The sequence below is a fragment of the Chrysiogenes arsenatis DSM 11915 genome (assembly GCF_000469585.1).
Taxonomy (GTDB): domain Bacteria; phylum Chrysiogenota; class Chrysiogenetes; order Chrysiogenales; family Chrysiogenaceae; genus Chrysiogenes; species Chrysiogenes arsenatis.
The window spans coordinates 142501-257843 of the sequence record NZ_AWNK01000005.1 but is presented as its reverse complement, the minus strand read 5'-3'; the positions used below and the strand labels follow the sequence as shown (position 1 = coordinate 257843).

Below are 115343 nucleotides of genomic sequence, written 5' to 3'. Positions count from 1 at the left end.
CGATTATGGTTATTGCGATGGTGTTGTTTCTCCCTTTTGCTGGCGGAACCACACCACTGGTTTCCATTCTGGGGCTTGAAGTCTATCGCGAGGGGTTGAGTGCGGCTCTGCTGATAACGCTCCGCTTTTATGCGATTATGATTGTCATTCTGGCTTTCCTCGGCACCACGCCAATCCACCAGACGATTCAAGCGATGCGCTCGCTGGGGTTGCCTGTTGTCATGGCGGACATGGCGGGGCTGGTGTTGCGTTATATGGCGGTTATTGCACGTGATAGTCAACAGATGAATACGGCTATTCGTCTGCGTGGGCACCATACAACGATCATGCGTCCGCGTTCGCTCAAGACGCTTGCGTGGGTGTGGGGTTCACTGTGCTTGCGCAGCTATGAGCGCTCAGAGCGGGTATATCATGCAATGATTTTGCGCGGCTACACGTTGGAGACCCAGAAACCGGTCAATGTGCGGACGTCAACGTTGGCTCTTTCGAAGGAGTTAAGCGCTATAGCTTTTTGTTGTGTGGGTATTACCGCCTTGCAATTCTTTTTAGGGCAATAAGTATGAAACATCCGCTCCTTCACTTTTCCCACGTCAGCTTTTCCTACCCCGATACACCTGATGCTGTCGGCGATTTTTCCCTTACTGTTCACGAAGGGGAAAAAGTCGGTATCATCGGCCCGAATGGGGCAGGAAAGAGCACGCTCTTCTTGCTGGCCAGCGGTGTGCTGGCACCGCAAAAGGGAATACTGCAATTTCAGGGAAAACCGCTGATGGCAGGAAAATTCAACTCTGATCTCGCATTGATTTTTCAGCATTCGGATGACCAGCTTTTCTGCCCAACGGTGTGGGAAGATGTGGAATTTGGTCCAAGTAACATGGGTCTGGCACCTGAAGCCGCGCGGCAACGGGTTGAGCGCGCGTTACAGATTACCAGTACGGCTCACCTCGCGGCGAAAGCGGTGCACCATCTTTCGGAAGGGCAAAAGCGGATGGTTGCTATTGCGGGCGCCTTAGCGATGGAGCCGCAACTCGTGCTTTATGATGAACCAAGCGCCAGTCTGGATATGCGTTCACGCCGTCAGCTGATTGGTCTCTTGCAACACGCGCCACACGCCATGTTGATCGCTTCGCACGATCTGGAATTGATCCTAGAAGTGTGTCCTCGCGTTGTTTTGATCGACGCCGGGAAAGTTATGGCGGATGGTGCCGCTGCCACCATTCTGGGCAATGCCGAACTGATGCAGGCGCATGGGCAGGAAAAGCCACATTCGCTCGTGCCGCATCAAATCCCGCACCATCATCACGGCTAAAATTCTCTCTTGCACTCTGGCTTTCGGGGCACTACTCTGCACAAAGATAGACTAAATGGAAATGTAGCCATATTCAATGGAGGAGGTTTCCGATGTGTTCTCTTACTCGTGCCCTGCTGGTTGCCCTTTTTGTCGCTGTCACTGCGCCGCTTACGGCCTTTTCTGCTGATACCACGGAATCGTTCGATGTGACTCTCCATGAATTTCCCCTGCACGCGTACTATCCCGGCAAAGTGAAATCGCTGGCCGACATGACGATTCGCAATCGCCTGACGGGGCGGGTCGAATCGTTTGCGCTCGAATTTGGGGCACAAAAAAAGCAGGGCGATATGCTTGTGCAGCTTGATGACAAGCTCCCGCGCGAAGCGGTGCGCAGTGCCGAAGGGCAGGTACGGAGTGCGGAGGCTCAGGTGGAAAAGGCACGGCTTGATCTGGCGCGAGCTGATTCGCTGTTCAGCGGTGGCGTCATCGCTCGTCATTCGTTAGATAATGCCCGCTCCACCTATCAAAGTGCATTAGGGCAGCTTTCTTCCGCTCGTGCGGCGTTGGCTTCAGCTCAGGAGCAACAGACATTCACTCAGATACGCGCGCCGTTCGATGGGATCATCGGGAAGCGCTACATTGAACAGGGTGAACTGCTGCAGCCCGGCAGCGCTATCGTCGACATGCGCGCCCTCGGGTCATTAGTGGTCGAGTTTGTCTATCCGCAGGATATTGGGATTGAAGCGGGGATGCCCGTATCTATTGGTGCTTCCTACGGTTCGGTTGTTGGGGTGACACCCAATGTTGAATACGGCACCCGCACGGCGCGCGCGGTATTAGAAAATCCCCGCGAACTGATTCCAGGAATGGTGGTGACGGTACAAGTGGTGGCGGGGCGCGTTTTTTCACCCGCGATTCCGGCTTCTTTTCTCTTCCCTTTGGGGCAGCTCCAGCGGGTGTATCTGGCTGGGGGCGAAGCTCCATCGCTCGGTATCGTCAAAACGGGCATGACGCATGACGGTATGGTGCAGGTGCTTTCCGGCTTAGAAGCGGGTGATGTTGTCATCCGCCCGGAGGAGTAAGTCATGTCACTTCCTACCCAAACCGGATGGCTGGCGGCGACGGTGCGCCAGTTCGTCGTGTCGAAACTTTCGATCCTGTTTATTTTGGTAGCATTCGCTTGTGGTGCGATTGCGCTTTTGGCAACGCCCCGTGAAGAAGAGCCACAAATTGTTGTTCCAATGGCGGATATTTTGATTCAGGCACCGGGGGCGACCGTCGCTGAAATGGAGCGCTTGGTGACGATTCCGCTCGAAAAGAAACTGCGGCGCATTCAGGATGTGGAGCATATTTATTCCGCTACACAGCCCGAAATGGCGATGGTGACCATTCGTTATAAAGTGGATACCGATCTCGAAAAAGCGCTGATTCGCCTTTACAACGAACTCGATTCCAACCGCGATGCCGTTCCGCCGATTGTGACGGGGTGGATTGTCAAGCCGGTTTCGATCGACGATGTTCCCATCGTTGTTTTTAATCTGGTTAGCGAGCGTTATACCGCCGACCAATTGCGCCTCATCGCGCAGGAGGCAGCACTGCGTTTGAACGCCGTCCCGCATGCCACCAAAGTGGAAGTGACGGGTGGGCGCACAGAAGAGGTGCGCGTCACGATTGATATTGCCAAACTCAGTAGCATGCAAATGGGTCTGGGCGACCTTATCGACTGGATTGCGGGCAGTGGAGTGTATATTCGCGCGGGATCAATGGATTACCGTGGCAACAACGCAGTCGTCGAAGTGGGCAATCGCTATGAAGCTATCGACGAACTCGCGAGCGTTGCGATTCCCAACCAACGGGGCGACCTGTTCCGCTTGGGTGATATTGCGACGGTCGAACGGAGTTTCAGCCCACGGACGCAGTACGTTCACCATGTCGAAGCGGGTGATGTGCGCGAAATGGCGACTATCAGTGCCGCCAAAGTGAAAGGCGCAAATGCGGTGACGGTCGCCCAGGAATTACTGGCCACCATGGAGCGGCTGCGGGGCGAAGTGATTCCCGATGGCGTGGAGGTGATTGTCAGTCGCAACTACGGCGAAACGGCGGATGAAAAAGTTAATGAGTTGGTCAAGCATTTGTTGATCGCTATTGCCACCATCGTGGGGCTGCTCGCCTTTACGCTGGGGTGGCGCGAATCGCTGATTGTGGCGATGGCCGTTCCTATTACGCTGGCTCTGACGCTCATTCTCGATTATATGCTGGGCTTTACGATCAATCGTGTCACGTTGTTTGCGCTCATCTTGTCGCTGGGCTTGCTCGTCGACGATCCGATTGTCGGCGTCGAAAACATCAGCCGCCATCTTGGGCTCTACCCGCAGCAACAAAAGACGGTAACGATTGTTGGTGCGATCACCGAAATTTTTAATCCGACGTTGGTGGCGACGATTGCCGTGGTGGTATCGTTCATTCCGCTCTACTTTGTCACTGGCATGATGGGGCCTTACATGCGACCAATGCCCGTCAATATTCCCATCGCCATGTTCTGGTCGTTGGTGGTGGCCGTCACGATTACACCATGGGCGTGTGCGCGACTGTTAAAGACACCGAGTGCCACGGTCACGAGCGGCCAATCCGCAACCACTGCGGGGCATCACGCGCCTGGCTGGATGGAACGGAAATATGTGGCCACGCTGGATTTTTTCCTGGCATCTTCCGGACGTCGCTGGGGACTCATTGTCGGATCACTGATCGCATTTGCGGCGTCTGTGTTGCTGATTCCAACTGGAAAAGTGCCATTCAAAATGCTCCCCTTTGACAATAAAAACGAACTTTTGATTGTGATTGATGCACCAGAGTCCTTTACACTGGAACGGACATGGAATGCCACCAACGCAATTGCGACGGCGCTGACGCAGCGCGAATACGTCCGTTCGGCACAGATATATGCGGGCGTTAATAGTCCGATAGACTTTAACGGCTTGGTGCGCAAATACTATATGCGCTCCGCAAGCAACATGGCGGAAATCCGCCTCAATTTGACACCGAAGCAGGAACGGATCGCGTCGCATACGATTGCCCTTGATATCCGCCGTGAGGTGGAACGGCTTTCGTCGCACTATGGTGTCCGCTCGAAAATTGTCGAAATGCCTCCGGGGCCACCTGTGATGGCCAGTGTGGTTGCCGAAGTGTATGGCTCGCCGACGGCCACCTATGCCGATATTGCCGCGGTTGGGCAAATCGTCGAAAACGCCTTTGCGGCGGTGCCCGGCGTGGCCGATATTGACAACTATTCGACTGAGATGCAGCCGCAAATCGTGCTGGAAATCGACCGTTTGCGTGCGGCAGAAGCGGGAATCACCAGCGCGACTGTGGCACAGATTACCGATTCTTTTATCCATCGTGGTCTGCCTGTGGGGGTGATTCACGTCGATCACAAGCTGGAATCGTTGCCGATTGTGCTGCGCCTTGGCGATCCCGACCAGAGTTCGCTGGAAAAAGCTCTGGGGATTCAGGTTAAACCCGGCGTGCCACTCGGTTCGATTGTGCGTGTCATCCAGAGCGAGGTGACGCCACCCATCCACCGGAAAGATATGCGGCAGGTTTACTTTGTGACTGCCGAGTCGGTTGGTATTAGTCCCGTCGATGCCGTTTTGGCGATTAACCGCGAGCTGGAAGGGAAGATTCCGGCGGGATACGAAGTCAACTGGTTGGGCGAAGGGGAAACAAAAATCACGGTTGATGCTTTCCGCGATATGGGGTTAGCGTTCCTTGGTGCCGTAGTGGGTATTTACGTTTTGCTGGTGGCGCAGACAGGCGTGTTGCTGTTGCCTGCCATTATGATTATTGCGATTCCTTTTACCCTTGTTGGTATTCTGCCGGGATTCTGGTTGTTGAATATCTTGTTCGGGCAGCAGATTGGTGATATTCACATGCCGGTCTTTTTTACCGCTACGGCGTTTATTGGAATTATTGCGCTCGCAGGTATTGTGGTGCGGAACGGCATTATTCTGATTGACTTTATGGAGAAATACCGCACGGAAGAGGGGGGCGATATCGACAACGCCATTCGCCACGCCGCTCAAGTGCGGATGCGTCCGATTTTGCTCACGGCACTCGCGGCCATGTTCGGCGCATGGGTGATCGTGCTCGATCCGATTTTTTCGGGATTAGCCTGGGCGTTTATCTTTGGCATTACGGCGTCAACGGCGTTTAGCTTGCTCTTGATTCCCATTGCATACCGGATGACGTATGGCGGTGCGCGATAATTTCCACATTAACCTTTTACTGGGACTCTTAATTGTGCTAGATTTCACCTCGTTTCATTACCTCGCGAGGTGACAATTTAGTGCAGTACTGGCCAGTACCTAAGACGTGAAATATCGTTAAAGGTGGAACTACGGGATGATATCCGAGAGTGCAACAACACACGGCGTTTCTGGAACGACAATCCTTATTGCGGAAGATTCACGGGTTCAACGAAGAATTCTGGAAAAACACCTCGCTTCTTTTGGTTACACCGTCATCAGTGCCGAAGATGGCGTACAGGCGCTTGAAAAATTCTGTGCCGTACAACCCCGCGTTGTCATCACCGATCTTGAAATGCCCAACATGAATGGCTTTGAGTTGGTACAAGAAATTCGACGACACGAATCAAAATATACCCATATCACGGTTCTTAGTTCCCTGACGGAGAAGGATAATGTTATTCGCGCCATTACGTTAGGGGCGAATGACTTTCTCATCAAGCCGTATCACCCAGAAGAGATGCGCGTTCGGCTAGAGGCAGCCGAACGGTTGTTTCGCATTCAGAGTCAGGAGCGACTTATCTTCCTGATGGCGAAATTGACTGATTACCGCAGCCCCGAAACGGGTTTTCATATCGAGCGCGTGCAGCATTACACGCGCCTTATTGCCGAAGACCTCGCGCGGCATGGGTATGGTGACGAGCTTTCTCCTTCCGTTATTTCCAACCTATTTTCGCTCTCTTCCCTGCACGATATTGGCAAAGTTGGCATTCCTGATGCCATCTTAAATAAGCCAGGAAAATTGACCGACGAAGAATTTACGATCATGCAGACGCATTCCACTATCGGTGGCTCCATCATTGATGATGCGTACAATGAAATTGGCTCCGAGTTCCTGCGTATGGCGCGCGATATCGTCCTCTACCATCATGAAAAATATGATGGCAGCGGCTACCCGCAGCGACTGGCACGGAGCAACATCCCCTTGACGGCTCGCATTGTGGCGCTAGCTGATGTGTATGACGCGCTGAGTTCACGTCGTTGCTACAAACCACCATTTCCTCGCGAAAAATGCCGTGCCATTATTTGTGAAGAATCTTGTAAGCATTTTGATCCCGATATCGTTGCTGCATTTGAGCGGCAAGAAGCCGCATTTTGGAGTATTCACGAGCGCTATCCCGATGAAGAATGAGTCGCGCTTTGTCGATCTCCCTTACGCTCATTGGTAAAATCTCGTTGAATATTATTATGGTTTTTAGTTGAATAGTTTTTCGACTTGGAGTAAGTGCATGGTCGTGGCGGCTTGCTGAAACATACTGCGTTTGCCGACCCCATATCAGTACACTTCAGGATGATTTATGACATTACTCATAGTAACGACTTTGCTTTTTATCGTTAGCGCTGTTGTTGATCGGCAACGTACCGTGCTTGCCTTTCGCATTGGCAGCAAAATGTTTCTCAACCTTCTCCCGCCGCTCGTTGCCATTTTGGCACTCGTCGCGATATTTCTGGCCTTTATTTCTCCGTCCGATATTGAACAACTGTTAGGGGAAAATCCCGGCGTTCTGGCCTATTTCGGTGCCGCTTTGTTGGGTGCGATAGCGATGGTGCCCGGGTTTGTGGCTTTCCCTATGGCCGATCTTTTGCTGAAAAACGGGGTTGCATATCCTATCGTAGCCGTCTTTATCACAACGCTGATGATGGTTGGCGTCGTAACGCTCCCGCTGGAAAGTAAATACTTTGGTTGGAAAGTTGCCCTTATCAGGAACGGTTTAAGTTTTGTCGGTGCGCTCTTTATCGGTGTCGCTATGACTGTTGCGTGGGGAATGCTATGAAACCGTATTGGAAGCGACATAAGAAGAATTTATTATTTATTGCATCGTTCCTTGCCGTCGTGCTCCTTGCCGTTCCCATGCAGTGGGCAGGGGGAGTGCGTGTGGCACACCACTACGTCGATGCCCTTGCGGAAATGCTGTCCGTGTTGCCGGCAGTGTTCCTGCTGATCGGGCTGATGGACGTGTGGGTGCCGCGCGAATTTGTGCAGCGACATACGGGGAGTGAAGCAGGCGTGGCATCCATATTCTGGATGATTATTCTTGCCATGCTTCAAGCGGGGCCGCTCTACGCCGCTTTTCCCATGGTGTACCTGATGTGGAAAAAAGGCACCAGTGTCCGCAATATATTTGTGTACATTGGCGCCTTTGCCACCATCAAGCTCCCCATGCTGGGCTTTGAAATCAGTTTCTTAGGGCTGGAGTTTTCTTTGCTGCGCAGCCTGTTCACCCTTCCGGTTTTTATCGTCGTTGCCCTGATTATGGATCGACTTTTCAAAGAGACGTTTGTCGTCAACGACGTCGGGAGCACTCCAGGCCCTGCCGCAAATCCCGGACATCCCCAATCCCCGCGCTGAGGTGCGAGGGTTAGGGTGATATCCCTACTCTAAGCATTTGTGGCGCGTCTGGGCGCTACAACGCAGTTTGTGGAGCCTATTTTCCGTTTCACGCTCCACAAAGTTTTTTATAGCGCTTGCACGCTCCACAAAACCATGATGATCAGTACACCAGCAAGGGGAAGCGTAAAGCGCAGGTTCAACGTTCAACCTTATCAGCAACGGGCGATCAAGGCTGTTGTGCCTGACTGTTTTTGCAGACAGAAGCATTCCCGTGTCATTTCGAGCGAAGCGAGAAATCTTAGATCTCTCACATGCGTTCGAGATGACGTGCGGAAAGGGCTGAAGAGTGATAGTAACTGGGTGAAATACTCAATCACGCCAAGGAGCGATCCAAATCCTGCCACAAATCTTCCATATCCTCAATTCCCGCGCTCAGGCGCATGAGGGTCGGCGTGATCCCCATGGTATCTTTGACGGCTGCGGGAATGGCGGCGTGCGACATCGTCCAGCAATGGGTGACGATTGTTTCGACTCCACCAAGGCTGGGGGCGATAATCGGCAACTGCAAACGGCTGAGGAATGGCTTGATCAGCGATTCATTTTTCAGATCAAAGGCCAGCACTGCTCCGGCACCGCTCGCTTGCGATTCATGACGCGATCGTGCAGCAAAGTCTGGCAACCCCGGATACATCACGCGCGCGACCTGCGGATGCTGCTGAAGGCGCTGTGCCAGTTCCATGGCATTGCGTTGCGCGCACTCCAGCCGGAGCTTCAAAGTTTTCATCCCCCGTGCCAGCAAAAAGCTGTCGAAGGGAGCGAGTACTGCACCAAATGAATTCTGGAAACGCTTGAGCAGCTTTGCTAAGTGTGGATCAGCCGTTGTTACCAATCCCGCCAATAGGTCACTGTGGCCGCCTAAGAATTTCGTCGCACTATGAATCACCACATCAATGCCCAGATCCAGTGGACGCTGGAGCAGTGGCGTCATAAACGTATTGTCGATAAAGGTCAGAATCCCCTTGGAGCGAGCCAGTTCGGCGACGGCGCGGATATCGGCAATCGTAAAGAGGGGATTCGACGGTGTTTCCAGTAAGATGCCGCGCGTATTTGGGCGCAGTGCGGCTGCGATGGCATTGATGTCTGACGTATCGACGAAGCTCGCATTGATCCCTTGGTCGGGGAGAATGGCGGTGACATAGCGGTATGTTCCACCGTACAGATCGCTGGGGACAATCAGATGGTCACCGCTGTGCAACAGCGCCAGCGCACTGCCGATGGCGGCCATCCCCGAACTGTAGGCAAATCCCTGTACGCCACCTTCCAGCATGGCAATGGTCTCTTCCACATTCTGGCGCGATGGGTTACCACTGCGGGCGTAATCATAGTCGCCTGACTCTCCGGCGGTGTGATGATAGGTCGATGCCTGATAGATCGGCACGGCGGAGGCGCCGGTGTGCGGGTCGCGATCCATGGCCTGATGCACGAGCATGGTTGCCGGTTGATATGTGTGATGATTGTTCATGCATCACGCTCCGCCGCAGCAAACGCCTGTTCGAGATCGGCGATAATATCGGCCACATCTTCAATGCCCACCGAAAGGCGCAAGAGCGATTCGTCAATGCCAAGCCGATCTTTCTGTTCGCGCGGAATATCGCCGTGCGTCTGAATGTCAGGCAATGTCATCAGCGTTTCTACTCCGCCAAGACTTTCGGCAAAACTAATCAGCGTGAGCCGCTCCAGTACCTTTCGCGCCATCTGCGCCGAGCGGACGCGGAAGGAGAGCATGCCGCCAAAACCACTGGCCTGCGACTGCGCCAGCGCGTGTTGCGGGTGCGAAGGAAGCCCCGGATAGTGGACAGCTTTTACCGCTGGATGCTTTTCCAGCCACTGAGCTATCTGCATGGCATTCTGGTTGTGGCGCTCCATGCGGAGTGACAGCGTTTTTAGGCTGCGCAAAAGCAACCAGCAATCCTGCGGTGAGAGCACGGCTCCAATCGAATTTTGCAGAAAATACAGCCGCTCGCCAAGTTCCGCCGTCCGCGCCACTAACACCCCAGCGCAGACGTCGTTATGGCCACCCAGGTACTTGGTAGCACTGTGTACGACAACATCGGCACCAAACTCAAAAGGGCGCTGGAGCATTGGCGTCATAAAGGTATTATCGACAATAAACATCAACTCATGCTTGCGGCACAGCGTTCCCAATGCCGCAAGATCGCTGATCCCCATCAGGGGATTCCCCGGTGTTTCCACCAGTAGTGCCCGCGTATTCGGCTGCATTGCCGCCTGCACCGCCGCTACGTCAGAAGTCGGCACATAGCTGATGTGCAGACCAAGATTGCCCAATACCAATGTGAGCAAGCGATAGGTGCCGCCGTAAATGTCTTCTGAGGCAATGATATGGTCGCCCGTGCGGAAGTGGAGGAATAACGTGGTTAGTGCCGCCATGCCTGAAGAAAACGCTAGGCCGCGCACGCCGCCTTCCAGCACCGCTAGGCCCTCTTCGAGCGTCTGCCGCGTCGGATTGCCGGAACGGCTGTAGTCAAAACCGGTACTTTGCCCGACACCAGGGTGACGGTACGTGGCACTCGGGTAAATCGGGTAGCTGATTGCCCCCGTCGCAGAATCTTTCCCAACACCAATATGGATAGCCTGAGTTGCACGCGCAAGAGTTTTCATATTCGCCTTTCGCCATTTACTATAGGATTTATAACGTGTTACCGATCATGTGAAGATCGCACTTCCTAGCATAAAATGTGAAGACGGGCAATGAAACAATCAGGAAAAGGCAGCTGCCGCATTCCAAAAGTATGTCATCATATATTGTGGGATGAGTGTGTGGCTGGGAAACGCAATTTCCTTGCAATCACTTTCATTGAAGTGGAGGGCAAAACAGTCCCAATTTTCTACCTTTCACGCGAAAAATACTTTTTACCGCATCAAAGTTGCTATCTTTCATTTGGCGTTCTCTTGTAAACTGCTGTTGTCGTCGCAGTTCGGGGTGCGCCCCGATGGAAGTTTGTTAATGCCTTCAATGATGAACCCAAGGAGTTGCCATGAACATTCATGAGTATCAGGGGAAAGAGCTTTTTGAGCAGTACGGGATTCCCGTTCCGCGTGGCAAGGTTGCGTACACGAACTGGCAGGCGGAAGATCTCACCCGCAAGCTCGGTGGTGCTGCGGTCTTAAAGGTACAGATTCACGCCGGGAACCGTGGTGCGAGCGGCGGTGTTAAGCTGGTGTCGAGTGCAAAAGAGGCGAAGGAAGTCGCCGAGCACATGTTCAACACCCCGATTGTCACGGCACAAACGGCTGGTCAGGCCAAAGAGGTGCGCAAGATCCTCGTCGAAGAGTTGATGAAGATTGTCAAAGAGTTCTACCTGAGTATCATCATCGACCGCGATGCACAAAAAGTTGCTGTTGTTGCCTCCAGCGAAGGGGGTGTGAATATTGAAGAAGTCGCTGAACACCACCCCGAAAAAATCGTGATTGAGCATGTTGAGCCTTCGGTTGGCATCCTTGATTTTCAAGCGCGCAAACTGGCGTTTGCTCTTGGTTTAGTTGGCGATCACGTAGGGCAGTTTTCCAGTATCCTGCGCAACTTGTACCGTCTTTTTGTGGAAAAGGATTGTTCGCAGGTCGAAATAAACCCGCTGATTATCAATGGCGATGGGAAATTAGTCGCGCTTGATGCCAAAATAAACTTTGATGAGAACGCACAAATGCGCCACCCGGATGTGCAAGAGCTGCGCGACTTTGCCGAGGAAGATCAACGCGAAGTGGAAGCTTCGCGCTATAACTTGAGCTACATTGCGCTCGACGGCAGCATCGGTTGCATGGTCAACGGTGCCGGACTGGCAATGGCGACGATGGATATGATTCAGCATTACGGCGGCGCACCGGCTAACTTCTTGGATGTTGGGGGCGGGGCGAATACGGAAAAAGTGTCGCATGCTTTCCGCATTATCTTGCGCGACGACAAGGTTCGTTCGATTTTGATCAATATTTTTGGTGGCATTATGAAATGCGACATCATCGCGCAAGGGGTGATCGAAGCTGTTCGTGAAATGGATCTGAAAATTCCGGTCATTGTCCGTCTGGAAGGGACAAATGTTGAAGAAGGGATGAAGCTCATCCGCGAATCTGAATTGAATCTGACGGTTGCTTCGGGATTAGAAGAGGCGGCGCGCATGGCCGTTGAAGCAGCGGGCAAAGGGGGTGCGGCATGAGTATTTTGGTTGGTAAACATACGCGACTCATTACCCAAGGGATTACTGGTAGCCAAGGGATATTCCACACCGAAATGGCTTTGAAATACGGTACCAACGTGGTTGGCGGGATTACGCCCGGCAAAGGGGGAACGACGGTGCTGGATGGCCGCGTGCCGGTGTTTAACTCGGTTGTTGAGTCGGTCAGGGCAACTGGTGCCAACGCATCTATGATTTACGTTCCGCCGCTCTATGCCGCCGATGCGATTATGGAAGCGGCTGATGCTGGAATTGAAGTGATTGCCTGTATTACCGAAGGGATTCCTATTCTGGATATGGTGCGTGTCAAATACTTCCTCAGCAAGCGTCCATCGTCAAAACTGATTGGCCCGAATTGCCCGGGTATCATTACACCGGGCGAGTGCAAGATGGGGATTATGCCGGCCTATATCCATAAACGCGGACGGATCGGCATTGTTTCCCGTTCGGGAACACTCACGTACGAAGCGGTCAACCAGCTTTCGCTGCGTGGCCTTGGGCAGAGCACGGTAGTGGGGATTGGTGGCGATCCAGTCAATGGTTTAACCCATCTTGATGTCATCAAACGCTTTGCAGCGGATGAAGAGACGCTTGCCATCGTCATGATCGGCGAGATTGGCGGCTCGAACGAAGAAAAAGCGGCGCAGTGGATTGGCGAAAACATGCGCCATAAACCAGTCGTTGGTTTTATTGCTGGTGCGACGGCTCCTCCAGGGAAACGGATGGGACATGCGGGTGCCATCGTAAGCGGCAACAGTGGGTCAGCTAGTTCCAAAATTGAAGCAATGCAAAGTGCCGGAGTGCGCGTGGCGCATACCATCGTCGAAATTGGTCGGTTGATGGAGGAATTCCTGCTGGATGTCGACTTACTTGATGCATGCAAAGAAGGAACACGGTAGAACTCTCGCACTGACCTGATATTGTATACACACAACCCAATGGTGGGGCAGAGCTTTTCTGCCCCACTACTAAAATCGAAGAGAGGCATGACATTATGGCAAAAGACATTTACGAACAGTCGCTTGACTACCACAGCATGGGCCGTAAAGGGAAAATCGAAGTAATCGTTACGAAACCCTTCAGCACCCAGAAAGACCTTTCACTCGCGTACAGCCCAGGCGTTGCCCGCCCATGCGAAGAAATTGCCAAAAATCCTGATATGGCCTACGAATACACTGCCAAAGGAAATCTGGTTGCGGTTATTTCAAACGGCACAGCGGTTCTTGGTCTTGGCGATATCGGCGCCATCGCTGGCAAGCCGGTTATGGAAGGAAAAGGGTCGCTGTTCAAGAAGTTTGCCGATGTGGACGTTTTTGATATCGAAATCGACTCCAAAGATAAGGATGAAATTGTCCGCTTCTGCGAAATGATTTCTCCAACTTTCGGTGGTATCAACCTCGAAGATATTGCAGCACCAGATTGCTTTTACATCGAAGAAACCCTGCAATCAAAGCTCGATATCCCAGTTTTTCACGACGACCAACACGGCACGGCGATCATTTCTGCTGCGGCATTGGTAAACGCAGTAGAAATTATCGGCAAAGATATCAGCCAAATGAAAGCTGTTTTCAACGGAGCTGGCGCAGCCGGTATGGCGTGCGCGCAACTGTTTGTTGACCTTGGCATCCGCAAAGAAAACCTGATCATGTGCGACTCCAAAGGGGTTATCTTCAAAGGGCGCACCCAGTCGATGAACGAATACAAAGAGCGCTTTGCCAACGATACCGAGTGTCGCACGCTTGAAGAAGCGATGGTCGGCGCGGATCTGTTCTGTGGCGTCAGCGTAGCCGGTGCCGTGACCAAAGAGATGGTCAAAACGATGGCGCCAAACCCCATCATCTTTGCGATGGCCAATCCTGAGCCAGAAATCACTTATCCCGATGCGGTTGAGGCACGTCCTGACTGTATTATGGCGACGGGTCGCAGTGACTATCCGAACCAAGTCAATAACGTTTTGTGCTTCCCTTTCTTGTTCCGCGGCGCGCTTGATGTTCGCGCAACCAAAATTAACCCTGAAATGAAAATTGCTGCCGTCAGAGCTATTGCCGCGCTGGCGAAAGAAGAAGTGCCGGATTCCGTCACGAAAGCGTACGGTGTTGAGCGTTTTGAGTATGGCAAAGAATATATCATTCCAAAACCATTTGACCCACGCGCGCTCTTGCGGATTGCACCAGCGGTTGCTCAAGCTGCGATGGAAACCGGCGTCGCACGCAAGCCGATTGCTGATCTGAATACGTATCGTGAAACGTTGGAATCGACCCTTGGAAAATCAAAAGCCGCCATGCGCTATATCTTCAACCAAGTGAAGAAAAATCAGACCAGCATTGTCTACCCCGAAGGATCTGATGATAATATCATCCATGCTGCCGGAAAAGTGATTGAAGAAGGGCTGGCGCGCCCAATTCTTTTGGGGAATCTTGATGTTATTCAGCAGAAAATGGCGAAATACGGTATGGATGCCGCAAATGTTGATGTCATCGACCCAATGCACGACAATGGCAAGGCGCAAGAATACGCGCAATCGCTTTACAAGCAGCGCCAGCGTAAAGGGTTAACGCTTGATAACGCTCTTGAGCTGGTGCAGAAAAACCCCGGATACTACGGTGCTATGATGGTACGCAATGGCGATGCGAGCAGTATGGTGTACGGTCAAACACTGCCATATCCATTTGCTATCCGCCCCGTGTTAACCTGTATCGAACAGGCGACGGCGCATAAGTCGATTGCCGGTATTTACATGTTGGTTTTCAAAAACCGCACACTGTTCTTTGCTGATACCACGGTCAATGCCAATCCAACCGAAGAGCAACTGGCTGAAATCGCTATTGCTACTGCTGGGCTGGTAAAAGAATTTGGCATCGAACCAAAAGTCGCGATGCTTTCGTACTCAAACTTTGGCTCATCGCCGCACGACGCGCCACGCAAAATTGCCAATGCTACTGCGTTGGTAAAGAAGCTTGCGCCAGGCTTGGAAGTTGAAGGGGAAATGCAAGCGAACATCGCGTTCAATACCAAACTGCGCGACGAAATCTTCCCATTCTCCGGACTGAAAGGCGAACCGAATATTCTGATATTCCCTGACCTGAACTCCGCTAACATTGCGTACAAATTGTTTATGCGTTTGGCAGAAGTCGACGCGGTCGGCCCGATTCTTGTCGGTCTCAAGCAATCCGTTCACATCCTTGAGCGTGGCTCATCGGTCGAAGACATCCTCAACCTGAGTGCTTTTGCAGGGCTTCAGGCCACCATGTTGAAAAACGGTAAACACTGATTTTTAAAGCACGAAAAAGCCCCGCTGGAAAATTCCGGCGGGGCTTTTTTATTATCGCAGAACCAAGAGTGCTTATTCTTCAAATACCTGCACTTCCATGTCGAATTTTACTTCAGGATGGAGGCGAACCTGTACCACGTGCTTGCCGAGTGTTTTGATGTTTTCAGGCAGCTTGAGCTTCCGTTTATCCACTTCGATGCCAACTTTTCCAAACTCGTCCGCTATATCGGCTGTGGTCACAGCGCCAAACAGTTTCCCTTTATCGCCGCAGGGGCGTTTAAAATTGAGTACGCCCATCCCTTGCATTTTTGCGGCAATGCTTTGGGCATCGGCCAATTCGCGTGCCTCATGTTCGGCTTGCAACCGTTTCGCCTCTTCGTGCGCCGCAATATTATCGCTGTTGGCTTCCACGGCAAGTTTTTTGCTAAATAAGAAGTTGCGCGCATAGCCGTCAGAGACTTCTTTTATCATCCCTTTATCGGCAACGCCTTTGACGTTTTGTAAAAAAATTACTTTCATCCTACCTCCTCCTCTTTCTTTTTATCTTCAGATTTTTTGCTTTCTTTCTTCGTCTCAGGTTTTACCTCTTCCACTTTTTCGGGAATAATCCCTGACTTCACTTTGACCTTGTATTCCAGATCGGTCACGGCTTCAGGGTGCTCGCGGAAGTACGTTTTAATGTTTTCCCGCCCTTGGCCGATCCGTTCACCATTGTACGAATACCACGAGCCACTTTTCTGCAGCAGGTCAAGGTCGGTCGCCATATCAATCAGTGTGCCGATGTTGCTGACCCCTTCGCCAAAGGTAATGTCAAACTCCACTTCTTTGAACGGCGGAGCCACCTTGTTTTTGACGACTTTGACTTTGGTGCGGTTGCCCGTCACGTCAGTGCCATCTTTAATCGCGCCGATGCGCCGCACGTCTAAGCGGATTGATGCATAAAATTTCAGTGCATTTCCGCCGGTCGTTGTTTCTGGGCTGCCAAACATCACGCCAATTTTTGAGCGAATCTGGTTGATAAAAATCACAATGCAGTGTGTTTTGCTGATCACACCCGCCAGTTTGCGCAACGCTTGTGACATGAGTCGCGCCTGCGCGCCCATGGTCGCTTCGCCCATATCGCCTTCCAGTTCAGCTTTAGGAACCAGTGCTGCCACCGAATCGATAACAATAATATCCACCGCGCCACTCCGCACCAGCGTGTCGGCAATTTCTAAAGCCTGTTCGCCGTAGTCTGGCTGACTGACAAGCAGATGCTCGGTATTAATCCCTATTTTACGTGCGTAGAGTTGGTCAAAGGCATGTTCCGCATCGATAAAGGCTGCCGTGCCACCCTTTTTCTGGCATTCAGCAACGGCGTGCAATGCCAAGGTGGTTTTACCACTCGATTCAGGGCCGTAAATTTCAATGATCCGTCCGAGTGGATAACCGCCCACGCCGAGCGCGATATCAATGCCAAGATTGCCGGAGGAAATAACGGGAATAGCGGGGATTTCATCTGACCCCAAACGCATAATACTCCCTTTTCCGTAAGCTTTTTCTATCTGTGCCATGGCGAGGTCAAGTGCTTTGCTGCGATCACTCACGTCAATACCCCCAAGAGTAATATAATTTTTGCCAACTTATCATGTCGCCAGATTCAGTGCAACGGATCGTGAAATTTGCGAATGTTTCAATCCCAGCATTGGTCAGCATACTACCGGATTTCTGCTGGCAATTTTGCGTTTTTTAGTGATAATTGCGGAAGATACAAACGTCGTGCGCGGAGGTATAAAGTATGAGTAATCCCAATCCACCCGGAGCCGAAAAACTCGATGAGCTGGTGAGTTCAGAAACTGGTGGGCGTCATCCCTTGGGCCTTTCAGGTAAAGTGATTTTTGTTGTGACCCTTTGCTGGGCGCTCTTTCAGCTTTGGTATGCGTCTCCACTCCCTTTTGCGCTCCAGATAGGTGTCTTTAATACGACCGAAGGGCGTGCTATCCACCTTGCATTTGCCATTTTCCTCGCTTTTACCGCGTTCCCCATGCGCAAGAAGTCTCCAAAAGAGCACATTCCACTGCTGGATTGGGTCTTTGCCTTTACCGGGGCGATATGCGCGGGATACTTAATTATTTTTTATGATGAGCTGGCAACGCGTTCCGGCGCGCCCATCACTCAGGATTTAGTTGTCGCTCTCATCGGCATGATTCTCTTACTGGAAGCGACCAGGCGCGCTCTGGGCTCGCCTTTGATGATAGTGGCGCTTTTCTTTTTAGCGTACACGTTTGGTGGCCCGTACATGCCGGAGTTAATTTCGCATCGTGGTGCCAGTCTTGCCAAGGCGATGTCGCATCAATGGCTTACTACTGAAGGGGTCTTTGGTGTTGCCATCGGTGTTTCTTCGAGTTTTGTCTTTCTCTTTGTGCTCTTTGGCGCCCTGCTGGAAAAGGCGGGTGCGGGGAACTATTTCATTAAGGTAGCTTTTTCGCTATTGGGTCACATGCGTGGCGGACCGGCCAAAGCGGCGGTGGTGGCGTCTGGCTTTAGCGGGATTATTTCAGGATCATCTATCGCCAATGTTGTCACGACGGGGACGTTTACGATTCCACTGATGAAACGGGTTGGATTTTCTGGCGTAAAAGCAGGGGCGATTGAAGTTGCCGCCTCGACAAATGGGCAATTAACGCCACCCATTATGGGTGCGGCGGCCTTCTTGATGGTGGAATATGTTGGGATTTCGTATTTAGAAGTTATTCGCCATGCGCTCCTTCCAGCGCTCATTTCGTATATTGCCCTTGTCTATATCGTCCATCTTGAAGCGGTCAAATTGAATATGCAAGGTCTGCCTCGCAATAGTGGTTCGACATTCATGGGCACGCTGATCGGCTTTCTTAGTTCTTTTATTGGATTGTGTGTCCTTGGGCTGATTGTCTATTACGGAGTTGGTTGGACCCGCGAGGTTTTTGGGCCGATGGCATCGCTGATTCTTGCCGTAATGATTGGGATTGTGTACATCGCCCTCTTGAAAGTGGCCGCTGGCTATCCCGATAGCAGCGAAGAGCTTTCGGTGGAATCGTTGATTGAAGTTCCCGCTTTCAAACCGATTTTTCTTTCGGGGCTTCATTTCCTGCTTCCCGTCGTTGTCTTGGTGTGGTGTTTGATGGTGGAACGGTTCAGTCCCGGGCTGGCTGCTTTTTGGGCAACGGTGTTTCTGATGTTCATTCTCGTCACGCAACGACCGATACTCGCGTATTTCCGCCGTACAGGTGACTATCAGGCTGCGGTACTTCAAGGTTGTAGCGAACTCATTAATGGCCTCACGAGTGGATCGCGCAACATGATTGGTATTGGTATCGCCACCGCCGCTGCCGGGATTGTGGTCGGGACGGTGACGCTGACGGGTATCGGACTGGTCATGACCGATTTTGTCGAGTTTATTTCCGGCGGTAACCTGATGGTAATGCTGATCTTTACGGCTGTCATCAGTTTGATTCTCGGGATGGGGTTGCCAACGACGGCCAACTATATTGTCGTTTCCACCCTGATGGCTCCGGTCATTGTCGCTCTTGGCGCCCAGCATGGGCTGATTGTGCCGCTGATTGCGGTTCACCTCTTTGTCTTCTATTTCGGTATCCTCGCTGATGATACGCCACCCGTTGGCCTGGCAGCCTACGCTGCCGCGGCGATTTCCCGCAGTGATCCTATTGCGACCGGGATTCAGGGGTTTACCTACGATATGCGTACCGCCATTCTCCCTTTTATGTTCATTTTCAACACGCAGCTTCTGCTGATGAATATTCCGAATGTATGGGAGCTGATGTTTACTATTTTTGGTGCAGTGGCCGCAATGCTGACGTTTGCTTCGGCAACGCAGGGATATTGGATGGTTAGAAATAGACTGTGGGAATCAGCGGCGATGATTCTGGTAACGTTCGCCCTCTTCCGCCCCGGATTCTTTATGGATATGATTTATCATCCAATGACACCACTTCCGGCGATCCAAATTACTGAAGTGGCGCGAAATACAGAACCCTTTGAAACGATACGGATGCGCGTTGCTGGCGTGACGTTTGACGGCAAATCCTTCGAAAAAACGGTTTTATTGCCACTCGGCGAGGAGCGTCCGACTGGAATTGCTCGTCTGAAAGAGGCAGGGCTGACGCTGCGCACGGACATCGAACAAGATCGAGTCTTTGTTGACATGGTGGCCTTCGGGAGTATCGCTGAACAGATGGGATTTGACTTTGACTGGGAAATTGTAACGGTGGAACGCGAAGAACCGCAACCGCCGAAACACTTGATGTACATTCCTGCGCTCACCCTTATGGCATTAATAGGTATCGGACAAAAACGGCGTAAGCAATCGGCAGTACTATTGCAGAAGGTTTCTGCGTAACTGGCATCACCGCTGATAGAAAGTTCTGTCAGCGAAATGAGATAATGAGGTGATCTATGCGTGTCGCAGTCGTGTTTTTGGCGAGTTTTATGTTTGTCCTTGTCTCCGCATTAACGCCTTTGGCGGCAGATGTTGCTGCTGGTCAAGCGTTGTATTCCGGTTGTATGGGGTGTCACGGTTCAACGGGTAATGGTGGTGTTGGGCCGAAGTTGAGTGGACAACCTGCCGAGCAGCTTGCAGCCGCGCTCAAGAAGTATCGCATGGGTCAGACCATCGGGGCTCGCAGCGGCATGATGATGCCTGTTGCTTCGAACCTCTCTGACGCCGATATTGAAAATCTTTCAGTTTACCTGTCTTCTTTGAAGTAAATTGTTGTATTACCGGAATGTGAGACGTTCCCTTTGTGGTTCGCTATCCGGTACAAGCGAAGGGTAAGTAACACCGCCGCGCAACTCAGCCCGGCGGTAAGCCCTATCCATAAACCGGAGGCACCGAGCGGCTCGCGCCACCATGAGGTTACTCCGAGTATCATGCCGAGGGGCAAGCCAATAATCCAGTAGGCAAGAACGGTGATAAACATCGGCACGCGGGTATCTTTATACCCGCGCAAGGCGCCTGCTGCTGCCAGCTGAGTGGCGTCCGAAAGTTGAAAAAGGGCGGCAAAAACAAGAAGGGTTGTGGCAACCTCGCGCACGGCACTGTCTGGTGAATAGAGCGCCGCTATGGTTGCGGCTCCGACCAGGGTGAGCGTTCCGCTGACGAGTGCTCCTGAACTGCTCAGAATCATCCCCGCAAACGCGCGGAATCGCGCTTCAATGTGCTCGCCAGCACCCAGCGCATTGCCAATGCGTACCGTCATGGCGCAACCTATACTGTACGGGAGCGTAAACAGAACCGAGGCAAAATTCAGGGCTATTTGATGTCCAGCGACGACAACTGAGCCGAGCGGAACGAGCAGCAAAGCAACAACCGCAAAAATCGTTGTTTCAATAAAGACGGCGATGCCAATCGGTAAACCGAGCTGTACAATAGTTCCCATAGATCGCAGCGAAGGCCACCCCCATTGCCATGGTGATGTTGATTGGTAGCGGGGTGACCAGCGGGTAATGCCTATCATCACGGCCATGCTGATCCACATCACAACCCCTGTCGCGTAGCCGCAGCCCGCGCCACCAAAGGCGGGAATCCATCCATATCCATAAATCAACAGGTAGTTGAGCGGGATATTTATCGCTAAGCCAACCAGACTTGTCACCATGATAGGTCGTGTCAACGAGAGCGATTCGCTATAGCTTCGCAAGGCGCAAAAAATAATGGCAGCCGGAAAACCCCACGCCACACCCTGCAGGTATCCTTTTGCAATCGAAATGACGTTTTGGTCTGCTCCCATCAGGAGCATTACTTCAACGCCTTGAGTCAGCAAAAATGCCCCTGCGCAGCCCAATAACAGCGCAAGCCAGAGCCCTTGACGTACGAGTGCGCCAACGCCACGGCTATCGTTGGCGCCACAGGCATGGGCGCCGAGTGGTGTCAGCGCCATAAGGATGCCGCCGCACAATAAAAATAAGGGGAGCCAGAGGCTAAAGCCTATCGCTACCGCCGCGAGGTCGTCTGGGCTGACGCGTCCTGCCATGAGAGTATCCACAAACCCCATGGCAACTTGGGCGAGTTGTGAAAGAACGATCGGGTAGGCAACGCCCACTAACGCCCGCCATTCACGGAGCAGGTGTGGCCATGGTCGCTGGGAGAATTTTGAGGTGTAGGCGGGCGTGTTGTTCACGATGAGGGCGTTATTGGTATGGGACTTCCAGTGGTTGCGGGCGCTTCTTTTTCATTCTGCTTCGCGATATTTACCACTAAGCCAATAAGAGTTAGGGCTGCGAGCATGCTGGAGCCTCCATAGGAAAGAAACGGGAGTGCTAATCCTTTTGTCGGCAGTGCTCCCACGGCAACGCCTATATTGATAAATACCTGTACGGTCAGTAAGTATGAAAGGCCAAAAACTAAGTAGGTGTGAAAGTACGACCGCGCTTCGGTGGCAACTTTCATAATCTGCAAGATGAGGGCAATGTAGAGAAAGATAACAATGGCAGCGCCAATAAAGCCGGTTTCTTCGCAAATAACGGCAAAAATAAAGTCGGTATGCCCTTCTGGAAGGTAAAAAATCTTCTGTGTCCCCTCGCCGATACCAACCCCGAAAATACCACCACTCCCAATCGCAATCGATGACTGTGTCACCTGATACCCTTTTCCAAGAGGGTCTGACATGGGATTCAAAAACACATTAATACGGTCAAAACGGTAGCCTTGGTTCATAAAAAAGTCGAAATAGGCATATGGGACGATGACCAGCAGTAACAGGAGCAAGCTTTTTTTCTTAATCCCAGCCAGGAGCGAAAGAGCGTAAATTACCAAAAGGATGATGACTGACGTACCGCGATCCGGCTCGTTAAAGATGAGCGCGACCAGTACGAGAACGACGGTTAAGATTGGGAGTAGGGTGTCGCGCGCCGATTTACCCATTTCGCGGGCTTGAGCGTATTTATGTGCCGCATAGAAAATCAGTGCGAGTTTGGCAAATTCCGAAGGTTGTACCGAGATGGGGCCAAGAATAAGCCAACGATACGCACCGTTAATTGGTCGTTGAAAATAAACGGCAATCAGCAGAGCGATGACGACCATCAAGAGCGGAAAGGTAAATTGGCGCAAACGATCCAGCGGAAGATTTGCGCAGATAGTAAACATGACAAACCCGATGCAGAGCCATAAAAACTGCTTCTGCACGTAGTATAGCGGCGTGCCGTGTACGCGTGCCGCCGTAATGCTGGAAGCGCTCCAGACGAACACCAGCCCGATCAGGCACAGGATGAGTGTGGTGATGATAATGCGGTGCGAGACTTTCAGCACTCCGCGTCTCCGCGTCTGGTGGTTATGTTAACAGGCCACCTCGCTGAGGCTTCTGCGTCGGGTCGGCAAGGGCGCGAACCGCTTCGCTGAAGACATCACCGCGATGTGAGTAGCTGGTAAACATATCAAAGCTGGAGCAACCTGGGCAGAGCATGACGGTATCGCCGTGCACCGCTTGCCCGGCGGCAAGCGAGACCGCGTCGGCCATATCTTCGGCAATCAGTACGGTGACAACGGGTGAAAACGCTTTGTAGATCAATTCTTTTGATTCTCCAATCGCAATGACGAGTTTGCAACTTTTCGCCACTGCCGATGCCGCTGTGCGGAAATCGGATCCTTTATTGCGACCGCCGGCAATCAGAATGATATTTTTCTGCCCTTGGATTCCCTTGATCATGGCACCGATATTCGTCCCTTTGGAGTCGTCAATATAGGTGACGCCATCGTGTTCAAGCACCTTGGCCATCCGGTGTGGCAAAGAGTGGAATTCAGCAATGCCGTGTTTGATTTGCTCTGCGGTGAGTCCAAGCAAAGAAAGCGCCGCCGCCACCGCGCAGAGATTTTCCATGTTGTGCAATCCCTGTAGCGGTGAATCGCTGGCGTTCAGCGATAGGAGTTTTCCGTCGACAAAACCACGTACTTCGCGCGCATCGTATCCCAGAATGTTTGGCGTTTTCTGGCGCGGATCGGCAATAAATTGCACAACGTTGGCTTCGACTTTCCCCTCTTTGAGGTAGGCAGCGGAAAACTCATCTTCGCCATTCACAATCAACCATTCATCTTCTGTCTGATTTTTGGCGATGCGGAATTTGGTGTTGGCATATTGTTCAAAATTATCATATCGGTCAAGGTGGTCGTCGGTGATGTTGAGTACAATCGAAATGTTTGGCAGGAATGTACTGATGGTTTCGAGCTGGAAACTCGAAAGTTCGATCACCGTGACCTCATACGATTCATGTAATGTATCGAGTGGCGGTGTCCCGATATTGCCAGCCGCTACTGCCTTTATTCCATTGCGATTGAGGGCGTGTGCGATCCAGCTCGTGACGGTCGATTTCCCGTTTGTGCCGGTAACGGCGACGATTTTCCCTTCGTACTCTTGATAGAAAAGCTCGATATCGTTCGTCAACTCTTGGTCGAAGTGACGGATATCAATCCCCGGACTTGCCACAATCAGATCGTAGTTCTCCACCACTTCACGTGCAATTGACCCGGCGCCAGCAATAAGACGAGCCTGAACGTTTTCCGGCAGTTCACCCTGAAAAAAATCATCGGCAATAACGACTTCATACCCTTGAAAGCGGAGAAAACGGGCGGCACTTAATCCACTGGCGCCTGCCCCCAAGATTAACGCGGTGCCTGTAGCACGGTGTTCCACGATGTACCTCTATCTCAATTTCAATGTACTCAGCCCTACCAGGGCTAAAATTATCGCAACCGTCCAAAAGCGGACGATAACTTTTGATTCACTGAGTCCGCTCAACTCAAAGTGGTGGTGAATGGGTGCCATTTTGAAAATTCGCTTCTTCCGCAATTTATACGAGCCAACTTGTAGAATAACACTGAGTGCTTCGATGACAAAAATACCACCAATGATGGCCAGCAGAATTTCGTGTTTCGTGATAACGGCGACTGCTCCAAGGCTGGCGCCAATCGAAAGCGATCCAACGTCTCCCATAAAAATTTGTGCTGGATGCGAATTATACCAAAGAAAGCCCAGACCTGCACCACACAGGGCGAATAAAAAGATCGTTAATTCACCTGCCCCTTTAATAAAGGCGATATGCAGATATTGAGCGAATTGCGCGTGGCCGGTAATATAGACAACGATTCCCATAGCTCCGGCACAGATAATCACCGCGCCAATGGCTAACCCGTCAAGCCCGTCAGTGAGGTTGACTGCATTGGAAGACCCCGCAATGACCACCATGACAAACGGAATAAACATCAATCCAAGATCAAGCGATAACCGCTTATAGAAAGGGACAGCGAGGTTGGAAGGGAAGTCCACAAGCAGGAGTGATACGGCGATAATTATGGCAATTACGGCTTGCCCGAGCAATTTATAGCGTCCGGCCAGCCCTTTGGAGTTTTTCCCTTTAATTTTCATCAGATCGTCTGCGAGTCCAATTCCACCCGCACCAACCATCGCAAACACGACGAGCCACACGTACAGGCTGGTAATATCAGCCCATAAAATAGTTGGAATAACGGTTGCGGCGACAATCAGGATTCCTCCCATCGTTGGGGTTCCTTTTTTGCTCTGGTGACTTTCCGGGCCACAGTCGCGGATGAATTGCCCAAACTGGTATTTTTTCAGCCAGGCAATCAGGGTTGGCCCGAGCAAAAAGCAAATCAACAGTGCCGTGATCGCGGCATAGATGGCGCGAAAGGTAATATATTTGAATACATTGAAGACCGCGTAGGTATCCGCGAGGGGATACAAAAAATTATACAGCATGCAATTTCTTTCTCTTTTCGTTCGATACTACCGTGGGGACACGTTTGGGAGCATAAAGCGCAGCATCCCGTCTCGGCAAGCGTTACGCGAGCCCTTTGCTGCGCATCCGACTCAATTTTTGATCGAGAGCGTATTTTACCACTTTATATTTATCTTCTGGAAGCACTGTGCGGACAATTTCGTCATAGAGAGCCAACTCCTGCTGGAGTTTGGCGACGGCACCGGCACTGTTTTGCGTTGCGTCATCATACTTTGCCTGCAAGCGATTGGCAGCATCGACCGCCTGATTACGCTCCGCTACCGCATCGGCCAATTTGCGCCGAATGCCATCAATCTGTTTGTCTTTTGTGTGAACCAAAAAAGCTGCTAGTGCCATCATAGCGACAAATAAAATATACCCAATTAGCTCCGAAACTCCCACACATTCCTCCCCGTAGTATTATTCATTATAACGTAACTCAAGTCCGACTTGTACCGGATCGATTTTCCCTCCGAGATCCCGCAAGGCGGTGCGCAACCCCTCCTCCACCACAGGGTGGTAAAATGGGTACCGTAGAACGTCGAAGACGGTTTTCTCTTCCTGTATTGCCCATGCTAAGAGGTGGGCTAAATGTTCGCCGCCGGGGCAGCACAGTTCGGCTCCCAGTAACGCGCCACTTTTGGCGTCGCCATATACACGAAGATGGCCATGATTGCGAGACATTACCAAAGCACGACCCTGTCCGGCAAAGGAAACTTCCCCGACCGCTACGGCGTCGCCGCGCGTTTCAAGCGCTTTCCACGGTAAGCCGACCACGGCAACTTCAGGGTGGCAGAACGTGATTGCCAGTGGTGTGCGGCGACGAAACGCCATTGGCGAACTGGCGACGGCATTATAGCCCGCAATTTTCCCTTCGTCACTTGCCTCGTGCAGAATAGGCAATTCCCCTTGAACATCGCCAGCCAAAAATATATGCGGGGCTCCTTTGATTTGCATCGTGTGACGATCAAACAGCGGAACCCCTTTGGGGTCGAGTGCCATCCCCGTAGTTTCGACACCAAGAGTATCCACGTTTGGTGTGCGTCCTTGAGCGGCCAAAATGGCGTCGACCACAATGTCGCCCCCGCTCCACGTAATCCGGTAACGGCCATCGCCGGTTTCGCTGGCGACAACATCATTGGCAAAAACGAGCGTAAGTTCTTTACCAAGAGTGTCAACGGCCACTTGATTCACGACAGGATCACTCAACCCTGCAATGCGCCCCGAACGGCCAAAGGCCGTTGTATGAACCCCAAGGCGGCTGAGCGCTTGCCCGAGTTCTATGCCGATAACACCGACTCCCATCACCGCTATCGATGATGGGAGTTTTGGTAATTCAAATATTTCATCACTGGTGAGTACCGGCTTGGTAAATAAGCGCCATGCCGCGGGGATGATGGGTCGTGAGCCGGAGGCAATGATAATCTTTTTCGCACGAATAGGCTCGCCATTGACTTCTAGCGTATGCGCATCAAGAAAACGGGCTCGACCCGTGAGCAACCGTTCGTCGCCGATCTTCTTGACAGTTCCGCCAAGGACACCACGCACAAAGCGGTCGCGGAGCTGACGGACGTGGTTCATGACCTGGGCCGAATCGACATGGAGTGCTTCGGCGCCGTGAATGCCGAGTGAAGCGAACGTGTGGCGGCGATGGAAATCTTCTGCGACTTGAATCAATACTTTCGATGGCATGCAGCCGACGCGGGCACACGTGGTGCCATGCGGGCCATCATGAATCACGACAATGTTTTCTGTGGTGCGCACGGCCTGACTAAACGCGCCTAGGCCAGCCGAACCGGCACCAATAATGGCAATATCTACTTGTTTCATGTGGTGCTTCTTTCTGGGGTAAACTGTGGTGCAGGGCGGCCAATATGGTAGCCCTGCACGTAATCTATGCCAAGCGCCAAACAGAGTTGCAGTGTGGTTTCATCTTCTACAAATTCGGCAACTGTTTCAATATTCAGCTCCTTGGCGAGCGTTACGATACTTTTTACAAAGGCATGATCTTTCGGGTCGCGGTGCATATTGCAGATAAACTCCCCTTCGATCTTCAGGTAGTCGATCGGAAAGCGTTTGAGGTAATGGAACGAAGAGAATCCGGAACCGAAGTCGTCGATGGCAAACTTAAACCCTTTATGGTTCAACTCTCCTACTAATTTTTCGACAACATTGAGGTTTTTGACCGTCTCGCGTTCGGTAATTTCAAAGACGATTTGCTCGCGCGCAATAGCATATTTTTGCGTGAGGCGGACCATAATCGGTAAAAATTCGCCTACCACAAATGACCGTGGCGAGATATTCACGAAGAGCTTTCCGGTATAGCCTGTGCGCTGGATAATCTCAAACGCCTTCTCCATGAGAATAAAGTCAAGCTCGTGAATGATCCCCATATTTTCGGCGACGTGGATGAATTCGCCAGCCACCATCATGCTATTGTCGATGTCGATCCGCATGAGCAATTCATGAATAGCGATTTCGCCGGTGGCGGTCACCTGAATTGGTTGCATGAACGGGATGACGCGTCGCTCACGCAGGGCTGCCATGACGATGGAAACTTTTTCTCCCGCCAGCTTGAAGGCTTCGATAATGTCTTCTTCGCCTGGGGTTTTGATGGAGTTTTTCCCCTCAGATTTTGCGCGGTACATCATGTTATCCGCAATCAAGAAAAGGTCTTTCCCCTCGGTGGCATGTTCGGGGAAGGTCGCTATACCGAGCGATACCGTGGTGGCGATTTCTGCACTGGCATCTTCGATGCTCAGGCGATATTCGGCAACCGCTTCCTTGACGCGATTTGCAATCGTAATGGCCTGATTATTGTCGGCTCCGGTCAAGATCGCAACAAATTCGTCGCCGCCATACCGTGCCAGAATATCTTCATTGCGCAGTTCGGTGCGGATGATCTTCGCAAATTGCTGCAAAAACTTATCGCCAATGAGATGTCCGTGCATATCATTGATGTGCTTGAAGTTATCGCAATCCACCACCAGCAGTGAAAACGGTATTTTGTGTCGTTCTGACCGTTTTACTTCATAGTGCAGCATTTCCCAGAACACGCGCTGATTAAAGAGGTGAGTCAGTGGGTCGCGTGTGGCGTAGTATTCGATTTCCTGGGTGTATTTGTGGAGCGCTTTGGCAGAGCCAACGACGTTGATAAGTGTGGTCAGGACGCTTTCAATTACGATAGTGCGAATGTTGTCGCGATCCGGCACTGACTGCACTCCGATGCCAACGGTTCCGCCGATTTTTGGCGCATTGAGGAGAAGCGATTTTGTTTGCAGTTCGATATCTTCTGCGCTCAGGGGGACGAGGCAACGCGATTGGTCGCAGACGTTGTGGTTAATATCGACCTGAATGGTATGCGCATAGGCTTCGTTGCCGCGAATCCGCTGTCGAATAAATTTTTCGAGCAGATCTTTGGTTTCATTTGTGGGCACACCACGCCAGAAGACCTCTATTTCGTAAATATCATCATCAATCTTGAAAATCGTAAACATAGCATAGGCTTCGATAATGGTATTGATATCGAGCAGCAGTGCCCGGACAAAGTCTTTCCAGTCTTTGATGACATCTGAGGTGATAATAAACTTTTCCAGTAGCCGCATCTCGAATTCCAACACGCTTTTATCGATGGAGATATTGCGTAGGCGGCTAAAGAGGAAGACAAACTGATCAAAAACGGCGTTGAGCTCAACCAAACCGAGGTTCACATTACTAAATTCCAGCTCTTTAATATCTTTGAGTGTATTGGCTTTCTCTATGGAGTCACTGAGTTGTCCGAGTGATCTTTTCAGGCGACGCAGAAAGAGGTGGGTTAAAAACCACGCGATAACCATGGGGATCGGAGAGGCGTAGAGTAGATGTATAAAGTACTGACGGTTGCTTTCCGCCAAAACAGGCGCAATTCTGTGGGTTAACTGCACACCGGCAATCGACGCACCGCTTTCCTTGCGGAAAAGGTAGAGCAATTCGTATGATGCTTCGCCCTGCCGTTCGTGCACGGTGAGCAGGTCGCCTGAATAGGTTGTAGTGTAATCAGAAAGCGTTGCCGGAGCTTGCTTGAGGGGAGCGACTTGAAAAAAAGGGTCGCTAGAGTTTGTAGCGGGTAAATCGCGAATATAGGCTTCCATATTAAAGTCGGGCGTGGTGTTTAAGTGCCGTCGCAAATCGTGGGTAATGTGCTGTTCGAGCGACTGTCCTGCACGATTTTCACGCGCCACAATAACGCGATCAAAAAAATTGACGCTGGCGATATAGACGATGAAGAACATCAAGCAGGTAACCGCAAAAGAGACTACAAAAAAAAGCGGTTTGATAAACTTCATCCGTCCCTCCCTCCGAGTAGTGGGATCGATAGTCGAGTGCTGTTTTGTCATACAATGCGCGCGCTAACGCTCAGTCCGTGGGCATCAAGCCCTTCCATAGCGGTGAGTGTGGCAACATCTTTGGCGACGGCGGCCAAGCCTTCTGGCGTATAGGCAATAATCGATGAGCGTTTGACAAAATCATCAAGCCCCAGCGGACCGAAGAAGCGCGCCGTGCCGCCCGTAGGGAGTACGTGATTTGGGCCGGCAATGTAGTCGCCAACGGCTTCAGGGGTGAAGTGCCCCATAAAGATCGCGCCGGCATTTTTTATGCGGTGCAGGATGGAAAAAGGATCATTGATGGCGAGTTCTAAGTGCTCAGGGGCGATTTGATTGGAAAGTTCGCAGGCGGTGTTGATGTCTGGCACGGTAATAATGGCACCATAGTCATCAATACTTTTGCGGGCAATTTCCGCGCGTGGGAGCCGTTGGAGTTCGTCTTCCACCGCCGCTGCGACGGCGGTCGCGAGCGCGTGAGATGGCGTCACAAGGATCGACGAGGCCATCTCGTCGTGTTCGGCTTGCGAGAGTAAATCAATCGCCAAGTGACGCGGATTAGCACTTTCATCGGCAATAATGAGGATTTCGCTCGGGCCGGCGATCATATCGATATCAACCGTGCCGAATACCATCCGCTTGGCGGTGGCGACATAAATGTTGCCTGGTCCGACGATTTTATCGACACGAGAGATGGTTGGGGTGCCGTACGCGAGTGCGGCGACCGCTTGGGCGCCGCCAATGCGGTACACTTCGTCGACACCGGCAATCTTCGCAGCCGCCAGCACAGCGGGATTCCAAATCCCCTGTGGCGTTGGTACGACCATGGCGACGCGCGGAACACCGGCAACTTTCGCAGGCAGAGCGTTCATCAGGACGCTACTCGGGTAAGCGGCTTTCCCGCCAGGGACGTAGATTCCTACGGCTTCGAGTGGTAAGAAACGCTGGCCGGTCAGATTGCCGTGCGCATCTTGATCAAACCATGTTTGGCGTACTTGACGGGCGTGAAAGGCACGAATGTTAGCGGCGGCATTTTCTAATGCCAGACGTTCTGGTTCGGGCAGCGCATGGTAAGCAGCGTCAATCTGTGCTTGTGGAATGCGAAGACCGACCGTCGCAAGGTCAATATGGTCAAACATGTGTGTATAGCGTTGTAGAGCCTCGTCGCCATTTGTTTTGACATCCTGAAGGATAGCGCGAACACGATCTTCTACGGCATGATCCAATTCGGCACCGCGCTGTAAAATACGATTAAGGTGCGTTGGAAATTCGGCAGCATCGCTCGAAAACATGGCAATCATATGTGTATACTCCCGTATGTGTCTCAATTCGTCACAGAGTAGCAGAGCGGCTAGCGAAAATCAGCTGAAAAATCGGTTGTTTCCAATACTTTTCTCGCTATAATCACGGCAGTTTTTCATTCGTAACGAGCGAGTTTTTCATGCACCACACGCTTCCCACTATCGCGTTCACGCTGGGCGATGTTAATGGCATTGGGCCAGAAATTTTCCTGAAAGCCTATCCGTCTATTTGTCAACATTGTCAACCTATCGTTATTGGCGATCGCGCGGCCTTGGAATTCTACGCGGCACGCCTCAACCTTCCCATGGTTACCTGCTCTATCATCGAACCTTCGTCGCCCGTAACGCCACAACCGGGGACTCTCTGTGCTCAGGCGGGTAAAGCGAGTGCCGAATTTGTGATTACTGCCATTGAGCAAGCGATGGCGCATACTATTGATGCCATCGTAACCTTGCCGCTGAACAAGGAAGCACTCCATCTTGGTGGCTATCACTATGCCGGACATACCGAGATGTTGGGCGAGTATACTGGATCGCCAACGCAGAGTATGATGTTAGTGGGTGGCGATGTTCGTGTTGTGCTTGCGACGACTCATATCGCTCTTGCGGACGTCGCTGCGGCGATTACCCCGACCACGGTAGAGCGCGCTCTGGTGAATGCCTATGCTGGGATGGCGGAAATTGGTATCAGGAATCCGCGCATCGCCGTCTGCGCGTTGAATCCGCATGGGAGTGATGGCGGAATTTTCGGCAACGAAGAGCAGCACATTATTGCGCCAACAGTGCTGGCTTTTGATGCGGCTCATGGAACAAACACCATTGGCCCGCTCCCTGCGGATTCACTTTTTGCTCATCTTGCCGCAGAAAAATGCTACGATGCGGTCGTGTGTATGTATCACGATCAGGGGTTGATTCCGGTAAAAATGGCGGCTTTCGGTATGGGGGTCAATATTACACTTGGGCTTCCGATTATTCGCACCAGCGTTGATCACGGCACCGCGTATCCCATTGCCGGAAAAGGGATCGCGCGCTATGAAAGTCTGCTGCAAGCAACAGAATATGCTATTCGTATCATACGGTATCGCAGGAGCGTTTATGTTAGATAAGGTTCTCGACAAACGAATTATCTCCCGTCTCGATAAGTTTGAACCACTTCCTGACGTCCTGCGCCGACTGCGCGACGAAATCGCGCGACCGAATACCGATCATGCCCAAGTAGCCGCTATTGTTCGTGAAGATCCAGTTATTTATGGCCGTATTATGAAGCTTTCCAATAGCTCATCTGTGGGTGCGAAGCAGCAGATTCGTTCTATCGAACAAGCGATATCGCTTGTTGGGCTAGATTTCGTCGAAAAGCTGGTTTTTTCCCTTTTTGCGGCACAAACGCTCTCCGGCGCGTACGCAAATTTTCAGGGGGAAGCGAAAGGGCTGGTAAAGCAGTCTATTGCAACGGCGGTTATTGCTGAAAAACTGGCACGTTTGTTGAAAATTCAGCTCGCAAACGAAGCCTACAGCGCCGGGCTCATGCACGATATGGGGAAGATTGTCCTGAATGGTTTTATGAAGCCGAAACAATCAGAATTAAAACAGATGATTTGCGAGGATGGACTCCATTTTTCTGAAGCGGAGCGCACCCTGTTTGGCATTACCCATGCGGAACTTGGCAGCGAAATTTGTCGCAAATGGGAATTTTCAGACGCGACACAGTGCGCAGTGCGTTATCACCACGATCCTTTGACCTTGCTCGGTGTACCAGACGTTGCACTCGCTACCAAGCAACTGGTTGCGGTGATTCACATTGCAGATGCGATGGTGAACTCATTGTTGATACGGACGCTCGCCGATATTGAACGTCAGGCGTATCCTATGCACTATGAGGTGATGGAATTCCTCGCAATGGACGAAAAAACCACGGAACAGTTTTTTGAAATGTGCCGCACCACGGTTGAACCAATGCTTGCCGAGTTCTTAGGGATGATGGAGTAGCGGATGCGGAAAAAAACTCATGGCGATATTACGATTCTCTATCCGACCGGTTTTTTAGATAAATACAATGCCCGCGAAATCTTTAATTTCGATCTTTTTGATTCCATTACTACAGCAAAACTTTTGATTAATTTTCAGGAAGTAGCGTATCTGAACTTCAATGTGATTACCCATATTGATGCGACGATGCGCGGCTATGCGGAGCGCTTTTCCCACGTATGCTTATGCGCGCTGCGCGGACCGTTTATGAAGGGAATTATGGGGCATGAATTTGTCAGCGCGATCAGCGTATATCCTTCGGAAAATGAATCGCTTATCATTATGCAGGAATCGGCGGTGGACGAGGTCAAGAATATCCTGATTACTTCCACTGACGCGTACGCTGCCAACAGTATTGCGCTTGATCTCAAGTCCAAAGGGTATCAGGTTGTCCTTCAGGATGATGTGAAAAATTCGTTGCCGAACAGCGGCGAAGCGAGCCCAAAGTATGATCTGACGATTAACGATATCTCGCTCAGCCTTGGTGAAGGTGCGGTACAGTATATTTATCGCAGTGGGGTTATTTTTCTATATATCGAAGAAGGGGTGCTTGATGTTACGGCCAAGGAAAAAATTGATTTCCAGTTTGTTGTAGAGAATATCAAAATCGGCCATAAGCATATTGCGCTTAACTTTTCAAAAGTGATTCACATCAATACGAATGGTTTTAATCACCTCAAATGGGTGTGTGAAAATGTGGAAAAGAGCGGTGGGCATTTATGCCTCGTTCAGTGTCCCGATGCCGTGCGCCGCGTGATTGAAAATATCGACCCGTTTATTCAACTGCAATTTTTTAAAACCGAAGATATGGCGATATCGTTTCGCAAAACGTACGCTCAGCAGGCGGGTGAAAAAGAAACCGAAGTGGTGTACGACCAGAACCGAAATAACATTCGCGCGTTAATGTCTTCGCCAAAGTGTACTGATTATCTTAACTCGTTTATTTATGGTACTGTCAATACGTTAAAGGCCATCACCAGCATAGATTTTGTGAAAGGAAAACCGATAGTAAGTCAAAACCGGCGCGATCTGGTGGATGCTGTCAGTGGTCGGAAATTAGTGGCGATTGGTTTTCATGGTGATATTTCGGGCATGATCCTGCTCGCTATCGCGCAAAAAACGGCGCATCATGTGACGCAGCAGTTTGTTGGCGGCACGGTTCCGGCAACTGAGTTTGACGATGCCCTTATGGAAGTGTTGAACATTGTCGCGGGGAAGATCAAAAAACATGCCTACGAATCCCCAAGCCGCATTCGCTTTCGCATTACCTTGCCGCATATTCTTACGGAAGAGGTCTTTCGCGATTCGTATAATATCTCAATGTCTATTCGGCTTCCGTTTACATCGACATCAATGGGGAATATGGATATATGCGTATTTTAATGGATAAACGATGAAAAGCGCCCGTCAATTGCTCCACGATGCAGGGCTTTTCGCGAAGAAGCGTTTTGGGCAGAATTTTCTGGTTGATATGTCAGTGGTGCAGCGGATTGTCGATGGGTCGCGCGTGACATGTGAAGATGCGGTATTGGAAATTGGCCCCGGCTTGGGTGTCATGACACGCCTGCTTGCCTCGCGCGTCAAAACCCTATACGCCCTTGATGCCGATCGCGATATGATTGCGGAACTGGAAGCGAGCGAATTGGCGCAAATGCCGCATGTCTCGATTCTTCACGGCGATGCGTTGCGCTATCCTTTTGACGCCTTTCCAACGCCGCTCCATGTTGTGGCGAATCTGCCGTACAATATATCGAGTCAGGTGTTAATCCGTTTTCTGGAGTGTCAGACTCAGATTGCTTCCTTTACGGTTATGTTGCAAAAAGAGATGGCCGATCGTTTGCTGGCACCTCCTGGTGGCAAAGATTACGGCCCGTTGGCGGTGTACATGGCACTGTACTGTGAGATGGCTCCCGTGATTAAGCGGATTGGACCAAAATCATTCTATCCACCACCCAAAATTGACTCGACGGTGATACGCGGGGTCATGCGCACCAACGTTACGCTACCGCCATTTGCATTTATGAGCCAATTAGTACGCCAAGGGTTTTCGCAACGACGCAAAACAATGAATAATGCGCTTAAAGGGAGTCCGTTTGTTGCCGAATGGCAACGGGGAGCCGCCGCGATTGGCGTCTCCCCGGATGTGCGTGCAGAAACCATTACTCCCCAGCAATATGCGATGCTGGCGGAGTTCTATCAACGAGAGCTTACTTTACCAAGCCAGCTTCCTTAAAGTAGCGTAATGCGCCAGGATGCAGTGGGATGGTAATGGCATCAGATGCCATTGATTCTTTTGTCAAATGTCCAAGTGCCGGATGGAGCCGCTTAAAGTTGTCAAGTCCTTCAAATACGGACTTTACAAGTGCATAAGCAACGTCGTCAGACATGCTGGCTGAACCGACGAGCAGAGCGCCTACGCCAAAGGTTTTCACATCATCGGCATTGCCACGATACATGCCGCCGGGAATGGTGGCCGTACGATAGTAAGGGCGCTCGGCAATCATTTTTTCAACCGCCGCTCCCGCTACTTCAATCACAACGCTGTCGCAGGCCGTTGTTGCTTCTTGAATTGAGCCGTTTGGATGGCCAACGAAATAAACCATCGCATCAATCTGGTTGTTACACAGCGCGATGGATTGTTCAGAGGCCTTGAGGTCAAACGTCGCACTGAATGCCGAATGATCCCATCCAAGAACACCAAGTAATACGTCCATCGAAGCCCGCTGTCCGGAGCCCGGATCACCAATACTGACACGTTTCCCTTTCAAGTCAGCAAATTTCTTTGCTTTGGCGTCCGCTCTGGCAATAACGGTAAAGGCTTCTGGGTGAATCGAAAACAGAGCGCGTAATTCCTTGTTTGGTCCCTGATCCGCAAAGCGGTCAGTGCCGTGATAGGCATGGTGCTGCCAATCAGATTGTACAACCCCTACGTCAAGTTCATTCGAACGGATGCTGTTCAGGTTGTAGATGGAACCACCGGTTGACTCTACTGTACACCGCACTCCATGCTCGGCGCGTCCTGCATTGACCAAGCGGCAGATAGCACCACCGACGGGATAGTACACCCCAGTTACGCCTCCGGTTCCAATCGTAATGAATTGCTGTTGCGCGGGTTTTTGGGCCATAACGGCGGGTGCTGTTACGAGAGACGCAGCAATGGCAACTCCGGCGATCAACGATTTCGACACGAAATTTGTCAGCTTCATAGGCTCCTCCATGTGGTTTGGTGAATACAATAGAACAACATTATTGAGGGAATAGTATGCCAGGGCGCGTGCTCCGTCAATACACAAAGCGCGTGCGTAAGCCCTAGAAGGGAAAAATGGTATCAGAAAATTGAAAGACCCGATTTTTCGGTGAGTAGTTCAAGTGCCGCTGTGCCAGCGAGCGAATTGCCGCTTTCGTTCAGGCATGGAGACCAGACGCAGACGCTAAAATGGCCGGGGAGCACGGCAATAATGCCACCACCAACACCGCTTTTGGCGGGCAATCCGACGCGGAAAGCAAAGTCGCCAACGGAGTCATACGTGCCACACGTCAGCATCAACGCATTGAGCCGTTTGGTCAGGGCTGGTGAAACAACGCATTCGCCGCTTTCAGGCAAGATGCCACTATTGCACAGGAACAGGCAGGCGCGTGCGACATCAACGCAGGTCATCGACATTGAACAATGGTGGAAGTAGGCATCAAGAACCGCATCGGGTGAGTTATTCAGGTTACCAAAACTTTTGAGGAAATTTGCCATGGCATAATTGCGAAACCCGGTGGCCTGTTCGGATCTCGCCACGGCGAGGTCAAAAACAACACTGCTGTTGTTACATAAGCCGCGGACGAAATGGAGCACTTTCAACTTGGCGTCTTGTAATCGACTGAGAATAATGTCGGTGACAACGTGCGCACCAGCGTTAATAAACGGATTGCGCGGAATGCCCCGTTCTTGTTCGAGCTGGACAAGAGAATTGAAGGCACTGCCTGAAGGTTCGCGCCCAAGTCGTTTCCAGACGTCATCACCCACCAGTTGCAAGGCGAGGGTGAGGGTGAACACTTTTGATATACTTTGGATGGAAAACGGGATGGAGGCATCACCCGCACAGTAGGTGCGACCATCAGGGGTGCACAATGCCATGCCAAAATGGTTGGCATCAACGCGCGCGAGCTCCGGTATGTAGGCGGCAACTTTGCCTTTTCCAATGTGCGGTGAGACTTCACGGGCAACATCGTCGATAATTGGTTGCCAGCTGATCATGCCGTGCCCATGTCTTACGCGCGCGGTGCGATAGTGCCACCGCAGACAACGACTCGCGCCTCATTGTAGACCACGGCAGCTTGTCCAGGCGTGACCGCTCCAAGGGCTGGTTCGTCGGTGGTGATCCGTATATATCCTTCGCGGCTTGGGTGATGCTCGACAGTGCACGGGGAAGGGGTGGAGCGGTAGCGCAGTTTCACGCTGCCACGTAACGGAAGATCGAGTGGGTAGCCATATTGCCAGTGGAGTTCGCCAACGGTGATTTCGTTCGTCGCAAGGTGTTCAAGTGTGTCGAGATAGATGGTATTGGTTGCTGGATCGATGTATGTAACGTAGAGCGGTTCGCTGTAGCTCACACCAAGTCCTTTGCGCTGACCTACCGTATAATTCCAAATTCCTTGGTGTTCACCGAGGACTCGCCCGCTTGACGCATGCAAAAAAGATCCTGGTATGTTCACGGCACCGAGCTCTTGCAAAAGAGCACGGTAGTCATCGTTCGGGACAAAACAGATTTCTTGCGATTCGCTTTCGTCGATAACGTTGTACAGGCCGAGTGAGCGCGCTTCTGCTTTAATATTATACTTATGCGCATTGGCCAGCGGAAACAGGAGCGAACGGAGCGTTTCGCGTTCTACTGCGTAGAGAAAATAGGATTGGTCTTTGGTCGGATCGTCCGCCATTGAAACGCCAACGCGGAGATTGTCATCGGAAGTGACGATTTGGGCGTAGTGCCCTGTCGCTAAATGCGTTCCTCCGTTGGCGCGAACGGCATTAAAAAAGGCGCCAAGCTTTATGTGTCGGTTGCATTGCACGCAAGGATTCGGGGTACGGCCAGCGAGGTATTCGCGCTGAAAATAGTGAACCACGGCCTCACGAAATGGTGATTCAAGGTCGATGATATGGTGTTCGATGCCGAGAAAATCGGCGACACGACGTGCATTGTTGAGCATAGTTTGTTTCTTGTGCTGGTCGGGGTTCCAAAGCGACATGGTATACCCCTGAACGGTGTAGCCATAGCGTTGCAGCACTTTAACCGACATGGAACTGTCAACCCCGCCACTCAGCGCAACGCCGACATGGGGAGTGTGTGAAGAGAAGATACTCACTGACTAGGAACCAACATTCCAATTCAAGGCCAGCACTAAGGCGTACATAAGGCTGGAAAGTACAATCGCAATTTTCATGGCGCAACTCCAATTAACGTATATATGATTTTACCGTTTTTTGCGCTGGGGGGACGTTGTGCTTATCGTCCCTATCCACTGGCGAGTTAAGCTTTTTCTCGTCTCGGATAGCGTTTTGTGGCGGCGTAGATATAGCACTCTTTTCATCATTGTCCATCACTATATTTTCTATGGTCTGTAAACTTTCTTCGTAGCGCTGTTGTTGTTCAATTTTTTTAACTTTTTGACGATAAAATGGCTTTTTGAGTCGCCCCCAAACAAGACTATGCCATGAGATAGGTTCGGCTTCTGTTTTTCTCTGAAACCCGCTGGGAAAATCGATTAATACGAGAAATGCAAAAATTCCTAGCAAGAAGTGTACCACAAGAGAACCCGTGTGCCCTAAGTAGAGCGTGCCTGCCTTGGTAAGCTCTTCTGCAAGCAATCCGCCGGCATGCACTTCGGCTGGATATAAGGGGTCGGCTGGGAAAATTATTCCTGTCAAAGCGCTGATGCAGAGGAAAAAGACTATCACAGCCACAATGCGACGGCCGATTTTACGCTTGACCACGCCTGCTACAACTGTGGCGGCACCAGGAAAAACCAGACGATAGATAATAATTCCAATCGCAAACGGAATAAGCCAACTGTTAACGCCAAAGAAATGGATCAGAATATCGGCAATGTTTGCCCCAATGTAACCGCCTGCATTCTGAATTTCACGCGCTACGTAGGGGAAAAAGGCTTTGGAAAAAGTGGGATCATAGCTGTGATACGTGCCAAGACTTAACGAAATATAAATACCAAGACAACTCAGTGCAAAGATGAGGAGCAGGCGACCATTCATAGGGCATTACGACACAAGGGCGTCACTCAAAAGCACTAAAGAAGCCAACACGACACAATAGAGAGAAAACCAGTAAAACTTTCGTGCCGTAAGGAGTTTCATCACAAGAAAGATAGCGCCTAAGCCGGTAACAAAGGCGGCCAGCGTTCCTGCTCCATAGATGATCCATGTTGACGTGTCGGGAAGTTCGGCGACGTCACGCAGTTCAAGGACAAGCGCGCCTAAAATAGCCGGTATGCTGATAAGGAAGGAGAAGCGAGCTGCGGTCTGGCGGTCTATGCCAAGCAATGTTGCGGCGAAAATGGTCGAACCGGAACGCGAAATCCCTGGTGTAATGGCGCACCCTTGTGCTATCCCGATCACCAGCGCATGCCAGAGTTTCATTTTTCCGACACCGTGGTCAGCCCACGCAATACGATCTGTGGCCCACGTTAGGAGTGCCGTTATGTACAACATCGACGCCACAAAAGTAAGGTTCCCAAAAAGAGCGGCAAACGTGTCCTTAAACGTAAATCCAATGATAGCGGTAGGGATCGAGGCGACAATGATAAAGCCTACCATCCGCTTCGACTCGTCCATTTGTATTGAAAGGCTTGTCTCGAAAAGGCTTACGCAGGCGTAGAGCAGGCGGAAAATTTCTTCCCGGAAATAGACCATAATGGCGAACAGCGTCCCGACATGGAGCATGATGTCAAAAAGCAATGCGGGCTCTTGGATTTCCAAGTAGTGTTGCCCGATAACCAAATGCCCCGAAGAGCTGATCGGGAGAAATTCTGCCAGCCCCTGAAGAATGCCGAGTAAGATCGCTTCTACCATCGTCATGTCGCTATATCTCCACGATAACTGGCAAGACCATAGGCTTGCGGTCAATTCGCTTTTTGAGCGATTGCCGCAGGGTTTTGCGCACTTCTAGTTTAATTAAATTCCACTGCCCTTTCATTTCTGTTGGCGCTTCTTGGAGGAATGTCAATACATCCTTCTCCAGTTGGGTGCGGATATGAGCGGCAATTTCAAAGCCGCAGGTTATGATATGCGGGCCATCAAGAATCGCGCCATCCTGCTGTCCAATGGCAACATGAACAACGACAACGCCGTCACTGGCTAAGGAGCGTCGATCCATCAGGAGTGGCTCTTCAACATCCTCCATGCCGCGACCATCGATAAAGACACGGCCATTTTGTACTTCAGGAAGGAGCTTGGCTCCTGTTTGGTCAAATTGGAGTGGCAGACCGTTACGCAGGATAAAGACGTTGTTCTCGGCAATTCCCACCGCTTTTGCGAGTTCAGCGTGATGGTGCAGGTGACGATATTCGCCATGAATGGGAATGAAGTAGTGCGGACGAACGAGATTGATCATGGTTTTGAGTTCTTCTTGGTAGGCGTGACCAGAGGCGTGAACCATACGCATCTTATCGTAGACAACCCGTGCTCCGCGCATGAAGATTTGATTGATCAGCTTCGACACACTCCGCTCATTGCCTGGAATGGTTTTTGAAGAGAAAATAACCGTATCGCCCTGTTTAATCTTAATGTTGGCGTGGTTATCTGTCGCTATACGGGTCAATGCCGCATACGGTTCACCTTGAGAGCCGGTGGTGATAATCAGCAGCTTTTGTGGTGCCATCCCTTTCACATCGCGTATGCTGACGACATCTTCGTCGTTATACGTCAGGTAGCCTAACTCTCGCCCGAGAAGGGCGTTGTTAACGATACTGCGTCCGTCAAAGGCTACCTTACGTCCTTGCCGTTTGGCAATATTTAACAGGGTTTGTATGCGGTGGATATTTGAGGAGAATGTTGAGGTGACAACTTTCCCTTTGCATTTACTGATTTCATCGTCCAGTGCCGCTTCAACGCCGCGTTCCGTCGGGCTGCACCCAGCCGATTCCACATTCGTCGAGTCAGAAAAGAGAGCGAGCACCCCGTTGTCGCCATAACGGGCAAATGACGCGAGGTCGATCACTTGATGGTCAACGGGCGTATGGTCGATCTTGAAGTCGCCGGTGTGAATAATCACGCCACTTGGCGTCGAAATGGCTAAGGCACACGCATCGGCAATGCTGTGATTCACGCCGATAAATTCAACGTCAAATTCATTGACACTGACGCAATCTCCCGGTGCGACGCAAATTAACTCAACCGCATTTTCCAGATTACGTTCTTTCAAGCGGTGAGTAATGAATCCAATGACGAGTTTTGTGCCAAAAATTTTCAGTCCGGGAATGTGTCGGACGAGAAACGGGATGGCGCCGATGTGATCTTCGTGACCGTGGGTAATGAAGAGCCCTTGCACTTTGGTGATATTTGCGACGAGATAACTCATATCGGGAATGACAATGTCGACACCGAGCTGCGTGTCTTCCGGAAACATCAGGCCGCAATCAACAATAATCATATTGTGGCGGGTTTCATAGCAAGTGAGGTTAAGGCCAATTTCTCCCAGTCCGCCGAGCGGGGTAACCTTCACCCCTTTCACATTTTCGCTGCTCGTAATTTTACTAACTTTTTTTTTATCCTGTCTCATGATTTTGATACGTATTCCTTAACGATTTATTTGTTGTTCCATTCACTATGCACTACTGTATGCAACGAAACGCTCAACTGATTTTTCAGCAGAAACATCCAAACGTATAGCATTCCTCAACCCAGAACTAAAGGGTATTCTTCACGAAAGGGGCAAATTGCGCGGTGAAGGTAGTGTTGAATGCTACGATTACCGTCCCTTATCAAGGTAACGAACTTTCTGTAACTTGATGTACATCAGGGCGGTCATTACCGCATCGCCAACAGCATTATGCTTTGCCAGTGCAGGGAGTCCAAGATCGGTCATAATGGAGTCAAAACGAAGGTCTACATTTCCTTGGGGAATCATAGCGATTTTCTTATCATAGTATAAGCCAGAAACTTCTATTTGTTTATTCGGCAAGTTGATTCCGAGGAGAGGTTTCATAACTTTATTGATCATAGCAACATCGAATTCTAAGTAATAACCGATCAACGGGCGATTGCCGATAAAGTGCAGAAATTGTTTGACTCCTTCTTCTTGGTGGACGCCGCCATCGAGGTCACAGGTCAGGATATGGTGAATGCGGATACTTTCCGCGCTAATTTCCTGACGTGGATGAAGGAAAAGCTCCAGTTTTTCACTCATGAGCACCGTATTGTCACGGATCTTCACGGCGCCAATCGAAATTATTTCGTCGACATTCGGGTTCAGTCCAGTCGTTTCGCAATCAAAAGAGACCACTTCATTGCCTGTGTACGGCTCAAAAAGAAAAGCATATTGCTCGTCTTTCAGGCGCTTGCGATTAAAGTGGGTTTTGATTTTATCAAACATCAGCGCACCACATTGATCTTAAAGTGATGCGTGATATATTTTTTAAAACGATCAACGATTTTGAAAACATCGCGCAACAGATCACGTTCGAAGTTGCTGAGTTTCTTCGGGCAAATATAATTATCAATTACCTGTCCGCGCTCATGTTTTTCGAGGTGAGCATTGAGTCGCATATTGAGCAGAAAACTGAGTGATTCAATCAGTTCGGTAGCGACGGGCGTGTCAAGGTGTCCGGCATCATTGAGTTCTTTAATTCGCTCGATCGTGTTGGTGCTGACACAACCATGCTCTAAACTCAGGCTACGAATTCCGTGTACAATCGGAAATATGGCCCCTTTTTTAATGTCAAGCCCTTCTCCATGGTCGCCCCGTTTTTCGGTGACGAATCCCGAGAAGAGTGAAAGGGGGGTTTCAAACAGTAATGCGTTCTTCGCGAAATTGGCAAAGAACAACTGGTCGTTACGGATAACCTGATTCATGATTTCGCGCAATTGTGTGTAGAGCGAATTATCGCCAGCCACAAAGCTAGCGTCGATGAGAATGGCAAAGTTCATGGCGTTATCACCACCTGGCTCGTGTACCCAGCGGCGCAGTTCGTGTTCGTACTCCGCAAGTGGTTTACACCAGAAAGGGTTCACCACCATTACCCCGCCTGGACATTCTGGGAAACCAAATGAGATAAGCGAGTCGGTGAATTGTTTGGTGATCGCTTGTATTTCAGGGAAATGGAATCCATCACGAAGAATGAGCGCATTGTCCTGATCGGTGCGCAGGGTCTGCTCTTTGCGCCCTTCGCTTCCAAGGATAATTAACGCCGAGTTTGCGATAAGCTCTGGCGGAGCAATCAGCTCAAAGAGTTTTTTGTACACTTTGCCATTCAAGTCGCCAAGCAGCTTCGTGATATGGCGCACCTTTACCCCTTGTTGTTGTAAGGAGCGGATCAAATGAGCTACGTCGGTTGTTGCGTTGCGCAGTTCTTCGACACTTTGCGCCTTTTGGATCTGCATATTCGTCAGGTGTGCTTTGGAAGAAATGGAACTCAGGAGGTCGATTTGCTCTAAAACGCCTACGGTTTTCCCGCTACGTTGCACGATTACGCGCTTTATGGAGTGCTCTATAAGGGTGAGAAGGGCATTAAAAAGGAAATCTGATTCGTCAATCGTGATGAGCTTTTTTACGACGATATAGCCGATCGGTTCGGAATAGGGTCGGTTTTTCAGTATTACTTTGTCACGCAAGTCGGTGTTGGTAACTAAACCCTCGCCGCCATCAGGGAAGCTGACAATAAGCGAATCAGATTTCTGAGCGCTCATCACCCCTACTGCTTCACCAATCGTCATGGTGTGCGGCACAATCACCGGTTGATGTATGACGCAATCGCGTACGCGGGTTGCCATAAATGAGGCGACGTCTTTATTTAAATTGCGCTCAAGCAAGGCATTCATCTTCTGGGAAAGGCTTTGCAGGAAGTAGCTTTCAAACGCAATATCGCTTTTGATCAGCTGGAGGAATACCTCTTTTTTCAGCGCAAAGCAGAGTGACTCTTCTGCCGCGATAAATTGGCTGCGGGCACGCCCTTGTAGGAGCGAAGCGGCATCAAAGCTGTCGCGTACGGAGTAGAAGAAGGAGTGATCTTCGTCATCTATTTCCTGTACCATCCCTTTGGCGATGATAAAGTAGTATTGCGGTTCAGTGCCACGCGACATGATAACGTCCTGCGGACGAAAGTATTGAACGTCGAGGCTTTCGATGACGGTATCGAAACGTTGTTCGTTCAAGGCGTTGAACGGTTCAATTTTTGAAAAAAATGTACGGTAATCAAGCGTTTCTAGTGACATGAATCCTCCTCGTGTCAGCAAGCCTCCTAGAGGTATTTTACCCCTTCTGAACCTATTCCCGTCTGAGCCCGGACAAACTGGGCTTTGAATGCTTGATGTTCGCGCCGTGCCGCTTCACTTTTGTCCGTGATGGAAAAAAACCATATTCCTGCAAAGGCTATGGGGAGTGAAAAGAGCGCTGGATGTTCCCACGGAAAGAGCGGCTGGGAAAAGCCAAAAACCCCTTGCCACACAACGGGGCCGACAAGAATGAGTATAAGTACGCTCGCCAATCCCATGGCGCCACCGATAACCGCACCGCGTGTTGTCAAGCGTGACCAGAACATGGACATAATAAGTACTGGAAAGTTTGCACTCGCCGCAATAGCAAAAGCAATACCGACAATCAAGGCAATGTTCTGATTTTCAAATGCCAACGCCAGAAGAATCGCTACGACGCCAATACCGACGGCAGCGCGCCGACTGACTGACATCAGTTGGAAGTCTGAAACTGTCCCTTTTTTGAAGACGTTATTGTAGAGGTCATGAGAGATGGCGCTCGCTCCCGCCAGCGTTAGGGCGGAAACAACCGCCAGAATGGTGGTAAATGCAACCGCAGAGATAAAGCCTAGGAAGACATCTCCCCCGACAGCATGCGCAAGGTGCAGAGCCACCATGTTTTCACCACCAAGTAACCGCCCCATATCATCCAGGTAGTTCGTATTGCGCGAGACATGGATAATCGCGGCGAAGCCGATAGTGAATGTCAGGATATAAAAAAAGCCAATAAGGCCGGTGGCATACAGTACCGATTTGCGCGCTTGCCGGGCATCGGCTACCGTGAAGAAGCGCATGAGGATATGTGGCAGGCCTGCTGCGCCGAAAATGAGCGCAATCCCAAGTGAGAAAGCTGAGATTGGATCTTGGATGAAATTCCCTGGCGCCATAATTGCCGCCCCCGTACGGTGGTTTTGCAGAGCGCGGATGGAGAGATCTTCGTAGCTGAATCCAACGAGATACATCGAGGTGACTGCAATAAAAAGTGTGCCGAGTAACAATAAGATTGCCTTGATTATTTGTACCCACGTGGTGGCGAGCATGCCGCCGTACGAAACATAGACCATCATAATGACGCCAATGATAGCCACCGCAATAGGATACGGGATGCCAAAGAGTACTTGCACCAGCTTGCCGCCGCCAATCATTTGCGCGATGAGGTAGAAGAGCACCACCGCCAGTGAGCCAAAAGCGGCAAGTGTCCGTATTGGTTTTTGCCGCAAGCGGTACGAGGCAACATCGGCGAACGTGTATTTGCCTAGGTTGCGTAACTGCTCTGCAATCAGGAAAAGGATAATTGGCCAGCCCACAAGAAAGCCCACAGAATAGATGAATCCATCATAGCCATGGAGGTAGATCAGCCCAGTAATCCCAAGGAAAGAGGCGGCAGACATGTAGTCGCCCGCAATGGCGAGGCCATTTTGCGCTGCCGAAATCCCTCCGCCCGCAGCGTAAAAGTCCTTTGCCGTGCGCGTCCGTTTCGCAGAAAAATAAATGATTACTCCCGTGATGGCAAGAAAAAGTAAGAAAAACAATGGAGATACGATGCCCGTTCCGGTGCGGGAAATTTCATACGTAATCGTTGCCCCTGCGAGTGGAGGGAGGCAAAGCAGCGATCCGCCAAGAAGGAAAGAAAGGGTGGAGCGTATCATGGGCGACTCCCCTCATCGCCAGAGTGCGAGAGTCTCTGATAGTCGTACGTCGCTTGCTTGATGATTTGCGTTTGTGTGTCAAAGTCGCGATTGGCTGATACAACATAGATGCCAGTCAAAACAAAGGCAAAACATATTACTCCGATAGCAATTGGTATGCCGATAGGGATTACCGAGTACGTGAGATATGGGACAGGTATTGCCAAAATGTCTGGGAAGAATGCAATCCCTGTCAGGAAAAGCCCATATGCCGCAAGCATTAAAAATGTGAGGGTTACGGTCAACTTTCGACGGCGGCGAACGAGATCAAGGAACGTTGGATTGTTGAGAATCATGTCGACGGTTTTGTCATCCATAGTGCACCACCCGAAAGTTCATTAAAATGGTTCGTCATCACCGCCGCCAACGCACGTGTTGTAAGAAAAGCGCGGCAGTAATTGTACCTGTAGTATTGCTTGAATAAGCACTGATTCTGTCCGCTTTCTTGGGCTGCTGTCAACTTATTTCCTTCGTTTTGCTTTGGTTGGTTGTTCCGGTTGTGAAGACAGCGACAAAGGCGTATGAATCTATTGCGAAAAATAACACAAAAACGCCGTTCTATTAAATTTACGTCAAAGATATAACTGGTAAATCTTTCTGATGCCACAAAACCATTCCCTATGTAATTTTTATGTGAGTAAAAAAACAAGCGTTGAGCCTCTAGAAATGCAGCAACTTATCGCCTGTTAGAATTATTTACTAACCACTGTTTTAATTCGTGTGTACAGTATACAATCTGAGTTTATAAGAATTTAAGAAAAAAGATTCTTGACACCAGAAATCGAACACTCTATATGTGCAGTCAAATCTAGAATGACATGTCATTTTAGATGGAGAGTTTTCGGTCGCGCTTCATTTCTCAAGATTATGAAGCCGGACACAGGTGCTCTCCTCGCTCCTAAAGAGCATCAATGCAGTTGCATTAAGCCGTGACAGTGTTCTATTTCTTCTTATTGTTCAGTGAATAAGTAAGGGATGGAGTACGCACATCAAGTAACCGTTCAGGAGGTGCGACGCGAGCAACCGGTTCCTATTATTTATTATTTTTTGCGGCGTCTCGGTGTTTCTCCACAGGGGGGCCGCCAGAGAGATACCAGCGTGAAGGAGGTGAACACGTGGCCGAAGCAGTGCAAGGCCATTGTCTCTGGTGCGGGAGTCGATTTCCCGGTCAGGCGTTTTAGTTTGACGCATTCATTATCAGGGTCACATACCTAGAAAGAAGGTGGTAGTATGGAAAATGGAAAAGATTTGGAGCTTACCCCGCAGAATTATTGGAAGGAAAACGTTCGTTTCCTCTCTATTCTGTTGGTCATCTGGTTTGTAGTTTCTTACGGCTTCGGCATTTTGCTCGTTGAGCCACTCAATGCTATCCGCGTATTCGGATGGAAGCTTGGGTTCTGGTTTGCGCAGCAGGGATCGATTTTCATATTTCTCGCATTGATTATCGTGTATGCCCGTGGCATGGCGAAACTCGACGAAAAGTATGGACTCGGCGAAGAACCTACGCTGAAAAAGAAATAAGGGGGTAAGACTATGGATTTACAAACACTCATTTATCTCTTCGTTGGAGGCTCGTTTGCCCTCTATATCGGCATCGCCGTATGGGCAAAAGCGGGCTCTACGAAAGATTTCTACGTAGCGGGCGGCGGCGTTCCCCCTTTCATGAACGGGATGGCTACCGCTGCTGACTGGATGTCAGCCGCTTCATTCATATCGATGGCCGGTTTGATTGCGTTCCTTGGTTACGATGGTTCGATGTATCTTATGGGCTGGACGGGCGGCTATGTTCTGCTCGCGATGCTTCTTGCTCCTTATCTTCGTAAATTCGGTAAATTCACTGTACCTGACTTCGTTGGTGATCGCTATTACTCTGACACGGCTCGTGTCGTTGCGGCGATTTGTACGGTCTTTATTTCCTTCACGTACGTTGCTGGTCAGATGCGCGGCGTTGGTATCGTTTTCTCGCGCTTCCTGCAGGTTGACGTAAATACCGGTGTTATCATCGGGATGTTGATTGTTTTCTTCTATGCTGTTCTTGGTGGTATGAAGGGGATTACGTATACACAGGTTGCACAGTATTGCGTGCTGATCACGGCGTATCTGGTTCCGGCGATCTTCCTTTCTATCATGACGACAGGTCACTTCCTGCCGCAAACTGGCATGGGTGCTACGGTTATTGATCCGGTAACAGGGCAGGATACTGGCGTGTACCTCCTTGATCGACTTGACGGCATTCTGACTGACCTTGGCTTCAAGGCGTACACTGAAGGAACCAAGAGTACCTTGGATCTCTTCTTTATCACCGTCGCACTGATGGCTGGTACAGCTGGTCTGCCACACGTTATCGTCCGTTTCTTTACGGTTCCACGTGTTGCTGATGCGCGTACCTCTGCTGGTTATGCTCTTTTCTTCATTGCATTGCTCTACACCACTGCTCCGGCGGTTGGGGTGTTTGCTCGTTCGAACATTATCGCAACGGTTCATAATGTTGACTATGCCGAAGCTCCAGCATGGTTTAAGACATGGGAGAAGACAGGTCTGATTAAAGTTACCAACATGCAGCCAAATGCTGATGGCAAGGTTATCCTTGATATGAGCCGTGGCGCTAAGGAAAATGCTGTTTCGGTTGACCGCGACATCATGGTTCTGGCTACTCCTGAAATGGCAGGCTTGCCAAACTGGGTTATTGCTCTGGTTGCTGCCGGCGGTATGGCTGCGGCGCTTTCTACTGCGGCCGGTCTGCTACTGGTTATTTCGACATCATTCGCTCACGACATTCTGGGTAAGGTTGTGATGAAAGGGAAGATGACGGAAAAATCCGAACTGCTTGCGGCGCGTATTGCTGCGGCATTCGCGGTGTGTGTTGCCGGGCTCTTTGGGATTTATCCTCCGGGCTTCGTGGCACAGGTTGTTGCTTTCGCCTTCGGTCTTGCTGCCGCATCGTTCTTCCCTGTCATTATCATGGGAGTATTCTCGAAGCGGATGAACAAAGAAGGCGCGATTGCTGGGATGGTTGTTGGTCTGAGCTTCACCTTTACCTATATCGTTTACTGTCGCTTTGTGAATACCGACCCGTCAATCTGGTGGTTCGGTATTTCACCAGAAGGTATTGGTACACTTGGTATGCTCTTCAACTTTGTTGCATCCTACGTCGTATCCAGTATGACGGCTCCTCCTCCCCAGCATATTCAGGATCTTATCGAGGATGTCCGTATCCCAAAAGGTGCTGGCGCCGCGACTCACCACTAATATTACCACTCACGTTCCTCATTGCTTTAACCCCGGCCGTGCGCCGGGGTTTTTTTATGTCTGCCTTGAACTGATGGTGACAATCATGATCACAATGTAGTAAAGTGTCCAAAACGTTGAGGTGTAAATAAATATGAATCTTTTTAAGAAATTTATCGCGTCCCAGCGACTGAGCTTCTGGCTTATTTTCCTGTCGATCTGCATGTTCATTGGATACACGCTGTCGCAGCGGCAAACGGCACAAGAAAAATTTCTCCTCGGTTGCCTACAGGGCGATACTCAACCAAGTATTGAGCAGTGCCAATGTCTTACAGCGTATGTTTTTGAACATCTTGGTGCCACATTGGCGCTCAATGCCATGGAGCCGCATCGCATTCGGAGTAAAAGCGATCTTGAAAAAATACAATCGGTTCTCCATGCTGGTACGCAGCACTGTAATTGGTAAAGGAGAGAGGCAATGATGGCTTGGGCTTTGTGGATTCTGCAATATCTCCCATTCGGGATTGGTGTGATGCTGGTTGCGGCGTCACTGGTTGTTTATGTCAAACGCACTGACGATATCAAAGGGGTACTTCGGTTCTGGGAAGCGCGTATTGCTTTTAATCGGGATGAGTTTATCCTTAATCGGGTTGGTTTTGCGTTGATGCTCCTTGGCGTTGTTTTTCGTGTGATTTACCATATTTTTTATCTTTGATTCGGATGTCGGCTCCGTAGTGGGCGCGTGATGAAACGTTGTTCTTAGAGAGTGCGAATCAGCACGTACAAAAACGCACGAAACAGATTTTATCTGTTTCGTGCGTTTTTGTGTTTATCGTGTCTTTATGTGGAGAAGAACGATGTTTGTTTGATGTTGAAGATAGTGCGCGAAACAGTCTTACTCGCTGCGAGTCTCATGTGGCACAGTAAACAAGTCCGAAAATTCACTTCTGGTGATTATCCTATTTGCGCAGAATAAGATATGGTGCTTGTGCCATTATTTGCCGCATTAAGTATGTCCTATGAAACAAATGGTGATTTGAATTTTTAAAAACATTGTCTCGTTAATGATCTATTTGTCAATTTAATAATGAGTTATAGTTGATTTGCGTAGCTGTGAAAATAACAACGTTTTGGTAGTGATGCTTTTTTTTATTGACAGTGTGAATTTAGTGTCCTAGCATCCGCCCCGTTTTGGGGAAGCCTATTAAGTAAGGTTTGTGCCTTGTCACTCGTCCTACGATACGACTGCCCCACTCAATTAATTTTTTTGGAACTGAAGGAGTGCAACATGCTGGAGAGCGAAGTCGTCGCCAAAATTCAGAAAAACCCCAAGTACAAAGAGTTAGTGGACATGCGCAACCGTTTTGGCATTGTGCTCACGCTCATTATGCTTGCGGTGTACTACGGATTCATTATGGTCATTGCTTTCAAGAAGGACATCCTTGCGATCAAGCTTGGTGCAGGAGTTATGTCGATCGGAATACCTATCGGTATTGGAATTATTATTTTCACCATCCTCATTACGGGCTTCTATGTTCTGCGCGCGAATGGCAAATTCGATGAGCTGAACGAAGAAATTCTCAGAGAGGTTAAATAACTATGAGTAAAGTTATTGCACACGTTGTCGGGCTTCTGTTGCTCGTAGTGGGTACGGCGAGTTTTGCGCTGGCAAAGGCGACGTTTCAGGGTGAAGTGGCTCAAGCCGAAACAAACTGGACGGCTATCGCCATGTTCGGCGTGTTTATTGTTGGAACGCTTTTTATTACTAAATGGGCGGCTGGAAAAACGAAATCAGCAGCCGACTTTTATACGGCTGGTGGCGGTATTACCGGTTTTCAAAACGGTCTTGCGATTGCTGGTGACTATATGTCAGCGGCCTCTTTTCTCGGGATTTCTGCTGCGGTTATGGTGAGTGGATATGATGGTTTGATCTACTCTATAGGCTTCCTTGTTGGTTGGCCGGTTATCCTCTTCTTGATAGCTGAAAGACTGAGAAACCTCGGAAAATTCACGTTTGCAGACGTTGCGGCATACCGTTTCAAGCAGATGCCAATTCGTACCCTTGCGGCGTTTGGAACTATTGTCGTTGTTGTGTTCTACCTGATTGCGCAAATGGTCGGTGCTGGCAAGCTTATTCAGCTTCTTTTCGGGCTTGATTATCACATCGCTGTACTTCTTGTCGGTTCGCTTATGATGATCTACGTGCTTTTTGGTGGGATGACGGCGACAACGTGGGTGCAAATTATCAAAGCGGTATTACTGCTTTCAGGCGCATCGTTTATGTCGTTTATGGTTATGTATAACTATGGCTTCAGTCCTGAAGCTCTCTTTAGTGCTGCGGTTGATGTGCATGCTAAAGGTGACTCGATCATGGGTCCTGGTGGATTTATTACCGATCCGATTTCGGCGATCTCATTTGGTATGGCGTTGATGCTCGGTACGGCTGGTTTGCCGCATATTCTCATGCGTTTCTTTACCGTTCCGAATGCGAAAGAAGCTCGCAAGTCGGTGTTTTGGGCGACAACATGGATTGGATACTTCTATATTCTGACCTTTATTATCGGCTTCGGCGCGATTGTCATGGTTGGTACGAACCCGCAATTCCTTGAAGGTGGCGTATTGATTGCTGACGGCGGCAAACTCATCGGCGGCACGAATATGGCTGCGGTGCACTTGGCTACAGCGGTTGGCGGAAACGTCTTCTTGGGCTTTATTTCTGCCGTAGCGTTCGCTACCATCTTGGCGGTTGTTGCTGGTCTTGCCCTTTCTGGTGCATCCGCTATCGCGCACGACATTTTTGCCACGGTTATTAAAAAGGGTGAAGTTGACAGCGCTACAGAACTGAAGGTTTCTCGCGGAACGGTTCTTGTTCTTGGTGTTATGTCAGTTGTGCTTGGTATTGCCTTTGAAAGTCAAAACATCGCCTTCATGGTTTCGTTGGCCTTCGCCATTGCTGCATCGGTCAACTTCCCTGTTCTGTTCATGGCTGTTCTTTGGAAGGACTGCACAACGAAAGGTGCTGTTGCTGGTGGTGCCATTGGTCTTATCGCCGCGCTTGTGCTGACAGTGTTTTCAAAGTCGGTATGGGTTGATGTTCTTGGCAACGCCACAGCACTTTTCCCGTATGCTTCTCCTGCTCTCTTCTCAATTTCAGCAGCATTCCTTGGTATCTGGATTTTCTCTCTGCTTGACCGCTCGCAAGATGCGAAGAATGAAAGAGCGTTGTATCTTGCTCAGAAGGTTCGTTCTGAGACAGGATTTGGCGCCGCAAAGGCATCTGATCACTGATTGTTTTTTCTCGACTCTCTATCGCCCGATGCGGAGCAACTCTGCATCGGGTTTTTGCTTTCTTGCAACGAGAGAAAATTACAGTAGATAGCTATTTCGCCCCCTTGACAACCCTTGGGAGGTGTGGTACTTAGAACTCGCAATTGATTGTCATGAAAAGGTTTAGCTATAAGCTAAGGAGGAAAGATGACGAAGGCTGATCTGGTTGAAAAAATTTGCGCCAGCGTAGATTCTGTGAGTAAAAAACAAGCAGAAGCTGTAGTAAACAGCCTGTTCGAGTGCATTATTGATGCATTGGAAGAGGGTGACAAAGTCGAGCTTCGCGGATTTGGAAGCTTTAAGACACGTGAACGCGGCCCTCGTGAAGGTCGCAACCCGAAAACCGGCGATAAAGTAAGCGTTCCTTCTAAACGGGTACCATACTTCAAGCCAGGTAAAGAGTTGCGCGAAAAAGTTGACGCTGCTTCTAGCTAATTGGCAGCAGATCACAAAACAGTAAAAGCCCTCGGAGTCGGGGGCTTTTTTATTTCCCCGGAACGCGACTATTTGGAGAGATATATGAAATTTTCACGCTCCATGAGCGCCTTTCTTGGCGCCCTTTCGCTTGCTTTACCAGCCGCGTCGCAAGTTTCTCGCCCAACCGATAATGCTTCCATTACGCTCTATCGTGGGCAGAATTCTGTGGCAAATTTCCCTATTGCCATTTCTGTTCCCGCTTCTCGTCAGTGGACGTTCAAGTGGTACGACACGGATCGCACGTTAGCTCCAGAAAGCTTTCACCTTATTCTCCCGCCAGCGATGCAGATGAGCAATCAGCATACTATTCACATGGCGCCAACGCAGCATCGAGCGCTCCAGTGGTTGTTAGGCAAAGAGATCCGCTTTCGTGCCAACGAGGGCGAAGCAATTGTTGGCGTTGGCCGCTTGCTTGATCTCGACCCGATTCTTATCCGTTTGCCTGACGGAACACTCCGGCAGGATATTCGTGCCGAACGGATTGTTCTTGAAGATCTGCCGGACTTTTGGCACCCACACCCGGTAACAACCTGGAGTGGCACTGCTCCTGAGGGAAACTATCGTGGCGAATTATTGGCGCAGATGCAGGGTATACATTGGCAAATCCTTTATACGGCGACATGGGAAGAGGGGAAAGAAAACTCGCTCGATCTTCAGGGGTGGCTTGAAGTTACGAACCCTTCTGACCAGTGGTATCGCAATGCGCAACTTGCCTTCATGGCACAAGATACTCCTTTTGCCTCTCAGCCGCGCCCAATGGTAGCGAGTCGCAGTGTCGTGGCGAGCGAAGCCGCATCTCCCATGATGCTGGACGCCGCTGTATCAAGCCAAGCTGCTGTTGATCAAGCCGAAGGGAACACCCTTTTCACCCTTCCAGGAGCGGTCGATGTCGCGCCCGGCACCAGCCGCTTTCCGTTTCTTATGCTTCCGTCACTCGCGACCAAAACAAAACTGAGCGCAACCGCTATGCCAGTCGCGCAATACCGAGAAGGAAAACGGCTACTGCCCGTGCAGCATGACGTCGTACTTGGTACGGACAAAGATCTCCCCTTGCTCCCAGCAGGGACGGTTCGTTTGTACCGCACGGCGCGCGACACCGCGACGCTTTTGCGTGGCGAACTGCTGCTGCCGCATACTCCACCAGCCGAAACGCTGAGCTTGCGACTTGGCGAAGAGAACCGAGTGCGCATCGAAGAGATCCGCACCGAAATGGTGCGCACACAAAAGACCATGACAACTACCGCTCGCTATGACTTGCGCAATAGTCACGTTTCGTTGCGAAGCGTGACGCTCAGCGTGCCATTGCCCGTCGGGCAAAAACTGACGATCACGAGTGATTGCGAAAAGCTGGCGCCGCAGTGCCGTATGGAGCAGCCGCATGCGTCGGAGCTGCGCTACCTCATCGACTTGCCGCCTGATGTTACGGTTTCGGTCACGACACGTTACCACGTTGAACAGCCGCAATAGCGAACCGATACGCTGCGATGTGGCCAGCCGGAGCGATCAGCTTCAGCTGGCACGACAGTTGCGTCGAGAATATCGGAAAACGGGTCGATTGCGTGAGCATCGGATACGCTTTTCCCATACGCCGATCCCGCTCCATATTGGCGTCCTTGCTGAACTTGATACCGTAAGCTCTCCCACGCTCCCTGGCATCACAGGGNGGGAGGCAATGCTCGCGCGGAGCATCGCGCCATTTGCGCCGCAGTGCACTCCTGATAATACTCGTTGGAAGGCAACATCATGGAGCTTGGCAGAGATTCCTGCGCTTTGGCACTATGCGGGCGACGTTGCGCCGTATTGGAGCCTCGCGGTGGTCATATCCCGACACCCGTTGAATGCCACCGTGAGTTTCGGTATTTATCGGGTGCAAGTGCAGAGTTGCACCACGGCAACGCTCAATGCGTTACCGAATAGTGTGTTGGGAAAACACTTGAACGTGGCGGCGAGTTGCGGCACGTCATTGCCGGTCACGATTGTGCTTGGGGCGGAAGTGTCAATGCTGCTGGCGGCAGCTACGCCATTGCCGGATCATATTGATAAATTTGAATTTGCTGGATGGGCAGGGAATGCGCCGATCGCGCTGCGCTGTTCTCCCGGTAATCATCTTCCTGTCCCTGCGAGTGCGCCCATCGTTGTTGAAGGTGAAATTCATCCGGGTGAAATGGCAATCGAAGGGCCGTTTGGAAACCATACGGGCGGCTACACTATACCAGTGGCGCGCCCATTGTTCCGTATGTGTCAGATGTTTTCCGTCGCTGCTCCTTTTGTATCCGCTACGCTGGTCGGTATTCCGCCAGCCGAGAATCTTCTTTTTGGCAAAGCGTGGGAGAGACTCTTTACTCCGCTTTTGCGTGCGGCAATCCCTGGTTTTATCGAATGGCACCTCATGCCCGAAGGGGTCTATCATGGGGTCAGTGTGCTGCGCGTTGATGATACTTTTTGGGAAAGTCGCAAGGCATTCCTTGCTCAATTGGCAACCATTCCGTGGTTTCAGCGTGCCAAACTGCTTTGTTTGGTATCTGATGGAAGGGCGCTGTGTGATAAAGGTCATCTTTTTGCGCTTTGCGCAGGTGCAGATTGGTCGAGGGCGCTTTTATTGTGGGGAGATGGATGGATCTTTGATCTGAGACCGGAAATGCAAAAGGAAAAGGTTTGCCCCAGAAGGCCAGTTATTCTCGGGGAAAAAGAGTGGAAATTGCAAAGCCCAAGGTGGTGGCTCTGGAGAATGATTAACCACGGATTGGCGCCGGATCGACTAAAAGTGCGTAATGGACGGTTGATTATTGACGCACGGTTGCCACACGGGTGGAGGGGGATAACCGACTGACAGTCAAAAACCACTCGCACCTCAACGTGTATTCTGACATTATGAGTAATTCACGGAACTGATCACGTTCCGTAAGAGTTTGACTCAGGAGGCGTGAACATGGCACGCAAGGCTACACTTCAGCGGAAAACCCGCGAAACCAATATTACGCTGACGCTCGATTTTGATGCGACTGGCGGTGCGATTAACACTCCGGTGGGGTTTTTCAACCACATGCTGGAATCATTTGCGAAGCACTCTGGCTGGTGCTTGACAATAGAAGCCGCTGGCGACACGCACGTTGACGATCACCACACTGTTGAAGACGTCGGCATCTGTCTTGGGCTAGCGCTCAAGCAAGCCATCGGCGAGAAGCAAGGGATGGCGCGTTTTGGGAGTGCGACGATTCCGATGGATGAGGCGCTCGCCGAAGCGGTCGTTGACTTTGGTGGGCGAGGTTATTGCGTCGTCAATGGCCTGCCGCGCGAAGGGACTATCGGCACATTTGCTGTTGAATTGACGCATGAGTTTTTTCAGGCGTTGGCGATGAGCGCCGAAATGAATCTTCATCTTAACGTTCGCTATGGTAGCAATCGTCACCATATAGTCGAAGCGGCGTTTAAAGCGCTCGCGCATGCGTGTCGTCAAGCGGTCATGGTTCGTGCTGGTTCGAGCGAAATCCTTTCGACGAAAGGGACGTTATGATTGGCATTATCGACTATGGCATTGGTAACCTCCGTAGTGTGCAAAAAGCTTTCGAGATTCAAGGGGTAGAAGCGGGTCTTTTTCGTGATCGCACCGCGCTTGAGCAATGTGAAAAACTGATTCTCCCTGGTGTCGGGGCGTTTGGCGATTGCATGGCGGCGTTGCAAAAGGCTGATTTAGAGCCATTGGTGCGTGACTGGATTCGTAAGGAAAGGCCTCTGTTAGGAATTTGCGTTGGTATGCAGATGTTGCTGGAATGTTCGTATGAATTTGGCGAGCACGCTGGGCTGGGCATCATTACAGGCTCTGTTCGCCCGTTTCGTGATCAAGCGACGACTGCAGGTTTAAAAATACCGCAAATGGGTTGGAATAAAGTGACATTTGTACGCCCAAGTATCCTGACGGAAGGGTTGGGTGCATCGGAATATTTCTATTTTGTCCATTCCTATTACTGTGACGTGAGCGATCCCGCCATGGTACTTGGTGAATGCGACTTTGGCATTCGCTACTGCGCGGCGCTGGAGCGTGGCCGCTTGTACGGCACTCAGTTTCACCCCGAAAAGTCCGCTGATGCTGGACTGAAAGTTTTGAAAAATTTTGCTGAGAAAGGATAAATTTCCGTGGTTATTCTTCCCGCTATTGACATGAAAGATGGCCAGTGCGTGCGATTGGTGCAGGGCGATATGAATCAGGCGACGGTGTTCAGTGCTAATCCCGTCGAAATGGCACAACGTTGGGTGAGCGAAGGGGCGGAGATTCTCCATCTCGTAGACCTCAATGGGGCATTTGCGAAAAAGCCCGTCAACCTTGAAGTGGTGCGCCAAATTCTGACGACGGTTGATGTTCCCGTCGAGCTTGGTGGCGGTATTCGCGATATGGCGACACTGGAGAGCGTTTTTGCGCTTGGCGTGCATTATGCCATTATTGGTACGGCTGCGGTGAGTAATCCTGAGTTGGTTCGCGATGCGTGTCGTGAATGGCCAGGCCGAATCCGCGTCGGCATCGATGCACGCGGTGGTATGGTGGCGGTAAACGGCTGGGCCGAAGTGACCGATGTGCTCGCGACCGAACTTGCGAGCCGCTTTGCTGACTATGGTGTTGATGCCATTATTTATACGGATATTGCACGCGATGGACTGCTCAAAGGGGTGAACGTTGCTGAATGTGCCCGTATGGCAAGCGGAATTTCTATTCCAGTTATTGCCAGCGGTGGACTTGCCACGCTGGATGATATCCGGCAGCTCAAGCTGCACGAAGCCGATGGCATTAGTGGCGTGATTGCGGGGAAGGCTATTTATACGGGGGCGATTGATCTTGCCGAGGCGATTGCGCTGGCATCGCGGTAAAATGCGCAAAGAAGAACAAAGTTTTATTTTTCCGTGCTAACTCTTTTTGAAAAAATCGCTTTGCCGTTTCGGCTCCCCTTGACACCCGGAAAGCATCTATCGTACATTCTCGCGATTGCAAGTTGACAGGAGATTTCATGAAGCGAATTACCGTTGGACTGCTCGGATTTGGTACGGTCGGGCAGGGAACTGCTGACATTCTGCGCCAAAACTGTGACGTCATCACTCAGCGCACTGGAGTTGAAATCGTTGTAAAAAAGGCACTTGTGAAATGCCTGAGCGAAGTGAATCCTTTGCCTGTGGGCATTGAGGTTGTCACTGATCCTTCGTCCCTTATCGACGATCCAGACATTGATATTATTGTCGAAGTGATGGGCGGCTACGAGCCTGCCCGCACGTATTCATTATTGGCGCTTCAGGCGGGCAAGCATGTGGTTACGGCGAACAAGGCCTGCGTTGCCAAGCACTACCGTGAACTTTTGGAAGCAGCGCAGCTCCATGGCGTCGATTACCTGTTCGAAGCCTCGGTTGCTGGCGGGATTCCGATTATTAAAGCCTTAAAGGAAAGTCTTGCCGGGAACCGGATTGAAACGGTGCAGGGGATTATCAACGGAACTGCGAACTATATTCTGACGCAAATGACCCAGAATTCGATTTCATTTTATGAAGCGTTAGCGCAAGCGCAGCAGTTAGGGTATGCCGAAGCCGACCCGACTTTCGATATCGAAGGGATTGACGCGGCGCATAAAATTTTCATTCTGGCGCTCCTTTGTTGGGGTGTCGAATTGAATTTTGACGATTTGTACACGGAAGGGATTTCTTCGATTTCGCCGGTTGATATTGAGTTAGCTCAAGAGCTTGGCAATACGATTAAGCTTCTTGCCATTGCCGAGCCAGAAGCCGATGGGCGCATTGATATTCGCGTTCATCCGACCATGATTCCCAGTACCTATCCCCTTGCGGCGGTGGATGGGGTCTTTAACGCAGTCTATTTGGAAGCCGATGCCCTTGGCCCAGCCATGTTTTACGGGCGTGGGGCGGGGAAAATGCCGACTGGGAGTGCGGTGGTCGCCGATATTATCGACCTCGCGCGCGATATGGCGTGTGGCGTTGCAGGAAAACGGATAGCTCCGTTTAGTTTTGCGACGCTACGTCCAGCACAAATCGTCCCGATCGACGAAATCCACTCATCGTTTTACGTCCGTTTTACGGTGAAAGATACGGTTGGAGTGATGCGTGAAATTTCGCGTATCCTGGCGGATAACGATATTTCTGTCGCGTCCGCCATCCAAAAAGGGAGGAGCAACGATAGTACGGCGAGTGTCCCTTTTGTTGTGATTACCCACGAAGCTTCCGGCCTACAGATAAATAAATCGATACGAGAGATAGAAAATCTTGGCATCACAACAGCCCCGACGGTGATGATCCGAGTGGAGGAGTAAGCGATATGTGGAAAGGCCTTATCAACGAATACACGCAATACTTGCCGGTAACGGAAAAAACGCCGCGTCTGACACTGAACGAGGGGAACACGCCGCTGGTTCGTTGTGAAAATTTGCCGCGCCTTATCAATCCGAATCTTGATATCTACCTGAAATACGAAGGGTTAAACCCTACTGGCTCGTTTAAGGATCGCGGCATGTTCATGGCAGTCGCGAAGGCGGTTGAAGAGGGAGCTAAAGCGATTATATGCGCTTCCACTGGCAATACATCGGCTTCGGCCGCCGCGTATGCTGCTCGTGCCGGCATTAAGGCGTATGTGCTGATTCCTGATGGAAAAATCGCGTTTGGCAAACTTTCGCAAGCCGTTATGCACGGCGCAAAAGTTATTCAGATCGATGGGAATTTCGATGATGCGCTTAACTTGGTGCGCGAAATTTCGGACAAATATCCGATTGCGCTCGTTAATAGTGTCAACCCGAACCGCATCGAAGGGCAGAAAACCGGTGCCTTTGAAGTGATCGAAGCACTGGGCGATGCCCCTGATTATCACGTGATTCCGGTTGGTAATGCGGGGAATATCACCGCCTATTGGAAGGGATATCGCGAATACCACGCCCTTGGTAAGTCAACGCACCTCCCGAAAATGCTTGGTTTTCAAGCGGCGGGATCGGCGCCAATTGTTCTTGGTCATCCGGTTGAAAAGCCGGAAACTATTGCCACTGCTATCCGCATAGGCAACCCTGCCAGCTGGAAGCAAGCCGAAGCCGCGCGTGACGAATCGGGTGGGCTCATTGACATGGTCACCGACGAGGAAATTCTAAAAGCCTACACTCTGCTCGCGCGTCACGAAGGGATTTACTGTGAGCCCGCCAGTGCGGCCACCATTGCTGGTATCTGTAAACTCAATGATGCTGGGTTCTTTACCAAGCCGTGCCGCCTCGTCTGCACGCTGACTGGCCACGGTCTGAAAGATCCTGATACTGCGATGAAGCAAGATATCGACCTCACGAAGGCGGGTGGCGATATGCCATCGGTGTTGAAAGCGCTTGGGTTGTAACTCATGAAGTACGTTGTGCTCCTTGGTGATGGGATGAGCGATCTTCCGCTGCCAGAACTTGGTGGCAAAACCCCGTTGATGGTGGCGCGTACGCCAAATCTTGACCGCATGGTGCAGTGTGGCATTGGTGGATCAACGCTGAATGTGCCGCCGCACCTCCCACCAGGTTCCGACGTTTGTAATCTGAGTGTGCTGGGCTATGACCTTGGCAGTGGCTATACTGGGCGTTCGCCAATTGAGGCGGCGGCGATGGGAGTTGAGCTCGCCGATGGCGATATCGCCTTTCGCTGCAATCTCGTTACGCTGCGTGAAAATGGCACGGTGATGGATGATTTCAGCGCTGGTCACATTACGACGGACGAAGCGCATGAGGTTATCGCCCTGATTCAACAGCAGCTTGGAAGCGACGCGTTTTCATTCTACCCTGGGGTTAGTTACCGCCACCTGCTTGTCTGGCATGGTGGGAAAGAGAAGATGGTAACCACGCCACCGCACGATATTTCTGATCGTGAAATTACAGAGTATCTGCCGCGTGGCGACGGAGCGGCAGAATTGCTTGATATAATGCAACGCTCGCAGGCGATCCTGTGTAGTGCGCCAGTAAACCAGAAACGGATTGCCGCCGGAAAAAAGCCAGTCAGTTCGATTTGGCTCTGGGGGCAAGGAAGTCGTCCGAGTTTCCCGAAATTTGTTGACCTGTATGGGAAAACTGGGGCGATGATTACGGCGGTTGATCTTATGCGCGGTATTGCCAACTATATCGGCTTTGAAAATATTGCCGTAGAGGGGGCAACCGGCTGGATTGACACCAACTATGCGGGGAAGGCTCAGGCGTGTATTGACGCCTTTGAGCGGGTCGATCTTGTGTTCGTGCATGTCGAAAGCCCTGATGAATCAGGTCATGCGGGTAATGTGCAGTATAAAATCCAAGCGATAGAAGACTTTGATGCGAAGGTTGTCGGGCCGATTATCGATCATTTGGAGCAGAAATATCCCGGTGCATTTCGGGCGATGTCGCTCCCTGACCATCCAACCCCCGTTGCGCTCAAAACCCATACTCGCGACCGTGTACCGTTTGCTCTCATGGGGGCGGGCATTGCGTCTGACGAGTGCAATCGCTACGACGAATCGCTTGAGCAGTGCGGTTCATTTCACCCACAGGAAAGCAGTCAGCTTATGCGCCGATTGCTCGGAATACTCTAAGGAAGGCAGACTATGGCACTCATTGTAATGAAGTTTGGCGGAACCAGTGTTGGCAACTGCGAGAAAATCAAAGGGGTTGCCAAGATTGTCGCCAACGAAAAGGCGAAAGGCAACGATGTTGTCGTTGCGGTTAGTGCGATGTCGGGTGAAACCGATAAGCTGGTTGGATTTGTCAATGAAATCTCCGCGAATCCCGATTGGCGTGAGTATGATCAGGTTGTTTCAACTGGAGAGCAGGTAACTATTGGCCTGCTGGCGTTGGCACTTCAGGAAATCGGTGTGCCGGCGATCTCGTTTACCGGCTGGCAGATGGGGATGGTAACCAATGCAGCGCATTCGAAAGCACGTATTCGGACGATCTCTGCTGAGCGAATCAAACTAGCACTAGCAGAAAGTAAAGTTGTCGTTGTTGCTGGGTTCCAAGGCATTACAGAACATACGGGCGATATTGCAACCCTTGGGCGCGGAGGATCAGACACTACCGCTGTTGCCGTCGCTGCTGGCCTGAAAGCGGATGTATGCGACATCTATACCGATGTTGATGGCGTCTACACTACGGACCCACGCATCGTGCCAGAAGCACGCCGCATCCCCGTTATTTCGTATGACGAAATGCTGGAAATGGCAAGCTTGGGTGCCAAAGTGCTCCAAACCCGCAGTGTCGAATTTGCCAAGAAATACAACGTGCCTGTGCGCGTCCGTTCTACGTTTAAGCCTGAAGATGAAGGCACACTTGTTACCCGTGAGGAGGATATTAAGATGGAAAAAGTTCTCGTGTCAGGCATTGCGTATAATAAGAATGAAGCAAAAATTACCCTTTCTGGCGTCGCTGATGCGCCAGGTGTTGCCAGTACCATCTTTACCGCAATCTCCGCAAAAAACGTCAACGTCGACATGATCGTGCAGAACGTGTCTAAGGATCATGCGACGACCGATTTATCTTTCACTGTTCCGAAAAATGAAATGAACATGGCGCTTGCGGCGGTTGAAGAGCTGCGCAAGGAGCTTAAAATTGCTGATGTATTGGCGGACAATAAGGTTGCAAAAGTTTCTATTATTGGCGTTGGTATGCAGTCACATGCTGGTGTTGCAGCGCAAATGTTTAGCGCCCTTGCGAAAGAAGGGATTAATATTATGATGATCTCTACTTCGGAAATCAAAGTTTCTTGCGTTATCTCGGAAAAGTACACCGAACTGGCTGTGCGCGTATTGCATGAGTGCTTCGGTTTGGAAAAAGAACAGGTAAAAGAGCTGAAGTAAACAATTCATTTGACAATGCGGGCGGATTTTGTCATTCTTCCGTCCGTCTTTTGCTGCGATGGTGGAACTGGTAGACACGCCAGACTCAAAATCTGGTTCCGGTGACGGAGTGGGGGTTCGATTCCCCCTCGCAGTACCAACAAACATTAAAAGCCGACAGTTAACACTGTCGGCTTTTTGATATTGTAAGTTTTGGTGGCGGAAAGGGAGGGATTCGAACCCTCGATACTCTTGCGAGTATACACACTTTCCAGGCGTGCTCCTTCGGCCTCTCGGACACCTTTCCGCAACGGGCGTGAAATGTACTGTTCGTGAGGTGAAAATGCAAGGATATTTTTGTGGGCATGGTGACAAGAAGGTAATTTATTATTCTTGGTGTAAATGATTATAAATGCTTGACACTGTAGGGTCTTGTTGATATTCTCGCTGGGTTTTTGCGCAAGAACATTTTGTTAATTGTTTATGGAAAAAGAGTTTCTGGAGGTACAGGCAGTATGCCCACGATTAACCAGCTGGTCCGGAAGAATCGGGAGAAGCAAGTTACTAAAACTGGCTCACCTGCTCTGAAGGAATGTCCCCAAAAGCGGGGGGTCTGTACTCGTGTTTACACAACTACGCCAAAGAAGCCAAACTCGGCTCTGCGGAAGGTTGCACGGGTAAGATTGACGAATGGTATCGAGGTAACATCGTACATTCCTGGTATTGGACACAATTTGCAAGAGCACTCAGTTGTTCTGTGCAGAGGTGGAAGAACGAAAGATCTTCCTGGTGTTCGCTACAAGATTGTACGCGGAGCCCTTGATACGGCAGGCGTGAAAGACCGCTTGCAGAGCCGTTCTAAGTACGGCGCAAAACGGCCAAAGAGTGGCAATAAGAAGTAGAGTTTAAAGGAGTGTATTCATGCCTAGGAGAAGAGTGCCGGAGAAAAGACCCGTCCTTCCCGATCCTTTGTACGGGAGTGTTTTGGTGTCTAAGTTTGTCAACCGGCTAATGCGCGATGGCAAGAAAAGCGTCGCGGAGAGTATCCTGTATGGCGCATTGGCGAAGTTAACTGAAAAGGTTGGCGAAGCTGAGACGCTGAATGTGTTTAATGCTGCGGTGGAAAATGTTAAGCCGTCATTGGAAGTTAAGTCGCGCCGTGTTGGCGGGGCGAACTATCAAGTGCCTGTCGAAGTGGCTCCTCGCCGTCAGGAAACTCTGAGTATTCGTTGGATCATTGCGTATTCAAAGAAGCGTAAGGGTAAAGGGATGGTCGATAAATTAGCTGCGGAAATCCTTGATGCTGCAAAAAGTACTGGCGAGTCGGTGAAGAAAAAAGAAGATACTCACAGAATGGCTGAAGCGAACAAAGCTTTTGCTCATTATCGCTGGTAAAGGGAGACGATTGTGGCACGCGCTATTTCACTCGCAAAGACTCGCAATATCGGCATCATGGCTCACATTGATGCTGGTAAGACGACGACGACAGAACGGATTTTGTTTTACACTGGTGTTAATCACAAACTTGGCGAAGTACACGACGGCGCGGCGACCATGGACTGGATGGAGCAAGAGAAGGAACGTGGGATCACGATTACTTCTGCTGCGACAACTTGTTTCTGGAAAGAGAACCGCGTTAACGTCATCGATACCCCAGGTCACGTCGACTTTACCGTAGAAGTTGAACGCTCCCTCCGTGTATTGGATGGGGCTGTTGCCGTGTTCTGCTCTGTTGGTGGTGTTGAGCCCCAGTCCGAAACGGTCTGGAGACAAGCGGATAAGTACCACGTACCCCGTTTGGCGTTTGTTAACAAGATGGATCGCATAGGTGCCGATTTTTACCGTGGCGTGAATATGATTCGCGAGCGCCTTGGGGCTAATCCGGTTCCGCTATGTCTTCCGATTGGATCTGAGGAGAATTTCAAAGGTATTGTCGACTTGGTGCAGATGAAGGGGATCGTCTGGAATGACGAGACTATGGGCGCCATGTACGATGTCATCGATATTCCTGCTGATATGCAGGCGAAAGCTGACGAATACCGTGAAAAACTTCTCGAAGCAGTTGCTGATGTTAATGACACCCTCCTAGAAAAATATCTGGGCGGAGAAGAGCTTTCACTTGAAGAAGTAAAAGACGCTATCCGTAAGGGAACCATTAACCTCCTGTTTACGCCGGTAATGTGTGGTTCATCGTTCAAAAACAAAGGGGTTCAAACCCTTTTGGATGCGGTAATCGATTATATGCCAAGCCCACTTGACATCCCTGCGATTAAGGGACTTGATATGGATGGAGCAGAAATTGAGCGCCACGCATCTGATGAAGAGCCGTTTTCAGCACTGGCATTCAAAATTATGACGGATCCATTTGTTGGATCGCTGACCTTCTTCCGAGTTTACTCGGGAATTATGCAAAGCGGTTCGTATGTCATTAACTCGACAAAAGACAAAAAAGAGCGGATTGGTCGTATTTTGAAAATGCACGCGAATAAGCGTGAAGAGATTAAAGAAGTGTATGCAGGCGATATCGCTGCTGCGGTTGGTTTGAAGTATTCCACCACTGGCGATACGTTATGCGATCCTGACCATCCGGTAATTCTGGAGTCAATGGTATTCCCTGATCCGGTAATTTCGGTTGCGATTGAGCCGAAAACAAAGGTCGATCAGGAGAAGATGGGCGTTGCTCTGCAAAAGCTGGCGCAAGAAGACCCGACTTTCCGTGTTTTCTCTAACGAGGAGACTGGTCAGACGCTTATTGCTGGTATGGGTGAGCTTCACCTCGAAATCATTGTCGATCGTATGTTGCGCGAATTTAAAGTTGAAGCAAACGTTGGTGCTCCTCAGGTTGCTTACCGTGAAACGATTCGTAATGCGGTCAACCACGAGTACAAGTACGCGAAGCAGTCGGGTGGTAAGGGTCAGTTTGGCCATGTTCACTTGAAAGTTGAGCCGAAAGCTCCAGGCGAAGGCTTTGAATTTGTTAACGCCATCACTGGCGGGGTTATTCCACGTGAATACATTCCTGCGGTTGAAAAGGGTGTCGTAGAAGCGCTTGACAGCGGTATTATGGCGGGCTATCCGATTGTTGACGTGAAAGTTACCGTCTATGACGGTTCTTACCATGAAGTTGACTCATCGGAAATGGCGTTTAAGATTGCTGCGAGTATCTGCTTCAAGGAAGCTACCAAGAAGGCGAATCCAGCGCTGCTGGAGCCCATCATGGGCGTAGAAGTAGTTACTCCTGAGGACTACATGGGTGACGTAATGGGCGATTTGAGCTCGCGCCGTGGTCGTATTGAGGGTATGGGTGATCGTGGTAACGCCAAGATCATTAACGCGAAGGTTCCGCTAGCGCAAATGTTTGGCTATGCGACCGATCTGCGCAGTGCTACTCAAGGACGCGCTTCGTATACCATGCAGTTTGATCACTACGAAGAAGTGCCTACGAATATCGCTAAAGAAATCATTGAAAAGGTTAAAGGCTAAGGCTGCCGCCTTAGTCTTGTGTGAGGACAGAATGGCAAATCAAAAGATCCGGATCAAGCTCAAAGCTTATGATCACAAAGTGCTTGATGCTGCAGCGAAAGAGATCGTTGCGACGGCAAAGCGGACAAGTGCCAGTGTTGCTGGCCCGGTTCCCTTGCCTACTCGCATTGAGAAGTTTTGTGTTATTAGAAGCCCTCATGTCAACAAGACGTCCAGAGAACAGTTTGAAATGCGGACTCATAGTCGGCTGATCGATATCCTGGATCCGACTTCCAAAACTACCGACGCGCTCATGAAGTTGAACTTGCCGAGCGGGGTAGAAGTCGAGATCAAGCTGTAATTCGAGAAGCCCGGGAAAAAAGTGTAAGAGGGTACATTCGGATGAAGTCAATAATCGGAAAAAAAATAGGTATGACTCAGCTCTTTACTGAAGATGGAAGAGCCATACCAGTTACAGTTCTTCAGGCTGGTCCATGTAAGGTGGTTCAGGTGAAAACAGTCGAAATTGATGGCTACCAAGCTGTTCAAATCGGCTTTGAAGAAATTGTCAAAGAGAAGTTAGTGTCGAAGCCTTTGAAAGGTCACTTTGCCAAAGCGGGTGTTGAAGCTCAACGTTATCTCCGTGAGGTACGGGTTGACGATGTGGCTCCGTTCAACGTCGGGCAAGAGTTTACCGCTACAATTTTCAACGCGGGCGAAAAAGTTGACGTTACTGGTATCTCTAAAGGAAAAGGGTTCCAAGGGGTTATCAAGCGTCATGGTTTCGGCGGCGGACGTGCGACTCACGGTTCGACTTTTCACAGAGCACCTGGTTCTATCGGGATGTGTGCGACTCCGAGCCGTACCTTCAAGAATAAGAAGATGCCAGGCCGTATGGGTGGCGATCAGGTGACGGTTGAAAAGCTCGAAGTTGTCAAGGTAATGGCCGAACAGAATCTTATCCTGGTTAAGGGTGCGGTTCCGGGTGCCAAAGGTGGAATTGTGGAGATTCGTCAGGCCCTTAAGGGTTGATGCGTTTCGAGAGAAAGTGATTTCGGAGAAAGTCATGCCAGTTGTAGTGAATGTAATAAATATCAACAATGAAAAAGTTGGCGAAATCGCACTGAGCGACGCTCTCTTCGGCGGCGAGGTGAAGACTCACCTGATGCACGAAGTGGTCGTAGCGCAGCAGGCAGCAAAGCGTCAAGGGACGCATGCCGTAAAGAATCGCTCAGCTGTCAGTGGCGGTGGCTCTAAGCCATGGCGCCAAAAGGGTACTGGTCGCGCTCGCGCTGGTACGTCTCGTTCACCGTTATGGCGTAAAGGTGGGGTGATTTTCGGCCCACAACCACGTTCGTACGAGAAAAAAGTCAACAAAAAAGTACGCAAACTGGCTCTTGTATCAGCTCTTACTGATAAAGCTCGTTCGCAAGGTATCGTGGTATTCGACTCGTTTGCATTAGAAGCTCCGAAGACCAAACTGGCTCACGGTGTAATGCAGAAGTGTTCTTTGAACCGCAAAGTACTCTTTGTTGTTGGCGACTACGATGCTCCGCAGGTTCTTGCATTGCGCAACCTCCCATACGTGAAAATCATTCGCCCTGAAGGTTTGAACGTATATGATGTCGTGAATTCGAACGCGCTTGTTTTTGAGCAGTCGGTCGCTTCACTGATTGAAAAAAGGGGTGAATAATGGAGCTGTATAGCATCATTAAGCGTCCGGTAGCTACTGAGCGTGCGGTTATTTTGAACGAGAAGTTCAATCAAGTCGTGTTCGAAGTTGACAAGCGGGCCAACAAAATTGAAATCAAAGCTGCTGTGGAAAAGATCTTCAGCGTGAAGGTTTCTAAAGTAAGTGTTTCTATTGTCAAAGGTAAAGTGAAACGTACCAAGTTTGGCATGGGGAAACGCAATGACTGGAAAAAAGCGTTTGTTACCCTCGCTGATGGGTCGACAATCAAGCTTTTTGAAGAGTAAGCGAGGATACGATGGGAATTAAAAAGCATAAACCAACATCACCAAGCCGCAGACAGCTTGCTCTTTCAGACTTTGCTGAGTTAACCACCAGTCGTCCAGAGAAGAGCTTGTTGGCTCCAATTTCTAAAACTGGCGGCCGGAATAATAACGGACACATTACGAGTCGCCACCGTGGCGGCGGGCACAAGCGTCAGTATCGTATTATCGACTTTAAGCGCGATAAGTATGATATCCCTGGCAAGGTTGCCACGATCGAGTATGATCCGAACCGCAATGCTCGAATTGCTTTGATTAACTATGTGGATGGTGAAAAGCGCTATATAATCGCGCCACATAAAATCAAAGTCGGCGATACTATTATCGCTGGCGATGCAACCGACGTACTGGTTGGGAACGCGATGAAGCTGAAGAACATCCCTGTTGGGACAGTTATTCATAACATCGAACTCAAAGCTAAAAAAGGGGCACAGTTGTGCCGTAGTGCTGGAACATTTGGTCAGGTAATGGGGAAAGAAGAAAAGTATGTCCTCGTTCGTTTGACCAGCGGTGAAGTGCGCTATATTCTTGCTGAGTGCATGGCAACTATTGGCCAAGTTGGCAACTTAGAGTTTGAACAGCGTAACCTTGGTAAAGCTGGTCGTATGCGTTGGTTGGGCGTTCGTCCACAGTCGCGTGGGGTTGTTATGAACCCGATTGATCACCCGCATGGTGGTGGTGAAGGTCGTACGAGTGGTGGTCGTCACCCGGTTACTCCATGGGGTAAACCAACCAAAGGTGCGAAAACACGTAAGAAGTCGAAACCTTCGAACAAGTTTATCGTGACCCGTAGAAAGTAAGGGATGGAGGTTACACTTGCCACGTTCAGTAAAAAAAGGGCCATTCGTTGACGACCACCTTATGAATAAGGTGGAAAAGTCAAACAGTGGTAACGAGAAAAAAGTTATTAAAACATGGTCGCGTCGTAGCACCATACTGCCGGAGTTTATCGGCCATACATTCGCTGTCCATAACGGGAAACAATTTATTCCCGTCTACGTCACAGACGAAATGATTGGACATAAGTTGGGCGAGTTCAGTCCTACCCGTACCTATCGTGGTCACGAGAAGGATAAGAAAAAGGGCTCTAAAAGATAGTTTTTGACGGAGTAGGATAAGTATGGAAGTTAAAGCAGTAGCCCGCTATGTAAGGGTATCGGCACGGAAAGCACGACTTGTAGTCGACTTGATTCGTGGCCAGAAGGTTGGCGAAGCGAGCAGAGTCTTGAAGTTCTCTCAAAAAGCTGTTGCGAGAGATGTAAAAAAAGTTCTCGACAGTGCAGTAGCAAATGCTCGTGAAAACTTCAAACTGACGAACATCGACGATATGGTTGTCGCCAAGGCCGTTGTTGATGAAGGTCCAACTTTGAAACGCTTTATGCCACGAGCTCAGGGTCGTGCATATGGCATTCGGAAGCGGACGAGCCACATCACAATCGTTCTTGGCAACTAACTCGGAGGTGCTAGTTTGGGTCAGAAGGTAAATCCAATTGGTTTGCGACTCGGTATCACACGAGGCTGGGACTTTAAGTGGTACGCAAACAAAAAAGAGTATGCAAATTTTCTTCACGAAGATTTGCGCATTGAGAAATTTGTAAAGAAAGAACTCGGACACGCTGGAATTTCTAAAACGGAAATCGAGCGCGCTCCTGGAAAAATTAACGTAACCGTTTTCACCGCTCGTCCTGGCATTGTCATTGGCAAAAAAGGGGCAGAGATTGAAAAGCTGAAGAAAAGCCTTGCTTCTCTCACGACGCAAAGTGTTTTTGTCAATGTGAAAGAGATCAAGAAGCCAGAAGTTGATGCTCAGCTTATTGCTGAAAACGTAGCTATGCAGCTTGAGCGCCGTATCGCTTTCCGCCGCGCGATGAAAAGAGCGGTTGGGATGGCACTGAAATTCGGCGCAGAAGGGATTAAAATCACCTGTGCTGGTCGTCTTGGCGGCGCTGAAATTGCTCGGACTGAATGGTATCGTGAAGGACGGGTTCCCCTCCACACGTTGCGTGCAGATATCGACTACGGCATGGCTGAAGCAAAGACAACGTATGGTATTATCGGCGTCAAAGTGCTGGTTTCGCACGGTGAAATCCTGAATGTTAAGAAGCAGCAGCCGGTTGAGCTTGTTGCGCCGCAGGATGGCGAAGGGGCGGAAGAAAACCGCAGAGTGCGCAAAAGCGCGAACTAAGCTGTAGGAGATAGTTCACATGTTAATGCCGAAAAGATCAAAATTCCGCAAACAATTCCGCGGAAAAATGAAGGGTGTTGCACAAAAAGGCAACGAAGTAAGCTACGGTGAATACGGACTTCAGTCCTTAGACACCGCGTGGGTTACCAGTCGTCAAATTGAAGCTGCCCGGATTGCCATGACTCGCTATATTAAGCGGGGTGGAAAAATCTGGATACGTATCTTCCCACATAAGCCTATCTCTTCACGTCCTGCTGAAACGCGGATGGGGAAGGGGAAAGGGAGTGTTGAGGGATACGTTGCTATCGTGAAACCAGGTACGATGTTGTATGAAATGAACGGCGTAGATGAGACGATTGCACGCGAAGCTATGCGCCTCGCGATGCACAAGTTGCCAATCCGCTGTAAGTTTGTGAAAAAAGAAGTGGGTGAGCAAGCATGAAAACTGCCGAACTCAGAGAGATGTCCGTAGAGGAACTCAAGGCCCACGAGCAAAAAATGCGTGAAGATATATTCCACCTGAAGTATCAACTGGCGATGAATCAGCTTGAAGATACGTCAAAAGTTGGTAAAGTGAAGCGCGAGATTGCCCGGGTCAAAACAGTTCTTGCTGAGAAGTAAGTTTGTATACGAGTAAAGAGGCGTGGTCGCACAAGTGCGCAGCAGTTTTCTACTCGTGATGAAGGAGACGAAATGGAATCAGTGTCTGCTACGAAAAAGACCTTCGTAGGAACGGTAGTGAGCGACAAGATGGATAAGACCGTAGTGGTTTCCGTCAGCTCCAAAAAGAAAGATCAGAAGTACAAAAAGATCGTGAGCTTTCGCAAAAAATTTAAAGCTCATGATGAAGAGAACCAGTGTGGCGAAGGCGATACGGTACGGATTATTGAAACCCGTCCGTTGAGCAAAGATAAGCGCTGGAACGTGGTTGAGATTATCGAGAAGGCGAAGTAAGGCGGAGGATGTAGATGATTCAAATGCAGACTCGGCTGAAAGTGGCAGATAACTCAGGCGCGAAAGAGTTACAGTGTATTAAGGTACTCGGTGGCTCGAAGCGGCGTTATGCCACTCTCGGCGACATTATCGTATGCTCCGTAAAAAGTGCTATTCCGCATGGAACAGTAAAAAAAGGGGCGGTAGTCAAAGCGGTTATCGTTAGAACAACAAAAGAGGTTCGTCGCGCTGATGGATCTTATATTAAGTTTGACGAAAACTCAGCGGTCATTATTAACAAAAACAACGAGCCTATTGGTTCCCGGATTTTCGGGGTAGTAGCTCGTGAGTTGCGCGCGAAAAACTTCATGAAGATTGTTTCGCTTGCACCGGAAGTTGTCTAATTAAAGGATCCTTCACTTCCTCCGTTTTCGGGAGGAAAAGGAAGGCTTCAGCCACTCGGCACAGTGAAACGTGCACAGAGTACACAGGAGGCTAATTGAGCGTATGTCTCAGGCAAAAGTGAAAATCAAAAAGGACGATCAGATTATTGTAATCGCCGGAAAAGATAAGGGTAAAACTGGCCGCGTTGCCAAAGTCTACCCTTCAGACAAGAAGGTGGTCGTCGAAGGTATTAATGTTGTTAAGCGTCACGTAAAAGCTTCTCCGCAAACCGGCAATGACGGTGGGATTATCGAGAAGGAAATGGCTCTGGATATTTCCAATGTCATGTATTACGACGCGGACACGAAAAAAGGTTGTCGCGTAGGATTTAAGATGCAGGATGGCTCTAAAGTCCGGTTTTGCAAGCAGACCGGTAAAGTCATCGACTAACGTTGAAGGAGAGGCTTGATGTCTTCTTTGAAAAAAAAGTATCTGGAAGAAGTTGCTCCTGGATTGATGAAGGAATTTTCCTACAAAAATGTCAATCAGGTTCCGAAGATAGAAAAAGTAGTTTTGAATATGGGCGTCGGTGATGCTGTTCAAAACGCAAAATCGATTGAATTTGCCGAACAGGATATGAAGGCAATTGCTGGTCAAAAGCCACTGATTTGCCGTGCAAAAAAATCAGAAGCTACATTCCGTCTCCGTGAAGGCGTTCCCATCGGGGTAAAAGTGACCCTTCGTGGTGAGCGGATGTACGAATTTTTGAGCCGTTTGATCAACATTGCGCTCCCGCGTGTGCGCGACTTCAAAGGACTTTCTGATAAGTCGTTTGATGGACGTGGCAATTACAGTCTGGGTATCAAGGAACAGATTATCTTTCCTGAAATTTCCTATGACAAAATCGACAAGCTCCGCGGTATGGATATCACGGTGGTAACCAGTGCCGAATCTGACGAAGAGGCTCGTGCTTTACTCCGTCAGATGGGCATGCCGCTCAAAAAGCTGTAACGGGAGGTAACTGTGGCAAAAAAATCGATGATCGCTAAAGCGAAAAGAGAACCGAAATTCGCGGTACAGGGATACAGTCGTTGTGAATGCTGTGGTCGTCCACGGGGTTACATGCGGAAGTTTCGCCTCTGTCGTATATGTTTTCGTAAACTTGCGGGCTCCGGTAAACTTCCCGGTGTGACCAAGTCTAGCTGGTGAGAAGGAGAGTTGAATGTATCTGACATCTGATCCCGTTGCGGATATGCTTACCAGAATACGCAATGCTAACCAGGAAAAACATGATAAAGTTGACGTCCCACTTTCACGTTTGAAGTTGCAAATTGTGAAGCTTCTTAAGGAAGAGGGATTTATTAAAAGCTACAACGTTATCAAAAAAGGTAAGTTTGAGAGTATTCGTTTGAGTCTGAAATATGGCAATGATGGCGAAAGAATCATCAGCGGCATCCAGAAGGTTTCTAAACCTGGGCGCCGTGTTTATGTAAAGTGTACCGAGATTCCCCGTGTTTTGAACGGGCTTGGTATTGCGATTGTCTCTACCCCGCAGGGTTTATTAACTGATAAATCTGCGCGGAAACTCAAAGTCGGCGGCGAACTGCTCGCCTACGTTTGGTAAGGGGGAGACATGTCGCGTATTGGAAATAAGCCGGTAGAAATACCAAGTGGTGTAAGTTGTACTATCACGAAAAGCACGATTGTGGTCAAAGGGCCAAAGGGTGAATTAACCTATTCGTACAATCCGAAGCTGGAAGTGGTTCAAGAGGGAAATACGATTGTTATTAATCGCCCTGACGACCAACGGATCTATCGCAGTCTGCATGGTCTTACGCGTACCCTGATCAGCAACATGGTTGTTGGCGTTTCGACGGGCTTTAAGAAAAGCCTTGAACTTGTCGGGGTTGGGTATCGTGCTGCACTGAAAGGTGGCAATCTTGAAATGACTCTCGGTTTTAGCCATCCCGTCATCTTTACTCCTCCTCAGGGTGTTACGGTTGAAGTGGAAGGTCAAACGAAGATTCATGTTTCCGGTAGTGATCGTCAACAGGTTGGCGAAGTAGCCGCGAAGATTCGTTTCTTCCGTCGGCCTGAACCGTATAAGGGTAAGGGCGTTCGCTATGCTGGTGAGAAAATCCGCATGAAGGCCGGCAAATCCGGCAAGAAAAAGTAGTGGAGTGCTATCGTGGGTAAAACGAATGATGCAACGGTACGTCGCATAACCAGACATCGCCGTGTACGGAAGAAAGTCAGTGGGACTGTTGCAAGACCTCGTCTCGCTGTCTTCAAGAGTAACGCTCATATTTACGCTCAGTTGATCGATGATGTTCAGGGTGTTACCCTCGCATCTGCGAGCACACTGAGTGGCGAGCTGTCAGAAGTAACGTGCGGTGGTAATATTGAAGCGGCTCGCAAAGTGGGAGCGCTTATTGCTAAGAAGGCACAGGAAAAAGAAATCTCTCAGGTAGTATTTGACCGCGGGGGTTTCATCTATCACGGCAGGATCAAGGCTTTAGCTGAATCAGCTAGAGAGAATGGTCTGAAGTTTTAAGGGAGGCACACTTGCGCGAGCATGAAGTAAAAGATCAAGTTGAACTTCAGGATAAAATTATTCACATCGGGCGGGTTGCCAAAGTAGTAAAGGGTGGACGCCGCTTCAGTTTTACGGCACTGGTTGTCGTTGGTGATGGTCAGGGCAATGTTGGGATTGGAAAAGGGAAAGCTCGCGAAGTTCCAGATGCTATTCGCAAAGGGATTGAAAAAGCAAAAAAGAGCATGGTTACCATTCCTATGGTATCAGGCACTATCCCCTATCAGGTTATTGGAAGATTTTGCGGCGGACAGGTGCTATTGAAGCCAGCCGCTGCCGGTACCGGTGTTATTGCTGGTTCTGCAGTGCGTGCTGTTCTTGAAGCTGCTGGGGTCACAAACATTCTCACCAAAAGCCTTGGAAGCAACAACCCACACAATATGGCCAACGCAACCATTGCGGGTCTGCAAATGCTTAGATCTGCTGATGAGGTCGCGGAAGCCCGTGGGATGACTGTTCCTGAGTTGAGGTACTAACGTTATGTCTAAATTAAAGCTTACACTGATTAAAAGTGTTATCGGTCGTCCTGAGACGCAACGCAAGACCGTTATTTCGTTGGGTCTGGGTAAGGTTGGAAGTTCCGCACTGGTTGATGGAACACCAGCTATTAAGGGGCAGGTTCGTAAAGTCCAGCACCTCCTGAAAATTGAAGAAGCGGAGCAATAGAATGGAACTGTTTGAACTTACCCCTCCTGAAGGGGCGAAGAAGAGCAGAAAGCGGATTGGACGCGGTCCCGGAAGTGGCTGGGGAAAAACTGCTGGTAAAGGTCATAAAGGGCAAAAGTCTCGTGCTGGCGGTAAAGTTGCCGTTGGTTTCGAAGGTGGTCAAATGCCTATTTATCGTCGCCTTCCAAAGCGTGGATTTACTTCTATGCAGACGAAGTGTGCGATCATTAAACTCTATGATCTGAATATTTTTGAAGATGGCACAGTGGTTGACATTGATGCCCTCTTGAAAATGGGTCTTGTGAAAAATTCACCAGTTGGCGTAAAAGTGCTGGCCGAAGGTGACCTCGACAGGAAACTTACGGTTAAATTGCAAGGGTTCAGCAAGGCTGCCAAAGATGCCATTGAGGCTAAGGGCGGCACGGCTGAGGTAGTGTAAGTGCTAGCAGCCTGTAAAAGCATATTTACGCTTGCGGACTTACGTTCGAAAGTACTGTTTACCTTAGGTATGTTGGCGATTTATCGTTTGGGAGCACATATTCCATTGCCTGGAATTGACTCCCAGGCGCTCGCTGATTTCTTTGCATCTCAAGGAAGTTCTCTACTGAATTTCCTTGATATGTTCAGTGGTGGAGCTTTGGGTCGAGTTACACTGTTTGCGCTGGGGATTGTTCCCTATATCAGTGCATCGATTATTATACAACTTCTCACTGTGGTTGTTCCTACTCTAGAAAAGCTCAATAAAGATCCAGAAGGCCGAAAAAAGGTCACTGAATTTACCCGTTATGGCACCGTAGCGCTCGCCTTTGTCCAAGGTTGGGGTGTGGCTATAGGGATGCAGTCCATGCAGTCTCCTGATGGTTCTATGGTAGTAATGAATTCCGGAATAAGTTTTCAGCTTATGACAGCTCTTTCATTAACGGCAGGAACGACCTTTCTGATGTGGATGGGTGAGCAAATCACCGAAAAGGGTGTTGGAAATGGTATCTCACTCTTGATTTTTGCCGGTATCGTTACGGCGATTCCTGGTGGCATCTTGAGTTCGATAGCGTTGCTGAAGTCTGGCGAAATGAGTGTTTTCTTTATCCTTGCATTAGTTTTTATCGCATTGTTCGTTACGGCGGCAATCGTGTTTATCGAACGGGGGCAACGGAAGATACCCGTAACCTATGCTAAAAGAATGATTGGAAATGGGCGTCCGAGCGGATCGCAAAGTACCTATATTCCTTTAAAAGTGAATACCGCTGGCGTTATTCCGGTTATTTTCGCATCAAGTATAATCGTATTTCCGATTACACTCGCGGAAATGCTTGAACGTACGCCTGCGGTTGAAATGTTTATGGAACTGTTCGCCCCTGGCGGAATGCTCTATACGCTCTTTTTTGTTGGGTTCATTATATTCTTTTGCTTTTTTTATACGGCAATCATTTTTAATACCAAAGATGTTTCGGAAAACCTGAAGCGAAATGGGGGGTATATTCCTTCGATTCGTCCCGGATCAGAAACGTCGTATTACCTTGATAATGTATTGAGTCGTTTGACACTTGGCGGAGCAATTTACCTGTCAGCTGTTTCAATTATGCCAACATTTCTGATCAAGTATATGAGTGTTCCTTTCTATTTTGGCGGGACGGCATTGTTGATTATTGTTGTTGTTGGTATGGACACCATGAACCAGATCGAGTCGCACCTTCTGGCGCGTAGCTACGATGGGTTTTTAGCGAAACGACGCTGAGGGAGGAACTGATGCGTTTTATACTTTTGGGCGCTCCCGGCGCGGGTAAAGGGACACAGGGTTCTCGACTCTCTGCAGAATATCAAATTCCGGTCATTTCGACTGGAGACATATTGCGTGCCGCTGTAAAGGCGGGGACATCGCTTGGAACTCTTGCAAAATCCTTTATGGAACAAGGGAAGCTAGTGCCTGATGACGTGATTATCGGCATTGTGCGTGACCGCCTTGCTGAATCAGACTGTGCAAATGGCTTCATTCTTGATGGCTTCCCTCGTACGGTTGCTCAAGCGGATGCGCTTGGGAAAATGTTGCAACAAAATTATGGAGTTACGCTTGATGCGGTGGTCTCTATTGTTGTGCATGAAGAGGAGCTTGTCGAGCGAATCGCAGGTCGTCGCGTTTGCGAACAATGCGGTGCGAGTTATCATGTTGCGGTAGCACGTCCTCAATCGGATGGAATATGCGATCAGTGTGGCGGAAAGTTATCGCAGCGTAAGGATGATAATGAGGAAACGGTTCGGTCGCGGCTGCAAGTATTTAATGAGCAAACCGCACCGCTTGTGGACTATTACCAGCAGACTGGGTTGTTGCGTGAAATCGATGGCATGGGCGATATGGCAAAGATTTATTCTGATATCGTGTGCGTGTTGAAAAAATGAGATTGCACGAGGCTCTTTCTTTGTGTAATAATTCAGCGTTTTTTTCGTGCCGAGAGGCATTTTTTGTTAACTTGTTTATCCACAGGGGTTATGCTGCTGAAAGTCCTGTGGAGACTACTTCTTTGTGGGAGCGCAAAAATATGAAATTTTGCTGTAGAGGAAATTGATGGCTAAAGAAGATGCTATCGAAGTTGAAGGCACTGTTGTTGAACCTTTACCCAACGCCATGTTCCGTGTTGAATTACAGAACGGGCATAAGATTCTCGCTCACATATCCGGAAAGATGCGGATGCATTTCATCAAAATTCTTCCTGGTGACAGGGTGACAGTAGAGCTTTCCCCCTACGATCTTACAAGAGGTAGGATAACGTATCGTTTTAAATAACAAGGAGTCATCCTGATGAAGGTTAAAGCTAGTGTAAAGCCGATTTGTGATAAGTGTAAGGTGATTAAACGCAAAGGGATTGTTCGTGTTATTTGTGACAACCCGCGTCATAAGCAGAAACAAGGTTAAGTGAGGGAAGGAGAAATACTGTATGGCAAGAATTGCTGGGGTCGATATCCCCAAAAATAAGCGAGTTGAAATCGGGCTGACGTATATCTATGGTGTTGGTCGCTCAACGTCGCGGACGTTGCTTCAGGATCTTTCTATTCACTTTGACACGAAAGTGCGCGATTTGTCGGAAGATGAAGTGAACTCAATCCGTAAAGCACTCGATAGCGTTAAAATTGAAGGAGATCTTCGCAAGGAAATCTCTCTGAATATTAAGCGCCTCAAAGACCTGGGCTGCTATCGTGGTTTGCGCCACCGTGCCGGGTTGCCAGTGCGTGGACAGAATACGAAGAACAACTCCAGAACCAGAAAAGGGCCGAAAAAGCTCGCTGGTGGACGGAAGAAATAACAGGGAGGCATTATGGCTCGTCCGGTGAGAACTCGGAAAAAAGAGAAAAAGAATATCCCGAATGGGACTGTTCATATTCAGGCATCATTCAATAACACCCTTATCACCATTACTGACAAACAAGGCAACACCGTTGCTTGGGGTAGTGCTGGCGCGCAGGGCTTTAAGGGATCTAAAAAATCAACTCCTTTTGCCGCACAGATTGCTGCTGATGTTGTCGCGAAAAAAGCTGTTGAGAACGGGATGAAAGAAGTTGAAGTCGAGGTAAGTGGTCCTGGCGGAGGACGCGAGTCGTCCATTCGTGCTGTTGCTGCGGCGGGTTTAAAGGTTACTGCGATTCGCGACGTAACACCTATCCCGCACAACGGTTGCAGACCACCGAAGAGAAGAAGAGTATAAGGGGGAAAGTTTGGCTAGATATACAGGACCGGTTTGCCGTCTGTGCAGACGCGAGAACACAAAACTCTATCTCAAAGGAACTCGCTGCGAAACAAGCAAGTGTGCGTTTGATCGTCGCGGATATGCGCCAGGGCAACATGGTCAGCGTCGCAGTAAGCTAAGTGACTATGCTGTCCAGTTGCGCGAAAAGCAAAAAGTTAAACGCTCATACGGTATGCTCGAAAAGCAGTTCCGTCTGACCTTCGATAAGGCGAACCGTATGCAAGGGATTACCGGTACTAATCTGTTGATTTTGCTGGAAACCCGCCTTGATAACGTGGTTTTTCGTCTTGGAATGGCACCAAGTCGGAGCGCAGCTCGTCAGTTAGTTACCCATGGTCACTTTCTGCTAAATGGCAAAAAGGTTAACATTCCTTCGCTGCGTGTACGTCAGGGTGATCTTATTACACTTCGTGAACGTTCAAATAATCTTGATACTATCAAGGGTTGTATTGAATCTGGGCCATCACGGACTGTTCCGCAGTGGCTTGAATTTGACGCGGAAGCTCTTCGCGCCCAGGTGAAAGCACTTCCTGCTCGCGAGGACGTAGCTGAGCCGATCACTGAACATCTGATTGTCGAACTTTACAGTAAGTAATTGTCGCAACTAACGAAACAAAGTGGGATCGGTTAAACTATGATGATGAATTGGAACGACATTATCAGGCCTAAAGCATTGGCGTGCGACACGGCAACGCTCACCCGTTCATACGGGAAATTTATTGCGGAACCGCTCGAAAGAGGGTTTGGAGTAACTCTCGGGAACGCGCTCCGTCGTGTATTATTATCGAGCCTTGAAGGCGCTGGGGTTACGTCGATTCGTATTGATAGTGTCATGCACGAATTTACGACGGTACCTGGTGTGGTTGAGGATGTAACGGATATTATTCTGAACATCAAACAACTACGCTTTTTGATGCATGCTCAAGGGCCAAAGACGGTTACACTCAATGCTAAAGGCGCTGGGGCAGTTACGGCAGCAATGCTGGCATGCCCGAATGAAGTCGAAGTGCTCAATCCAGAGCAGGTCATTGCGACGCTTGGTCGTGATGATGCTGAATTATCGATGTCGCTGAATGTGTCTATTGGCCGCGCCTATAGCTTGGCTGAAGATAATAAGTCGCAGGATGACACCATCGATACTATCGCGGTGGATGCGCTCTTTAATCCAGTTCGCAAAGTAAACTTTAACGTAGAGAGTGCTCGCGTTGGTCAAAACACGAACTACGATAAACTTATTCTCGAAGTATGGACAGATGGCAGCGTTAAACCTGATGATGCTATCGCCTTTGCTGCTAAAATCATTAAAGATCAACTGGCTATCTTTATCAACTTTGAAGAATCGGATGTTCCGGTTGACTTGGTTGAAGATGATGGTGATCGTGATGAACTTTTCAGTATTTTGAATAAGTCTGTCGAAGAGCTGGAATTGAGTGTTCGTTCATACAATTGTCTGAATAATATCAACATCGACACGATTGCTGATTTGGTAATTAAGACAGAGAATGAGCTTCTCAAAACGAAGAACTTTGGTAAGAAGTCACTGCTTGAAATCAAGGAAATCTTGAAAGAAATGAATTTAACTCTCGGGATGAATCTTGATGAACTTGGGTTTGTGAAAGCACCTTCTACTGGGGAAAGACCTCAACCACGTCCGGTAATGGATGTTGAAGATGGCGAAGACGAATTAGACGATATTGATGAGGAATAATCCTGAACCTGAAATGAGGAAAGAATATGCGTCATAATAATGCTCATGTCCGGCTTGGTCGCAACAGCACACAACGTAAAGCGTTGCTTCGTGCTCTTGCTTCAAGCTTGATTGTAAGCGGAAAGATTGAAACCACTTTGACCAAAGCTAAGGCTCTGCGCCCTGTGGTGGAGAAGCTGATTACACTTGGCAAGCGTGGCGACTTGCATGCACGTCGCTTGGTGCTCGCAAAAGTTCCGAATAAAGATGTTGTCAATACCCTTTTTTCTGACGTTGCGCCCCGTTTTGCAGAGCGTAACGGTGGGTATACGAGAATATTTAAAACGGGGAACCGCAAGGGCGATAACGCACCTATGGCTATCATCGAGCTCGTAGAAGCGTCTACACCATCAGCTCCTGAGGCTGCTGCTGAGTAAGTTGGTTGCGTTCTGATTTTTCGGGGCATTGCGCTAGAGCGCGATGCCTTTTTTTATTTTCTCTTCTCTATGAGAGTGGTAATGTGATGGGAAAATGAAGAGATTACTGCTATCTTCTCGAATTACTTTCTCGGAATAGACACCAATGAGAGGTCGCTAGATATGTATCGTATATTGGTCTCAGACGACATTGCTGATGAAGGGATTGCCCTTCTCGAAAATGACCCAGAAATTCACGTTGATGTCCAAACGAAATTAAGTCGTGATGAACTGTATGCCGTGGTTGGTGAGTATGATGCGTTGATTACCCGCAGCATGACAACGGTAGATGAAGAGCTTTTGCGTCATGTTACCGCTCGCATGCGGGTAATCGGCAGAGCTGGTGTTGGTCTTGACAATGTCGATGTTGAAGCCGCTTCAAAAAAAGGCATTGTGGTGTTAAATACCCCAACGGGAAATACATTAGCTGCCACTGAACATACTCTGGCGATGATGCTGGCTGCGTGTCGTATGTTGCCCCGAGCGCATAATTCGCTCGTAGGTGGTAAGTGGGATCGCAAGAGCTTTGTCGGTTTTGAGCTTTCTAAGAAAAAGATCGGCATTGTCGGGCTCGGTCGCATTGGTTCACAAGTTGCCAAACGAGCTCGTGGTTTCGATATGGATATATTTGCTTTTGATCCATATATTCGCAAAGAAAAAGCTGAAGCGCTTGGGGTAAAACTACTCGGATCGCTTGAAGAGCTTTTGAGTGCTGTTGATGTCCTCACGCTGCATACACCGAAAACTCCAGAAACGATTGGCATGATCGGTGCTGCTGAATTGGCACTGCTGAAAAAAGGGTCAATTGTCGTCAACGTGGCTCGTGGCGGGTTGATAGACGAGGACGCTTTATATGAAGCGTGCAAGATGAATCATATTCGCGCTGCGGCTATTGATGTTTTCGAGAAAGAGCCTGCCGTTGGGCATAAACTCTTTGAGCTTCCTAATGTGGTTGTAACACCGCATTTAGGGGCAAATACTGATGTGAGTCAGATAAACGTCGCTGTCATGGTGGCAGAGCAAGTGGTCAACGTGTTGAAAGGAAACGATTACGAAGGTGCAGTAAATATTCCTGCGGTGTTGACCAAACTTGACGTAGAGTTTCGCATCTATTTTGAGCTTGCTGAACGTATGGGAAAGATATTGGGCAGCCTTGTAGTGGATGCTATTGAAAGCTGTACGTGTGTCTACCGTGGGGCTCTCTTTGAAAAAGACTTTGGGCCACGATCTTTTGATGTGCCGCTGAATCTTTTGCCTTTTAGTGTGGCTGCTTTGAAAGGGATACTTGAGCCGAAACTTGAAGTCGGGGTGAGTTATATCGCCGCTCCATATGTGATGCGTGAACGTGGTATCGCTATTGAAGAGAGCAAAATACGTGCCTCGCGCGACTACAACCATTCAATGGAAATTATCGTCAAAACCGAAACCGTCACACTTTCCATAGCCGGTACCGTGTATGAAAACAATATGGCGCGTGTGGTGCGAATTGATCAATATGAAGTCGATTTTGAGCCTGTTCCGCCGATGGTGCTATTTAAAAATGTTGATAAGAATGGTGTTATTGGAGAAGTTGCGTCAATGCTGGGACGCGCAAAAATCAACATTTCAAACTTCAGTCTGAATCGTGATGCTCAGGCCGCGCTAGCGTTGGGAGTTTTAAATACTGATCAACTTGTTTCGGCAGATATCGTTCAATCGTTGCACACTATTGATGGAATTCTAAGCGCTACGGTGATTGGCGCTTAAGCAGATGCAAATTTTTTACAGCATCCACGAAGTAACTACTGATTTTCCGGCACCTGTTTTAACTATTGGGAATTTTGATGGTGTTCATGTTGGTCATCAGAAGATATTTCAGGCACTAACACGATCAGCTGATGAAATTGGTGGTACATCGCTTTGTTTGACGTTTGAGCCGCATCCACTGAAAGTGCTTCGGCCTGAGGGTATTCGACTGCTGATACCGCGCGAAGAGAAAATTCGTGCTATCGCTGCATCTGGTATTGATGTGTTAATTATTCAATCATTCAATGCCTTGTTTGCCTCATTAACGCCTGACGATTTCTTACGGCTGCTGGTTGATCGACTGCGCGTGACCAAGATTATTGTTGGCTATGATTATGCTTTCGGCAAAGATCGCCAAGGCGATATTGCCTATTTTGAAGCGCAGCAACAGGCGGGTCGATTTGCTTTTGAGGTGGTGCCGCCGCACGTTGAAGATGGAAAAGTGGTAAGCTCTAGCCGCATTCGCGCTTTGGTTGCCGAGGGCTTGGTTGATCTTGTGCCACGCTGTATGGGGCGACTCTATTCACTTTTTGGTCAGGTTGTGCATGGTGATGGGCGGGGGCGTGGAATTGGTTTTCCCACAGCGAACCTGTCATGTTCACACGAACTTTTGCCCAAGAATGGCGTTTATGCTACGCTCAGTAAAATCGGGAATAAGTTTTTTCCTTCGGTGACGAATATCGGCCAGAAGCCGACTTTTTCGCAGGGGACTCACGTATCAATCGAAACGCATATTCTGGATTTTGATCAAGATATTTATACGCTTGATATGGAAGTTCAATTTGCTTTGCGGATTCGTGACGAAATCAAGTTTAGCAGTGCTGATGAGCTGATTACCCAAATACAGGCCGACATGGTACGTGTACGGCTCTTTTTTTCTGACTGGGAGAGAGCGGTCAATGGTTTCGAAGCGTATAATGCTGCAAGGGCAATTGCCCCCGCAGCAGCTAAAGACGAAGGGCGGTGAAGTATGAGTCCGAACGTGTCTGGTAGTGGAGTGCAATCGTCGGGGAGTGGAATTCGCAAGCGTCCATTGGAAATACTCGAATTTTACATTGACCATGATGAAAATGGCGAACGCGTCGAGAAGTCATTTGCGATTAACGTTATCCGCGTTAAGGAAATTATCAAGCGTCCTGCTTTTACTAAAATCATTGATACCGATCCGGCTATTGTAGGGCTTTTTAACTTGCGCGACACCCTCATTCCGCTGATTGACCTGCCCGGATGGTTGGGCTTATCCAGCGAGGGATCGCAAAATGAAGTAGTTATCGTTACCGAACTAAGTGATAATTTTAACGGATTTCTTGTGAGTGGAATTAAGAAAATTCACCACTTGAGTTGGGATGATGTCAAAGTTCCCGATAAGATCGATAAAGAGAGTGCTGAATTTATTGCGGGTATTATCAGTCTGCAAGGGCATTTGATTATGGTGCTCGACTTCGAAACAATTTTAGCTAAAATTGGACGCTCAAAAATGCTTCCAGATATCAGCCGTTTTGAGGCGCTTTATTCTGAAGAACGGGAGAATTTCCGCGTATTAGTGGTTGACGACTCTGTTTTTTCACGTGATTTTGCCGAAAAAGTCTTTACGACAGTTGGCTATAATGTTGTTGGTGCGGAAAATGGTGTCGAAGCGTATCGCATCCTTGAAACACGAAAAGATTTGCAAATTGACTTTATTCTGACTGACCTTGAGATGCCGCAAATGGATGGACAGGAGCTTTTAGAGCGGGTCAAGAGCAACACAAACCTAGCTGACATACCAGGTCTTATTATTACTTCGCTATCCAATGCTGTTTCCTTGGATAGCGCGAAGCAAGCCAGCAATGGTGGTCCAATTATGCTTTCTAAGAGTGATATGGTGGCCGTTGTTGAAGCGGTCGATGGATTGCTTGGTGTGGAAGTAAATAAACTTACGAGCCAGTGGGATGTTCCGCGAGGTTAGAGTGAATAGTTGTCTAATAAATATAGTGGCGCACCTTGAGGTATCAGGGTGCGCCATTTTTTATGCTACTGAATGGTGATTTTGCGCGGTTTTTCGTCGGGTGATTTTTGAATGGTAAGCAAAAGTTCGCCATTTTCGTATTTTGCCTGAATCCGTCCGAGATCGAACTTTCTGTTAATACGGAACTGGCGGTAAAAGTCACGCGGTGTAAATTCGCGGTGATGGCATTCAGGCCGCGTTTCATGTGCTAATGTCGCGCTAATCGTCAGTGTGTCGCCTTCTGCGCTGATGGCAAGGTTTTCGCGTGCGACACCAGGCAAATCAAACGCCAGTGTAAGGTGATCACTGTATTCCAGGATGTCGACAAATGGTAATGCTGGTTTTGTATCGCCTTTTTTGGTTATTGAAGCAGATTCTTCGTGTTGCGTCATGTCAGTACCTGCTGAATGTATTGTGGCCAGTGTATGTTCGCTCATGGGAGCCCTCCTTTATTATTTATTGCGAAATCGCAATTTTGCGAGCTTTTGTGTGCTCAGCTTTGGGGATACGGATTTTGAGAATGCCATCAATGTAGTGAGCGCTTATCTTTTCCGTGTCGATATCTCCGTTTAGGGTTATGCTGCGCTTAAATTTTCCGATTCGTCTTTCGCGGCGGCTATATTCAACCCCTTCTTCGGAGATGGGCTTTCGTTCCAGTTCGACTGTCAGCATGTTTTTGTTGACGTTCATGTCGATATTTTCCTTGGCAATTCCTGGACACGAAAGTTCAGCGCAGTAGGCCTCTTCGTCCTCATACAAGTTCATTGCGGGGTACGTTGTGTCGTATCCGTTGAGATTTCGACTTGTGCGAGGGCGCACCGCGAAGTCAAAATCCTTCATCAGCATGTCCATTCCGTTGAGAATGTTCAAATAACTCATGGAAAACCTCCTCATAATGTAATGTGCTGGCATAGGTGTTTTCAAATGGAATGCCATATTGTTAATGTGTTGATTTAACATTGTTTACGTGAGATCATTTGGCGGGCACGTTGTGCTGTTGGCGTGGCAAATGCCGTTGCATGTGTGGTATTTGCCACGCCCGCAACGTGTGTATTCAGTCGTAGCCAGTGGAGTGGAATTGTAGTAAAGTGGCGACGCTTTTAGGCTCAAGGTGATTGGAAGGGTGCGTGTATGGCCTTTTATGGTGCCAGTGGGATTGGTCGCTTTCCGCATACGGATGATTCGCTTATTCAGGAGTATTTGACACGCCTTACAGGGTCGCCGCACGCGTTGGCGGTTCCGGCGCTTGATATTTTTGAGTATGCTGATCGGTATGTGCTGGAAATTGAACTCCCTGGTGGGCTAAAAAAAGAAGACATTTCGTTGCGTTATATTGATCGCAACCTGATTTTAACGGGGCTTCTGCGCTCATCGTCCCTTCCTGAGGGAGCCAGCTATATACAGGCGGAAAGGCCAACGGGCACCTTTACACGCGTAATCCATTTAAGTGATCTTGTGGATATTGAGAATACAAAAATGGACTATACTCTGGGGATTTTAACGATTACCATTTTTAAAAGTGGTGAAAAAACAATAGAAATTCGGCTAGAAGGATAAATAATGGAAAACAATAGCAATAACGAAAACAACCAATCTCCGACAAATAAAAATGGTAATAGTACAGATAGCCATACCCTTTTTGATGGGCAAGGGACGTTGGTCGAAAACATTCCTGACCAAATGCCACTACTGCCTATCCGCGATATTGTGGTCTACCCGTTTATGCTCTTGCCGCTGTTTATTGGGCGTGACGTTTCGGTTAGTGCCATTAATAAAGCACTTGCCGGAGATCGTTATATTTTTCTGGCAACACAAAAAGATACCACTCAGGAAAATCCTGGCGCTGATGACGTGTATCGCGTTGGAACTGCCGCGTCAATTATTCGTATGCTCAAGCTACCTGATGGTCGCGTGAAAGTGCTTGTGCAGGGTTTGCATAAGGGATCTATCTCTGAATTCGTGCCGGAAAATGATTACCTGTTGGTCAATGTGAAGAAACTGTACGATAAGCCGGTAAGCATTGAGGGGTTGCGCGTTGAAGCGTTAATTCGCAACGTAAAAGAGCAACTGAACCAGGTGGTTCAGTATGGGAAAATGATACTTCCTGATGTGCTTGCGTTGATAGAAACACTCGATGATCCCGGAAAGCTGGCGGATATTGTTGCCGCAAACATGGCGCTAAAAATTGAAGACGCTCAAGCTATTTTAGCAGAAGACCATCCTGTTAAGCGGTTGCGGAAGGTCTATACAGTACTAGCAAAAGAGCTGAAACTCCTTGATATGCAAGTGAAAATTCAGTCGGAAGCCAAAGGCGAAATGGATAAATTGCAACGCGACTACTACTTGCGTGAGCAGTTAAAAGCTATTCAGAAGGAGCTCGGTGACACCGACGAAGTTGGCGAAGAGATCACGGAGTTGGAAGAGAAGATTCAAAAAGCGAAAATGCCTAAAGAGGTAGAAAAAGAAGCGCTGAAGCAACTGGGGCGCTATAAGCGGATGCATCAGGATGCTTCGGAAGCGAATATTATCCGCACGCACCTCGATTGGTTGATCGAGTTGCCGTGGAAAAAACGGACGCGTGATAATCTTGATCTGAATGCTGCCCAAACGATTCTTGACGAGGATCATTATGGATTAAAGGATATCAAGGATCGGATAGTCGAATATCTCGGAGTGAAAAAACTCAAACCCGATATGCACGGCCCTATTCTCTGTTTTGCCGGCCCTCCGGGAACTGGCAAGACATCGCTTGGCCGCTCGATCGCACGCGCTTTAGGGCGAAAATTCATCCGCATTTCTCTTGGTGGTGTTAAGGATGAAGCGGAAATCCGCGGCCACCGCAGGACGTATGTCGGCGCCATGCCGGGGAAAATTATTCAGGGGATGAAGACGGCAGGAACAGTCAATCCGCTTTTTATGCTCGATGAAATTGATAAGCTTGGCTACGACTATAAAGGCGATCCTTCGAGTGCTATGCTGGAGGTGCTGGATCCTGAACAAAATAGCACGTTTGCCGATCATTATATTGGCATGCCGTACGATTTGAGTAAGGTTATGTTTATCTGCACGGCCAATAATATTCACTCTATACCTGCCGCTCTGCGCGACCGTATGGAGATTATTGAGCTCTCAAGCTATACCGAAGAAGAAAAATTGCAGATTGCGCGCAAGTATCTTCAACCAAGACAGTTGGAAGCGAATGGCATCAGTTGTGACTATCTTGATTTAACCGACCCCGTACTGACACAGATTATCAGGCAGTACACAAAAGAAGCTGGTGTACGAAATCTTGAGCGCGAGCTGGGGCGGGTTTGCCGTAAAGTCGCGAAAAAGGTTGCCGATGGCGAGAAAAAACTCTTTAAGGTGACTGCAGCGAACTTGCATAAATACCTTGGCACCCCGAAAGTGCTACAGGAAGAAGAGAATAAACAGGATGCTGTCGGTGTCGTAAACGGTCTCGCATGGACGCAGGTCGGTGGAGAGCTTCTCCTTATCGAGGTTGCTAGTATGGTCGGCAAGGGACAATTAACGCTAACGGGGCAATTAGGCGATGTGATGAAAGAATCCGCCCATGCGGCTTTCACCTATGTGAAGCATTTAGCGATTGATTTGAACTATAAGCCCGAGCTTTTTGGCAAGCGCGATTACCACGTTCACGTTCCGGCTGGAGCTATTCCTAAGGATGGCCCGAGTGCCGGCATGACCATCGCTACTGGCTTGATAAGCGATGTGGCGCAGGTCGCCGTGCGTCATAAGGTTGCTATGACGGGTGAGGTGACGATCCGCGGTAATATTCTGCCGATTGGTGGCCTGAAGGAGAAAGCACTGGCAGCAGCACGGGCACATATCCGAGAAATAATTATTCCGCTCGGGAACAAAAAAGATATTGCTGATATTCCGCAAAAAGTGAGAGATTCACTAAAAATTCATACGGTGGAGCACATGCGGGAGGTCTTGAAAATAGCCCTCGTCAAAAAACTGGAGCCGGTGGTGCGGGATGAGGAAATTGGCGTATCTGCGCCTGATGAGAAGGAAGCTCCATAAGTATTTTGATGTTCGCGGAGTACTGCGACGCCTGCTGAGCCTGAATGATTCTGCTCACCACATTGCGCTTTCCTTTGGAATTGGTGTCGTCATTGGGTTTGTGCCGATATTGGGAGTGCAGACAGTGCTATCTTTAGGGGGAGCATGGCTTTTTCGGCTGAACGCGGTTGCCGTGGTGTCTGGCTCATTGATTACGAACCCGCTGACGTTCCTTCCGTTTTACGGCCTAGCTTTTAAGGTTGGATCATGGCTTTTTCCGCAACCTGGTGAAATAGAGCCTTTTCCCCTAGGAAGCGGTATGGATTTGGAACAGGTTTTAGCGTTTGTCAAACCACACTTAGTTGAGTTTTTGTTGGGATGTGCTATTGTTGGCACTGCTTTTGGAGTAATTTTCTATTTCTTACTCCGTTCTTTCATAATTCGTTACAGAAGTGGAAATAATGGAAAGTCAAAATAGTCCAAAAATTATTGCAATCGGAGGCGGCAAAGGTGGGGTCGGGAAAAGCCTGATATCCGCCAATATCGCTATCCTGTTTGCGCACTACGGTCGCAAAACAGTAGCGTTTGATGCTGATTTCGGTTGCTCAAATCTCCATACCTGCCTCGGCATGGGACGTCCGGAACGTTCGCTGGCAGACTTTGTCGATCGACGCGTGGCCTCCTTGGAGGAAACCTTCGTCGCGTCGCCATACCCGAATCTTAATCTCGTGAGTGCACACGTTGATACGGGAACGTTGACGGATATGCACCATTCTACGTGGGACAGGATCCTTAAATCAATGCAACGCCTTCCAGTTGACTGTGTGATTATCGACTTAGGTGCGGGGAGTTCGCGCGAAAAGATCGATATTTTTTTGGAGATTGACCAAGGGATCATTGTTGTGACACCCGAACCAACCAGTGTGGAAAATGCCTATAGTTTTCTAAAAAACTGCATCCGTCGCTTAACACTGCAAACATTCAAAAATAATGTTGTGGTGCGTCGGATTGTGAAAGAAATATTTGAAAATCCCAAAGAGACGTTTAAAACGGAGACGCTGTTGCGTGCGCTGTGGGAGTTTAAGCCAGAATTTGGGCGGCGCTTGCAAGAAGAGCTGACCAGAATTTCACCACTACTCATCATGAACATGGTGCGCGAAGAGTCTGATCGTCGCGTCGGTCAAGGTTTAGAAGATATACTGCGGCAATATCTCTTATTAAATGCACGCTTTATTGGCTATTTGCCGTATGAAGCAGCGATCGTCCGTTCTGTTCGTGAATCAAAGCCGATAGTGAGCATGGGCGAAAACTCCTTGGCGCTTAAATCACTGAAGCACCTAGTGGGGCAGATCAATTTCATTAACCAGAATTCTTGAATGTCTCTTTTGCGGGAGGGTGTATGACAACAGAAGCTCAGGGGAAGAAAACCTCGGAGGAAAATGAAAATCTTGACAGCATGTTGCAGCTTGTAGGGTTTACCCTCGGCTCGGAAGAGTATTGTATTGATATCCTTTCGGTTCAGGAGATCAACAAGCGGATGCACATCACGCGTGTTCCGAAGGCGCTTCCGTATGTGAAAGGGGTCATTAACCTCCGTGGGAAGGTTATTTCGGTTATTGATTTACGTCGTCGTTTTCATTTGCCAGAAGAAAATTTTGATAATAATACCCGCATTATGGTGATCGACCTTGCGAAGGAAACGATGGGATTTATTGTCGATAGTGTGACCGAAGTTATCCGCATTCCAGTGAAACGGGTTGACCCGACACCGCCCTTGATTGGCCATATCAGCAACGAATACTTGCTGGGAGTTGGGAAAACTGATGATCGTCTGCTTATTATTCTTGATCTGAACCGCGTGGCGGGTTTTGTTAATGAAGATGGCCGCCCGTACCTCTCCGAACTCGAACGGACAATCAAAAAAGCGCATGGATTACTGAAAGAAGAAGCTCCGCCCCGTCCTACTCGTTCAGCTAAAGAGAAAGAAGCCGAACCCAAGCCCAAGGCTGAGAAAAAAGCTGAACCGGAAATACATGGATTAGCACTTGCCGAAGACCGTGACGCGAGCGCCTCTAAAAAAGTGAGTGCATCATCGGATAATCTTGATGACCTGATTGCCCTTGAGTTGCAAAAACGCGAAGAGGAAGATGAAATCCGCCTCGCAATGCTTGCAGAGGATCGCAAAGATCGCGAGGCGCTGGTCGCACGTGGTGCTGCCGTGCCGCCAGAAGAGGTTGGTGATCTTGACGACTTGATTGCTATAGAGTTGCGCAAGCGTGAAGAAGAAGATGCCTTGCGTATTGCTCAGTTGCGCCAGATGGAAGAGGATGGAGAGGCGACCGCCTTATTGGCAAAAGACGATGCCACCCATCTTGACGATTTGATTGCGCTGGAATTGGAAAAGCGCGAACGCGAAAACGAGGAGCGGCTGGCGCTCATCCAAGGGGAAGCTGGAAAAAAGAATAGTCCATCAGAAGACACGAGTGTCACTCAGCCTGACTCTCTGATGGATGACGTGTATGAGGCTGACTCTGCATTTCCAGAAGTTTCTGGCGACGAATCTGTGATTCAGGATGATGTTGCCACCTCTGATGATACCGCTATTAGCGCGATCATGGGGGATATCCTGTCGCAAATTGCGGATCAACGCGTTGAGGTTAATCGCATAACCGAGGAACATGCGATGCATGTTTCGCTTGATGAATTTGCGGCACTTCAAGAAGAGCTTCATGCTGCCGTTAACCCTGATCTAGAGCACGATGAGGACTTACTGGGAAACGCAGTCGGGGGTGAGACCCCCGAAACCATACTTGACGAAACGTGTGAAACACTGGCTGAACCCGAAGCGTTACACGAGTTGCCGCTAGATGACGAAGATGCGGTTCTCACTATCGAGGATAGTGCCGATGACTCATCGGTGCTTGAAACGGAAGCATGCGTAGCGTTGGATGGCGGGGTAAAGGTCGATGTTATTGAAGAGCAACCTGTAGCGGAAGCCGTCGGTGAGATCGACAAGAGTCAATCAACTCCACACGTGGAATCCAAGGCTGATGAAGAGTGGAACGTCGATGTGTTTGCCGCAGATGATGAATTGTTGGCATACCTTGGTGAAGTTGAAACCGCTTCGGTGTCGGATGCCCCTACCGCTGTCGACGACCAACAAGAGCTATCTGATGAGTTGCGCGCCTATGATGCTGAAGTTGATGAGCTCTTTGAGATAGATGAGACGTTGCTGAGTGAACTTGAAGAGTCGCTCGATTTTATTGAATCAGAAGCAAGGCATGCTGAGGCGCAAAAGTCAGAAATCGTTACCAAGACGAAACACGCGTCCTTGGTGGAGTCTGGTGGCGATGCAGAGGTCGAATCGATCTGTGCCTATCTCGATGCACTTTTGCAGGGGAATCTCGATGCGACCTTTGACGTTGCCCCCGAAATAGAAACCTATCTCGGGCAGATTCAATCGCTCCTTATGGCGGCGCGTATAACTGCATCAAGCGCACGTGATGAAGTGCCGGCAATTATAGATTCGCTCTATGAAAGTTCGCGTTATGCTGAAAGCAGTACGAATACTATCCTCGATTTGTCGGAACGGATTTTGGCGAGTAATACCCGATTTTTGGACGATTTCGGACAGACACAACAGAGCTTTTCGGCGCTTGACCCAGAGAAGCGTGAGAAAAAGCTTTCTGCCTTGCAAAGTGAAGTTGATACTTCGATAGATAATATTTTCGAAATTATGGGTGCGTTAGAGTTCCAGGATATTACGAAGCAACGGATTCAGAAGCTTGAAAAGAAAGTTCAGGGACTCAAAGCGACGTTAGTTGATATGCGTGGCTTAATTAAGTGCCTTGATAATGAAGAAGATGATAGCGTTGACCTCTCAATGTTCTTTGGCGAAGAGGAGGTTGAAACCCCTGAAGCCGCAAAGGATCAACTGGCGATTGACGCGTTACTGCGTGAAATGGGTCTCGACTAGAAGCTTGTTGGTATTTTTTATGAAAGGATCAAAGCGTTATTCATGTTAACTATTACACTTCCTGACAATTCAGTAAAAACATTCGAGAGTGCGAGCATTACGCCGTACGACGTGGCCGCCTCCATTGGAAATCGTCTGGCAAAAGAGGCCTTAGCGGCGCAGGTTGATGGTCGCATGAGCGATTTATATGCTCCAATTACTCAGGACGCGCGTGTTGCCTTGATAACACCTGCTTCTGATGAAGGGCGGGAAATACTCCGTCATTCTACGTCGCATGTTATGGCTCAAGCCGTAAAAGATCTTTTTGGTGGCGAAAAAGTTAAAGTCGCTATCGGTCCGGCCATAAGTGAAGGTTTTTATTATGATTTCGATATGGAGTATCGTTTAGCGCCAGAAGATCTTGAGCGAATTGAACAGCGGATGCGCGAGATCATTGCCACCGATGGAAGTTTTACGCGCCAAGAAGTAACACATCAGGCCGCGGTTGATATTTTTACTCGGCAGCAAGAAACCTATAAGGTTGAATTGCTTGCAGGAATTGACGCGCCAACGGTGAGCCTCTATTGCTGTGGCTCTTTTACTGATCTCTGCCGCGGGCCGCATGTGCCAAGCTACCGCCATATTGGTGCTTTTAAGCTGTTAAGCATTGCCGGTGCCTATTGGCGTGGCGATGAAAAACGCCCTATGTTGCAACGTGTTTACGGCACTGCATTTGCGACGGAAAAAGNGAAGAGGCTAAAAAACGTGATCACCGTAAGCTCGGCAAGGATCTTGATCTGTTCCACTTTGACTCTGAAGTCGCGAGTGCATCGCCGTTTTTCCATCCACGTGGTGCGACGATTTACAACGAACTCATTCGCTTTCTGCGTACCATGTACCGTCATGAAGGGTACCAAGAGGTAATTACGCCGCAAGTGCTTGATGTCGATTTGTGGCATAAGAGCGGCCACTATGACAATTATCAGGAAAATATGTTTTTCACTTCGCTTGACGATAAAATGAACGCCCTCAAGCCAATGAACTGTCCCACGCATGTACTGATTTATGGGGCGCAAAATCGTTCCTATCGTGATCTGCCGCTGCGATACACCGACTTTGGGCGCTTACACCGCTATGAGCGCAGTGGCGTGGTGCAAGGGCTGACTCGGGTGCGGACGTTCAGCCAAGATGATGGGCATATTTTTTGTCGGCCCGATCAGATTGAAGGGGAAATTAAAAATCTGATTGACTTGATCATGAAAATATATAGAGTATTCGGTTTTGAAACGGTTAAGGTTGGACTCTCTACCCGTCCTGAGAAAAGTATCGGTAGTGACGAGATCTGGGAGAAGGCTGAAGCGGCTTTGCGTTGGGCGCTCGAAAGCTCGAATACCCCGTTCCATGTGAACGAAGCCGATGGAGCCTTCTACGGCCCGAAAATCGATTTTCAGGTGAGCGATGCTATTCGCCGCGATTGGCAGTTAGCAACCATTCAACTTGATTTTTCGATGCCAAGCCGCTTTGATGTAAGCTACATCGCCGAAGATGGGACGCGTCAGACACCGGTACTGATTCACCGCGCTATCTTAGGTTCGCTGGAACGCTTTATGGGACTCTACCTGGAGCATACCGCTGGGGCTGTTCCGTTCTGGCTGGCGCCGGTTCAGGTTACCCTGATTCCTGTAAGCGATTCGCACGTTGAATTCTGCCGGAACTTGGCACAGACCTTGATTGCAATTGGCCTGCGGGTTGAACTTGACCTTGCGAGCGAATCAATGGGGAAGAAAATTCGTAATTCGCAGATAGTGAAGACGCCATTTACGCTGGTTGTCGGGGATCGCGAAATGAATGAGCAGGTTTTTGGCGTTCGCCGCTATGGCGCGAAAGAGCCCTTCAGTGCCTCGTGGCCAGAATTACTGACGACGCTGCACGAAAAGCGTTATGAAGCGCACAACGCGATGGGGTATCTGGTTCCACCAGTGCATCAGGTTCCTATCGAGCGCTAACACCGTACCATTTACTCCCATGCGGGAGATGGAATATAGACGACACCACCACACGTCGCTACAATCAGATGGGCAGTGCCCACCAGGAGGATGACACATTATCAACAAGGACATGAAGGGGCCCAAGACCCCAAAAGTGAGACTCAACGAGGACATCAATTGCCCCGAAGTGCGGGTTGTTGGCGATGACGGCGAACAACTTGGTATCATGAGTGCTCGAGAAGCGATTGAAGCGGCGCGAAACAGGGGATTAGATCTTGTCGAAGTAGCCCCGGCCGCCNAACCGCCGGTTTGTAAGATTATGGACTACGGTAAGTACGCTTACATTCAGACTAAAAAGCAAAAAGAAGCCAAGAAAAACCAGAAGCAAATTGTCATTAAAGAAGTAAAACTTCGCCCGAAAATCGAAGAGCATGATTATGCGTTTAAACTCAAGCATGCACTCAATTTTCTTGCCGATGAGGCGAAGGTAAAGGTTACTATTATGTATCGCGGCCGTGAAATGGCGCATACCGAAATAGGGCGGAACATTCTTGATAAGTTTGCGGCTGATGTGGCGGGCAGCGGTGTGATAGAAGCACCACCGAAGCTTGAAGGTCGGAATATGTCTATGATGATTGCACCGGTAAAAAACAAATAGGAGATCCTATGTCCAAGACTAAATTGAAGACAAAACGGGCGGCAGCGAAACGTTTTTCGCTTACCGGTACCGGAAAAGTTAAGTGCAATAGCGCGAATATGCGCCATATCCTCACCAAAAAAGCTCCGAAGCGCAAGCGTCAACTACGTGGTGGTGCACTGGTCGATAAGGCCGATGTTGCCAACGTAATTCGCATGATTCCGTACGCTTAAAATAAGGAGAGAGATATGGCTCGAGTCAAAGGTGGCTTTACCACCAAAAATCGTCACAAAAAAGTAATTAAACAAACAAAAGGTTTTCGCGGAGCCCGTAAAAATCTTTTCAAAATGGCGAACAACACGCTCACACGCGCGTTGAACTATGCGTTCCGCGACCGTCGTGTCCGTAAGCGTGATTTCCGTAAACTCTGGATCATCCGGATAAATGCAGCTGCTCGCCTTCACGGTTTGAGCTATAGCCGCTTTATGTTCGGGCTCAAGCAGGCCGGCATAGAGATGGATCGCAAAGTATTGGCTGACCTTGCCGTGCGTGACCCGCAGGCGTTTGAGGCAGTTGTTATGCAAGCTAAAGGCTCTCTGGGATAAATATCTCTGGTAGAAGCGATCGAATATGGTGGTGTGTAGTTGAGCAAAAGGCCTCTGGCTTTCCGGAATAGGAAAGCCAAGGCTTTTTGTTTTTTTGAGTGATGAATACGATCAGTTCAAGGCGGTATATGTGATACACGAACGACTTGGTCAAATACGGGATGAAGCATTACACGCGGTTGCTGTCGTGGCCGATACCCGTGAGCTTGGCGAACTTAAAGTGCGATACTTAGGAAAGAAAAGTCCTATTACGGAAGTATTAGGTGGCATGAAAGATGTTCCGCCTGCCGAACGTCCGCGCATTGGCGAGGTGGCAAATCAGGTGCGCGATGCGTTAGCACTGGCCATAGAGCAGCGTGGAGAGGCGTTAAAGCAGGCTGAACTGCTGACGCGGCTGGAAGGTGAACGGCTGGATGTAACCCTCCCCGGGCGTCGCCCAGCACAAACAGGAAGCATCCACCCGCTTTCGCGCGTGATGCAAGAAATTGTTGATGTTTTTGGCTCGCTGGGATTCACCGTTGCCGAAGGGCCGGAGATCGAGAAAGATTTTTACAACTTTGAAGCATTAAACATTCCCCGCAATCACCCGTCGCGCGATATGCAAGATACTTTTTATATATCTGAAGATATTTTGCTGCGCACGCACACTTCGCCAGTGCAGGTACGGACGATGTTGCAACAGCGTCCGCCAGTGCGGATTATTGCTCCGGGAAAAGTGTATCGCTGTGATAGCGACATTACCCATACGCCGATGTTTCATCAGGTTGAAGGGTTATTAATTGATAAAAAAACTACCTTTGCTGAGCTCAAAGGGGTTTTGGAATATTTCTGTCAGGCGATGTTTGGTGCAAAAACGGCCGTCCGTTTTCGCCCTTCGTTTTTTCCGTTTACGGAACCGAGTGCCGAAGTTGATATCGAATGTGTCATGTGTCGTGGCAAAGGATGCCGCGTGTGCAAAATGACGGGTTGGCTGGAAATTTTGGGGTGCGGGATGGTCGATCCAAATGTCTTTGGCTCGGTTGAGTACGACCCTGAAGTGTATCAGGGGTTCGCTTTTGGTATGGGCGTTGAGCGGATAACGATGTTAAAATACGGTATCAATGACCTGCGCCTTTTCTTTGAAAATGACCTGAGCTTCCTAGCTCAGTATCGCTAGGAGTGCCGCGAATATGATAGTGAGCTATAACTGGCTGCGGGAGTTCACTCCGCTGGAACTTTCAGTGCAGGATATTGCCGACCGCATTACGTTGCAAGGGTTGGAAGTGGATGCGATTCACGCCTATGGGGCGTTTTCCCACGTTGTTGTTGGGCAGATAACCGCTATGGAGCTGCATCCCAACGCGAGTAAATTAACGGTCTGTCGCGTGGTGACGGATGAATCAGGTGCGCCGCTCACGATTGTGTGTGGGGCGACTAATATGCAGCAAGGAGACAAGGTTCCCGTCGCAATGATTGGTGCTGTGCTCCCCGGCGGATTGGAAATCAAAGCAGCGCAGCTGCGCGGTGTTGATTCGCAAGGGATGCTTTGTGCCAAGGCAGAGCTTGGGCTAGAGGAAAAATCAGCTGGGCTGTATATTCTGCCGAGTGATGCGCCACTTGGCGTTTCTATTGTGGAGTATCTTGGTCTGCGTGATACCGCGATTGAAATTGGCCTCACACCGAATCGTTCGGATTGCCTGTCGCATGTTGGTGTGGCGCGCGAGGTGGCGGTTATTACTGGTGGTGCGGTGATGGTTCCGCGTGTTCAGCTCAACGAGGAGGCCGAAGAAACGGCGGCGCAGGTTGCGGTAGCGATCGATAATCCCGAGGATTGCCCGCGTTATATGGCACGCATCGTGCGTGGGATTACCGTGGCGCCATCGCCACAGTGGTTGCAAAATCGTTTAACGGTTTGTGGTATTCGCCCTATCAATAATATTGTTGATGTTACCAATTACATCATGATGGGTTTTGGCCATCCACTGCATGCGTTTGACTGGAAAAAACTTGGCGCGAAGACGATTCGCGTGCGCCGTGCATTCGATGGCGAAACTTTACAAACGCTTGATGATGCGGAGCGTTCGCTGCACTGTGAAGATATTGTTATTACGGATGGTGCAAGTCCCATTGCCCTAGCTGGTGTGATGGGAGGCGCGAGTACGGCGGTTGACGCACAGAGTACTGATATTTTGATCGAAGCGGCCTCGTTCGATGGGCAGCGCATTCGCCGCACGGCCAAGCGCCTGGCGCTGCATAGTGAGTCAAGCCACCGTTTTGAACGGGGTGTTGATCCGAATGGGTGTGCGTATGCGATCGATTTAGCCGCGCAAATGATGGCCGAGTTGGGCGGCGGCACGGTTTGTCGTGGCGCGGTTGACCAATATCTGACGGTGGCGATGCCGCGAACAATTCACCTGCGTCTTGAGCGGGTCGCAAAGATACTTGGCACGGTGATTCCTGATACGACGATAGGTGATATTTTACAACGCCTTGGTATGCGTGTCAGCCGAGCTGCGGATGTGCTTGTGGTCAGTGTTCCATCGGGGGCTGGTGATGTGCACCGTGAGATTGACTTGATTGAGGAAATTGCACGGGTATATGGGTTCGGGAATATTCCTGCCATCTTGCCTGAAGTTGTAGCCGCAGCACCGCAAAACAGCAATCAGGCTCTGCTGCATATGCTGAAAACTACCGCCGCTGCGCTGGGGTATACGGAAGTAATCAATTACTCGTTCACCGCACCGCGTTTTCTCGACGCCTTTCTGGGCAAAGCGGAACGGGTGCAACTCCTGAATCCTCTTTCTGATGAGCTTTCGGTTATGCGAACATCGCATGCGCCGAGTTTACTGCGCAACCTTGTCGCTAATCTGCATTTGGGGTTCGATAATTACCGCTTTGCCGAATATGGATCGGTGGTAAATGATGGGGCGCATGGGAAAGATGAAATCCCTGAAAGTCGTATGATTATGAGTGGCTTGCTGTCAGGTAAGTTGGCAAAACAGTGGTACGGCGATGGAGAGCGTACGCTCGATTTTTTTGATCTGAAAGGCGAACTTGAAGCGATTGCCGAAGCGCTTGGCGTTCCACTTCAGTTTGAAAGTGGTAGTCAGTCTTGGCTTCATCCAGGGGTTGCAGCGACAATCGCTGTCAACGGTGAGGCGGCAGGGTGGATCGGTGAATTACACCCAGCTTTGCTGGAACCGTTTGACCTCACTGGGAAAATCCTGCTGTTTGAGTTAGACCTCACTCTGGTTTTTGATGCGATCCGGGCGCGTTCTTTTGGGTTTATACCAGTCAATCGTTACCCCTCTGTCTGGCGCGATTTAGCGTTTGTTACTGAGCGGCAGGTGAGCGCACTGGATATTCAGCGCGCAATTGCAACCGTAGATATTCCATGGTTGCAGTCGGTACGTCTTTTTGATGCGTACGATAAGCTTGAGGGCGGTAGGCGGTCGTTGGCCTTCCGTTTCGTTTTCCGGAGTGCTGAGCAGACGCTCAGCGATAGCCTTATTGATCCAGCGATTCAGCAGATTATTCAGGCCGTCACTAAAGCGACCGGGGCGGTACTTCGTTAACATCGAGTCACACGTTTATGTTTGAGCCACACGCTGCCGGCGAGGTTCAGGAAAACCAGTTGACAGGGATTGCCCTGTTCGTGCTATATAACATTGGACAAGAAGGGGGAAACTGCTATGGATTTGAGCCATTTTGACTTACTCGGAGATAAGGTACAGTCGCTCGTAAGTGGGCGCAACGAATTGAGTAAGATTAACAGCGAGCTCGAGTGTAAAATTGATGACCTTGAAATGGCGGTTATGGAAAATGAAGAAACTATCCGCCATCTGAGAGAAGAGGTTGTCCGTCTACAGCAGGAGTACCAGGTAAAGGTTGAGGAGTTACACGCCGAAATCGCTACCTATAAGAACAGAGTCGATTCGATTCTGGACGTGCTCAAAGATGTTGAAGTAACTTCAATTCGAGAACTTGAGGGAGGGACCTTTGGGGGGCAATACTCCTGAGGGTGTGGTAAGCGCAAGCTGCTTGTGGAGAGTTTTCCTTGCAAATAGTCATTAATGGTCAGAGTTACACCTTAAGAGGGGGCGACGATCCCTACCGTATGGAAAAGGTAGCTCGGTTCGTTGATGATAAGTTCAATCAGGTACGGGAGAAAGTAGCATCCCATACCTCGGCAGAAAAAATAGCTGTCCTTGTGGCGCTGAATATAGCCGATGAGCTTTTTCGCATAAAACAAGAAGCACAAGAGAGTGAATCGTATACCCGCAAAAAAACCCTCGATATACTCAAAGTGATTGACGGGAATTTGAGTTAACCATCTCCCCTGCATTGTTAGTGATGAATAGTGTCTTTGAGCCAACGCTTTGCGACTGGGATGTCAGCCTGAGGGCGGTGAGCATGCCTCTTCGGAGGAAGCCTAAAGTCCAGCACTGGCGTCCCGACCTGGTTACCCAGGTTCAAATACATTTCTCACACGGCAATTGCGGGGGTTTTTTTGTATGGATGACGATGCTGGTGTAAGAAAAAAAGAGCTTCGCCGATATTTTCGGCAGCGAAGAGCAGAAGTTGCTCCCGCTGAGCTTGCCTCTCTTTCGTGCCAGGTTGTTGATCGTGCCCTCAGGTTTCTTGTAGATCGGTCAGATTTCTTTCGAATTGCGAGTTATTCATCTCTTCATGGTGAAGTATCAACGGTGTCTTTTAATCAAGCCATCCAAAAGCTTGGACGCACATTGTTACTCCCACACGTATCTTCTCCTTCTCATATGAATTTTGCTATTGTCACTTCGCTTACGCGTTTGTGTATCGGAGCCTATGGGACTCTTGTGCCAGCGGCCGATATGCAGCGGTGTGACAAGCCTGATGTGGTGTTTGTGCCTGGATTGGCATTTGATCGGATGGGGAACCGGCTTGGAATGGGAAAAGGGTACTATGATCGATATTTTCGGGAGTTGTGCCACTCTATGCCGCTGAAAATTGGATTAACATTAAATCGTTATGTGCTGGACGAGATGCCCAGCGATTCTTGGGATGTGCCGATGGATATGATTATGACGGAAACCGAAATTATTGGAGGAACTACATGGACATGAGCGCTATTATCTTTGTGCTCGTAGGACTACTACCGGGCGCTTTTGCCGGTTATGTATATCACAAAAATGTGAGTGCGAAAAATCTGGGTGAGGCAAAGGGGACAGCCGAAGACCTCGTACATAGAGCCAAGCAGGAGGCGGCAGCACTGAAACGTGATGCTGAAGTAGAATCGAAGGATCTGATGCTTCGTGCGCGTCAGGAAGTCGAAAAAGAGGCTCAAGAAAGAAAAAAAGAGCTCAATCAAATAGAAAATCGTCTTTTGAGCAAAGAAGGGAACCTTGATAAAAAAATCGAGGTACTTGATGCGAAGGATGAAAAGCTTCAGGAAAAAGAGCGCCAAGTGCAGCAGCGCGAAGGTCTTTTGGTAGAAAAAGAGAAAGAAATTGGTCGCCTTATTGAACGTCAGCAGCAAGAGCTTGAGCGTATCAGTGGCCTGAACGGTGAAACCGCCAAACAACTCCTTATGGAGCAGATGCTCGAAGAAGCTCGCCTTGATTCGGCAAAGCTGGCGAAAGCCATCGAAGACGAAGCCGTTGAAAACGCTGATCGTAAAGCGAAACGTTTGATCGCGACGGCTATCTGTCGTTTGAGCAGTGAAACGGTATCAGAAATGACTGTGAGCGTTGTCGATTTGCCGAATGATGAGATGAAGGGGCGTATTATCGGACGCGAAGGGCGCAACATTCGTGCATTGGAAAATGCCACGGGTATTGATCTTATTATCGACGATACTCCCGAAGCGGTTATCCTTTCCGGTTATGATCCTGTGCGGCGCGAAGTGGCTCGCTTGAGTCTGGAAAAATTGATTGGTGATGGACGGATTCACCCGGCGCGCATTGAAGAAGTGGTCGAAAAAACGCGCAAGGAAGTTGATAAGCAAATTAAAGAATATGGGGAAAATGCCGTCTATGACCTCGGTGTAAACAGTGTTCACCCTGAGATTATCAAATTGATCGGTAGGCTGAAGTACCGCACGTCGTACGGTCAAAATATTTACCACCACTCGATAGAGGTGGCGAATATTTGCGGTATCCTTGCCGCAGAGCTTGGCGTGAATGTGCAAGTCGCTAAACGGGCAGGATTATTGCACGATATCGGGAAAGCCGTTGACCACGAGGTTGAAGGATCGCACGCCATCATTGGCTATGAATTGGCGAAAAAGTATGGCGAAAAACCTGCGGTACTCAACGGTATTGGCGCGCACCACGGCGAGATGGAAATGGAAAGCGTTGAGGCGATGCTGGTGCAAGCGGCCGACGCTATCAGTGCTGCGCGTCCTGGGGCGCGTCGTGAAGTGCTTGAAAACTACCTGAAGCGCTTGGAGAAATTGGAAGAAATCGCTCACTCCTTTGAGGGGGTTGAGCGGAGCTTTGCCATTCAGGCTGGTCGCGAGATTCGCATAGCAGTGAAGAGTGAGGCCATCAGCGATGCGCAAATGTATAATTTGTCGCGTGATATTGCGAAGAAGATCGAATCTGAACTGACCTATCCCGGTCAGATCAAGGTAACGGTTATTCGAGAGACGCGAGCGGTAGAATTTGCTCGTTAAAGTAGTATGAAGGCATCGGGGAATAGAGCAAACGCTTTATTCCCCTTTTTTATTCGTGTATGATCCTGACCCGCAGGTAGCGCTGTTGTAAGGGAAAGACCACTTTTGAGGAGGGGTAATGAAAAATGTGACGATTGCGACGAAACTGACGGTTGGGTTTTGCCTTGTTGCGGCGATTACGCTGTTTGTCGGTTACATTGGTTGGAGTAGCGTATTGAAGCTGCAATCCAGTCTTGTCGATGTTGGGCAGCTCCGGTTGCCGAGCGTACACGCCTTGGGAGATATACAATGCAGTGCGGAACGAATTCGATCCGTACAGCGCACATTACTGAACCCGAATTTGAGCGATGCCGAGCGTAAGAGTCAGTTTAATGCACTCATGATGGCAGAAAAGCACTACGCCGAAGCGAAACAAGAATATGAGGCGTTAGATGTGACCGATGCCGAGCGAGCCCAATGGCAGCGATTTCTTGCTGTGTGGGGGAGTTTTGAAAAAGAGTATCGTGAATTTTTCAGGATGGCCAAAGAATTGGAACAGATTGGAATTTTTGACCCAATGTCGCTTCGTGCCAATTTGGAGCGGTTTCGTGGTGATCACTATGCTGTGATGGAAAATGTCAATGTGATGCTGCGCACTGGACGCCAGTTTGAAGGGGGGACAAACCCGACCGGTTGTAATTTTGGCCGTTGGTTGGGAACGTTTTCGACTACAAACACTGTCATAACGCAATTACTTGCGGAGATGAAAACAACGCATGACTCGTTTCATGCAGGTGTCGCGCGGGTGAAAGAGTTGGTAGAAGCTGGCCGTCTTGCTGAAGCGGAAACGCACTATACGGGGATTGTCAGCCCTGCTGCGAACCGTACGTTTCAATACTTTGGTCGGCTGATAGAAGAGGCAGAGAAAGCAGAGAAGTTTTACCGCGCTATGGAGCATCAGGCGATGGTGACCACAGTGGCGAAGCAAAGCGAGGCCTTTGAATTGCTGGAAACGATAGTGCACGAGAACCAGCAGTTGACCTCCGTGGAAGTATCGGAAGGCCTCGCGGAAGGGACTCGCGCGGAATGGTTGACAATGGTCGCTTCGCTGGCAGGTGTTGCTTTGGCGGTTGTGCTTGGCTTTGTTCTTTCGCGGATGATTGGTGGTCCTTTACGCGAGATGAAATATGCTTTTGATGAGCTTTCAGAGGGTGAAGGTGATTTGACGAAGCGCTTTGAGGCGGATGCTAGGAATGAGATAGCTGACGCGAATCGCTCGATGAATGTTTTCCTTGATAAAACTCAGTATATCGTGACGGAGGCTATTGAGGGATCCTATGAAGCGGCAACTGCCAGTGAGGAGTTAATGGCGACGGCAGAATCGCTCAACGCCAATATCTCACAGCAGTTTGATCTTGTCGACAAATCGAATGTCTTAACACGTGAGGTAGGTGAAAATCTGGACTTGACGGAGGAGTTGGCCGTTACGTCAACAGTCGTTTTGGAGGAAAGCAACCGCGTTCTGGGATGTTTTATTGCCGATTTAGCGAAATTGAATGAAAAAATTATAACGGATAGTGAAGCGCAGCAGGAGATGGCGATAAAAATGGAATCGCTGAGTCATGAAGCGGTGAAAATCGAAAACGTCCTTGGGATTATTTCTGGGGTTGCTGATCAGACGAACTTGTTAGCTCTGAATGCTTCGATTGAAGCGGCACGTGCGGGCGAAGCTGGGAAAGGGTTTGCGGTCGTTGCGGATGAAGTACGCGTTTTAGCTGAGCGGACACAGAATTCACTGGGAGAGATTCGCGCGATAATCACAACGATCACCGGCAGTATTGATGGGTTGCATCATGAGGTCGCAAAAATTGCTACGGATATTCGTCAAGTGGCGGATGATTCGCAGGGGATTATGAGTCAGGCTTCGATAACGCAGGAAAAACTAGCAGGCACTGTCAACTCATCTTCTGAATTGGTGCGCAAAAGCACCTTCATCGCGAAAAAGACCAAAGACTTGATTGAGGTCATGCAGGAGATGTTTCAACTCTCTTTGGAAAATAAAAATGCTGGTGAAGGGATCACGAATGTCTCGGTTTCCTTGGCCGAGAAATCAAATAATTTACTCGAAATGCTCAGACGGTTTAAAGTATAACCCATCATTTTCATGATGCTTACTTTGCGTATGGTTTTTACGGGGCAATCCAATTCGGATTTCGGGTTGTATTTTTGCGAATCATGGGTTGACAAGCTCCAGTAAGTAACGTACAAGCTCTCTCCGGTGTGCGAGAGTGGCGGAACTGGCAGACGCACTAGACTTAGGATCTAGCGCCTTCGGCGTAGGGGTTCGACTCCCCTCTCTCGTACCATCTGCGGGAATAGCTCAGTTGGTAGAGCACAACCTTGCCAAGGTTGGGGTCGCGGGTTCGAGTCCCGTTTCCCGCTCCATTGTCGAGCAATGAAAGACGGAACACTTCAGTNCTATTTTTTTTTGCCTGAAATTATTGTATCGTCCTGTGTTTGTTGAGCGTATTAGATTTTTTTAAAATATGCAGAGGTGGCAATGAAGATCGAAGTTAAAGGCATCGAAAAGTCAGCTAAAGAGGTAACCATAACGTTTCCTGAGGCGGTGGTAGAGGAAGCGGTACAGAAGGAACTCAAAAAGCTTGCGCTGAATGCTAAAATTAAAGGGTTTAGACCGGGGAAAGCGCCACTATCGGCTGTTCGTAAAAATTATGGCGGGACAGCGTTTGAAAATGCTTCGCATAAACTTATGGATAGTGCCATTGGCAGTTCGCTTGAGTCAGAGTCGATAAACTATGTCTCTCGCCCGACTATTACCGGCCTTCAGTCGGCTGAGGGGGGGGATTTGCAGTTCACGTACGTGGTTGACGTATTTCCTGAAGTAGATCTTGAACTCTATCGTGGTTTTGATCTTGTGCGCGAAGTAAAGCCGCTCACTGATGCGGATGTTGCCGAATCAATTGGTCATATTTTGCAAGAGCGCTCTGAGCTTCAGGTTGTCGATCGTGAAGCGCGCACTGGCGATCATGTTGTGATGGATTTCGCTGGTAAGATCGACGGTGAATACTTTGACGGTGGAACAGCAGAGCGTTATGCCTTGGAGATTGGCTCTGGCCAATTCATTCCCGGATTTGAACCACAGCTTGAGGGTTTAAAGGCTGGCGACGCTAAAGTGGTTCATGTCACGTTCCCTGAAACCTATCATGCTGAAGGGCTGAAAGGCAAAGCCGCAGAGTTTGAAGTCACGGTTCACGAAGTGCAGGAGAAAGTAGCTCCCGAGCTTACCGATGAGCTGGCGCAAACGCTTTTGCCGGATCAAGAGGGAGTAACGGTTGAGAGCTACCGCACGCACATGCGTGGCGTGCTTGCGTCGCACCTTGAAGAGCAGACGCAGAGCAAGTTGGAGCGCATGGTAGCCGACAACCTTATTGAAAAGAATCCATTTGATGTGCCACAGTCGATGATCGACTCGCAAGCGCGCCAAATTGCCTATAACATGATTCAGCGCTATATGTCAGGCCGGCAGAATTTTGATCAGGACGCAATCCGTCGCCAGATCGACACCCTTGCGCCGATGTATCATGAAATTGCCGAGCGCCAAGTGCGTACAAGCGTGTTGCTGCACAAAATTGCGGAAGTCGAAAAAATCGAACCAAGCGCAGAAGAGATGGATGCAGAACTTGTCCGTCAGGCTGGGTTGGCCGGTATGTCGCTCGAAGACCTGAAAGGGCGGATGAATCCTGAAATGGAAGAGGCCATGAAAGCGACCCTGATTGAGCGTAAAGTGATGACGTTCATCATAGATAACTCGACGGTTGTCGAAAAAATAGTTGAAGACGATGAGTCAGCGGAACTGCAACCACAAAGCTAATTGTTTTGCGGAAAGTACCTGGCTTGTAACAAACAGAGAACAGCCACAACAGCAGAGGAAACTATGCCATTGATCCCAATTGTTATTGAACAGACTTCTCGGGGCGAGCGTTCGTATGACATTTATTCGCGGTTATTAAAAGATCGCATTATTTTTCTCGGGACGCCGATCGATGATCAGGTTGCCAATGCTATCATTGCTCAATTGCTCTTTTTAGAAGCAGAGGATCCTGAGAAAGATATCTATCTTTACGTCAATTCTCCAGGTGGAGTTGTGACGGCAGGAATGGCCATCTATGACACTATGCAGTACGTCCGACCGAAAATTTCTACTATTTGTGTTGGTCAGGCGGCCAGTATGGGTGCCGTGTTACTGGCTGCGGGGGAAAAGGGGAAGCGATTTGCGTTGCCTCACGCCCGTATTATGATTCACCAACCGCTGGGCGGAGCGCAGGGGCAGGCGACTGATATCGAAATTCAGGCGCGTGAAATCCTGCGTATGAAACAGATGCTGAATGAGTTATTGGCCAAACATACCAGTCGTGATGTTGAACAGTTATTCCGCGATACCGACCGCGATTTCTTTATGGATGGCAAACAAGCGGTGGCGTATGGCTTGATCGACGAGGTAATCGCTTCGCGTGGAGTGGTTACATGACGAGACGCAAATCGCCCGAAAAGCCATGCTGCTCTTTTTGCGGCAAAGCGTACGATAAAGTCGCGCGGCTTATTGAAGGGAAACCTGGTATCTTTATTTGCGACGAGTGTATTGACTTGTGCAATGAAGTCATGTCGGAAGATGAAGATATTCTCAATGAGCTGAATGCTCCTGGGGCGGATGCACAAGACATTGTTGCGACGCTGCCGAAGCCTGCTGAAATAAAAGCAGCGCTCGATGAATATGTTATCGGTCAAGAAGCGGCAAAAAAAGTATTGAGTGTTGCCGTCTATAACCATTATAAGCGGATATATAAAGGAGATACGCGGACATCGGCGGGTGAAGAACCTGTAGAACTGAGTAAGTCCAATATTTTGCTGATTGGCCCCACAGGGAGCGGCAAAACGCTTTTAGCGCAAACTATGGCGCGCACTTTGAACGTGCCGTTTGCGATTGCTGACGCTACGACGTTAACTGAAGCGGGCTATGTTGGCGAAGATGTCGAAAACATTTTACTGAAGTTATTGCAAAGCTGTGACTATGACGTTGATCGCGCGCAACGTGGTATTATCTATATTGATGAAATCGATAAGGTATCGCGGAAAAGTGAAAATGTTTCGATTACGCGCGACGTTTCTGGCGAAGGCGTTCAGCAGGCGCTTCTGAAAATCGTCGAGGGTACCATTGCGAACGTTCCGCCAAAGGGTGGGCGAAAGCATCCGAATCAGGAATTTATCCAGATCGACACCTCGAATATCCTCTTTATTTGCGGTGGAGCGTTTGAAAGTCTTGATCAGGTAATTGGACGTCGGATGGGCAAAAAGACCCTCGGCTTTGGGCAGACTTTGAGTGAAAACCGTGGCCTGCAAAAAGATGAACTGATGGCACGCGTTCATCCAGAAGATTTGATAAAATTTGGGATTATTCCTGAGTTGGTCGGCCGCCTACCCGTCATCACGGCTCTTGGTGAGCTGGGAAGTGATGCGTTAGTGCGGATTCTGAAAGAACCAAAAAATGCGCTGATTAAGCAATATCAGTATATGCTGGGGATTGACGATACCGAGTTGGTTTTTGATGATGACGCCTGTGAAGCGATTGCGGAAGAGGCACTTAAACGCAAAACAGGAGCGCGTGGTTTGCGCAGTATTCTCGAAGATGTCATGCTTGACATTATGTACGAAATACCGAGTATGGAAGCGGCGCGTCGTCAGTGTCGCATTACCGCTGCGGTGATTCGTGGCGAAGAGAAGGCGCACGTGACACCACTCAGCGGGAAGTCGACGAAAAGCGCATAACGTATGCGGCAGCTATGGGCATTAAGAGTGTATATAAAAAAGGGTACCGATATCGGTACCCTTTTTGCGTATTGATGTGGCGTGGCGAGGTGTTACGCAAATTTCTGGAATTGGCGCAGCGCCCATTCTAAGGTGCGAATATGCCGCTCTTCATCCTCCGCACATACGCGAAACCATGCCGCGAGGGGAACGTTTCCTTCGGCGTAGGCAAGCGAAGCTCCTTCGAGTTTGAGTTTGCGACTTCCCTTTTTCCCTTCAAGTAAGGTTTTAAACGAGTCGAGAAGTTCGTCACGTGTTGCTGCGGCTCCACTCCATCGTGCAAAGCCCGTAGCGTGACGAAGCTCGTCTTGCGCCATGGCGAGCAAGGGCGGCGAGAGGTGCGGGATGCCAAGTGTTTCGCATTGCAGGGCGTAATGACCAAGATGTGTTGCTTCCCATGAGTCGCCACGAACCTGTAGTGCGGCGTATTCATCGAGCGACCGGCTTGCTTCGGTATCTTCGGTAAAAGCACTTTCTGGAGCGGTGCACAGGGGGCAAACTAAGGGGGGTGTGTCCCCAAAATGGAGGAGACGGCATTTCGAACAGCGATATTTTTGCATATAAATTCCATCCTGTGTTACGAATGCCTTATTGTAGTAGAGTCAGCCTTTTTTGCATAGGGGGTTCGCAAGTGGAAAGAAAATCTCTTTTAGCAACGTTGGGTCATTACCTCTTGTTGCGTAATGTCGGGGTTTTTATTTTTCTTTCTTTATCGCTTCTTGTTTTCATTATCGGGCGTACATCGTTGGAACATGCTTCACAGGAATATCAGGCGTCTTTACGGCATTCCTCGGTTTTGGCACGAGAAATGCTCGACCTGATTGCGCTTTACGATGAGCTGGAGCAGCGGCCAAGCGAGGCGACCGTCATTCTGCGGAGCATACGGCAACAGCTTGACGGTATAGCGCAGCAAGTTGCCAGTAGTGGCGACACGTTTCATTTGCTTCCAGCCTACCAAAAACTCCTTGAGGCTACAGGGTATGAGCTGGCAGAGTGGTATGATGAGTTGAACCCGCTGGATGGTGGCGTGCTCCCCCCGCCGAGTAGTGAATTTTGGGTGCAGCATCGTAAATCTATTATTGATCAGGTCCGGCATTTGCAACGGCTTGGTGAGATGGAAGTTCAGCGGCTGTTTTTAACTATGGATCAACTGAATTGGATTCTTGCAGCTACATCATCGTTTGGTATGGTTATTCTGTTGGCGCTCTTGTATCCCGTCATTGAACATCGGAGTCGCAGGATTCAGCTGGTGGCGAAACGCCTTGCGCAGGTTGCTTCAGACGAGGCTCATGGGGTGAAGGAAGAAGCATTGAGTAACTTGGAAATGCTGACACAAAAAGTCGTGCGCCAAGTAAAGAAGCATCGCATTCGTGAAGCCCTACTGGCCAAGGCGCTTGGGCAGGCAACTGGAGCATTCCCCGAAACGATACGGGAATTCTACTACCATCGAATATTGTGGCGTGGCATTGAAAGTCAGTCGGATCCTATTGCGATAGTCGAAGAAAACGGTATTTTTCTCTACACGAACACGCATTTTGAAGGGATATTTCACTGTACACGTCATCAGAATCTTGAGGATATCGACCCAACCCCGGAAAGTGAATCTTTGGTTGAGTTAGTTGGCGAAGCACTGCAAAAAGGGTATCTGGCAACCTATATCGAAATTTTAACGGTGCCGCGCGGATTTCGGGCGAACCGCTTTCAAGCGTATGATTTTACCCGCCGTCGGCAATGCGAATATCTCATTATACATATCGAGGGACGTCCGCCGACAGATGATTTCTTTGTCACCGAAGAGGGTGGATGGGGGACGGCATGAAAAGTACAAGAAGGCCATCAATTTTTATCAGTTGTGGCGAATTGAGCGGAGATTTCCATGCGGCAAATGTGGTGCGCCACTTGCTACCTGAATGGGATGTGCGAGGTATTTATGGGCCACATCTACGTCACGCTACTGCTGGAGTAGGCGAAGTTGCACAGGTTGAATCGCTCAGTGTGATGGGGCTTTGGGAGGTACTGTGTCAGTATCGAACGATCCGAAAGGTTTATGTGACCGCGCTTGAGTCTATGCGCAATAATCCGCCAGATATACTGTTATTGGTCGATTATCCAGGGTTTAACATGCGCTTGATGCGGCAAGTGAAAACCGAATTTCCAGCGGTAAAGGTTTTTTACTACATCCCTCCGAAAGTATGGGCGTGGAAAGTTGGAAGAGCTGCAGATATATCGCGCTTTTCCGACAGAATCTGCACAATATTCCCGTTCGAAGAACAGTATTACCAAGCGGATAAGGTGCACTATGTCGGGAATCCTTTAGTGAGCAATACTTACTCGCCTGCCGAAACGCCTGATCCAAATTTGATTGCCTTATTGCCTGGGAGCCGCCGCAGTGAAGTTGAACGTCTCTTCCCTATTTTGCTTGATGTGGCGCGTAATATTCCTGATAAGCAGTGTGTTGTCCCGGTTGCCTTATCACTCGGGATGTCATTTTTTGAGCGTTATACATTGCCGGATAATGTGCGGCTTGAGTTGCGCCCGGTCAGTGAGATGTGCCGTTTTGCTTGGGCGGCAGTTGTCGCAAGTGGAACGGCATCGCTTGAAATGGCGGTGTTGGGCATACCGCATGTGGTGGTGTATAAGGTGAATCCGCTCACATGGATGATTGGTCGTCGTATTGTAAAGCTACCATTCGTGAGTTTGCCAAATATTATTGCCGGGCGTGAAGTTGTGCCGGAGTATTTGCAGGACAAGTGTCAGGCAGCGACTATCTGTGGACGTTTGCGAGAGCTGTGCGATCCGTTGCTTCATCAATGGATACGTGATGAATTGTTGGCGCTCCGTTTGCAGCTTGACCGTGGTAACGCCTCGCAGGCGGTGGCGCAAGAAATCAACAACATGATGGTACGCGATACGCCTTCTCGTTTACCGTGAAGTCTGGTACTATTTCTCTACTAATGATATTGGGGTAACCTTTTGGAAACACTCATTCTGCACTGCGCTGAAGATAATTTGCGCGCGACGATTGAAGTCTCACCGGCCATCTTGGAGCTGGCACCGGTGTCGGCATTGCGTGATACCGTTATGACGCGCTTAAAAGAACTCGGTGTGCAAGAGCGTTTTATTTGGCATGAAACGCTTGATACCCTTCAGGAGTTGGCAGAAAGCCGTCTGTGGACAACACCTTTTCACGAAACGATCGCTGCGGGTATTCCACCACAAAATGGAATCGACGGGCAGGTTGTTTTTCATGTTGATGTCAATTTGAAGGTTGGCGAGGAGCACAGAAGTGGGAAAATTGATTACAAAGAGCGCGGTTATGTGCAAATTGTCGAGGCGGGAACTCTCTTACTCGAAGTTATTCATCCGACGAAAGGTGAATCTGGAGTAACCATTTTTGGAGAAGAAATTCCTGCGGAACATGGAGTTGAAGTAGCGCCGCTTTTTCCAGATGGGCGATCGGTGGCGGTTGAGCCGGGGCAAAAGAGCACGCTGTATCGAGCGAAGCGCAAGGGGTGGCTTCAATCGAAGAAAGGTACTCTCTCGGTAGAAATAGCGCTGACGGTAGAGCAAGATGTCGGTATTGAAACAGGAAATATCCGTTCGGTTGGAAGTGTTACGGTTAAGGGGAGTATTCGCGGTGGTTTTACGGTAGAGACAACAGGTGATGTTGATATTCAGGGAGATGTTGAAGCGGGCGCCGTTATTCATGGGAAGAATGTGAGTGTCAGTGGTGTGTGCCATGGGCAAGTGTTCGTGATGAACAATTTTACGGCCACAATCGCTGAATATACAACAATTGTGGCGGGAAATTTGGTGGCTATATCAACGGCCTTTCAGTGCGAAATTACGTGTGCTGCGGCGGTAATTGATAACCTGAAAGCATGTTTTGTCCGTGCATCGAATTTGATTCAAATTGAAATAATTCAGCCGAGTACGGGGAATCCTTCAACGTTGATTATCATGCCGCATGTGTTTACGCATCGCACCATCAACATGTATAACGTGGCATTAGCGGCCGCTCGGTTTGACAACGAAATAGTGAAGCGGCGGTGCCGTGCTATTGAATCGGAGTTTTACAATCGGCATCCGCATGTTTCGAAAGAGGAATTTCTGGTAGCGATGGAGAATGATCCGCACTATAGCGAAACACGAAAAGCGGCGGAGATGGAAGATTTGCACATTCATACGTTGCGCAAGAAAACGCTTACCTTTTTGGAGCAAAAGCAAGGGAAAATTCGCGTGAGTGCGTTGGTGCGCGACACGATTATTAATCTCTATGGTCAAAGTCGGGTCATTGGGAGTGATTTAGCGAATGTGGTCTTTTCACTTGACCCAGAAACGAAACGGATAGTGGGGGTAGTCAACGGTGAAGCTGATACCGCTTAGCCTTCTCGTTCCTGGTATGAAGCTCGCGAAGGACGTGTATAAGGGGCAAACAATTTTTCTTTCGCGCAATGTACCGCTGACGGAGCGAGTGATCGACTATCTCCGTTCATCTGGCTTTAGTCATAAAATTGCCATAGATGATGGTGCCGTATGTCCGGTGCGGCAGTCAAATCGGGGGTATGAAATAGAAATCCTCGAAAAACAGCACGGGTTTTTGCGTCTCGAAGGTGATGTGTTTATCGAAGGGTTTGCTCAGGCAGAGTCTGAATTGTATTGTGTCGGGAATGTTGAAGTGGGTGGGGACGTACTCGCCTTTGCGACGATTGTTTGTACCGGAACATTAACGGTTAAAGGGCGAGTAGCCGGAGCGACGGTGGTGGCTGGCCAGAATATCAAAGTGGTTCAAGCTGGATCGCAATACCATTTGCCAACAGCGATTGCCTGCATTGACTTTCAGGAAAAACTCAATCAGGAAGCGAAAAAAGAATACGAGCGCGAACTTGATTCGTTGCAGCAGAATATAAATAAAATTGGTGCTGCAATGGCCGGCTATTCGCGTCAGCAAAAAGAAGGTGTTGTGCAATCGCCTGCGGAACGAGCAAAAATTAAAAAAATATTTTCAATGTATACGGTGCTGCAAAACAACCGGAAAAAAATTCAACAACAGATAGAGCGGCTTTCGGGCGAATCGCCGCCGTTAAGTATTCATGTGGAAATGTCAGTTGCCCATGACGTGACCTTCGGAATTGGTGACCTTCGCTTGGCCGCTGAGCCGCACGCTGGCGAGGTGATTGTCAGTGCACGGGGTGGGGTTCTCCACTTTGAAAACAAATAAACCCTTTGCTCGATTGAGCAAAGGGTAAAGTTGCGGGGCGTGTAATAAAAGCCCTTATGACCGCCACTCGCTACTACGGTAGTCGTGCGTGCGGTTTTTAGGGCGCTCAGCGCGCGCGTTCCCCACGTTGACCATGGAGTGTCTTTTCGCTGGCGTTGAACGTGAAGTGCGTTCGTTGGTCTCTTCGCCACCACGACTCAGTGGAGCGGCTTTCGGGAAGGCCGTTGCTTTCGCCGCAGTGTGAGTCGATGTTCTGCTGCGACCTTTACTTGGCGCTGCCGGCTGCTGGGTTGAGTTTCGTGGAGCGCGTGACGCTGTGGTTTTCCCTTTACTGCCGCGTCCATTCTGGATCGGTTCGGCGGTAATAGAGGGGTCGGGGGTGAAGCCCTCAACGGAAATCTTGCGAATTTCCGTTTTTAGCATCCGCTCAATCCCTTTTAGTAGATCGTGTTCATCAATGCAGACCAATGAGCAAGCGCCACCGTTGTTACCAGCACGGCCAGTGCGGCCAATGCGGTGAACGTAATCTTCGGGAACATTCGGAAGCTCAAAGTTGACTACTTGTGGCAGCTCATCAATATCAAGGCCACGAGCCGCGATATCGGTAGCGACCAATACACGAACTGCCCCTTTTTTGAAGTCGCTCAGTGCTTTTGTGCGCGCATTTTGGCTTTTGTTGCCATGAATGGCATCTGCGCCGATTCCATCTTTAGAAAGTTGGTCGGCTAGGCGATTGGCGCCGTGCTTGGTACGTGTGAAAACTAATACCTGTTTCCAGTTGTTCTCTTTGATTATTTTCGACAGAAGTTCACGTTTGCGTTCGCGATCAACGAAGTGAACGACTTGTTGCACATTCTCTGCAGCGGTGTTGCGCTTAGCGACTTCAATATGCACGGGGTCATTGAGAAGTGTTTCTGCGAGGCGAGTAATTTCTGGTGTAAACGTTGCAGAAAAGAGGAGACTCTGCCGCTGTTTGGGAAGGATGCCAATGATACGACGAATATCATTGATAAAGCCCATGTCAAGCATGCGATCTGCTTCGTCAAGAACCAGAATTTCAATTTTAGAAATATCGATGGTCTTTTGGTTAATGTGATCAAGTAACCGTCCTGGTGTGGCGACAACAATGTCAACCCCTTGGCGCAGTGTTGTAATCTGTGGGCCAATGCCAACGCCGCCAAAAATCACTGCCGTACGGTTCTGGACGCATTGTCCGTACGTACGAACGCTTTCTTCAACTTGTGCCGCAAGTTCGCGGGTTGGAGTCATGATAAGGACGCGCGGATAGCGGCGACCTTGCGTCGGATTTTTTAGTAAGTGTTCAAGGATAGGGAGCGTAAATCCTGCAGTCTTCCCTGTCCCCGTCTGAGCGGCGGCACGAATGTCGCGGCCTTGAATGATAGCGGGAATAGCTTGAAGCTGAATAGGAGTTGGTGTCGTGTACCCTTGCTGGGTTACGGCACGAAGAATCGGGGCCGAAAGGCCAAGTGTAGAAAATGACAAAATAAAATCTTTCTGAGAGAGCCTGCCCTACGAGTAGGAGGTTCGGTCCAGGCTGAATCGGGAATATGCATTCGCATAAAAACGAAAGGATCAGGTCGCAGGCCGAAATGCGTCGATTGAACGA

General features: G+C 49.5%; 116 protein-coding genes, 4 tRNA genes, 1 other RNA gene and 1 pseudogene (1 of these 122 running past the window's edge). 95 read left to right on the top strand and 27 right to left on the bottom strand.

Annotated elements, in window-relative coordinates; genetic code table 11:
- The 7 genes from cbiQ to P304_RS13825 all read left to right on the top strand — a co-directional run.
- Positions 1-557: the 3' portion of a cobalt ECF transporter T component CbiQ gene (cbiQ, locus tag P304_RS13835; protein WP_051321373.1), read on the top strand. It extends 202 nt beyond the left edge of the window; 557 of the gene's 759 nt are visible here — the last part of the coding sequence; its start codon lies beyond the left edge, outside the window; it ends in the stop codon at positions 555-557.
- Positions 558-559: 2 nt separating this feature from the next.
- Complete coding sequence (locus P304_RS0103580) at positions 560-1309, top strand: energy-coupling factor ABC transporter ATP-binding protein (RefSeq protein WP_034763907.1); 750 nt, start codon at positions 560-562, stop codon at positions 1307-1309.
- 92 nt (positions 1310-1401) lie between these two features.
- Entirely contained in the window at positions 1402-2373 is a 972-nt protein-coding gene (locus tag P304_RS0103575) for an efflux RND transporter periplasmic adaptor subunit (protein ID WP_027389425.1), read from the top strand.
- 3 nt (positions 2374-2376) lie between these two features.
- Positions 2377-5553, top strand: coding sequence for an efflux RND transporter permease subunit (locus P304_RS0103570; RefSeq protein ID WP_027389424.1), 3177 nt, complete (start codon positions 2377-2379; stop codon positions 5551-5553).
- 136 nt (positions 5554-5689) lie between these two features.
- On the top strand, positions 5690-6724 hold the full coding sequence (locus P304_RS13830; protein ID WP_051321372.1) for a response regulator: 1035 nt from the start codon (positions 5690-5692) through the stop codon (positions 6722-6724).
- A gap of 166 nt (positions 6725-6890) precedes the next feature.
- Complete coding sequence (locus P304_RS0103560) at positions 6891-7367, top strand: permease (RefSeq protein ID WP_027389423.1); 477 nt, start codon at positions 6891-6893, stop codon at positions 7365-7367.
- Positions 7364-7942 carry a permease gene (locus tag P304_RS13825; RefSeq protein ID WP_051321371.1) on the top strand — a complete coding sequence of 193 codons (579 nt, stop codon included), beginning with the start codon at positions 7364-7366 and terminating at the stop codon, positions 7940-7942. Before P304_RS0103560 ends, P304_RS13825 begins: the two co-directional genes overlap by 4 nt.
- A 355-nt stretch (positions 7943-8297) precedes the next feature.
- Here P304_RS13825 and P304_RS0103550 read toward each other — a convergent pair whose 3' ends face one another.
- Both P304_RS0103550 and P304_RS0103545 read right to left on the bottom strand, forming a co-directional pair.
- Positions 8298-9446 (bottom strand): trans-sulfuration enzyme family protein, encoded by a 1149-nt coding sequence (locus P304_RS0103550; protein ID WP_027389422.1) that lies wholly within the window; start codon positions 9444-9446, stop codon positions 8298-8300.
- Positions 9443-10603, bottom strand: coding sequence for a trans-sulfuration enzyme family protein (locus P304_RS0103545; RefSeq protein ID WP_027389421.1), 1161 nt, complete (start codon positions 10601-10603; stop codon positions 9443-9445). Before P304_RS0103545 ends, P304_RS0103550 begins: the two co-directional genes overlap by 4 nt.
- A 377-nt stretch (positions 10604-10980) precedes the next feature.
- Here P304_RS0103545 and sucC point away from each other — a divergent pair, with 377 nt between their 5' ends.
- The 3 genes from sucC to P304_RS0103525 all read left to right on the top strand — a co-directional run bounded on the left by sucC (position 10981) and on the right by P304_RS0103525 (position 15442).
- Positions 10981-12153, top strand: a complete 1173-nt coding sequence (gene sucC, locus P304_RS0103535; RefSeq protein WP_027389419.1) for an ADP-forming succinate--CoA ligase subunit beta — start codon at positions 10981-10983, stop codon at positions 12151-12153.
- Entirely contained in the window at positions 12150-13070 is a 921-nt protein-coding gene (gene sucD, locus P304_RS0103530) for a succinate--CoA ligase subunit alpha (protein WP_027389418.1), read from the top strand. Before sucC ends, sucD begins: the two co-directional genes overlap by 4 nt.
- Positions 13071-13165: 95 nt before the next feature.
- Complete coding sequence (locus tag P304_RS0103525; RefSeq protein ID WP_027389417.1) at positions 13166-15442, top strand: NADP-dependent malic enzyme; 2277 nt, start codon at positions 13166-13168, stop codon at positions 15440-15442.
- Between the two features lie 72 nt (positions 15443-15514).
- On the opposite strand, the gene rplI is transcribed toward P304_RS0103525, so the two are convergent.
- Both rplI and recA read right to left on the bottom strand, forming a co-directional pair.
- Positions 15515-15961 (bottom strand): 50S ribosomal protein L9, encoded by a 447-nt coding sequence (rplI, locus tag P304_RS0103520; protein WP_027389416.1) that lies wholly within the window; start codon positions 15959-15961, stop codon positions 15515-15517.
- Positions 15958-17028: a recombinase RecA gene (gene recA / locus P304_RS0103515; RefSeq protein ID WP_084417514.1), complete on the bottom strand. Its 1071-nt coding sequence runs from the start codon at positions 17026-17028 to the stop codon at positions 15958-15960. Before recA ends, rplI begins: the two co-directional genes overlap by 4 nt.
- 191 nt (positions 17029-17219) lie before the next feature.
- Between recA and P304_RS0103510 the strand changes: the two genes are divergently transcribed.
- The gene (locus tag P304_RS0103510; RefSeq protein WP_027389414.1) at positions 17220-19817 is read left to right on the top strand and encodes a TRAP transporter permease; all 2598 of its coding nucleotides are present in this window, start codon (positions 17220-17222) and stop codon (positions 19815-19817) included.
- A 56-nt stretch (positions 19818-19873) separates the two neighbouring features.
- Positions 19874-20185, top strand: coding sequence for a c-type cytochrome (locus P304_RS0103505; protein WP_051321370.1), 312 nt, complete (start codon positions 19874-19876; stop codon positions 20183-20185).
- Here P304_RS0103505 and P304_RS13820 read toward each other — a convergent pair.
- The 8 genes from P304_RS13820 to hisD form a co-directional block, all read right to left on the bottom strand.
- The gene (locus tag P304_RS13820) at positions 20164-21597 is read right to left on the bottom strand and encodes an MATE family efflux transporter (protein WP_201766909.1); all 1434 of its coding nucleotides are present in this window, start codon (positions 21595-21597) and stop codon (positions 20164-20166) included. The genes P304_RS0103505 and P304_RS13820 overlap by 22 nt on opposite strands.
- Entirely contained in the window at positions 21594-22724 is a 1131-nt protein-coding gene (ftsW, locus tag P304_RS13815; protein WP_051321368.1) for a putative lipid II flippase FtsW, read from the bottom strand. Before ftsW ends, P304_RS13820 begins: the two co-directional genes overlap by 4 nt.
- Before the next feature lie 22 nt (positions 22725-22746).
- Positions 22747-24102, bottom strand: a complete 1356-nt coding sequence (gene murD, locus P304_RS0103490) for a UDP-N-acetylmuramoyl-L-alanine--D-glutamate ligase (RefSeq protein WP_027389412.1) — start codon at positions 24100-24102, stop codon at positions 22747-22749.
- Between the two features lie 9 nt (positions 24103-24111).
- The gene (gene mraY, locus P304_RS0103485; protein ID WP_027389411.1) at positions 24112-25185 is read right to left on the bottom strand and encodes a phospho-N-acetylmuramoyl-pentapeptide-transferase; all 1074 of its coding nucleotides are present in this window, start codon (positions 25183-25185) and stop codon (positions 24112-24114) included.
- 82 nt (positions 25186-25267) lie between these two features.
- Positions 25268-25606, bottom strand: a complete 339-nt coding sequence (locus P304_RS0103480; RefSeq protein ID WP_027389410.1) for a hypothetical protein — start codon at positions 25604-25606, stop codon at positions 25268-25270.
- 18 nt (positions 25607-25624) lie between these two features.
- Positions 25625-27034 carry a dihydrolipoyl dehydrogenase gene (locus tag P304_RS0103475; protein WP_027389409.1) on the bottom strand — a complete coding sequence of 470 codons (1410 nt, stop codon included), beginning with the start codon at positions 27032-27034 and terminating at the stop codon, positions 25625-25627.
- On the bottom strand, positions 27031-29529 hold the full coding sequence (locus P304_RS13810) for a putative bifunctional diguanylate cyclase/phosphodiesterase (RefSeq protein WP_027389408.1): 2499 nt from the start codon (positions 29527-29529) through the stop codon (positions 27031-27033). The genes P304_RS0103475 and P304_RS13810 overlap by 4 nt, the downstream gene beginning before the upstream one ends.
- Before the next feature lie 47 nt (positions 29530-29576).
- A complete protein-coding gene (gene hisD / locus P304_RS0103465) occupies positions 29577-30866 on the bottom strand; it encodes a histidinol dehydrogenase (RefSeq protein WP_027389407.1) in 1290 nt (429 codons plus the stop codon).
- 140 nt (positions 30867-31006) lie between these two features.
- On the opposite strand from hisD, the gene pdxA reads away from it, so the two are divergent.
- Genes pdxA through rsmA form a run of 4 tightly spaced genes read left to right on the top strand, consistent with a single transcriptional unit; the run spans position 31007 to position 35124 of the window.
- Positions 31007-31972 carry a 4-hydroxythreonine-4-phosphate dehydrogenase PdxA gene (gene pdxA / locus P304_RS0103460; protein ID WP_027389406.1) on the top strand — a complete coding sequence of 322 codons (966 nt, stop codon included), beginning with the start codon at positions 31007-31009 and terminating at the stop codon, positions 31970-31972.
- Complete coding sequence (locus tag P304_RS0103455) at positions 31962-32852, top strand: HDOD domain-containing protein (protein ID WP_027389405.1); 891 nt, start codon at positions 31962-31964, stop codon at positions 32850-32852. Before pdxA ends, P304_RS0103455 begins: the two co-directional genes overlap by 11 nt.
- 3 nt (positions 32853-32855) lie before the next feature.
- Complete coding sequence (locus P304_RS0103450) at positions 32856-34274, top strand: STAS domain-containing protein (protein WP_027389404.1); 1419 nt, start codon at positions 32856-32858, stop codon at positions 34272-34274.
- A gap of 10 nt (positions 34275-34284) precedes the next feature.
- A complete protein-coding gene (rsmA, locus tag P304_RS13805) occupies positions 34285-35124 on the top strand; it encodes a 16S rRNA (adenine(1518)-N(6)/adenine(1519)-N(6))-dimethyltransferase RsmA (RefSeq protein ID WP_051321367.1) in 840 nt (279 codons plus the stop codon).
- Here rsmA and P304_RS0103440 read toward each other — a convergent pair.
- From P304_RS0103440 to P304_RS13800, 10 genes are all read right to left on the bottom strand, one after another.
- A complete protein-coding gene (locus P304_RS0103440; RefSeq protein WP_027389403.1) occupies positions 35099-36097 on the bottom strand; it encodes a TAXI family TRAP transporter solute-binding subunit in 999 nt (332 codons plus the stop codon). The genes rsmA and P304_RS0103440 overlap by 26 nt on opposite strands.
- Before the next feature lie 122 nt (positions 36098-36219).
- Positions 36220-37137: a glutaminase gene (locus P304_RS0103435; RefSeq protein WP_027389402.1), complete on the bottom strand. Its 918-nt coding sequence runs from the start codon at positions 37135-37137 to the stop codon at positions 36220-36222.
- A 14-nt stretch (positions 37138-37151) separates the two neighbouring features.
- Positions 37152-38243 carry a tRNA 2-thiouridine(34) synthase MnmA gene (mnmA, locus tag P304_RS0103430; RefSeq protein WP_152514475.1) on the bottom strand — a complete coding sequence of 364 codons (1092 nt, stop codon included), beginning with the start codon at positions 38241-38243 and terminating at the stop codon, positions 37152-37154.
- 91 nt (positions 38244-38334) lie between these two features.
- The gene (locus tag P304_RS0103425; RefSeq protein WP_027389400.1) at positions 38335-39147 is read right to left on the bottom strand and encodes a DNA translocase FtsK 4TM domain-containing protein; all 813 of its coding nucleotides are present in this window, start codon (positions 39145-39147) and stop codon (positions 38335-38337) included.
- A 6-nt stretch (positions 39148-39153) separates the two neighbouring features.
- Positions 39154-39969, bottom strand: a complete 816-nt coding sequence (locus tag P304_RS0103420) for an undecaprenyl-diphosphate phosphatase (RefSeq protein ID WP_027389399.1) — start codon at positions 39967-39969, stop codon at positions 39154-39156.
- Positions 39970-39973: 4 nt separating this feature from the next.
- Positions 39974-41671: a ribonuclease J gene (locus P304_RS0103415; RefSeq protein WP_051321365.1), complete on the bottom strand. Its 1698-nt coding sequence runs from the start codon at positions 41669-41671 to the stop codon at positions 39974-39976.
- Positions 41672-41860: 189 nt separating this feature from the next.
- Positions 41861-42484 (bottom strand): 3'-5' exonuclease, encoded by a 624-nt coding sequence (locus P304_RS0103410; RefSeq protein WP_027389397.1) that lies wholly within the window; start codon positions 42482-42484, stop codon positions 41861-41863.
- Positions 42484-44322 (bottom strand): putative nucleotidyltransferase substrate binding domain-containing protein, encoded by a 1839-nt coding sequence (locus tag P304_RS0103405; protein ID WP_027389396.1) that lies wholly within the window; start codon positions 44320-44322, stop codon positions 42484-42486. The genes P304_RS0103410 and P304_RS0103405 overlap by 1 nt, the downstream gene beginning before the upstream one ends.
- Before the next feature lie 26 nt (positions 44323-44348).
- On the bottom strand, positions 44349-46010 hold the full coding sequence (gene actP / locus P304_RS0103400) for a cation/acetate symporter ActP (protein ID WP_027389395.1): 1662 nt from the start codon (positions 46008-46010) through the stop codon (positions 44349-44351).
- Positions 46007-46366 (bottom strand): DUF485 domain-containing protein, encoded by a 360-nt coding sequence (locus tag P304_RS13800; RefSeq protein WP_051321364.1) that lies wholly within the window; start codon positions 46364-46366, stop codon positions 46007-46009. Before P304_RS13800 ends, actP begins: the two co-directional genes overlap by 4 nt.
- 913 nt (positions 46367-47279) lie before the next feature.
- On the opposite strand from P304_RS13800, the gene P304_RS0103390 reads away from it, so the two are divergent.
- From P304_RS0103390 to P304_RS0103310, 17 genes are all read left to right on the top strand, one after another.
- Positions 47280-47570: a DUF4212 domain-containing protein gene (locus P304_RS0103390; RefSeq protein WP_034763901.1), complete on the top strand. Its 291-nt coding sequence runs from the start codon at positions 47280-47282 to the stop codon at positions 47568-47570.
- A 12-nt stretch (positions 47571-47582) separates the two neighbouring features.
- Entirely contained in the window at positions 47583-49298 is a 1716-nt protein-coding gene (locus P304_RS0103385; protein ID WP_027389393.1) for a sodium:solute symporter family protein, read from the top strand.
- A 133-nt stretch (positions 49299-49431) separates the two neighbouring features.
- Positions 49432-49743, top strand: a complete 312-nt coding sequence (locus P304_RS0103380; protein WP_027389392.1) for a hypothetical protein — start codon at positions 49432-49434, stop codon at positions 49741-49743.
- A 12-nt stretch (positions 49744-49755) separates the two neighbouring features.
- Positions 49756-49992: a hypothetical protein gene (locus tag P304_RS0103375; protein WP_027389391.1), complete on the top strand. Its 237-nt coding sequence runs from the start codon at positions 49756-49758 to the stop codon at positions 49990-49992.
- Between the two features lie 573 nt (positions 49993-50565).
- The gene (locus tag P304_RS0103370; RefSeq protein ID WP_034763899.1) at positions 50566-50874 is read left to right on the top strand and encodes a DUF485 domain-containing protein; all 309 of its coding nucleotides are present in this window, start codon (positions 50566-50568) and stop codon (positions 50872-50874) included.
- Positions 50875-50876: 2 nt separating this feature from the next.
- Complete coding sequence (locus tag P304_RS0103365; RefSeq protein ID WP_027389389.1) at positions 50877-52565, top strand: cation acetate symporter; 1689 nt, start codon at positions 50877-50879, stop codon at positions 52563-52565.
- A 186-nt stretch (positions 52566-52751) separates the two neighbouring features.
- A complete protein-coding gene (locus tag P304_RS0103360; RefSeq protein ID WP_027389388.1) occupies positions 52752-53039 on the top strand; it encodes an integration host factor subunit beta in 288 nt (95 codons plus the stop codon).
- 84 nt (positions 53040-53123) lie between these two features.
- Complete coding sequence (locus P304_RS0103355; protein ID WP_027389387.1) at positions 53124-54548, top strand: DUF4139 domain-containing protein; 1425 nt, start codon at positions 53124-53126, stop codon at positions 54546-54548.
- Positions 54460-55911, top strand: coding sequence for a UbiD family decarboxylase domain-containing protein (locus P304_RS0103350; RefSeq protein WP_084417510.1), 1452 nt, complete (start codon positions 54460-54462; stop codon positions 55909-55911). The genes P304_RS0103355 and P304_RS0103350 overlap by 89 nt, the downstream gene beginning before the upstream one ends.
- 99 nt (positions 55912-56010) lie before the next feature.
- Complete coding sequence (gene hisB, locus P304_RS0103345) at positions 56011-56595, top strand: imidazoleglycerol-phosphate dehydratase HisB (RefSeq protein WP_027389385.1); 585 nt, start codon at positions 56011-56013, stop codon at positions 56593-56595.
- Positions 56592-57209 (top strand): imidazole glycerol phosphate synthase subunit HisH, encoded by a 618-nt coding sequence (hisH, locus tag P304_RS0103340; protein ID WP_027389384.1) that lies wholly within the window; start codon positions 56592-56594, stop codon positions 57207-57209. The genes hisB and hisH overlap by 4 nt, the downstream gene beginning before the upstream one ends.
- Positions 57210-57215: 6 nt before the next feature.
- Positions 57216-57941 (top strand): 1-(5-phosphoribosyl)-5-[(5-phosphoribosylamino)methylideneamino]imidazole-4-carboxamide isomerase, encoded by a 726-nt coding sequence (gene hisA, locus P304_RS0103335; protein ID WP_027389383.1) that lies wholly within the window; start codon positions 57216-57218, stop codon positions 57939-57941.
- A 137-nt stretch (positions 57942-58078) separates the two neighbouring features.
- Entirely contained in the window at positions 58079-59383 is a 1305-nt protein-coding gene (locus P304_RS0103330) for a homoserine dehydrogenase (RefSeq protein ID WP_027389382.1), read from the top strand.
- Positions 59384-59388: 5 nt separating this feature from the next.
- Complete coding sequence (gene thrC / locus P304_RS0103325) at positions 59389-60441, top strand: threonine synthase (RefSeq protein ID WP_027389381.1); 1053 nt, start codon at positions 59389-59391, stop codon at positions 60439-60441.
- A gap of 3 nt (positions 60442-60444) precedes the next feature.
- Positions 60445-61644, top strand: coding sequence for a cofactor-independent phosphoglycerate mutase (locus tag P304_RS0103320; RefSeq protein ID WP_027389380.1), 1200 nt, complete (start codon positions 60445-60447; stop codon positions 61642-61644).
- A 12-nt stretch (positions 61645-61656) separates the two neighbouring features.
- Complete coding sequence (locus P304_RS0103315) at positions 61657-62904, top strand: aspartate kinase (protein ID WP_027389379.1); 1248 nt, start codon at positions 61657-61659, stop codon at positions 62902-62904.
- Between the two features lie 52 nt (positions 62905-62956).
- Positions 62957-63043, top strand: a tRNA-Leu gene (locus P304_RS0103310).
- A gap of 57 nt (positions 63044-63100) precedes the next feature.
- Here P304_RS0103310 and P304_RS0103305 read toward each other — a convergent pair.
- Positions 63101-63190: transfer RNA gene (locus P304_RS0103305), tRNA-Ser, on the bottom strand.
- 208 nt (positions 63191-63398) lie between these two features.
- Between P304_RS0103305 and rpsL the strand changes: the two genes are divergently transcribed.
- The 36 genes from rpsL to P304_RS0103130 all read left to right on the top strand — a co-directional run bounded on the left by rpsL (position 63399) and on the right by P304_RS0103130 (position 84752).
- Positions 63399-63785 carry a 30S ribosomal protein S12 gene (gene rpsL / locus P304_RS0103300; protein WP_027389378.1) on the top strand — a complete coding sequence of 129 codons (387 nt, stop codon included), beginning with the start codon at positions 63399-63401 and terminating at the stop codon, positions 63783-63785.
- Between the two features lie 19 nt (positions 63786-63804).
- Entirely contained in the window at positions 63805-64278 is a 474-nt protein-coding gene (gene rpsG, locus P304_RS0103295) for a 30S ribosomal protein S7 (RefSeq protein WP_027389377.1), read from the top strand.
- Between the two features lie 12 nt (positions 64279-64290).
- A complete protein-coding gene (gene fusA, locus P304_RS0103290; protein ID WP_027389376.1) occupies positions 64291-66366 on the top strand; it encodes an elongation factor G in 2076 nt (691 codons plus the stop codon).
- 31 nt (positions 66367-66397) lie between these two features.
- Positions 66398-66706 carry a 30S ribosomal protein S10 gene (gene rpsJ, locus P304_RS0103285; protein ID WP_027389375.1) on the top strand — a complete coding sequence of 103 codons (309 nt, stop codon included), beginning with the start codon at positions 66398-66400 and terminating at the stop codon, positions 66704-66706.
- Between the two features lie 41 nt (positions 66707-66747).
- The gene (rplC, locus tag P304_RS0103280; RefSeq protein WP_027389374.1) at positions 66748-67377 is read left to right on the top strand and encodes a 50S ribosomal protein L3; all 630 of its coding nucleotides are present in this window, start codon (positions 66748-66750) and stop codon (positions 67375-67377) included.
- Positions 67378-67411: 34 nt separating this feature from the next.
- Complete coding sequence (gene rplD / locus P304_RS0103275; protein ID WP_027389373.1) at positions 67412-68038, top strand: 50S ribosomal protein L4; 627 nt, start codon at positions 67412-67414, stop codon at positions 68036-68038.
- Positions 68038-68322 carry a 50S ribosomal protein L23 gene (gene rplW, locus P304_RS0103270; RefSeq protein ID WP_027389372.1) on the top strand — a complete coding sequence of 95 codons (285 nt, stop codon included), beginning with the start codon at positions 68038-68040 and terminating at the stop codon, positions 68320-68322. Before rplD ends, rplW begins: the two co-directional genes overlap by 1 nt.
- 11 nt (positions 68323-68333) lie before the next feature.
- Complete coding sequence (gene rplB / locus P304_RS0103265) at positions 68334-69158, top strand: 50S ribosomal protein L2 (protein ID WP_027389371.1); 825 nt, start codon at positions 68334-68336, stop codon at positions 69156-69158.
- A 16-nt stretch (positions 69159-69174) separates the two neighbouring features.
- Positions 69175-69456, top strand: coding sequence for a 30S ribosomal protein S19 (rpsS, locus tag P304_RS0103260; RefSeq protein ID WP_027389370.1), 282 nt, complete (start codon positions 69175-69177; stop codon positions 69454-69456).
- Between the two features lie 22 nt (positions 69457-69478).
- A complete protein-coding gene (gene rplV, locus P304_RS0103255; RefSeq protein ID WP_027389369.1) occupies positions 69479-69811 on the top strand; it encodes a 50S ribosomal protein L22 in 333 nt (110 codons plus the stop codon).
- Between the two features lie 15 nt (positions 69812-69826).
- On the top strand, positions 69827-70543 hold the full coding sequence (rpsC, locus tag P304_RS13795) for a 30S ribosomal protein S3 (RefSeq protein WP_034763894.1): 717 nt from the start codon (positions 69827-69829) through the stop codon (positions 70541-70543).
- A gap of 19 nt (positions 70544-70562) precedes the next feature.
- Complete coding sequence (gene rplP, locus P304_RS0103245; protein ID WP_027389368.1) at positions 70563-70985, top strand: 50S ribosomal protein L16; 423 nt, start codon at positions 70563-70565, stop codon at positions 70983-70985.
- Entirely contained in the window at positions 70982-71164 is a 183-nt protein-coding gene (gene rpmC / locus P304_RS0103240) for a 50S ribosomal protein L29 (protein ID WP_027389367.1), read from the top strand. Before rplP ends, rpmC begins: the two co-directional genes overlap by 4 nt.
- Before the next feature lie 72 nt (positions 71165-71236).
- Positions 71237-71497: a 30S ribosomal protein S17 gene (rpsQ, locus tag P304_RS0103235; protein ID WP_027389366.1), complete on the top strand. Its 261-nt coding sequence runs from the start codon at positions 71237-71239 to the stop codon at positions 71495-71497.
- Positions 71498-71511: 14 nt separating this feature from the next.
- A complete protein-coding gene (gene rplN / locus P304_RS0103230) occupies positions 71512-71880 on the top strand; it encodes a 50S ribosomal protein L14 (protein WP_027389365.1) in 369 nt (122 codons plus the stop codon).
- Between the two features lie 103 nt (positions 71881-71983).
- Positions 71984-72310, top strand: a complete 327-nt coding sequence (gene rplX / locus P304_RS0103225) for a 50S ribosomal protein L24 (protein ID WP_027389364.1) — start codon at positions 71984-71986, stop codon at positions 72308-72310.
- An 18-nt stretch (positions 72311-72328) separates the two neighbouring features.
- Positions 72329-72871, top strand: coding sequence for a 50S ribosomal protein L5 (gene rplE, locus P304_RS0103220; protein ID WP_027389363.1), 543 nt, complete (start codon positions 72329-72331; stop codon positions 72869-72871).
- A 12-nt stretch (positions 72872-72883) separates the two neighbouring features.
- Positions 72884-73069 (top strand): type Z 30S ribosomal protein S14, encoded by a 186-nt coding sequence (locus tag P304_RS16560; protein WP_084417509.1) that lies wholly within the window; start codon positions 72884-72886, stop codon positions 73067-73069.
- A gap of 13 nt (positions 73070-73082) precedes the next feature.
- Positions 73083-73484 (top strand): 30S ribosomal protein S8, encoded by a 402-nt coding sequence (gene rpsH, locus P304_RS0103215; protein ID WP_027389362.1) that lies wholly within the window; start codon positions 73083-73085, stop codon positions 73482-73484.
- A gap of 9 nt (positions 73485-73493) precedes the next feature.
- The gene (gene rplF / locus P304_RS0103210; protein WP_027389361.1) at positions 73494-74036 is read left to right on the top strand and encodes a 50S ribosomal protein L6; all 543 of its coding nucleotides are present in this window, start codon (positions 73494-73496) and stop codon (positions 74034-74036) included.
- Between the two features lie 12 nt (positions 74037-74048).
- Positions 74049-74414 carry a 50S ribosomal protein L18 gene (rplR, locus tag P304_RS0103205; RefSeq protein ID WP_027389360.1) on the top strand — a complete coding sequence of 122 codons (366 nt, stop codon included), beginning with the start codon at positions 74049-74051 and terminating at the stop codon, positions 74412-74414.
- 11 nt (positions 74415-74425) lie between these two features.
- Positions 74426-74929, top strand: coding sequence for a 30S ribosomal protein S5 (gene rpsE / locus P304_RS0103200; RefSeq protein WP_027389359.1), 504 nt, complete (start codon positions 74426-74428; stop codon positions 74927-74929).
- Positions 74930-74933: 4 nt separating this feature from the next.
- Positions 74934-75119, top strand: a complete 186-nt coding sequence (rpmD, locus tag P304_RS0103195) for a 50S ribosomal protein L30 (protein WP_027389358.1) — start codon at positions 74934-74936, stop codon at positions 75117-75119.
- A 1-nt stretch (position 75120) separates the two neighbouring features.
- Positions 75121-75558, top strand: coding sequence for a 50S ribosomal protein L15 (rplO, locus tag P304_RS0103190; RefSeq protein WP_027389357.1), 438 nt, complete (start codon positions 75121-75123; stop codon positions 75556-75558).
- Entirely contained in the window at positions 75559-76854 is a 1296-nt protein-coding gene (secY, locus tag P304_RS0103185) for a preprotein translocase subunit SecY (protein WP_027389356.1), read from the top strand.
- Between the two features lie 11 nt (positions 76855-76865).
- Entirely contained in the window at positions 76866-77513 is a 648-nt protein-coding gene (locus tag P304_RS0103180; RefSeq protein WP_027389355.1) for an adenylate kinase, read from the top strand.
- A 166-nt stretch (positions 77514-77679) separates the two neighbouring features.
- The gene (gene infA / locus P304_RS0103175; RefSeq protein WP_027389354.1) at positions 77680-77898 is read left to right on the top strand and encodes a translation initiation factor IF-1; all 219 of its coding nucleotides are present in this window, start codon (positions 77680-77682) and stop codon (positions 77896-77898) included.
- A 15-nt stretch (positions 77899-77913) separates the two neighbouring features.
- Positions 77914-78027 (top strand): 50S ribosomal protein L36, encoded by a 114-nt coding sequence (rpmJ, locus tag P304_RS0103170; RefSeq protein ID WP_027389353.1) that lies wholly within the window; start codon positions 77914-77916, stop codon positions 78025-78027.
- Between the two features lie 22 nt (positions 78028-78049).
- The gene (gene rpsM, locus P304_RS16885; protein WP_027389352.1) at positions 78050-78415 is read left to right on the top strand and encodes a 30S ribosomal protein S13; all 366 of its coding nucleotides are present in this window, start codon (positions 78050-78052) and stop codon (positions 78413-78415) included.
- A gap of 12 nt (positions 78416-78427) precedes the next feature.
- Entirely contained in the window at positions 78428-78814 is a 387-nt protein-coding gene (gene rpsK / locus P304_RS16880; RefSeq protein ID WP_027389351.1) for a 30S ribosomal protein S11, read from the top strand.
- 10 nt (positions 78815-78824) lie between these two features.
- Positions 78825-79451, top strand: a complete 627-nt coding sequence (gene rpsD / locus P304_RS0103155) for a 30S ribosomal protein S4 (RefSeq protein ID WP_027389350.1) — start codon at positions 78825-78827, stop codon at positions 79449-79451.
- A 39-nt stretch (positions 79452-79490) separates the two neighbouring features.
- Positions 79491-80564, top strand: coding sequence for a DNA-directed RNA polymerase subunit alpha (locus P304_RS13790; protein WP_084417508.1), 1074 nt, complete (start codon positions 79491-79493; stop codon positions 80562-80564).
- Positions 80565-80590: 26 nt separating this feature from the next.
- On the top strand, positions 80591-80980 hold the full coding sequence (rplQ, locus tag P304_RS0103145) for a 50S ribosomal protein L17 (protein WP_027389349.1): 390 nt from the start codon (positions 80591-80593) through the stop codon (positions 80978-80980).
- 162 nt (positions 80981-81142) lie between these two features.
- Positions 81143-82765 (top strand): phosphoglycerate dehydrogenase, encoded by a 1623-nt coding sequence (serA, locus tag P304_RS0103140; protein ID WP_027389348.1) that lies wholly within the window; start codon positions 81143-81145, stop codon positions 82763-82765.
- Positions 82766-82769: 4 nt separating this feature from the next.
- Positions 82770-83771: a bifunctional riboflavin kinase/FAD synthetase gene (locus P304_RS13785; protein ID WP_051321363.1), complete on the top strand. Its 1002-nt coding sequence runs from the start codon at positions 82770-82772 to the stop codon at positions 83769-83771.
- 3 nt (positions 83772-83774) lie between these two features.
- Positions 83775-84752, top strand: coding sequence for a chemotaxis protein CheV (locus tag P304_RS0103130; protein ID WP_027389347.1), 978 nt, complete (start codon positions 83775-83777; stop codon positions 84750-84752).
- A 65-nt stretch (positions 84753-84817) separates the two neighbouring features.
- On the opposite strand, the gene P304_RS0103125 is transcribed toward P304_RS0103130, so the two are convergent.
- Complete coding sequence (locus tag P304_RS0103125) at positions 84818-85228, bottom strand: Hsp20/alpha crystallin family protein (RefSeq protein WP_051321362.1); 411 nt, start codon at positions 85226-85228, stop codon at positions 84818-84820.
- A gap of 19 nt (positions 85229-85247) precedes the next feature.
- The gene (locus P304_RS0103120) at positions 85248-85670 is read right to left on the bottom strand and encodes an Hsp20/alpha crystallin family protein (RefSeq protein WP_051321361.1); all 423 of its coding nucleotides are present in this window, start codon (positions 85668-85670) and stop codon (positions 85248-85250) included.
- A gap of 252 nt (positions 85671-85922) precedes the next feature.
- Between P304_RS0103120 and P304_RS13780 the strand changes: the two genes are divergently transcribed.
- The 22 genes and pseudogenes from P304_RS13780 to clpX all read left to right on the top strand — a co-directional run bounded on the left by P304_RS13780 (position 85923) and on the right by clpX (position 108456).
- Positions 85923-86348 (top strand): Hsp20/alpha crystallin family protein, encoded by a 426-nt coding sequence (locus tag P304_RS13780; protein WP_051321360.1) that lies wholly within the window; start codon positions 85923-85925, stop codon positions 86346-86348.
- A gap of 3 nt (positions 86349-86351) precedes the next feature.
- A complete protein-coding gene (lon, locus tag P304_RS13775) occupies positions 86352-88835 on the top strand; it encodes an endopeptidase La (RefSeq protein WP_051321359.1) in 2484 nt (827 codons plus the stop codon).
- The gene (locus P304_RS0103105; RefSeq protein WP_084417506.1) at positions 88789-89292 is read left to right on the top strand and encodes a DUF2062 domain-containing protein; all 504 of its coding nucleotides are present in this window, start codon (positions 88789-88791) and stop codon (positions 89290-89292) included. The genes lon and P304_RS0103105 overlap by 47 nt, the downstream gene beginning before the upstream one ends.
- Positions 89276-90190 carry a nucleotide-binding protein gene (locus P304_RS0103100; protein WP_027389343.1) on the top strand — a complete coding sequence of 305 codons (915 nt, stop codon included), beginning with the start codon at positions 89276-89278 and terminating at the stop codon, positions 90188-90190. The genes P304_RS0103105 and P304_RS0103100 overlap by 17 nt, the downstream gene beginning before the upstream one ends.
- A gap of 23 nt (positions 90191-90213) precedes the next feature.
- The gene (locus P304_RS16550; protein ID WP_084417505.1) at positions 90214-92790 is read left to right on the top strand and encodes a chemotaxis protein CheW; all 2577 of its coding nucleotides are present in this window, start codon (positions 90214-90216) and stop codon (positions 92788-92790) included.
- Positions 92791-92832: 42 nt separating this feature from the next.
- Positions 92833-94775: pseudogene (gene thrS / locus P304_RS17210) on the top strand (threonine--tRNA ligase).
- Positions 94776-94887: 112 nt separating this feature from the next.
- Complete coding sequence (gene infC, locus P304_RS0103085; RefSeq protein WP_034763887.1) at positions 94888-95415, top strand: translation initiation factor IF-3; 528 nt, start codon at positions 94888-94890, stop codon at positions 95413-95415.
- An 8-nt stretch (positions 95416-95423) separates the two neighbouring features.
- On the top strand, positions 95424-95627 hold the full coding sequence (rpmI, locus tag P304_RS0103080; protein ID WP_027389341.1) for a 50S ribosomal protein L35: 204 nt from the start codon (positions 95424-95426) through the stop codon (positions 95625-95627).
- A gap of 15 nt (positions 95628-95642) precedes the next feature.
- On the top strand, positions 95643-95999 hold the full coding sequence (rplT, locus tag P304_RS0103075; protein WP_027389340.1) for a 50S ribosomal protein L20: 357 nt from the start codon (positions 95643-95645) through the stop codon (positions 95997-95999).
- A 133-nt stretch (positions 96000-96132) separates the two neighbouring features.
- A complete protein-coding gene (pheS, locus tag P304_RS0103070; protein WP_027389339.1) occupies positions 96133-97155 on the top strand; it encodes a phenylalanine--tRNA ligase subunit alpha in 1023 nt (340 codons plus the stop codon).
- 13 nt (positions 97156-97168) lie between these two features.
- Positions 97169-99553 carry a phenylalanine--tRNA ligase subunit beta gene (pheT, locus tag P304_RS0103065; protein ID WP_027389338.1) on the top strand — a complete coding sequence of 795 codons (2385 nt, stop codon included), beginning with the start codon at positions 97169-97171 and terminating at the stop codon, positions 99551-99553.
- A gap of 117 nt (positions 99554-99670) precedes the next feature.
- Positions 99671-99997, top strand: coding sequence for a hypothetical protein (locus P304_RS0103060; RefSeq protein ID WP_027389337.1), 327 nt, complete (start codon positions 99671-99673; stop codon positions 99995-99997).
- 38 nt (positions 99998-100035) lie between these two features.
- Positions 100036-100308, top strand: coding sequence for a cell division protein ZapA (locus P304_RS13760; protein ID WP_084417504.1), 273 nt, complete (start codon positions 100036-100038; stop codon positions 100306-100308).
- A gap of 3 nt (positions 100309-100311) precedes the next feature.
- Positions 100312-100487: non-coding RNA, 6S RNA (gene ssrS, locus P304_RS16540), on the top strand.
- A 5-nt stretch (positions 100488-100492) separates the two neighbouring features.
- Positions 100493-101083 (top strand): 5-formyltetrahydrofolate cyclo-ligase, encoded by a 591-nt coding sequence (locus P304_RS15945; protein ID WP_051321355.1) that lies wholly within the window; start codon positions 100493-100495, stop codon positions 101081-101083.
- Positions 101074-102633, top strand: coding sequence for a ribonuclease Y (rny, locus tag P304_RS0103045; protein ID WP_027389336.1), 1560 nt, complete (start codon positions 101074-101076; stop codon positions 102631-102633). The genes P304_RS15945 and rny overlap by 10 nt, the downstream gene beginning before the upstream one ends.
- 118 nt (positions 102634-102751) lie before the next feature.
- Positions 102752-104764 (top strand): methyl-accepting chemotaxis protein, encoded by a 2013-nt coding sequence (locus P304_RS0103040; RefSeq protein ID WP_027389335.1) that lies wholly within the window; start codon positions 102752-102754, stop codon positions 104762-104764.
- A 130-nt stretch (positions 104765-104894) separates the two neighbouring features.
- Positions 104895-104978, top strand: a tRNA-Leu gene (locus P304_RS0103035).
- A 3-nt stretch (positions 104979-104981) separates the two neighbouring features.
- Positions 104982-105057, top strand: a tRNA-Gly gene (locus P304_RS0103030).
- 115 nt (positions 105058-105172) lie between these two features.
- Entirely contained in the window at positions 105173-106504 is a 1332-nt protein-coding gene (gene tig / locus P304_RS0103025; RefSeq protein WP_027389334.1) for a trigger factor, read from the top strand.
- Positions 106505-106522: 18 nt separating this feature from the next.
- On the top strand, positions 106523-107161 hold the full coding sequence (gene clpP / locus P304_RS0103020; RefSeq protein WP_269077599.1) for an ATP-dependent Clp endopeptidase proteolytic subunit ClpP: 639 nt from the start codon (positions 106523-106525) through the stop codon (positions 107159-107161).
- Positions 107158-108456, top strand: a complete 1299-nt coding sequence (clpX, locus tag P304_RS0103015) for an ATP-dependent protease ATP-binding subunit ClpX (RefSeq protein WP_027389332.1) — start codon at positions 107158-107160, stop codon at positions 108454-108456. The genes clpP and clpX overlap by 4 nt, the downstream gene beginning before the upstream one ends.
- A 92-nt stretch (positions 108457-108548) precedes the next feature.
- Here the strand turns inward: clpX and P304_RS0103010 are convergent, their stop codons facing one another.
- On the bottom strand, positions 108549-109055 hold the full coding sequence (locus P304_RS0103010) for a rubredoxin-like domain-containing protein (RefSeq protein WP_027389331.1): 507 nt from the start codon (positions 109053-109055) through the stop codon (positions 108549-108551).
- Between the two features lie 71 nt (positions 109056-109126).
- On the opposite strand from P304_RS0103010, the gene P304_RS0103005 reads away from it, so the two are divergent.
- From P304_RS0103005 to P304_RS0102990, 4 genes are read left to right on the top strand one after another with little or no spacing between them, the layout of a single operon-like run.
- Positions 109127-110314, top strand: coding sequence for a hypothetical protein (locus P304_RS0103005; protein ID WP_027389330.1), 1188 nt, complete (start codon positions 109127-109129; stop codon positions 110312-110314).
- Positions 110311-111426: a lipid-A-disaccharide synthase gene (lpxB, locus tag P304_RS0103000; protein ID WP_027389329.1), complete on the top strand. Its 1116-nt coding sequence runs from the start codon at positions 110311-110313 to the stop codon at positions 111424-111426. Before P304_RS0103005 ends, lpxB begins: the two co-directional genes overlap by 4 nt.
- Positions 111427-111468: 42 nt before the next feature.
- Entirely contained in the window at positions 111469-112881 is a 1413-nt protein-coding gene (locus P304_RS0102995; protein WP_027389328.1) for a FapA family protein, read from the top strand.
- 16 nt (positions 112882-112897) lie between these two features.
- Positions 112898-113716 carry a FapA family protein gene (locus P304_RS0102990; RefSeq protein WP_027389327.1) on the top strand — a complete coding sequence of 273 codons (819 nt, stop codon included), beginning with the start codon at positions 112898-112900 and terminating at the stop codon, positions 113714-113716.
- A gap of 54 nt (positions 113717-113770) precedes the next feature.
- On the opposite strand, the gene P304_RS13750 is transcribed toward P304_RS0102990, so the two are convergent.
- On the bottom strand, positions 113771-115219 hold the full coding sequence (locus tag P304_RS13750; RefSeq protein ID WP_084417502.1) for a DEAD/DEAH box helicase: 1449 nt from the start codon (positions 115217-115219) through the stop codon (positions 113771-113773).
- Positions 115220-115343 lie beyond the last annotated feature (124 nt).

What these genes read in the sequence shown, in the direction of transcription:
- rplX (WP_027389364.1), top strand. Translation starts at nt 71,984, where the DNA reads ATGTCTCAGGCAAAAGTGAAAATCAAAAAGGACGATCAGATTATTGTA.
- P304_RS0103405 (WP_027389396.1), bottom strand. Translation starts at nt 44,322, where the DNA reads ATGTCACTAGAAACGCTTGATTACCGTACATTTTTTTCAAAAATTGAA.
- rplN (WP_027389365.1), top strand. Translation starts at nt 71,512, where the DNA reads ATGATTCAAATGCAGACTCGGCTGAAAGTGGCAGATAACTCAGGCGCG.
- P304_RS0103580 (WP_034763907.1), top strand. Translation starts at nt 560, where the DNA reads ATGAAACATCCGCTCCTTCACTTTTCCCACGTCAGCTTTTCCTACCCC.
- P304_RS0103315 (WP_027389379.1), top strand. Translation starts at nt 61,657, where the DNA reads ATGGCACTCATTGTAATGAAGTTTGGCGGAACCAGTGTTGGCAACTGC.
- rplI (WP_027389416.1), bottom strand. Translation starts at nt 15,961, where the DNA reads ATGAAAGTAATTTTTTTACAAAACGTCAAAGGCGTTGCCGATAAAGGG.
- P304_RS0103330 (WP_027389382.1), top strand. Translation starts at nt 58,079, where the DNA reads ATGAAGCGAATTACCGTTGGACTGCTCGGATTTGGTACGGTCGGGCAG.
- thrC (WP_027389381.1), top strand. Translation starts at nt 59,389, where the DNA reads ATGTGGAAAGGCCTTATCAACGAATACACGCAATACTTGCCGGTAACG.
- P304_RS0103420 (WP_027389399.1), bottom strand. Translation starts at nt 39,969, where the DNA reads ATGACGATGGTAGAAGCGATCTTACTCGGCATTCTTCAGGGGCTGGCA.
- serA (WP_027389348.1), top strand. Translation starts at nt 81,143, where the DNA reads ATGTATCGTATATTGGTCTCAGACGACATTGCTGATGAAGGGATTGCC.
- P304_RS0103040 (WP_027389335.1), top strand. Translation starts at nt 102,752, where the DNA reads ATGAAAAATGTGACGATTGCGACGAAACTGACGGTTGGGTTTTGCCTT.
- rplC (WP_027389374.1), top strand. Translation starts at nt 66,748, where the DNA reads ATGAAGTCAATAATCGGAAAAAAAATAGGTATGACTCAGCTCTTTACT.
- rplB (WP_027389371.1), top strand. Translation starts at nt 68,334, where the DNA reads ATGGGAATTAAAAAGCATAAACCAACATCACCAAGCCGCAGACAGCTT.
- hisD (WP_027389407.1), bottom strand. Translation starts at nt 30,866, where the DNA reads ATGATTGCCATGTTTTCGAGCGATGCTGCCGAATTTCCAACGCACCTT.
- sucD (WP_027389418.1), top strand. Translation starts at nt 12,150, where the DNA reads ATGAGTATTTTGGTTGGTAAACATACGCGACTCATTACCCAAGGGATT.
- P304_RS0103060 (WP_027389337.1), top strand. Translation starts at nt 99,671, where the DNA reads ATGGATTTGAGCCATTTTGACTTACTCGGAGATAAGGTACAGTCGCTC.
- rpmD (WP_027389358.1), top strand. Translation starts at nt 74,934, where the DNA reads ATGTCTAAATTAAAGCTTACACTGATTAAAAGTGTTATCGGTCGTCCT.
- P304_RS13825 (WP_051321371.1), top strand. Translation starts at nt 7,364, where the DNA reads ATGAAACCGTATTGGAAGCGACATAAGAAGAATTTATTATTTATTGCA.
- P304_RS0103440 (WP_027389403.1), bottom strand. Translation starts at nt 36,097, where the DNA reads ATGAAGCTGACAAATTTCGTGTCGAAATCGTTGATCGCCGGAGTTGCC.
- P304_RS0103105 (WP_084417506.1), top strand. Translation starts at nt 88,789, where the DNA reads ATGAGGAAATTGGCGTATCTGCGCCTGATGAGAAGGAAGCTCCATAAG.
- P304_RS0103415 (WP_051321365.1), bottom strand. Translation starts at nt 41,671, where the DNA reads ATGAGACAGGATAAAAAAAAAGTTAGTAAAATTACGAGCAGCGAAAAT.
- P304_RS0103510 (WP_027389414.1), top strand. Translation starts at nt 17,220, where the DNA reads ATGAGTAATCCCAATCCACCCGGAGCCGAAAAACTCGATGAGCTGGTG.
- P304_RS0103505 (WP_051321370.1), top strand. Translation starts at nt 19,874, where the DNA reads ATGCGTGTCGCAGTCGTGTTTTTGGCGAGTTTTATGTTTGTCCTTGTC.
- P304_RS0102990 (WP_027389327.1), top strand. Translation starts at nt 112,898, where the DNA reads ATGAAGCTCGCGAAGGACGTGTATAAGGGGCAAACAATTTTTCTTTCG.
- infA (WP_027389354.1), top strand. Translation starts at nt 77,680, where the DNA reads ATGGCTAAAGAAGATGCTATCGAAGTTGAAGGCACTGTTGTTGAACCT.
- rplV (WP_027389369.1), top strand. Translation starts at nt 69,479, where the DNA reads ATGGAAGTTAAAGCAGTAGCCCGCTATGTAAGGGTATCGGCACGGAAA.
- P304_RS13780 (WP_051321360.1), top strand. Translation starts at nt 85,923, where the DNA reads ATGGCCTTTTATGGTGCCAGTGGGATTGGTCGCTTTCCGCATACGGAT.
- P304_RS0103380 (WP_027389392.1), top strand. Translation starts at nt 49,432, where the DNA reads ATGAATCTTTTTAAGAAATTTATCGCGTCCCAGCGACTGAGCTTCTGG.
- rplO (WP_027389357.1), top strand. Translation starts at nt 75,121, where the DNA reads ATGGAACTGTTTGAACTTACCCCTCCTGAAGGGGCGAAGAAGAGCAGA.
- mraY (WP_027389411.1), bottom strand. Translation starts at nt 25,185, where the DNA reads ATGCTGTATAATTTTTTGTATCCCCTCGCGGATACCTACGCGGTCTTC.
- lpxB (WP_027389329.1), top strand. Translation starts at nt 110,311, where the DNA reads ATGAAAAGTACAAGAAGGCCATCAATTTTTATCAGTTGTGGCGAATTG.
- rpsH (WP_027389362.1), top strand. Translation starts at nt 73,083, where the DNA reads ATGTATCTGACATCTGATCCCGTTGCGGATATGCTTACCAGAATACGC.
- P304_RS0103390 (WP_034763901.1), top strand. Translation starts at nt 47,280, where the DNA reads ATGGAAAATGGAAAAGATTTGGAGCTTACCCCGCAGAATTATTGGAAG.
- rpmJ (WP_027389353.1), top strand. Translation starts at nt 77,914, where the DNA reads ATGAAGGTTAAAGCTAGTGTAAAGCCGATTTGTGATAAGTGTAAGGTG.
- P304_RS0103475 (WP_027389409.1), bottom strand. Translation starts at nt 27,034, where the DNA reads ATGAAACAAGTAGATATTGCCATTATTGGTGCCGGTTCGGCTGGCCTA.
- actP (WP_027389395.1), bottom strand. Translation starts at nt 46,010, where the DNA reads ATGATACGCTCCACCCTTTCTTTCCTTCTTGGCGGATCGCTGCTTTGC.
- P304_RS0103125 (WP_051321362.1), bottom strand. Translation starts at nt 85,228, where the DNA reads ATGAGCGAACATACACTGGCCACAATACATTCAGCAGGTACTGACATG.
- tig (WP_027389334.1), top strand. Translation starts at nt 105,173, where the DNA reads ATGAAGATCGAAGTTAAAGGCATCGAAAAGTCAGCTAAAGAGGTAACC.
- P304_RS0103570 (WP_027389424.1), top strand. Translation starts at nt 2,377, where the DNA reads ATGTCACTTCCTACCCAAACCGGATGGCTGGCGGCGACGGTGCGCCAG.
- P304_RS0103575 (WP_027389425.1), top strand. Translation starts at nt 1,402, where the DNA reads ATGTGTTCTCTTACTCGTGCCCTGCTGGTTGCCCTTTTTGTCGCTGTC.
- rsmA (WP_051321367.1), top strand. Translation starts at nt 34,285, where the DNA reads ATGAAAAGCGCCCGTCAATTGCTCCACGATGCAGGGCTTTTCGCGAAG.
- P304_RS13830 (WP_051321372.1), top strand. Translation starts at nt 5,690, where the DNA reads ATGATATCCGAGAGTGCAACAACACACGGCGTTTCTGGAACGACAATC.
- P304_RS0103320 (WP_027389380.1), top strand. Translation starts at nt 60,445, where the DNA reads ATGAAGTACGTTGTGCTCCTTGGTGATGGGATGAGCGATCTTCCGCTG.
- P304_RS0103560 (WP_027389423.1), top strand. Translation starts at nt 6,891, where the DNA reads ATGACATTACTCATAGTAACGACTTTGCTTTTTATCGTTAGCGCTGTT.
- P304_RS0103360 (WP_027389388.1), top strand. Translation starts at nt 52,752, where the DNA reads ATGACGAAGGCTGATCTGGTTGAAAAAATTTGCGCCAGCGTAGATTCT.
- P304_RS13810 (WP_027389408.1), bottom strand. Translation starts at nt 29,529, where the DNA reads ATGAAGTTTATCAAACCGCTTTTTTTTGTAGTCTCTTTTGCGGTTACC.
- P304_RS0103455 (WP_027389405.1), top strand. Translation starts at nt 31,962, where the DNA reads ATGTTAGATAAGGTTCTCGACAAACGAATTATCTCCCGTCTCGATAAG.
- P304_RS0103370 (WP_034763899.1), top strand. Translation starts at nt 50,566, where the DNA reads ATGCTGGAGAGCGAAGTCGTCGCCAAAATTCAGAAAAACCCCAAGTAC.
- rplE (WP_027389363.1), top strand. Translation starts at nt 72,329, where the DNA reads ATGTCTTCTTTGAAAAAAAAGTATCTGGAAGAAGTTGCTCCTGGATTG.
- rplT (WP_027389340.1), top strand. Translation starts at nt 95,643, where the DNA reads ATGGCTCGAGTCAAAGGTGGCTTTACCACCAAAAATCGTCACAAAAAA.
- pdxA (WP_027389406.1), top strand. Translation starts at nt 31,007, where the DNA reads ATGCACCACACGCTTCCCACTATCGCGTTCACGCTGGGCGATGTTAAT.
- rpmC (WP_027389367.1), top strand. Translation starts at nt 70,982, where the DNA reads ATGAAAACTGCCGAACTCAGAGAGATGTCCGTAGAGGAACTCAAGGCC.
- rpmI (WP_027389341.1), top strand. Translation starts at nt 95,424, where the DNA reads ATGTCCAAGACTAAATTGAAGACAAAACGGGCGGCAGCGAAACGTTTT.
- rpsM (WP_027389352.1), top strand. Translation starts at nt 78,050, where the DNA reads ATGGCAAGAATTGCTGGGGTCGATATCCCCAAAAATAAGCGAGTTGAA.
- P304_RS15945 (WP_051321355.1), top strand. Translation starts at nt 100,493, where the DNA reads ATGGATGACGATGCTGGTGTAAGAAAAAAAGAGCTTCGCCGATATTTT.
- rpsK (WP_027389351.1), top strand. Translation starts at nt 78,428, where the DNA reads ATGGCTCGTCCGGTGAGAACTCGGAAAAAAGAGAAAAAGAATATCCCG.
- P304_RS0103010 (WP_027389331.1), bottom strand. Translation starts at nt 109,055, where the DNA reads ATGCAAAAATATCGCTGTTCGAAATGCCGTCTCCTCCATTTTGGGGAC.
- P304_RS0103100 (WP_027389343.1), top strand. Translation starts at nt 89,276, where the DNA reads ATGGAAAGTCAAAATAGTCCAAAAATTATTGCAATCGGAGGCGGCAAA.
- sucC (WP_027389419.1), top strand. Translation starts at nt 10,981, where the DNA reads ATGAACATTCATGAGTATCAGGGGAAAGAGCTTTTTGAGCAGTACGGG.
- P304_RS0103375 (WP_027389391.1), top strand. Translation starts at nt 49,756, where the DNA reads ATGATGGCTTGGGCTTTGTGGATTCTGCAATATCTCCCATTCGGGATT.
- P304_RS16550 (WP_084417505.1), top strand. Translation starts at nt 90,214, where the DNA reads ATGACAACAGAAGCTCAGGGGAAGAAAACCTCGGAGGAAAATGAAAAT.
- P304_RS13800 (WP_051321364.1), bottom strand. Translation starts at nt 46,366, where the DNA reads ATGGATGACAAAACCGTCGACATGATTCTCAACAATCCAACGTTCCTT.
- P304_RS13790 (WP_084417508.1), top strand. Translation starts at nt 79,491, where the DNA reads ATGATGATGAATTGGAACGACATTATCAGGCCTAAAGCATTGGCGTGC.
- rpsL (WP_027389378.1), top strand. Translation starts at nt 63,399, where the DNA reads ATGCCCACGATTAACCAGCTGGTCCGGAAGAATCGGGAGAAGCAAGTT.
- pheT (WP_027389338.1), top strand. Translation starts at nt 97,169, where the DNA reads ATGATAGTGAGCTATAACTGGCTGCGGGAGTTCACTCCGCTGGAACTT.
- clpX (WP_027389332.1), top strand. Translation starts at nt 107,158, where the DNA reads ATGACGAGACGCAAATCGCCCGAAAAGCCATGCTGCTCTTTTTGCGGC.
- P304_RS0103545 (WP_027389421.1), bottom strand. Translation starts at nt 10,603, where the DNA reads ATGAAAACTCTTGCGCGTGCAACTCAGGCTATCCATATTGGTGTTGGG.
- P304_RS13785 (WP_051321363.1), top strand. Translation starts at nt 82,770, where the DNA reads ATGCAAATTTTTTACAGCATCCACGAAGTAACTACTGATTTTCCGGCA.
- rpsJ (WP_027389375.1), top strand. Translation starts at nt 66,398, where the DNA reads ATGGCAAATCAAAAGATCCGGATCAAGCTCAAAGCTTATGATCACAAA.
- lon (WP_051321359.1), top strand. Translation starts at nt 86,352, where the DNA reads ATGGAAAACAATAGCAATAACGAAAACAACCAATCTCCGACAAATAAA.
- P304_RS0103130 (WP_027389347.1), top strand. Translation starts at nt 83,775, where the DNA reads ATGAGTCCGAACGTGTCTGGTAGTGGAGTGCAATCGTCGGGGAGTGGA.
- P304_RS0103355 (WP_027389387.1), top strand. Translation starts at nt 53,124, where the DNA reads ATGAAATTTTCACGCTCCATGAGCGCCTTTCTTGGCGCCCTTTCGCTT.
- rny (WP_027389336.1), top strand. Translation starts at nt 101,074, where the DNA reads ATGGACATGAGCGCTATTATCTTTGTGCTCGTAGGACTACTACCGGGC.
- rplD (WP_027389373.1), top strand. Translation starts at nt 67,412, where the DNA reads ATGCCAGTTGTAGTGAATGTAATAAATATCAACAATGAAAAAGTTGGC.
- P304_RS0103385 (WP_027389393.1), top strand. Translation starts at nt 47,583, where the DNA reads ATGGATTTACAAACACTCATTTATCTCTTCGTTGGAGGCTCGTTTGCC.
- P304_RS0103120 (WP_051321361.1), bottom strand. Translation starts at nt 85,670, where the DNA reads ATGAGTTATTTGAACATTCTCAACGGAATGGACATGCTGATGAAGGAT.
- P304_RS0103450 (WP_027389404.1), top strand. Translation starts at nt 32,856, where the DNA reads ATGCGGAAAAAAACTCATGGCGATATTACGATTCTCTATCCGACCGGT.
- rplQ (WP_027389349.1), top strand. Translation starts at nt 80,591, where the DNA reads ATGCGTCATAATAATGCTCATGTCCGGCTTGGTCGCAACAGCACACAA.
- P304_RS0103365 (WP_027389389.1), top strand. Translation starts at nt 50,877, where the DNA reads ATGAGTAAAGTTATTGCACACGTTGTCGGGCTTCTGTTGCTCGTAGTG.
- rplP (WP_027389368.1), top strand. Translation starts at nt 70,563, where the DNA reads ATGTTAATGCCGAAAAGATCAAAATTCCGCAAACAATTCCGCGGAAAA.
- P304_RS0103550 (WP_027389422.1), bottom strand. Translation starts at nt 9,446, where the DNA reads ATGAACAATCATCACACATATCAACCGGCAACCATGCTCGTGCATCAG.
- P304_RS0103410 (WP_027389397.1), bottom strand. Translation starts at nt 42,484, where the DNA reads ATGTTTGATAAAATCAAAACCCACTTTAATCGCAAGCGCCTGAAAGAC.
- P304_RS0103525 (WP_027389417.1), top strand. Translation starts at nt 13,166, where the DNA reads ATGGCAAAAGACATTTACGAACAGTCGCTTGACTACCACAGCATGGGC.
- P304_RS0103435 (WP_027389402.1), bottom strand. Translation starts at nt 37,137, where the DNA reads ATGATCAGCTGGCAACCAATTATCGACGATGTTGCCCGTGAAGTCTCA.
- rplF (WP_027389361.1), top strand. Translation starts at nt 73,494, where the DNA reads ATGTCGCGTATTGGAAATAAGCCGGTAGAAATACCAAGTGGTGTAAGT.
- rplW (WP_027389372.1), top strand. Translation starts at nt 68,038, where the DNA reads ATGGAGCTGTATAGCATCATTAAGCGTCCGGTAGCTACTGAGCGTGCG.
- hisH (WP_027389384.1), top strand. Translation starts at nt 56,592, where the DNA reads ATGATTGGCATTATCGACTATGGCATTGGTAACCTCCGTAGTGTGCAA.
- P304_RS0103425 (WP_027389400.1), bottom strand. Translation starts at nt 39,147, where the DNA reads ATGAATGGTCGCCTGCTCCTCATCTTTGCACTGAGTTGTCTTGGTATT.
- hisB (WP_027389385.1), top strand. Translation starts at nt 56,011, where the DNA reads ATGGCACGCAAGGCTACACTTCAGCGGAAAACCCGCGAAACCAATATT.
- P304_RS0103180 (WP_027389355.1), top strand. Translation starts at nt 76,866, where the DNA reads ATGCGTTTTATACTTTTGGGCGCTCCCGGCGCGGGTAAAGGGACACAG.
- rpsQ (WP_027389366.1), top strand. Translation starts at nt 71,237, where the DNA reads ATGGAATCAGTGTCTGCTACGAAAAAGACCTTCGTAGGAACGGTAGTG.
- rpsG (WP_027389377.1), top strand. Translation starts at nt 63,805, where the DNA reads ATGCCTAGGAGAAGAGTGCCGGAGAAAAGACCCGTCCTTCCCGATCCT.